General features: G+C 55.3%; 110 protein-coding genes, 1 tRNA gene and 1 other annotated feature (1 of these 112 running past the window's edge). Of the genes, 43 read left to right on the top strand and 68 right to left on the bottom strand.

Translation table 11 applies throughout. The features are described 5' to 3' along the window. Positions 1–602, bottom strand: the 5' portion of a protein-coding gene (locus DC3_RS15990) for an HD domain-containing phosphohydrolase (RefSeq protein ID WP_146886022.1). Its footprint begins 1,201 nt before the window's first position; the window shows 602 of its 1,803 coding nt (coding positions 1–602); the start codon lies at positions 600–602; its stop codon lies beyond the left edge, outside the window. 272 nt (positions 603–874) lie between these two features. On the opposite strand from DC3_RS15990, the gene DC3_RS15985 reads away from it, so the two are divergent. From DC3_RS15985 to DC3_RS15965, 5 genes are read left to right on the top strand one after another with little or no spacing between them, the layout of a single operon-like run. Continuing rightward, positions 875–1,744 carry an ABC transporter ATP-binding protein gene (locus DC3_RS15985; RefSeq protein WP_146886020.1) on the top strand — a complete coding sequence of 290 codons (870 nt, stop codon included), beginning with the start codon at positions 875–877 and terminating at the stop codon, positions 1,742–1,744. A 1-nt stretch (position 1,745) separates the two neighbouring features. Beyond that, complete coding sequence (locus DC3_RS15980) at positions 1,746–2,210, top strand: DUF2306 domain-containing protein (RefSeq protein ID WP_146886018.1); 465 nt, start codon at positions 1,746–1,748, stop codon at positions 2,208–2,210. Next, complete coding sequence (locus tag DC3_RS15975) at positions 2,207–2,959, top strand: ABC transporter permease (RefSeq protein ID WP_146886017.1); 753 nt, start codon at positions 2,207–2,209, stop codon at positions 2,957–2,959. The genes DC3_RS15980 and DC3_RS15975 overlap by 4 nt, the downstream gene beginning before the upstream one ends. 60 nt (positions 2,960–3,019) lie before the next feature. After that, positions 3,020–4,150 carry a sensor histidine kinase gene (locus DC3_RS15970; protein ID WP_146886015.1) on the top strand — a complete coding sequence of 377 codons (1,131 nt, stop codon included), beginning with the start codon at positions 3,020–3,022 and terminating at the stop codon, positions 4,148–4,150. Beyond that, positions 4,147–4,749 (top strand): response regulator transcription factor, encoded by a 603-nt coding sequence (locus tag DC3_RS15965; RefSeq protein ID WP_146886014.1) that lies wholly within the window; start codon positions 4,147–4,149, stop codon positions 4,747–4,749. Before DC3_RS15970 ends, DC3_RS15965 begins: the two co-directional genes overlap by 4 nt. Before the next feature lie 194 nt (positions 4,750–4,943). Here DC3_RS15965 and DC3_RS15960 read toward each other — a convergent pair whose 3' ends face one another. Together DC3_RS15960 and DC3_RS15955 are read right to left on the bottom strand one after the other, a co-directional pair. After that, on the bottom strand, positions 4,944–5,330 hold the full coding sequence (locus tag DC3_RS15960) for a DUF6915 family protein (protein WP_146886012.1): 387 nt from the start codon (positions 5,328–5,330) through the stop codon (positions 4,944–4,946). Then, positions 5,330–5,899 carry a hypothetical protein gene (locus DC3_RS15955; protein WP_146886010.1) on the bottom strand — a complete coding sequence of 190 codons (570 nt, stop codon included), beginning with the start codon at positions 5,897–5,899 and terminating at the stop codon, positions 5,330–5,332. Before DC3_RS15955 ends, DC3_RS15960 begins: the two co-directional genes overlap by 1 nt. Positions 5,900–6,081: 182 nt before the next feature. On the opposite strand from DC3_RS15955, the gene DC3_RS15950 reads away from it, so the two are divergent. After that, positions 6,082–6,672, top strand: coding sequence for a hypothetical protein (locus DC3_RS15950; protein WP_146886008.1), 591 nt, complete (start codon positions 6,082–6,084; stop codon positions 6,670–6,672). A 3-nt stretch (positions 6,673–6,675) separates the two neighbouring features. Here the strand turns inward: DC3_RS15950 and DC3_RS15945 are convergent, their stop codons facing one another. Next, positions 6,676–7,302 (bottom strand): tetratricopeptide repeat protein, encoded by a 627-nt coding sequence (locus DC3_RS15945; protein WP_146886006.1) that lies wholly within the window; start codon positions 7,300–7,302, stop codon positions 6,676–6,678. A gap of 249 nt (positions 7,303–7,551) precedes the next feature. Between DC3_RS15945 and DC3_RS15940 the strand changes: the two genes are divergently transcribed. From DC3_RS15940 to DC3_RS15930, 3 genes are read left to right on the top strand one after another with little or no spacing between them, the layout of a single operon-like run. Further along, complete coding sequence (locus DC3_RS15940; protein ID WP_146886004.1) at positions 7,552–8,109, top strand: UbiX family flavin prenyltransferase; 558 nt, start codon at positions 7,552–7,554, stop codon at positions 8,107–8,109. Then, the gene (gene ispD / locus DC3_RS15935; protein WP_246130700.1) at positions 8,106–8,777 is read left to right on the top strand and encodes a 2-C-methyl-D-erythritol 4-phosphate cytidylyltransferase; all 672 of its coding nucleotides are present in this window, start codon (positions 8,106–8,108) and stop codon (positions 8,775–8,777) included. Before DC3_RS15940 ends, ispD begins: the two co-directional genes overlap by 4 nt. 5 nt (positions 8,778–8,782) lie before the next feature. Further along, entirely contained in the window at positions 8,783–9,610 is an 828-nt protein-coding gene (locus tag DC3_RS15930; RefSeq protein ID WP_146886121.1) for a 4-(cytidine 5'-diphospho)-2-C-methyl-D-erythritol kinase, read from the top strand. A 2-nt stretch (positions 9,611–9,612) separates the two neighbouring features. On the opposite strand, the gene DC3_RS15925 is transcribed toward DC3_RS15930, so the two are convergent. Further along, positions 9,613–10,182: an NADPH-dependent FMN reductase gene (locus DC3_RS15925; protein ID WP_146886000.1), complete on the bottom strand. Its 570-nt coding sequence runs from the start codon at positions 10,180–10,182 to the stop codon at positions 9,613–9,615. A 79-nt stretch (positions 10,183–10,261) separates the two neighbouring features. On the opposite strand from DC3_RS15925, the gene DC3_RS15920 reads away from it, so the two are divergent. Further along, entirely contained in the window at positions 10,262–10,960 is a 699-nt protein-coding gene (locus DC3_RS15920; RefSeq protein ID WP_222594781.1) for a GntR family transcriptional regulator, read from the top strand. 49 nt (positions 10,961–11,009) lie between these two features. Here DC3_RS15920 and DC3_RS15915 read toward each other — a convergent pair whose 3' ends face one another. After that, on the bottom strand, positions 11,010–12,179 hold the full coding sequence (locus DC3_RS15915; protein WP_146885998.1) for an acyl-CoA dehydrogenase family protein: 1,170 nt from the start codon (positions 12,177–12,179) through the stop codon (positions 11,010–11,012). A 257-nt stretch (positions 12,180–12,436) separates the two neighbouring features. Between DC3_RS15915 and DC3_RS15910 the strand changes: the two genes are divergently transcribed. From DC3_RS15910 to DC3_RS15885, 6 genes are all read left to right on the top strand, one after another. Beyond that, complete coding sequence (locus DC3_RS15910) at positions 12,437–13,219, top strand: enoyl-CoA hydratase/isomerase family protein (RefSeq protein ID WP_146885997.1); 783 nt, start codon at positions 12,437–12,439, stop codon at positions 13,217–13,219. Beyond that, on the top strand, positions 13,212–14,078 hold the full coding sequence (locus DC3_RS15905) for a hydroxymethylglutaryl-CoA lyase-like TIM-barrel protein (protein ID WP_146885995.1): 867 nt from the start codon (positions 13,212–13,214) through the stop codon (positions 14,076–14,078). The genes DC3_RS15910 and DC3_RS15905 overlap by 8 nt, the downstream gene beginning before the upstream one ends. Before the next feature lie 110 nt (positions 14,079–14,188). Then, the gene (locus tag DC3_RS15900; RefSeq protein ID WP_146885993.1) at positions 14,189–15,844 is read left to right on the top strand and encodes a polysaccharide biosynthesis tyrosine autokinase; all 1,656 of its coding nucleotides are present in this window, start codon (positions 14,189–14,191) and stop codon (positions 15,842–15,844) included. 61 nt (positions 15,845–15,905) lie between these two features. After that, positions 15,906–16,412: a hypothetical protein gene (locus tag DC3_RS15895; RefSeq protein ID WP_146885992.1), complete on the top strand. Its 507-nt coding sequence runs from the start codon at positions 15,906–15,908 to the stop codon at positions 16,410–16,412. An 89-nt stretch (positions 16,413–16,501) separates the two neighbouring features. Continuing rightward, on the top strand, positions 16,502–17,068 hold the full coding sequence (locus DC3_RS15890) for a tetratricopeptide repeat protein (protein ID WP_146885990.1): 567 nt from the start codon (positions 16,502–16,504) through the stop codon (positions 17,066–17,068). Then, positions 17,065–18,357: an O-antigen ligase family protein gene (locus DC3_RS15885; RefSeq protein ID WP_146885988.1), complete on the top strand. Its 1,293-nt coding sequence runs from the start codon at positions 17,065–17,067 to the stop codon at positions 18,355–18,357. The genes DC3_RS15890 and DC3_RS15885 overlap by 4 nt, the downstream gene beginning before the upstream one ends. Here DC3_RS15885 and DC3_RS15880 read toward each other — a convergent pair. From DC3_RS15880 to DC3_RS15785, 20 genes are all read right to left on the bottom strand, one after another. Beyond that, positions 18,294–20,117, bottom strand: a complete 1,824-nt coding sequence (locus DC3_RS15880; protein WP_146885986.1) for a polysaccharide biosynthesis protein — start codon at positions 20,115–20,117, stop codon at positions 18,294–18,296. The genes DC3_RS15885 and DC3_RS15880 overlap by 64 nt on opposite strands. Positions 20,118–20,144: 27 nt before the next feature. Continuing rightward, positions 20,145–21,320, bottom strand: a complete 1,176-nt coding sequence (locus DC3_RS15875) for a DegT/DnrJ/EryC1/StrS family aminotransferase (protein ID WP_146885985.1) — start codon at positions 21,318–21,320, stop codon at positions 20,145–20,147. After that, positions 21,321–22,337, bottom strand: a complete 1,017-nt coding sequence (locus tag DC3_RS15870) for a 3-oxoacyl-ACP synthase III family protein (protein WP_146885983.1) — start codon at positions 22,335–22,337, stop codon at positions 21,321–21,323. It lies immediately after the preceding gene. Position 22,338: 1 nt separating this feature from the next. Beyond that, positions 22,339–22,986, bottom strand: coding sequence for an acetyltransferase (locus DC3_RS15865; protein WP_146885981.1), 648 nt, complete (start codon positions 22,984–22,986; stop codon positions 22,339–22,341). After that, positions 22,983–23,738, bottom strand: coding sequence for an SDR family NAD(P)-dependent oxidoreductase (locus tag DC3_RS15860; RefSeq protein ID WP_146885979.1), 756 nt, complete (start codon positions 23,736–23,738; stop codon positions 22,983–22,985). Before DC3_RS15860 ends, DC3_RS15865 begins: the two co-directional genes overlap by 4 nt. Positions 23,739–23,874: 136 nt before the next feature. After that, complete coding sequence (locus DC3_RS15855) at positions 23,875–24,105, bottom strand: acyl carrier protein (protein ID WP_146885977.1); 231 nt, start codon at positions 24,103–24,105, stop codon at positions 23,875–23,877. A gap of 62 nt (positions 24,106–24,167) precedes the next feature. After that, positions 24,168–24,785 (bottom strand): sugar transferase, encoded by a 618-nt coding sequence (locus tag DC3_RS15850; RefSeq protein WP_146885976.1) that lies wholly within the window; start codon positions 24,783–24,785, stop codon positions 24,168–24,170. Then, the gene (locus DC3_RS15845; RefSeq protein WP_146885974.1) at positions 24,760–26,013 is read right to left on the bottom strand and encodes a glycosyltransferase family 4 protein; all 1,254 of its coding nucleotides are present in this window, start codon (positions 26,011–26,013) and stop codon (positions 24,760–24,762) included. Before DC3_RS15845 ends, DC3_RS15850 begins: the two co-directional genes overlap by 26 nt. Next, on the bottom strand, positions 26,010–27,221 hold the full coding sequence (locus DC3_RS15840) for a glycosyltransferase (protein WP_146885972.1): 1,212 nt from the start codon (positions 27,219–27,221) through the stop codon (positions 26,010–26,012). Before DC3_RS15840 ends, DC3_RS15845 begins: the two co-directional genes overlap by 4 nt. Before the next feature lie 477 nt (positions 27,222–27,698). Continuing rightward, complete coding sequence (gene wecC / locus DC3_RS15835) at positions 27,699–28,943, bottom strand: UDP-N-acetyl-D-mannosamine dehydrogenase (RefSeq protein WP_186816072.1); 1,245 nt, start codon at positions 28,941–28,943, stop codon at positions 27,699–27,701. Between the two features lie 93 nt (positions 28,944–29,036). Then, positions 29,037–30,263, bottom strand: coding sequence for an O-antigen ligase family protein (locus tag DC3_RS15830; protein WP_146885970.1), 1,227 nt, complete (start codon positions 30,261–30,263; stop codon positions 29,037–29,039). Continuing rightward, on the bottom strand, positions 30,256–31,353 hold the full coding sequence (locus DC3_RS15825) for a glycosyltransferase (protein WP_146885968.1): 1,098 nt from the start codon (positions 31,351–31,353) through the stop codon (positions 30,256–30,258). Before DC3_RS15825 ends, DC3_RS15830 begins: the two co-directional genes overlap by 8 nt. Next, positions 31,350–32,429, bottom strand: coding sequence for a glycosyltransferase family 4 protein (locus DC3_RS15820; protein ID WP_186816071.1), 1,080 nt, complete (start codon positions 32,427–32,429; stop codon positions 31,350–31,352). Before DC3_RS15820 ends, DC3_RS15825 begins: the two co-directional genes overlap by 4 nt. Before the next feature lie 50 nt (positions 32,430–32,479). After that, positions 32,480–33,895: an oligosaccharide flippase family protein gene (locus tag DC3_RS15815; protein WP_146885964.1), complete on the bottom strand. Its 1,416-nt coding sequence runs from the start codon at positions 33,893–33,895 to the stop codon at positions 32,480–32,482. Then, complete coding sequence (locus tag DC3_RS15810; protein WP_146885962.1) at positions 33,871–34,824, bottom strand: NAD-dependent epimerase/dehydratase family protein; 954 nt, start codon at positions 34,822–34,824, stop codon at positions 33,871–33,873. Before DC3_RS15810 ends, DC3_RS15815 begins: the two co-directional genes overlap by 25 nt. After that, positions 34,821–36,188: a UDP-glucose dehydrogenase family protein gene (locus DC3_RS15805; protein WP_222594780.1), complete on the bottom strand. Its 1,368-nt coding sequence runs from the start codon at positions 36,186–36,188 to the stop codon at positions 34,821–34,823. Before DC3_RS15805 ends, DC3_RS15810 begins: the two co-directional genes overlap by 4 nt. 69 nt (positions 36,189–36,257) lie before the next feature. After that, a complete protein-coding gene (gene galE / locus DC3_RS15800) occupies positions 36,258–37,274 on the bottom strand; it encodes a UDP-glucose 4-epimerase GalE (protein ID WP_146885960.1) in 1,017 nt (338 codons plus the stop codon). A 224-nt stretch (positions 37,275–37,498) separates the two neighbouring features. Further along, positions 37,499–38,461 carry a carbohydrate ABC transporter permease gene (locus tag DC3_RS15795; protein WP_146885958.1) on the bottom strand — a complete coding sequence of 321 codons (963 nt, stop codon included), beginning with the start codon at positions 38,459–38,461 and terminating at the stop codon, positions 37,499–37,501. Continuing rightward, a complete protein-coding gene (locus tag DC3_RS15790; protein WP_146885956.1) occupies positions 38,458–39,363 on the bottom strand; it encodes a carbohydrate ABC transporter permease in 906 nt (301 codons plus the stop codon). Before DC3_RS15790 ends, DC3_RS15795 begins: the two co-directional genes overlap by 4 nt. Positions 39,364–39,505: 142 nt before the next feature. Further along, positions 39,506–40,768, bottom strand: coding sequence for an ABC transporter substrate-binding protein (locus tag DC3_RS15785; protein ID WP_146885954.1), 1,263 nt, complete (start codon positions 40,766–40,768; stop codon positions 39,506–39,508). Between the two features lie 199 nt (positions 40,769–40,967). Between DC3_RS15785 and nagZ the strand changes: the two genes are divergently transcribed. Further along, positions 40,968–42,485, top strand: a complete 1,518-nt coding sequence (gene nagZ, locus DC3_RS15780; RefSeq protein ID WP_222594779.1) for a beta-N-acetylhexosaminidase — start codon at positions 40,968–40,970, stop codon at positions 42,483–42,485. A 38-nt stretch (positions 42,486–42,523) separates the two neighbouring features. Here nagZ and DC3_RS15775 read toward each other — a convergent pair whose 3' ends face one another. The 3 genes from DC3_RS15775 to DC3_RS15765 all read right to left on the bottom strand — a co-directional run bounded on the left by DC3_RS15775 (position 42,524) and on the right by DC3_RS15765 (position 47,012). Further along, complete coding sequence (locus tag DC3_RS15775) at positions 42,524–44,221, bottom strand: stalk domain-containing protein (RefSeq protein WP_186816070.1); 1,698 nt, start codon at positions 44,219–44,221, stop codon at positions 42,524–42,526. A gap of 89 nt (positions 44,222–44,310) precedes the next feature. Further along, positions 44,311–46,461 carry a hypothetical protein gene (locus tag DC3_RS15770; RefSeq protein WP_146885950.1) on the bottom strand — a complete coding sequence of 717 codons (2,151 nt, stop codon included), beginning with the start codon at positions 46,459–46,461 and terminating at the stop codon, positions 44,311–44,313. Then, the gene (locus DC3_RS15765) at positions 46,458–47,012 is read right to left on the bottom strand and encodes a glycerol-3-phosphate acyltransferase (protein ID WP_146885948.1); all 555 of its coding nucleotides are present in this window, start codon (positions 47,010–47,012) and stop codon (positions 46,458–46,460) included. The genes DC3_RS15770 and DC3_RS15765 overlap by 4 nt, the downstream gene beginning before the upstream one ends. A gap of 268 nt (positions 47,013–47,280) precedes the next feature. Between DC3_RS15765 and DC3_RS15760 the strand changes: the two genes are divergently transcribed. The 6 genes from DC3_RS15760 to DC3_RS15735 all read left to right on the top strand — a co-directional run bounded on the left by DC3_RS15760 (position 47,281) and on the right by DC3_RS15735 (position 52,442). Further along, complete coding sequence (locus DC3_RS15760; RefSeq protein WP_146885946.1) at positions 47,281–49,830, top strand: FtsX-like permease family protein; 2,550 nt, start codon at positions 47,281–47,283, stop codon at positions 49,828–49,830. Between the two features lie 17 nt (positions 49,831–49,847). After that, entirely contained in the window at positions 49,848–50,045 is a 198-nt protein-coding gene (locus DC3_RS15755; protein WP_146885944.1) for a hypothetical protein, read from the top strand. A gap of 29 nt (positions 50,046–50,074) precedes the next feature. Further along, entirely contained in the window at positions 50,075–50,503 is a 429-nt protein-coding gene (locus DC3_RS15750; RefSeq protein WP_146885943.1) for a hypothetical protein, read from the top strand. 60 nt (positions 50,504–50,563) lie between these two features. Further along, positions 50,564–51,265 carry a HesA/MoeB/ThiF family protein gene (locus DC3_RS15745; protein WP_146885941.1) on the top strand — a complete coding sequence of 234 codons (702 nt, stop codon included), beginning with the start codon at positions 50,564–50,566 and terminating at the stop codon, positions 51,263–51,265. Between the two features lie 217 nt (positions 51,266–51,482). Beyond that, positions 51,483–52,037, top strand: coding sequence for an NUDIX hydrolase (locus DC3_RS15740; protein WP_146885939.1), 555 nt, complete (start codon positions 51,483–51,485; stop codon positions 52,035–52,037). A gap of 123 nt (positions 52,038–52,160) precedes the next feature. Continuing rightward, positions 52,161–52,442 (top strand): HU family DNA-binding protein, encoded by a 282-nt coding sequence (locus tag DC3_RS15735; protein ID WP_084571478.1) that lies wholly within the window; start codon positions 52,161–52,163, stop codon positions 52,440–52,442. An 86-nt stretch (positions 52,443–52,528) separates the two neighbouring features. Here DC3_RS15735 and DC3_RS15730 read toward each other — a convergent pair whose 3' ends face one another. The 5 genes from DC3_RS15730 to DC3_RS15710 form a co-directional block, all read right to left on the bottom strand. After that, a complete protein-coding gene (locus tag DC3_RS15730; protein WP_146885936.1) occupies positions 52,529–53,605 on the bottom strand; it encodes an aminopeptidase in 1,077 nt (358 codons plus the stop codon). Between the two features lie 34 nt (positions 53,606–53,639). Beyond that, positions 53,640–54,311, bottom strand: coding sequence for a hypothetical protein (locus tag DC3_RS15725; RefSeq protein WP_146885934.1), 672 nt, complete (start codon positions 54,309–54,311; stop codon positions 53,640–53,642). A 99-nt stretch (positions 54,312–54,410) separates the two neighbouring features. Further along, the gene (locus DC3_RS15720; protein ID WP_186816069.1) at positions 54,411–56,636 is read right to left on the bottom strand and encodes a glycosyl hydrolase family 18 protein; all 2,226 of its coding nucleotides are present in this window, start codon (positions 56,634–56,636) and stop codon (positions 54,411–54,413) included. A 245-nt stretch (positions 56,637–56,881) separates the two neighbouring features. Further along, complete coding sequence (locus DC3_RS15715; protein ID WP_146885930.1) at positions 56,882–58,138, bottom strand: protoporphyrinogen/coproporphyrinogen oxidase; 1,257 nt, start codon at positions 58,136–58,138, stop codon at positions 56,882–56,884. Between the two features lie 118 nt (positions 58,139–58,256). Further along, on the bottom strand, positions 58,257–59,105 hold the full coding sequence (locus tag DC3_RS15710; protein ID WP_146885928.1) for a sulfurtransferase: 849 nt from the start codon (positions 59,103–59,105) through the stop codon (positions 58,257–58,259). Between the two features lie 288 nt (positions 59,106–59,393). Between DC3_RS15710 and trpE the strand changes: the two genes are divergently transcribed. The 4 genes from trpE (at position 59,394) to trpD (ending at position 62,911) form a co-directional block, all read left to right on the top strand. After that, positions 59,394–60,794 carry an anthranilate synthase component I gene (gene trpE, locus DC3_RS15705; RefSeq protein WP_146885926.1) on the top strand — a complete coding sequence of 467 codons (1,401 nt, stop codon included), beginning with the start codon at positions 59,394–59,396 and terminating at the stop codon, positions 60,792–60,794. A 3-nt stretch (positions 60,795–60,797) separates the two neighbouring features. Next, positions 60,798–61,184 (top strand): tautomerase family protein, encoded by a 387-nt coding sequence (locus tag DC3_RS15700; protein WP_146885924.1) that lies wholly within the window; start codon positions 60,798–60,800, stop codon positions 61,182–61,184. Then, positions 61,184–61,765, top strand: coding sequence for an anthranilate synthase component II (locus DC3_RS15695; protein ID WP_222594778.1), 582 nt, complete (start codon positions 61,184–61,186; stop codon positions 61,763–61,765). Before DC3_RS15700 ends, DC3_RS15695 begins: the two co-directional genes overlap by 1 nt. Positions 61,766–61,912: 147 nt before the next feature. Next, entirely contained in the window at positions 61,913–62,911 is a 999-nt protein-coding gene (trpD, locus tag DC3_RS15690) for an anthranilate phosphoribosyltransferase (protein ID WP_146885923.1), read from the top strand. A gap of 189 nt (positions 62,912–63,100) precedes the next feature. Here the strand turns inward: trpD and trhA are convergent, their stop codons facing one another. Together trhA and DC3_RS15680 are read right to left on the bottom strand one after the other, a co-directional pair. Next, positions 63,101–63,748, bottom strand: coding sequence for a PAQR family membrane homeostasis protein TrhA (gene trhA / locus DC3_RS15685; protein WP_146885921.1), 648 nt, complete (start codon positions 63,746–63,748; stop codon positions 63,101–63,103). 119 nt (positions 63,749–63,867) lie between these two features. Then, positions 63,868–64,935 carry an NADH:flavin oxidoreductase/NADH oxidase gene (locus tag DC3_RS15680; protein WP_146885919.1) on the bottom strand — a complete coding sequence of 356 codons (1,068 nt, stop codon included), beginning with the start codon at positions 64,933–64,935 and terminating at the stop codon, positions 63,868–63,870. A 125-nt stretch (positions 64,936–65,060) separates the two neighbouring features. Between DC3_RS15680 and DC3_RS15675 the strand changes: the two genes are divergently transcribed. Continuing rightward, on the top strand, positions 65,061–65,750 hold the full coding sequence (locus tag DC3_RS15675) for a DUF5995 family protein (protein WP_146885917.1): 690 nt from the start codon (positions 65,061–65,063) through the stop codon (positions 65,748–65,750). A gap of 41 nt (positions 65,751–65,791) precedes the next feature. On the opposite strand, the gene guaB is transcribed toward DC3_RS15675, so the two are convergent. Then, complete coding sequence (guaB, locus tag DC3_RS15670; RefSeq protein ID WP_146885915.1) at positions 65,792–67,255, bottom strand: IMP dehydrogenase; 1,464 nt, start codon at positions 67,253–67,255, stop codon at positions 65,792–65,794. 294 nt (positions 67,256–67,549) lie between these two features. On the opposite strand from guaB, the gene DC3_RS15665 reads away from it, so the two are divergent. Further along, a tRNA-Ala gene (locus tag DC3_RS15665) sits at positions 67,550–67,626 on the top strand. A gap of 22 nt (positions 67,627–67,648) precedes the next feature. Here the strand turns inward: DC3_RS15665 and DC3_RS15660 are convergent. The 11 genes from DC3_RS15660 to DC3_RS15610 all read right to left on the bottom strand — a co-directional run bounded on the left by DC3_RS15660 (position 67,649) and on the right by DC3_RS15610 (position 80,394). Then, positions 67,649–68,398, bottom strand: coding sequence for a sugar nucleotide-binding protein (locus DC3_RS15660; protein WP_146885913.1), 750 nt, complete (start codon positions 68,396–68,398; stop codon positions 67,649–67,651). Positions 68,399–68,621: 223 nt separating this feature from the next. Beyond that, entirely contained in the window at positions 68,622–69,605 is a 984-nt protein-coding gene (locus tag DC3_RS15655) for a tetratricopeptide repeat protein (RefSeq protein ID WP_246130698.1), read from the bottom strand. Between the two features lie 122 nt (positions 69,606–69,727). Further along, positions 69,728–70,867, bottom strand: coding sequence for an NAD(P)/FAD-dependent oxidoreductase (locus DC3_RS15650; protein ID WP_146885911.1), 1,140 nt, complete (start codon positions 70,865–70,867; stop codon positions 69,728–69,730). Between the two features lie 157 nt (positions 70,868–71,024). Continuing rightward, entirely contained in the window at positions 71,025–72,062 is a 1,038-nt protein-coding gene (locus DC3_RS15645; RefSeq protein WP_146885909.1) for a LacI family DNA-binding transcriptional regulator, read from the bottom strand. Positions 72,063–72,357: 295 nt separating this feature from the next. Further along, complete coding sequence (locus tag DC3_RS15640; RefSeq protein WP_146885907.1) at positions 72,358–73,950, bottom strand: protein kinase domain-containing protein; 1,593 nt, start codon at positions 73,948–73,950, stop codon at positions 72,358–72,360. Positions 73,951–74,090: 140 nt separating this feature from the next. After that, entirely contained in the window at positions 74,091–74,660 is a 570-nt protein-coding gene (locus tag DC3_RS15635) for a hypothetical protein (protein WP_146885905.1), read from the bottom strand. Positions 74,661–74,737: 77 nt separating this feature from the next. Next, entirely contained in the window at positions 74,738–77,371 is a 2,634-nt protein-coding gene (locus tag DC3_RS15630) for a valine--tRNA ligase (RefSeq protein ID WP_146885903.1), read from the bottom strand. Further along, positions 77,368–78,144 carry a hypothetical protein gene (locus tag DC3_RS15625; protein ID WP_146885901.1) on the bottom strand — a complete coding sequence of 259 codons (777 nt, stop codon included), beginning with the start codon at positions 78,142–78,144 and terminating at the stop codon, positions 77,368–77,370. The genes DC3_RS15630 and DC3_RS15625 overlap by 4 nt, the downstream gene beginning before the upstream one ends. Before the next feature lie 53 nt (positions 78,145–78,197). After that, positions 78,198–78,443, bottom strand: a binding site (T-box leader). Positions 78,444–78,643: 200 nt separating this feature from the next. Continuing rightward, positions 78,644–79,036: a DUF6636 domain-containing protein gene (locus DC3_RS15620; RefSeq protein WP_146885899.1), complete on the bottom strand. Its 393-nt coding sequence runs from the start codon at positions 79,034–79,036 to the stop codon at positions 78,644–78,646. A 428-nt stretch (positions 79,037–79,464) separates the two neighbouring features. Then, positions 79,465–79,860, bottom strand: coding sequence for an NUDIX domain-containing protein (locus tag DC3_RS15615; protein ID WP_222594777.1), 396 nt, complete (start codon positions 79,858–79,860; stop codon positions 79,465–79,467). Between the two features lie 78 nt (positions 79,861–79,938). Further along, a complete protein-coding gene (locus tag DC3_RS15610) occupies positions 79,939–80,394 on the bottom strand; it encodes an NUDIX domain-containing protein (protein WP_146885895.1) in 456 nt (151 codons plus the stop codon). A 95-nt stretch (positions 80,395–80,489) separates the two neighbouring features. Between DC3_RS15610 and tsaB the strand changes: the two genes are divergently transcribed. After that, positions 80,490–81,038: a tRNA (adenosine(37)-N6)-threonylcarbamoyltransferase complex dimerization subunit type 1 TsaB gene (gene tsaB / locus DC3_RS15605; RefSeq protein WP_146885893.1), complete on the top strand. Its 549-nt coding sequence runs from the start codon at positions 80,490–80,492 to the stop codon at positions 81,036–81,038. 57 nt (positions 81,039–81,095) lie between these two features. Here the strand turns inward: tsaB and DC3_RS15600 are convergent, their stop codons facing one another. The 3 genes from DC3_RS15600 to DC3_RS15590 form a co-directional block, all read right to left on the bottom strand. Beyond that, on the bottom strand, positions 81,096–82,076 hold the full coding sequence (locus DC3_RS15600; protein WP_146885891.1) for a hypothetical protein: 981 nt from the start codon (positions 82,074–82,076) through the stop codon (positions 81,096–81,098). Positions 82,077–82,375: 299 nt separating this feature from the next. After that, positions 82,376–82,678 (bottom strand): hypothetical protein, encoded by a 303-nt coding sequence (locus DC3_RS15595; protein ID WP_146885889.1) that lies wholly within the window; start codon positions 82,676–82,678, stop codon positions 82,376–82,378. Beyond that, positions 82,678–83,697, bottom strand: a complete 1,020-nt coding sequence (locus tag DC3_RS15590; RefSeq protein ID WP_146885887.1) for a D-alanine--D-alanine ligase family protein — start codon at positions 83,695–83,697, stop codon at positions 82,678–82,680. The genes DC3_RS15595 and DC3_RS15590 overlap by 1 nt, the downstream gene beginning before the upstream one ends. A gap of 368 nt (positions 83,698–84,065) precedes the next feature. Between DC3_RS15590 and DC3_RS15585 the strand changes: the two genes are divergently transcribed. The 4 genes from DC3_RS15585 (at position 84,066) to tatA (ending at position 88,260) form a co-directional block, all read left to right on the top strand. Further along, positions 84,066–85,730 carry an ABC transporter substrate-binding protein gene (locus DC3_RS15585; RefSeq protein ID WP_246130696.1) on the top strand — a complete coding sequence of 555 codons (1,665 nt, stop codon included), beginning with the start codon at positions 84,066–84,068 and terminating at the stop codon, positions 85,728–85,730. A 299-nt stretch (positions 85,731–86,029) separates the two neighbouring features. After that, positions 86,030–87,055: an ABC transporter permease gene (locus DC3_RS15580; RefSeq protein ID WP_146885883.1), complete on the top strand. Its 1,026-nt coding sequence runs from the start codon at positions 86,030–86,032 to the stop codon at positions 87,053–87,055. Then, on the top strand, positions 87,052–87,927 hold the full coding sequence (locus DC3_RS15575; RefSeq protein WP_146885881.1) for an ABC transporter permease: 876 nt from the start codon (positions 87,052–87,054) through the stop codon (positions 87,925–87,927). The genes DC3_RS15580 and DC3_RS15575 overlap by 4 nt, the downstream gene beginning before the upstream one ends. Positions 87,928–88,095: 168 nt before the next feature. After that, positions 88,096–88,260: a twin-arginine translocase TatA/TatE family subunit gene (gene tatA, locus DC3_RS15570; RefSeq protein ID WP_146885879.1), complete on the top strand. Its 165-nt coding sequence runs from the start codon at positions 88,096–88,098 to the stop codon at positions 88,258–88,260. 122 nt (positions 88,261–88,382) lie between these two features. Here tatA and DC3_RS15565 read toward each other — a convergent pair whose 3' ends face one another. The 5 genes from DC3_RS15565 to DC3_RS15545 form a co-directional block, all read right to left on the bottom strand. Continuing rightward, positions 88,383–90,533, bottom strand: a complete 2,151-nt coding sequence (locus DC3_RS15565) for a glutamine synthetase III family protein (protein WP_146885877.1) — start codon at positions 90,531–90,533, stop codon at positions 88,383–88,385. A 589-nt stretch (positions 90,534–91,122) separates the two neighbouring features. Then, positions 91,123–92,775 carry a ribonuclease Y gene (gene rny, locus DC3_RS15560; protein ID WP_146885875.1) on the bottom strand — a complete coding sequence of 551 codons (1,653 nt, stop codon included), beginning with the start codon at positions 92,773–92,775 and terminating at the stop codon, positions 91,123–91,125. A gap of 258 nt (positions 92,776–93,033) precedes the next feature. Further along, on the bottom strand, positions 93,034–94,077 hold the full coding sequence (gene recA, locus DC3_RS15555; protein ID WP_146885873.1) for a recombinase RecA: 1,044 nt from the start codon (positions 94,075–94,077) through the stop codon (positions 93,034–93,036). A 63-nt stretch (positions 94,078–94,140) separates the two neighbouring features. Then, positions 94,141–94,662, bottom strand: coding sequence for an RNA 2',3'-cyclic phosphodiesterase (thpR, locus tag DC3_RS15550; RefSeq protein ID WP_146885871.1), 522 nt, complete (start codon positions 94,660–94,662; stop codon positions 94,141–94,143). Then, the gene (locus DC3_RS15545; protein ID WP_146885869.1) at positions 94,659–95,855 is read right to left on the bottom strand and encodes a CinA family nicotinamide mononucleotide deamidase-related protein; all 1,197 of its coding nucleotides are present in this window, start codon (positions 95,853–95,855) and stop codon (positions 94,659–94,661) included. The genes thpR and DC3_RS15545 overlap by 4 nt, the downstream gene beginning before the upstream one ends. A gap of 76 nt (positions 95,856–95,931) precedes the next feature. Here DC3_RS15545 and DC3_RS15540 point away from each other — a divergent pair, with 76 nt between their 5' ends. Together DC3_RS15540 and DC3_RS15535 are read left to right on the top strand one after the other, a co-directional pair. After that, positions 95,932–96,564, top strand: a complete 633-nt coding sequence (locus DC3_RS15540; protein ID WP_146885867.1) for a peptidylprolyl isomerase — start codon at positions 95,932–95,934, stop codon at positions 96,562–96,564. Positions 96,565–96,732: 168 nt separating this feature from the next. Beyond that, entirely contained in the window at positions 96,733–98,013 is a 1,281-nt protein-coding gene (locus DC3_RS15535) for a S41 family peptidase (RefSeq protein ID WP_186816068.1), read from the top strand. Here DC3_RS15535 and DC3_RS15530 read toward each other — a convergent pair. After that, positions 98,003–98,623, bottom strand: a complete 621-nt coding sequence (locus tag DC3_RS15530) for a hypothetical protein (protein ID WP_146885863.1) — start codon at positions 98,621–98,623, stop codon at positions 98,003–98,005. The genes DC3_RS15535 and DC3_RS15530 overlap by 11 nt on opposite strands. 29 nt (positions 98,624–98,652) lie before the next feature. Between DC3_RS15530 and DC3_RS15525 the strand changes: the two genes are divergently transcribed. The 3 genes from DC3_RS15525 to ltaE are packed head-to-tail and all read left to right on the top strand — an operon-like array spanning position 98,653 to position 100,742. Further along, positions 98,653–98,985, top strand: coding sequence for a darcynin family protein (locus tag DC3_RS15525; protein WP_146885861.1), 333 nt, complete (start codon positions 98,653–98,655; stop codon positions 98,983–98,985). Positions 98,986–99,036: 51 nt separating this feature from the next. Continuing rightward, on the top strand, positions 99,037–99,690 hold the full coding sequence (locus DC3_RS15520; RefSeq protein WP_146885859.1) for a DarT1-associated NADAR antitoxin family protein: 654 nt from the start codon (positions 99,037–99,039) through the stop codon (positions 99,688–99,690). Between the two features lie 56 nt (positions 99,691–99,746). Next, the gene (gene ltaE / locus DC3_RS15515; RefSeq protein ID WP_146885857.1) at positions 99,747–100,742 is read left to right on the top strand and encodes a low-specificity L-threonine aldolase; all 996 of its coding nucleotides are present in this window, start codon (positions 99,747–99,749) and stop codon (positions 100,740–100,742) included. 88 nt (positions 100,743–100,830) lie between these two features. Here the strand turns inward: ltaE and DC3_RS15510 are convergent, their stop codons facing one another. The 8 genes from DC3_RS15510 to DC3_RS15475 all read right to left on the bottom strand — a co-directional run bounded on the left by DC3_RS15510 (position 100,831) and on the right by DC3_RS15475 (position 105,358). Then, positions 100,831–101,703 carry a metallophosphoesterase family protein gene (locus DC3_RS15510; RefSeq protein ID WP_146885855.1) on the bottom strand — a complete coding sequence of 291 codons (873 nt, stop codon included), beginning with the start codon at positions 101,701–101,703 and terminating at the stop codon, positions 100,831–100,833. Positions 101,704–101,740: 37 nt separating this feature from the next. Beyond that, complete coding sequence (locus DC3_RS15505; RefSeq protein ID WP_146885853.1) at positions 101,741–102,211, bottom strand: DUF2721 domain-containing protein; 471 nt, start codon at positions 102,209–102,211, stop codon at positions 101,741–101,743. A 1-nt stretch (position 102,212) separates the two neighbouring features. Next, a complete protein-coding gene (locus DC3_RS15500; RefSeq protein WP_146885852.1) occupies positions 102,213–102,683 on the bottom strand; it encodes an HRDC domain-containing protein in 471 nt (156 codons plus the stop codon). Positions 102,684–102,698: 15 nt separating this feature from the next. Beyond that, a complete protein-coding gene (locus DC3_RS15495) occupies positions 102,699–103,184 on the bottom strand; it encodes a GNAT family N-acetyltransferase (protein ID WP_146885850.1) in 486 nt (161 codons plus the stop codon). 120 nt (positions 103,185–103,304) lie between these two features. Next, positions 103,305–103,499, bottom strand: a complete 195-nt coding sequence (locus DC3_RS15490; protein ID WP_146885848.1) for a hypothetical protein — start codon at positions 103,497–103,499, stop codon at positions 103,305–103,307. Positions 103,500–103,531: 32 nt separating this feature from the next. After that, positions 103,532–103,888: a DUF2089 domain-containing protein gene (locus DC3_RS15485; protein WP_146885847.1), complete on the bottom strand. Its 357-nt coding sequence runs from the start codon at positions 103,886–103,888 to the stop codon at positions 103,532–103,534. 113 nt (positions 103,889–104,001) lie between these two features. Beyond that, positions 104,002–104,571 (bottom strand): hypothetical protein, encoded by a 570-nt coding sequence (locus DC3_RS15480; protein WP_146885845.1) that lies wholly within the window; start codon positions 104,569–104,571, stop codon positions 104,002–104,004. Between the two features lie 10 nt (positions 104,572–104,581). Next, entirely contained in the window at positions 104,582–105,358 is a 777-nt protein-coding gene (locus DC3_RS15475; protein ID WP_146885843.1) for a DUF4097 family beta strand repeat-containing protein, read from the bottom strand. Positions 105,359–105,569: 211 nt separating this feature from the next. Here DC3_RS15475 and DC3_RS15470 point away from each other — a divergent pair, with 211 nt between their 5' ends. Then, positions 105,570–106,100, top strand: coding sequence for an HD domain-containing protein (locus DC3_RS15470; RefSeq protein WP_146885841.1), 531 nt, complete (start codon positions 105,570–105,572; stop codon positions 106,098–106,100). Between the two features lie 293 nt (positions 106,101–106,393). On the opposite strand, the gene DC3_RS15465 is transcribed toward DC3_RS15470, so the two are convergent. Together DC3_RS15465 and kynA are read right to left on the bottom strand one after the other, a co-directional pair. Beyond that, positions 106,394–106,675: an Lrp/AsnC family transcriptional regulator gene (locus DC3_RS15465; RefSeq protein ID WP_146885839.1), complete on the bottom strand. Its 282-nt coding sequence runs from the start codon at positions 106,673–106,675 to the stop codon at positions 106,394–106,396. A gap of 56 nt (positions 106,676–106,731) precedes the next feature. Beyond that, complete coding sequence (kynA, locus tag DC3_RS15460) at positions 106,732–107,523, bottom strand: tryptophan 2,3-dioxygenase (protein WP_146885837.1); 792 nt, start codon at positions 107,521–107,523, stop codon at positions 106,732–106,734. Between the two features lie 321 nt (positions 107,524–107,844). On the opposite strand from kynA, the gene DC3_RS15455 reads away from it, so the two are divergent. The 3 genes from DC3_RS15455 to DC3_RS15445 all read left to right on the top strand — a co-directional run bounded on the left by DC3_RS15455 (position 107,845) and on the right by DC3_RS15445 (position 110,236). Continuing rightward, positions 107,845–109,230, top strand: coding sequence for an Ig-like domain-containing protein (locus DC3_RS15455; protein ID WP_186816067.1), 1,386 nt, complete (start codon positions 107,845–107,847; stop codon positions 109,228–109,230). Positions 109,231–109,310: 80 nt separating this feature from the next. Then, positions 109,311–109,727, top strand: a complete 417-nt coding sequence (locus DC3_RS15450) for a hypothetical protein (protein ID WP_146885834.1) — start codon at positions 109,311–109,313, stop codon at positions 109,725–109,727. A gap of 53 nt (positions 109,728–109,780) precedes the next feature. Continuing rightward, positions 109,781–110,236, top strand: a complete 456-nt coding sequence (locus DC3_RS15445) for a DUF2269 family protein (protein WP_146885832.1) — start codon at positions 109,781–109,783, stop codon at positions 110,234–110,236. Between the two features lie 61 nt (positions 110,237–110,297). Here DC3_RS15445 and DC3_RS15440 read toward each other — a convergent pair whose 3' ends face one another. Beyond that, positions 110,298–113,222, bottom strand: coding sequence for a GAF domain-containing protein (locus DC3_RS15440; RefSeq protein WP_146885830.1), 2,925 nt, complete (start codon positions 113,220–113,222; stop codon positions 110,298–110,300). Between the last annotated feature and the right edge of the window lie 42 nt (positions 113,223–113,264).

Here is a 113,264-nt window from a genome sequence, read left to right as displayed (position 1 = left end):
ATCTCTCCGGCACTGTTCAGAATGCGGTACTCGAAAGGAAAATCCTCCCCGAGGTCTTCAAACTGCAGGTTGATGTGGTGTTCGCTGTGAATCACCCGCTGGTCTTCAGGGTGGATCAGGGCTTCTGGTTTCAGGCGCAGAAGTTCATCTGCACTGTACCCCAGCAACCGTTGCACAGAAGGTGACGCATACGTGCACTGCCCATCCCTGGAATACACCCGCAAGAAGCTGTCAGTGTGGTCCAGCAGGTGGTCCATGCTCTGCTGGAGGGGCCTGCAGGTGACTGCCATCGTGGCATCTCCCAGAGGGGTGATGGTGAGCTGGTAACTGCCTGCATTAAGTTCCATTCCCTGGGTCATGCGGGCCAGATCGGATTCCGAAAGGGGGAACAGGCTCTTGAAACTCTGCCCTTGCAGGTCCGTCTCGCTCAGGCCGGTGATGCGTGCCGCACTGGCATTGGCGTAACGAACCGTCCAGTCAGAGGTGCTGTCCTGAGGTTCCAGCACCATCATTCCCTCACTGCTGAGGTCCAGCAGCCGTTGCAGGGTCTGGCTGGAGGGGATGGCCGGAACCGGAGTGGGGTCTTGTTCGGGAAACTTCATCGGGACATCGCCTCCTGGGGGTGCATGCTTCTTTCAGTATGCTTGATCACAGTGCAGCAGGGTGTGATCTGGGAGGGAGCAGAAGGCTGAAGGTAGAAAGCAGAAGGCCATTGCAGCCGTCCATTTGATTACCAGAGCTGAAGCACAGCTTTTCATTGGGCTTTTGCCTGAGCCTTGCATGCCTTTTGCCTTCTGCACAGATGACACTTGTCACCTGCAACCTTTGACACCCGTGACTACTGCTGAACTGTGTTTCTGCATACCCTTGAGGCATGAAAGCCATCGAAGTTGTGAATGTCACAAAGCATTTTGGAAACGTTGAAGCCCTGAAGGGCGTGACTTTTTCTGCAGACCAGGGAGAGGTCCTGGCTTTTCTGGGGCCCAACGGGGCAGGAAAAACCACCACCATCAGCATCATGCTGGGCATGCGGGCACCCACGGGCGGAACCGTGAAAGTGTACGGGATGGACCCCAGGGTTCCCCGCGCCAGAGCCCGCCTGGGGGCCATGCTGCAGGAAAGCGACCTCCCGGCAACCCTGAAAGTCAAAGAGGCGGTGGAACTCTTTCGCAGGCTGTATCCCAGGCCCCTCCCGGCCCGTCAGGTCATGGAAATGGCCGACCTGATGGACATTGCAGAGCGCCTGTGCGGCAACCTGTCTGGAGGTCAACGCAGACGCCTGAGTTTCGCCCTCAGTGTGTGTGGGAACCCGGATGTGCTCTTCCTGGACGAGCCCACAGTGGCGATGGATGTGCAGTCCAGAACAGCTTTCTGGGAAAGTGTGCGCCAGTTCAAGACCCAGGGCAAGACCGTCATCCTGACCACCCACCACCTGGAAGAGGCCGACGCCCTCTCGGACCGTGTGCTGGTGATTGACCAGGGCAAAGTGATTGTGGAGGGCACCCCGAAAGCCATCAAAGAACAGGTGGGGGGCACCCGCATCCGTTTCCACGGACAGGTCCAGGAACAGCAACTCAGGACCCTGCCAGGGGTCACCCGCGTGAACATCAACGGGGTCAACGAGGTGTACACCCGCACCCCGGAAGCCGCCCTGCGGGAAATCCTGCACCACGACATCACGGATCTGGAAGTCAGCAAGGCAAGCCTGGAAGAAGCCTTCCTGAACCTCACCGCGAGAAACTGACATGGACGGACTGGTCCTCTTTCATGTGGTCACCGCCGGCACGGCACTGCTTTCTGGCTTCACCGCAGTGAACCTGCAGAGAAAAGCTCCTCTGCACCGCATTGCAGGAAAAGCTTACCTGCTGTCCTGGCTTGGCTTTGCAGCCTCTGCCTACCTGATTGGTGCCCGCAGACCTGAGATCAGCCCTTTTGAAGTCATCACCACCATCGGGCTCTTTTTCACCCTGATGGCCTACTGGGCCGTATTGAACCGCAGGAAACTGGGGCCACGCTGGATCGGCCTGCACTACAACAACATGCTGTCCAGTCTGGCTTTCGTGTGCATTGCCACCCTCAACCAGATCCTCTTCAGGATGTTTGATGTGCCCCAGTGGTCGTTCTGGGTGCTGGTCGCCCTGCCCTTCTTTGTGCTTCCCATCTACGGCAGGAAACTCAACCGCCGTTATTTTGCGAAAGGAACCTCATGAACCGATTCCTGTATCTGGTCTACTCTGAACTGATCCGTCTGGTCCGCATGCCTGCCTACCTGATTCCCACCCTGGTCTTCCCCATCATGTTCTTCGCCATTTTTGGTTTGCCCAACGCCAAAAACCAGCTGGGTGGAGTGAATGCCGCAACCTACATCCTGGTCTCCTTCAGTGCATATTCCCTGATTTCCACTTCGCTCTTTGCCTTCGGGGTCTCCATTGCTGCCGAACGGGGTCTGGGCTGGCAGAAACTCATGCGGGTCACCCCTCTCAATCCCCTGATGTATTTCGCAAGCAAAGTCGTAAATGCACTCCTGCAAGGGATCTTCATCATCGCGCTGTTGGCCTTGTTTGCCAGTCTTGTCGGCAAGCTGGACTACGATGTGCTGCTGTTTGCCAAAAGCGTGGGCAAGTTGCTGATCGGGGTTTCGGCCTTCGTGGCCCTGGGTCTGTGGATCGGTTACGTGGGGGGTCCCAACAGTGCTGCCGGGATTGCCAACCTGATCTTTTTGCCCATGAGTTTCGCCAGTGGCCTCTTCATGCCCCTCGAATTCATGCCCGAGTTCCTGCGCAACATTGCCCCCTACACTCCCGCCTACCACTTCGCCCAGATTGGCTGGATGAACATTGGTGCCAAAAGCGACACCACCGAACTGGTGCACTGGGCCTGGGTTGCCGGTTACGCCGTGATCTTCTTTGCCATGGCCCTGGTCGCCTACCGCAGAGATGAAGGCAAGAACTTCGGTTGATTGAGCACTTCCCTCCCCCCTGTGCACAGGCATGGGGGGGAGGTTTAGACTGGAGATGCAATGAACGCAAGACGAGACTCCATGTTCCGCTTCATGCCCGTGGCATGGCTTTTCTTTCTGACCTTCCCCATTGGAAACATGATCGGAAACATCCATGGTGTGATGGATGTCCTCAAGGGGGGTCTGCTCATTGCGGGTTTTCTCGCCCTGTACTTCTGGGTGTTCCGCACCATCAAACCCGAACGGCCCCTGGAGGGTTTTCCTTACTGGAACATCGTGGCTGTGCTCTGGTGCTTCCTGGCGTTTTTTGTCGGCATGCCTCTTTTTGAATGGAATGGCCTGACGTTCCTGGTGTATGCAGCAAGTCTGGGGGCTTTCCAGCGCAGCCTGACCATCACCATTGCCACAGCGGTTGCTGCACTGGGAGTGTTCGTCTGGGGCATTGTGGTGCAGCACATCCACTGGGGCGACCTGATCACCACAATGCTCCTGACCGTGTCCGTGGCCATCGGGAACCACTTCGGATATGCAGCGATGGAATCGGGCATGCGCATGAAAACCCTGCAGAAAGAAAAAGAAAATCTGGCCCGCATTGCAGAAAGGGAACGGATTGCCCGTGACCTGCACGACCTGCTGGGGCACACCCTGAGCGTGATCGTGCTGAAAACTGAACTGGCCTCCAAACTGATGGACCGCAACCCCGAGCGGGCAAAGCAGGAAATCAAGGAAGTGGAGAAAATCTCACGGGACGCCCTCACCGAAGTGCGTCTGGCCGTGCAGGGCTACAAGGGCACGGACCTGAAAAGCGAGCTGGGACGGGCCAAAGTTGCCCTGGACGCCGCAGGCATCAAACTGGAATACCTCGTCACCGAAGTGGAACTGAACATTGAGCAGCAGAGCGCCCTGCAACTGATCCTCAGGGAAGCCATCACCAACATCATCCGCCACTCGAAAGCCCAGAACTGCCAGGTGTCCCTGGAAGAACAACGGAGCAACATCATCCTGAAGATCATCGATGACGGGGTGGGCGTGGGAGAACACATCGGCAACGGCATGAAGGGCATGCGGGAACGCACCGAAGCCCTGGGAGGAAAATTCTCCGTGAAAAACCACTCTGGCACCACCATCGAAGTCTGCATCCCCAGAGGCCAGCAGGACCCCCAGAAATCCATCCAGGGGGTGCCCGCATGATTCGCGTCCTGATCGCAGAAGACCAGGTGATGATCCTGGGTGCCCTGAAAGCATTGCTGGAGCTTGAAGGGGACATTGAGGTTCTGGCCGCCACCAAGAATGGGGCCGAAGCCCTCAAAGCTGCGCTGGAGGTCAAACCGGACATTGTCATCACCGACATCGAGATGCCCGAGAAAACCGGCCTGGAGCTTGCCCAGGACCTCAAACAGCAACTCCCAAAAACCCGTGTGATCATCGTGACCACCTTCGCCCGTGCAGGCTACCTGCGCCGGGCCATGGAATCTGGCGTCAAGGGATACCTGCTGAAAGACGCCCCATCCGATGAACTCGCAGATGCCATCCGGCGGGTGCACGCAGGAGGTATCGTCATCAACCCGATGCTGGCCGCAGAAGCCTGGTCCGACCAGGACCCCCTCACCGACCGGGAACGCCAGGTGCTGCGCCTTGCCCATGAAGGCATGACCTCTCACCAGATCGCCGAAAAACTGCACCTCTCCGAGGGCACCGTGCGCAACTACCTCTCGGAGGCCATCTCCAAACTCGGGGCCAGCAACCGGGTGGAAGCTGCGCGAATGGCACGGGAGAAGGGGTGGTTGTAGGTTTTGCCGGGGTTTGTGGTGGGCGTGTGGGAGCACTGAGGCCAGATCCCCCTGTCCCTCGTTTCACTCGGGACTGTCCCCCTTGATAAGGGGGATTGTTAGTTGTCTGGGAGGGCTTCCAGCTGAGTTTCCCACCCCCCCCTTCGTCAAGGGGGGACCACCAAGCGAAGCGCGGTGCGGGGGGATCTTACCCCTCAGGACCCTGACTCTGGCGTTTCCCTCGAAACCTCCTCTCCAAGTTCCCGACTGAGGGGTCTGGCCCCTCTGAGCATCCAGTCCTTGAAGGGCAGGTCTTCCAGCCAGTCTTGCAGGGTGGGGATCTTCCCGAGGTCTTCCACGACATGCTGCTCTCCAATCAGGCGGGTGGGGACCACCTTGCCGTCGGATTTGCGGGTGATGGTGACCCCGAAGACCTGTTCACACAGGAAAATGCCGAAACTGGAGTGCAGGACAGCGCGGTGACGGAGGTCTGCCCAGGAGGCTTTGGTCTGGTCAAACCAGCTGTGAATCTCCAGGTAGTCTTCGGGCACCCCGCCGAATTTGCGGGCTGAACTGCGGGCGTGGTGGTAGGGGTGGGCCATCAGAGACCCCCATCGAAAGGCTCGAACTCCAGCCCGAAAAGCTTGACGGCCTCTGCAATGTCTTCTTCTGGCACACGGTAAGCCCGGTAGAGTTGCTGTGAGGGGTCCACCACACCTGCATTGATCAGGGTCCTGGCCTGCTCCAGAGCCTGAGGGTCTTCGCTGGTGCTTTCCACCACTTCATAGAAGCGGATTCTGTCCAGCACGTCCATCACCTGGTGCAGGCGTTCATCGCTGAGGTGGGCTGGAATTTCGATGTCTGCCCAGGCCGTTTTTGGAGATTTTCTTCCTGCCTGCAGAATTGAAACGTCTCCTGTAGCTTCCGAGAGCTTCTCATAAAGCTCGGGCAGTGAAAGGGAAGTCACCTGGTCTGGCGACCCCAGAGAATAGTCTCCCAGCAACAGGTTGCGAAAACGGGGCAATGCCAGTTCTCTGGCAAACTGCTCGGCTTCCTCACGGGTGTCCAGAATGCGGATGGGTTCGGTGCAGATGTTGTCGTCAAACCAGGGTGCGTAAGTTTCATCGTTGTACAGGTAATCGCGGTCCATCACCAGATAAGCTTTGGGCATCTTGATTCTCCTTTTTCACAGAATACCAGGGTGAATTTGGTTTTTGACATATCAACTCCCAGCAAGTTCCCGGTCTGGAAATGCTGGGGGCATCTCTCTGATCACCTGATGGGACCTGCACATGTCAAACAGCCATCAACAGCGCTATCCTGAAAGCAACACGGTCTTTTCAGGAGGGTTCCATGAAGAACAACAAGGCTTTTCTGGTGGTGGAGCGCGATTTTTTCTACACCGATGAGACCATGGCCCCACTGTTTGCAGCGGACGTGTGCACCAACCCACACCGGATTTTCTTTGATGAGGCCTCAGCCCACAGCTATGCCCTCAAGCATGCCTGGGAGGTGTTCAGCAGAAGGCCTCTGGGAGACTGGGGAATGGGCCTTGACCTGATCACCTCCCTACCTCCCAGACAGTTCTACCTGAACATGAAAGCCCTGCTGGGAGAAAACTTCGCGCTCCCCGCAGACCTTGATGATCCCGATTACGACCACTGGTCCGAAATCTGGCTGGACCACACCACAGATCCACAAATTCAGGAACAGGTGTTTGCCTGCTGTGACCGTGTGGTGATTTTTCAGGTGCTTCCCTCAGAGGTGGACGATGCCACCCTGTTGAGGGAAGCGGCCCGCAAACTCACAGGAGACATCCACCATCTGGTGTTCGATGAAAAGCTGCAGTGGGTGGCACGGGAATACCTGGTTCCAGAGTCCGATCTGTCACAGATCACCAAACTGTTTGGAGTGACCTTTCAGCCCAATCATGAAGTGCTCTGAGCATCAATTGCTGTTTCTGGAAGCCTCTTCAAGCTCCTTGATGTACTCGATGATGTCCTCAACCCCGCGTTTCTCCCCTGCAGCCTCAAAACAGCGGATGGCTTCCAGAAAAGCAGGTTGCGCTTCCGTGTAATTGTCCTGGGCCAGATGCAGCTCACCAATGCCACGGTAGGCACAGGCCTGGGCAATGGGGTCCATGCTGCGCTGGGCGTAAAAAAGACTGGTGTGCAGTTCCACACTGGCTTTTTCGGTGTTGCCGAGCCGCAGGTGACACATACCGAGTTCATAGGTGTTGATGGCCCTGGGAAAGGGATCATCTGGAATCAGGGGTTTCTCCTGCTCAAAGGCTGTAAGTGCTCCTGCGTAATCTCCCTGAACACGCCGCAACATGCCGATCTGGTGCATGGCCTGATGGGCTCTGGGGTCCTGGGATTGCAGGGCTTCCTGATAGAGCCCCTGGTAAAGCCCTTCTGCCTCCTCAAAGAGCCCGAGGTTCACGTACACATAACCCAGACCAAAACGGGCCTGCTCGTCGGTGGGATGGGCATCAAGGTGCTGCTCGTAAAGTGTTCTGGCCTGTTCGAAATCACCAGCGTCAAAAGCGTTCCAGGCCTGTTCGATAAGACTCATGCTTCTGTTGTACTAAATTTTGGTGAGCCTGGATGCCGAGAGCCGAGAGCAAGGTAAATGCTGAAATCACACCGTCAAGTCAAAATACAGTGCCATGGTGGAGATGTCCTGTGCTCCAGGAGATTCTGGAAACCCTGGAGAAAAATGGTGTGCCTGCATTCTATTGCTCTGACGAAAGCCCAGGCTGCTGTTTTGCTCTCAGTCCCTGGCCCCTGGCCCCCGGCTCTTTTTTGTGACAGAATCACCCTGATGAAACTGGTTGTTGGCGTCACCGGAGGAAGCGGAGCCCCTTACGCCCTGGACCTGCTGCGCACCTTGAAAGACCTGGGGGTGCACACCCATCTGGTGGTCTCGGAGGGTGCCAAACGGGTGTGGGAAACCGAGGGCAAAACCCCCATTCAGGAACTGCTGGACCTGGGCAGTGAGGTGCATGATGACCGCAATCTGGCGGCCAGCATTGCTTCTGGCAGTTACCGCACCCTGGGCATGGTGGTGGTGCCCTGCAGCAGTTCCACCCTGGCGAAGGTGGCCCTGGGTCTGGGAGACAACCTGATTGCCCGGGCGGCCCATGTGACCCTCAAGGAAAGAAGGCCTCTGGTGCTGGTGCCCAGAGAGGCCCCCTATCCCCGTCCGATGCTGGAGAACATGCTGAAAGCCCATGATGCCGGGGCAGTGATTCTGCCTGCCAGTCCAGGTTTTTACAGCACCCCTGAGAGCGTGGAGGATGTTCTGGCCTTCCTCACCACCCGCATTCTGGACCAGTTCGGTCTGGAGAGCGGACGCATGAAAAGGTGGACCGGACAGTGAGCAAACTTCCCCGTTTTGCTGCACTGATTCCCGCTGCAGGCAGTGGGACCCGTCTGGGATTTGGCGTGCCCAAGGCCCTGGTGGAACTCAACGGTCGCACCTTGCTGGACCGCGCCATCGACAACCTCTCTCCTCTGGTGGATGAGGTGGTGGTGGCCCTTCCAGCAGGCCACTCCCTGGACCAGGGGGTCAAACAGATTGAGGGTGGAGCAACCCGTCAGGACACGGTTTTTCGGCTGCTGCAGGCCACAGAGGCGGAGTTTGTGCTGATCCATGATGCTGCACGCCCTTTCCTGAGCGCAAAAGTCATTGAACGCATCAAAGGCCGGGTGGTGCAAAGTGGTGCGGTTACGGCTGCACTCCCTGCCACGGATACCCTCGTGCATGCTTCTGGTGGGTTCTGGGGCTACCTCGTGGACCGCAGCAAGACCTGGGCTGTGCAAACCCCACAGGCTTTTCGCAGGAACACCATTCTGGACGCTCACCTGAAGGCACTGCAGGAGGGTTTTGATGCCACAGACGATGCAGGGCTTGCCAGCCGGTACGCCTCCAACGTCGAACTGGTGCTGGGAGATTCCAGGCTCTTCAAAGTGACCACCCCTGCAGATTTCGAGCTTGCCACCGCCTTCGCCCAGATCTGGGACCAGAAAAGGAGCTCTGCACAGTGACCGTCCTGAAACGTTTTGCTCCCGCCAAGGTGAACCTGGGGCTTTCGGTCACCGGAATTCTGGAGAACGGGTACCACACCCTGCACAGCCTGATGGTTCCCCTCTCTGTGGGTGATCACCTGGAATTCAGGCCTGCAGACCAGCTTTCTCTGGTGGTGGAGGGGGCAGACCTGCCCACAGATGAACGCAATCTGGTGTACCGTGCAGCCCGCGCCTATCTGGATGCAGCGGGCGTCAAATCAGGGGTGCACATCACCTTATACAAGAAGCTTCCTCTGGCTTCAGGGGTGGGTGGAGGGTCCAGCGATGCAGCCACCACCCTGATGGCCCTCAAAACGCTGTTTCCTTCTGACCTTGACCTGCATCCTCTGGCAAAGTCGCTGGGGGCAGACGTGCCATTCTTTCTGGTGGGTCAGGCTGCCCTGGCAGAAGGCATCGGTGAGAAACTCTCTCCAATGAAGCTCCCGCAGATCCATCTGGTGCTGGTGAATCCTGGAACAGAGGTCAGTGCCAGGGACGCCTACCTGTGGCTGGATCAGACAGGACAGTTCACCCCGGAATTGCCTTTGCGGGACATCCTTGCTGCCCTGCACAACAGGCAGGAGGTGCCCTACTTCAATGCCCTGGAACCTGCTGTGGTCGCCAGACACCCCGAAATCGGCGAAGTGCTGCAGGCCCTGCAAAACCACCACCTGATCAGCCCGATGATGAGTGGATCAGGCAGCACCTGTTTTGCCCTGGCAAAAAGCCAGCAGGAAGCTGAAGAGGCCGTGCTCAAACTCAGGAAGCAATTTCCTGCTTCCTGGTGCACAGCGGCACACACAGTGTCCTGATCTCAGCCATTCAATTTCAGGGTGATGCGGGCCAGGGTTTCCATCACCCGCCTGAGGGCTTTCTCGTTCTTTCCGGTCAACTGTCCTGCCCCGTTGAAGGCCGTTTCACAGTTGGGAACAGAAAGGGTATCTGGCAACACCACACAGCCAAGCCTGTGCAATAAAAAGACCGTGGCCTGCAGGGATCTGGCTCCGCCATAAGGGCCCGGAGAGGCACTGATCACTGCTGCTGGTTTGTACATGAAGGGGTCCAGACCCCGTTCAGTTCCATGTTTGCGGGACATCCAGTCCAGGGTGTTTTTCAGCACACCCGTCATGCCACCGTTGTACTCCGGCGAGGCAATCAGGAGCCCATGATGCTCCTTCATCAGGGCACGCAACTGAATGGCTGGCTCTGGCAAGCCTGTTTCCTTTTCCAGATCGGCATCATAGAGGGGCAGGGGGTAATCTTTCAGGTGGATGCTGGTGACAGAAAAAGTTTCAGGAGCAAACCTCAGGGCTTCATCCAGCAGTTTTCTGTTCCAGGACGCACTGCTCAGGCTGCCTGCGAAGGCCAGGATTCGGAGGGTCATGCCCGCAGTATAAAGGGCAGATTGGAGTGCAGCTGTCCTGCTCACACGTTCAAAGAGTGTATACACGTATAATCTGTGTATGCATCACTCCCCTGTCCGGGCAGTGAACACCGGGGTGAACATGAAACGCGGTTTTCAGACCAAAAGTCCTTCCAGCACCCCTGAGATGATTGCCAATGCTCTCAGGCAGGCGATCATCCAGGGCAAATACCGGGGCGGTGAACCCCTCCGACAAGACGAGGTGGCCTCCGAATTCGGGGTCAGCAAGATCCCTGTCCGGGAAGCCCTCTACCAGCTCAAAGCAGAGGGTCTGGTCACCTTCATTCCCAACCGGGGTTCGGTGGTCAGTGAGCTTTCCATTGAAGAGGTGGACGAAATCTACCTGATGCGCATGGCCCTCGAACCCACCATTCTGCAACGGGCCATCCCCACCCTGACCCCCACCGACTTCATCCGCGCCCGGGGCCTGCTGGATGTCATGGATGAGACCGATGATCCCGCAGGTCTGGCGGAACTGAACTGGGAATTTCACGCCACCCTGTATGGCGCTGCGAACCTGAACCGCCTGATGGAATCCATCCGCGTGCTGCACACCAACTCTGCCCGTTACATGGCCATCTACCTGGGTGGCGAGGACCGCAACAAAACCTCCCAGCAGGAACACCGCAACCTGCTGCAGGCCTGCACCGAACGGGACCTCCAGAGGTCCTGTGCCCTTCTGGTTGAGCACCTTGAAACCGCCAAGCACCATCTGCTGGGGATTTTGAGACAGGCGTGAATCAAAACGGGGTGAGCCAGCGGCCCACCCCTGCATGATCCAGAATGAATCAGTCTGCGTATTTTGCCAGCAGGTGTCTGCCAATGATCATGCGCTGCACTTCGCTGGTGCCTTCCCCGATCAAAGTCAGGCGGTTGTCGCGCCAGAAGCGTTCCACAGGGTACTCGCGGATGTAACCGTACCCTCCGAGGATCTGGATGGCATTGTCACAGGCACGGTTGGCAGCTTCTGATGCGTAGAGCTTGGCTTTGGCTGCTGCTTCTGTGAAGGGCTGTCCAGTGTCTTTCAGATGGGCCGCTTTGGAGATCAGCAGTCTGGCAGCTTCGAGTTCGGTGCTCATGTCTGCGAGCTTGAACTGGATCGCCTGGTGGTGGGCGATGGGTTTGCCAAACTGGCTGCGGGAAAGGGCATAGCGGGTGGCGTATTCCATCGCTCCGCGTCCAAGCCCGAGGGCCATTGCACCAATCCCAATGCGTCCGCCGTCCAGCACACGCATCACATCTTTGAAGGCCTGTCCCCTCTCTCCAAGCAGGGCTTCTCTGGGCAGGTGGATGTCCTCAAAAACGATCTGAGCAGTGTCGCTGGACCGGAGTCCCAGTTTGTCTTCCTTGCGGCCCACACTGAATCCCGACACCTCATCCCGGTTGAAGACGAAGGCACTGATCCCATCGGTTTTGCTTTTGCCTTCTCTGGGGGGATCAGTGCGGGCAATGACCACATAGGTGCCCCCCACGGAGCCCTGGGTGATGAAGTTCTTGGAGCCATTCAGAATCCAGCTGCCATCGCTCTGTTCCACGGCGCGGGTCTGCAGGCCACCGGAGTCTGAGCCACTTCCTGCTTCGGTCAGGCCCCAGGCACCCAGTTTTTTCGCACTGGCGAGGTCTGGGATGTATTTCTTTTTCTGCGCTTCCGTGCCAGCGATCAGGATGTGGCCCTGGCAAAGGCTGTTGTGGCTGGCCACCGTCAGGCACAGGCTGCCATCCACACTGGCGAGTTCTTCAATGATCAGGGCAAAAGTGTGGGTGCTTAAGCCTGAACCGCCATATGCTTCTGGAGTGCACGCCCCCATCACGCCCATCTCTCCGAGGGCTTTCACGAGGTCATGGGGGAATTCACCGGTCTGGTCCCGTTCTGTGGCACCGGGTTCTGCTTTGGTGAGCAGGAAATCTTTGAGGCTCAGCACAATGGCTTTCTCTTCGTTTGTGATGTCAAACCACATCCGTCGCTCCTTCGTCTGGGGAAATTGAGGCAGACCCGCGTTCATTCACATCGGGTGGATCATGCGTTGGGGTTGCTGTCAATATATTACACTTTTTTCCACTGTCGTTGTAAAATTGTCATACGTTTTAGCACTTGCACCCTTCTGCAATCCGTCATCTGTCCACAGGAGCATGATCTGCGAGTCATCCAGAACACGGTTTCATCTCGATCTGTCATTCTGGAGAGGACACCCAAACTTTTTTTTCTGAGGTTCCGATGTTACACATCCAGCACGATGGACCCATCGCCCGCCTGACCCTGGCCTCTCCCGAGAACCGCAACGCGCTCAGCCCACAAATGGTTCAGGACCTGCAAGACGCTTTCGAATCCCTGCAAAGCCACGAATCCACCCGGGTGATTGTGCTCTGTGCAGAGGGAAAAGTCTTCTGCAGTGGGGCTGACCTCAAAAACCTGCATCACCTGCTCTCATCGAGCAGCGAGGACAATCTGCGGGACTCCCGTAAACTGGCCCACCTGTTCGAGACCATATACATGTGTCCAAAACCTGTGATTGCAGCCGTGGAGGGGAAAGCCATTGCTGGAGGGGCAGGGCTGGCCAGTGCCTGTGATCTGGTGGTCGCTTCCAGTGAAGCCAGTTTTGCTTACACCGAGGTCAAACTCGGCTTTGTTGCTGCCATCGTGATGATTTTCTTGCTGCGTGCAGTGGGTGAAAAACATGCCCGTGAGCTGCTGCTGACCGGAGAGGCCATTTCTGCGGCAGAAGCCTACCGCATGGGCCTGATCAACCGACTCACCGAGCCGGGACAGGCGCTTGCCCGTGCAAACGCCCTTGCTGAACAGATCGCCAGAAACTCCCCAGTGGCCCTGAGCAGCAGCAAATCCCTGCTCGCCACCCTCCCTTCGATGGGATTGCAAGAAGCCCTCAGCCATGCTGCCCAGATGAATGCCTGGGCACGCACCACCACAGACCTCCGCGAGGGCATCACCAGTTTTCTGGAGAAGCGCGCTCCAAGGTGGCAGGAGTCCCGCGATGAATAGTCCCCTCTTTCCAGAAGGCATCAAATATGTGGAATGTCCGCGCGATGCCTGGCAGGGCCTCAAACATTTCATTCCCACCGAGACCAAGGTGCGTTACATCCATGCTCTGCTTGATGCAGGATTCACCCATCTGGATCTGGGCTCCTTTGTCAGCCCAAAAGCCGTTCCCCAGATGCAGGACACTGAAGATGTCCTCCGGGAATTGCCTGATCCAGAGGGCAGGGATTACCTCTGCATCATTGCCAACGAAAAAGGCATGGACCGAGCTGCACAACAACCAAAAGTCACCAGTGTGGGTTTTCCCCTGTCCATCTCGGAGACCTTTCAGTTGCGCAATGCAAGGCAAACCCTTCCAGAAGCCTGGCACCTGGTGGAACGCCTCAAGACCCAGGCGGATGCAGCTCAAAAAGGCCTGGTCGTTTACCTGTCCATGGGGTTTGGCAATCCTTATGGAGATCCCTGGAACATGGCGATTGTTCTAGACAGCATCAGACGCCTCAGAGACCTGAACATTCCAAACATTGCGCTGGCAGATACGGTGGGAACAGCAACACCTGATCTGATTTCAGAAGTTTGCAGCGTGATGCAAAGTCACGGCCTCAGTGACACCCTGGGACTGCACCTGCATGCCCGACCAGAGCACACCCATGCCCTCATTGCTGCAGGATGGCGTCATGGCATCCGCTGGTTTGAGGGTGCCATAGGAGGTTTTGGGGGCTGTCCATTTGCTGCCGATGAACTGGTCGGCAACCTGCCCACCGAACAGGTTCTGAGGTTTTTCAAGCCAGATGTTCATGTGGGTGAAGAGACCTTAAGACTTTCTGAAACTGTTTTTTGTGACCCATCAGCAGACATTTGAACACATTTGTGTAACAATTGGTGAATGTGGAGATGGGGTCAGAACGGTCCCTATTGCATCTGTTCTGTACCAGAGTGGGTAGATGCTTCATCTCGTGAGGTCTTTTCCTGATGCTTGAACAAACCCAGAACGTACGCAATGACGACATAGACATCGTCAAACTATTTGGCACCCTGCGCCGAAATGCCCTGCTCATCGGCATCAGCGTAGCTCTCACTGGCGGATTGACTTATTTTATCAGCAAACAACAGGCCCCTCAGTATGAAGCTGTCAGCAGTGTGATCGCAGTCAAAACAGACAACGGCAACAGCGTCATCAACAACACCCTGGTTTCTGCACCGCCACTTCCCCAGGGTGCAGTGGACAAGGCCATTCACAGCCGCACAGTGGTGAACAACATCATCACGGCGCTGGAACAAAGCAATCTCAGTGCCAGTGAAAAACAGCTCATCATTGATGACCTCAATGAAGAATTGAGCCGCAACTCTTTTTCTCGTCTGGAGGTGCGTGCCAAACTGGACGTCTATCTGGCTGGTGTTTACGAAATCACAGCCAGTGCTGGCAGTCCACAGGCAGCCAGCGTTCTGGCCAATGCAGCCACGCAGGCCCTGCTGGATTGGGACGTGGCCAGAGGAACTGCACGTCTGAAGCGGGCCAAGAGCAGTCTGCAACAACAGCTGTCGGCTTTTGATGCAGACATCAAGCGTGCCCAGCCAGGCAGCATTGAACAGCAGACCTTCATCTCTGCCCGTGCCAATGTGTACCAGAACCTCGCACAGATTGAAGTGTTTGAGAAAGCTGCCACTGGAACCCTCTCCCTGGTCTCTGAAGCGGAAGATCCCTCTGTGCCCGTGTCCCCACGGCCTGTGCGCAACGCTGCCCTCGCCACCCTGCTCGCCCTGTTCCTGGCCACTGGCTTTGCCCTGGTTTCGGATGCCCTGCGCAAGCGCATCGAATCCGATGAAGACCTGACGGTTTACGGGGTCCCGGTGCTGGGCAAACTGCCCAAACTCAACACCAAGACCCTGCAACGTGGCATCATTGAAAGTGCCCGTTCAGGCATGCTCTATGAAGCTGTGGGCTTCCTGCGGGTCAGCCTGATGAGTTACACCGAGGGGAACAAGGGGGCACGCCGTCTGGTGGTTTCCAGTTCCCGCTCTGGAGAAGGGAAAAGCAGTGTCACTGCCGCTCTGGCAGAAGGGCTCGCCAGTTCCGGCCTGAAAGTGCTCATCATTGACCTTGACTTGCACCGCCCCACCCAGCATAAGGTGTGGTCCCAGATCAAACCTCTGGGCTGGCATGCCATGCCTGGTGCAGACAATGACACCACCACTCCAGCCCGTGATGTGCAAACTGCACTGATCAATCCCAAAGCAGCACAGGCCCTGCAAGTCAGCCAGGGAATCGACATGCTGCCTGCAGGCATTCCCCAGCGTTCTGCGGCCCACGTGATCAACAACGCAAAACTCCCAGAACTGCTGGACCGCTGGGAAAAAGCCTATGACGTGGTGTTGCTGGACAGCCCTCCCATTCTTGCTCTGGCCGATGCCCTCACCGTGTCCCGTTTCACACAGGGGATTTTGATGGTGGTGGAAGCCCACCAGACCACTTCCGCCAACGTGGAAGCCACCCTCAAAAACATTCGCACTGCAGGCTGCCATCTGGTGGGCTTTGTGCTCAACAAGGTCACCAGCCGCAAGGATGGGTACTACTACTACTACTACAGTTACCGTCCAGAAGCCGAAAAAGTCCGCAAACAGTCCTAAACCTGTGCCAGTTTATGGTACAATCTTCTCTGGGTAGTTTTATTCCTAAAGGGGGTATTCAATGAAAAAGAAAGCCATCATCATCGCAGCTTTGTTGGGTGTTGCCACTCTCAGCACACCTGCCGTTTTCGCTCAGGACAACACCACTGTCGCTTCTCAACTGAGTGGAATCAGCGGATATGAAGTGATCCGTACCATTACCAAAGTAAAAGGTGTTGCTCAGCCTCTGACCGACGCCCAGCTGGCCAGCCTGGTGCCACCTCGCTCTGCTGCTGCTGAGAGCCTGTTCAACCTGATTGTGACCAAAGCCTGCCTGCAACCCAACACCCTGGAACTGCTTGCCAAGACCGGCACCAGCATGGCCACCAACCTGCTGGTTGCCACTGCAGCTGTTGAAGCCAGAACCTGCAATGTGGTTGATGAGAACGCTCTGACCAACCGCCTGAACCAGGGCAAAACGGACTTCAGCAATGTGGGCAACCTCCAGTCTTTCCTGGTGGCTTCTGCCAACAGCAGCCTCGTTCGTGATCTGCTGTCTGGAGTGACCGCACGCAGCGGCACCAGATAAGGTCCGATCATTGATCAGGGATCGCCGTGATAAACGGCGATCTTTTTCTGTTGTGGCATCTTGCCTTCAGTGCCTCACTCTTTCTCAGCATGGACGGGACCCATATGAATGTTGTCAAACCCCTTGCCCTTCTGCTGGGTGCGGCGGGTGTCTTTTCCCTGTATTTTGCCCTGCAGGATTACCGAGGCACCCAGACCATCCAGCTCAGCAAAAAGCTCTTTGTGGATTTTGAATTTGACCGTGCCATTGCCCTGTCAGATGAAGCCACCCGCATCAGTCCTCTGGATGCTGAGGCTTACCTCAATCAGGCCTACATTCAGGGAACATTGTGGATCTACCGCAAAGAAGACAGCTATAGAAAAGCCATGGATCAAGCGTACGCCAAAGCCCAGCAACTGAACCCCAAAAATGCCTCTTACCATTACCAGCAGGCCAGCATCTATTTTGAGGGGCAGGATTTCACAAAGGCGATCACACACATCGATCAGGCCATCACTCTGGACCCTCTTGCTGCTGCCTACCTGTATGAAAAAGGCACTTACCTGGAAGCCCAGAATCGAAAGGCAGAGGCTCTTGCCCTTTACCGTCGGGCTTACCAGTTGAACGATAGTTCCATCATTTTGCAGGACATTCAGCGTCTGGAGGGACAGCCATGAACGTACTTCACGGCATCCTGTCTGCTCTGGCCCTGCTGTTTTCACTGGTTGCAATTTTTGTGGCCCCTCTCACACTCGGAGGGGTCGAAGGCTGGGGAGCAGCCGTGGTGATCGGGGTGGGAGGGATCACGCTTGTGTTGACTGCCCTTGCTGTTCTGACAGATCCAAACCCTCGAGTCAACTTCTGGTGGGCACTCCCTCTGCTGGCGTTGTTGCTCTGGATCTGGATCACTGTTTTCCAGGGAAGTTACCGCATTGAGGGATTTCGGTGGGCCGCCCTGTGGACCGCCATTCTGGGAACCGCTTTCAGTGTGCATTACCTGGGAAGCAGGTACGTTGGCTTATACCTTGGGAGTTTTCTGCTCTCTGCGGTGGTGGTGCTGGTTTACGCTTATCTGCAAACCACTGGCTTTGAACTCCCGCTGTTTAAAAATGTCTACTCAGAAACCAGTGTTCAACTCATCACCAGCACCTACTACAATCCAAGCCACCTCAGCGGTTACCTTTTGCTGGTGTCGGCCATCACCACAGGACTGGTGGTCTTCCGCAGGCCGGATTTTGTCACTCCGATTGCCCTGATCATTCTGGTGGCATCCCAGTGGATCAATCTGAAAACGGACAGCAGCAGCATTCCCATCGTGATCGGGATGATTCCACTGACCCTTGTGGTCTGGCTGGGGCTTCGCTTTCCTCGCACGGCTCCCTTTCTGCTGGTGACAGGCATTCTGGCCCTGACTGGAATGGGAAGCTTTCTGTTCTCATCTGCAGGTCAGGCCTTCTATGAACAGAACAAGAGAACCATCGGGCTCACCAACACCTGGCAGGGCTTCCTGAAACCACGTCAGCATGTGTGGAGTTACGGCATCCGCGTGTGGCAGGACCACCCCATTGTCGGAGTGGGCATAGGACAGTTTGGTGTGGTCTCCCCCAATTACCGCAGGGACTCCAGCCAGACCAAAACACCCATCGACCAGAAGTACGTCAACTACACCCACAATGACATCTTGCAAATTGGCAGTGAGCTGGGGGTGGTGGGAGTCATTTTGTTCTTGCTGCTGTTGCTGGCTTCAGTCCTTCAAAAAAATCACCACCGCTTCCTGACCGGAATGGCAGTGGTGATGGTGGTGGGCTACCTGCTCACCGGAATTTTTGATTCTCATGTCACAGCAATTCCGAGCACCATGTTGGCCTTTTATGCCTTTCTAGGTCTGGCTGTTCCTGCACGTCAGGACAGCTTGACGGAAGACTCAGGAACAATTTCACGCAACAAACTGCGCACAGAGACATAATTGCTGGACAGTGCTGCACGGTGCAACAGTTCCAATTTTTCACGAAGCCAGGCTTCATCCGGCTTCTCCAGACGGGCCACCAGAATTTCCTGGTGGCTTGTTTTGGTGACCCCTTCACTCGAGGTCAACAGTTCCTCATAGAGTTTCTCACCAGGACGCATGCCCGTGTAGGTCACTTCAATGTTTTTGGCTCCAGAAAGCTGAATCAGATCGTGGGCGAGGTCTGCAATTTTGACGGGCTGCCCCATGTCCAGCACATAAACATTGCCGTTCCCAGCCAGACCTCCAGCCTGCAAAACCAGACGGGACGCTTCTGGAATGGTCATGAAGTAGCGGGTCATCTCTGGATGGGTCACAGTGATGGGTCCACCTTCTTTGATTTGCCGCATGAAGGTGGGCACCACACTTCCTCTGGAGCCCAGAACATTGCCAAACCGCACAGACATGAATGCCTGGCCTGGGCCCACTTTCTGGGCATAGTTGGCAACCAGCATCTCTGCAATGCGTTTGGTGGTGCCCATCACCGAGGTGGGGTTGACAGCCTTGTCGGTGGAGATGTTGACAAAGCGCTCAACAGCATAGTCCAGGCACATTCTCGCAACATTGCGTGTACCAAAGATGTTGTTGAGCACAGCCTGGTCAGGAGAATCTTCCATGAGGGGCACATGCTTGTGGGCCGCAGCATGGAAAACCACCTGAGGGCGGTACTGCTGGAACACAAAACGCAAGCGTTCTTCATCCCGCACATCACCAATCAGGGTGATGAATTCAATCTCCGGCCAGTTGCGCAAAAGTTCCTGTTGAAGCGTGAAGATGCTGTTCTCTCCACGACCAAACAGAATGACTTTTCTGGGATAAAACCGCACAATCTGGCGCACCACTTCGGAACCAATGGAGCCCCCCGCTCCAGTGACCAGAATCACTTTCTGCTTGAGGTAGTCGGAGATTCGGGCGATGTCAAGCTCTGCGGGGGGACGCCTGAGCAAATCCTCCAGGTTGACATCCCGGATTTGTGAAATCTGAATCTGGTCTCCCACCAGCTCATAAAGGGCAGGAACCACTTTGTAGGTGAGGCCGGCAGATTTGGCGGTGTTTACCACTTTACGGATCACTTCCCCGGTGGCAGAAGGGATGGCAAACAGCACCATGTCTGCCTGGAATTTCCGGGCAGTGGACGTCAATTGGTCAAGTCCTCCAGCAACAGGGACCCCATGAATTCGCTTGCCCCTCAGGGACATGTCATCGTCCAGCAAGGCGACTGGCATCAGGCCCTGCTCAGGGTGTCGCAGCATCTCCCGCACGAACATTGAGCCAGCGTCGCCTGCCCCAATCACCATCACCCTTTTGCTGGTTCCTGTACCGATGGAAACCACCCGTCGGGCATTCTCGTAACTGCTGCGCACCAGGAAACGTATGCCAGTCAGGCCTGCAATGGACACCAGCAGGGCAATCAGTGGAACACTGCGTGGAACTGAAGGAAGGTAAAAACTGATGGCGGTACTGATCAGAAACGAAGCTGTCACTGCTTTCAGCAGGACACCGAGATCATTGAGGCTGAACCTTTGCCACACCTGAAAATTCATGCGAAAATACAGGATCAAAATTGATTTGTACACCACACCCATCAAGCTCAGATAAAGCATGGCCTTGAAGTACTGTGATCCAAGGTCAAAGGAGCCGAGCCGCAACCAGAAGGCCACAGGTATGGCAGCTCCCCACACCAGAAGATCAACCAGAAACTTGACATGAACACTGCGCATTTCTACCCCCTACCCACAATCCACATTCTACTGTGAGGCCACCTGCATCACTTCATCCACCACATCCGCAAAATGTTGAATGTCCAGCTCACTCAAGGTGGGGTGCACCAGCAACATCAGAGACGTCTCACCCAGTTCACGGGCCACAGGCAGACGCCCCTCAGGGCCATATCCACTGTCTTTGAAAGCTTTTTCCAGATAAATTTCAGAACAGGAGCCTGAAAGACAGGGCACACCCCTGGCAGAAACCTCCTGCATGATGCGGTCTCTGGACCATCCTTCGTTGAGGCACTCAGGACGCACAAAAACATAATACTTGTAATATGCGTGCTGCACTTCTTCTGGCGGAAGGGTCAATCTGAAGGCGTCCCAGCGGCTGAGGCGTTGATTGAGGGCTGCTGCGTGCTGGCGGCGCTTCTCGATCCATCCTGGCAGTTTCTTCAGTTGCAGACGTCCAATTGCGGCCTGCACTTCCAGCATCCTCCAGTTGGTACCAAACGACTCATGCAGCCAGCGAAATCCTGGAGCGTGCTCCCGATGGTAGACCGCATCATAGGATTTGCCATGGTCCTTGTAAGCCCAGGCTTTCTTCCAGACTTCTGTGTCGTTGAGGGCCAGAAGTCCACCTTCTCCTCCAGTCGTGAGGATCTTGTCCTGACAGAAGGAGAAAGCACCGGCATGCCCCATGCTGCCCACGGGCTTGCCTTTGTAAAACGCCCCATGGGCCTGGGCGCAATCTTCAATGACCACCAGGTCATGCTCTGCCGCCAGGGCCAGGATGGGGTCCATGTCAGCAGGCCATCCGGCCAGATGAACCACGATGATGGCACGGGTTCTGGGGGTGATCAGGGGCCGAATGGTCTCTGCAGTGATGTTCTGAGAGATGGGGTCCACATCGGCCAGCACCGGAATGGCTCCTCGCATCACAGCAGCACTGGCTGATGCAATAAAAGTGCGGGGTGTGGTGATCACCTCATCTCCCTGACCAATTCCGAAAGCATAAAGGGCGAGTTCCAGAGCAAGGGTTCCATTGTGCAGGGCAATGGCGTGCTTGACACCCAGATGCTCCGCATATTCATCTTCAAATTTGCGGGCTTCCTGACCGGTCCAGTAGTTCACTTTCCCAGATTGCAACACCTGAGAAACAGCCTGGACTTCGTCTTCAGTAAAGTGGGGCCAAGATGGCAGGTGACTTAACAACACTCAGGACCTCCAACGCACCATGCAACCACCCCAGGAGAGTCCAACGCCAAATCCGACCAGCATGAGGTTCATGTCGTTTTGCAGTTGTCCAGTTTCCTTGGCATGGTGCAGGGTGATGGGAATGGTGGAAGAAACGGTGTTTCCACATTCCTCAAGATAAACGGCGAATTTTTCTGATGGAATGCCCAGTTTGTTTCTGAGGTGTTCCATCATGTACCGATTGGCCTGATGAAAGACAAACAAATCAATGTCTTCTAAGTTTTTGGCGGTACTGTTTAAAACTTTGGAAATGGTTTCAGGCACCACACGCAGGGTGAAATTGAATATCTCTGGGCCATCCATGAACAGGTCATAGCCGTTGCTTGACAGGTTTCGCTTCTGAGGGCTGAATTTTTCATCTGCAGAAGCCTGTCCCCTGAGTCCACCATTGGGCACAATCAAATTTTTGTAACCCGATCCATCAGAACCGTAGCGAAAATCCGAGAGGAACGGACTTTCTGCTTCTGTGCCACAGATCACGGTGGCTGAAGCAGCGTCTCCAAAAATGGTTCGCACAGATTTGTCCGCAGGATGGATGAACTTGCTGTAGGCTTCAGAAGTCAGCAGCAGGACATTGCTGGCCTGACCTGTCTCAATCAGGCTCTTGGCCAGCCCCAGACCATAGACGTATCCAGAGCAACCGAGGTTGAAATCCAGCGCACCAATGTCTGTCCGCAATCCCAGACGCTCTTGAACAATGCAAGCGGTGGTGGGCAGGAAATAATCCGGGCTCTGGGTGCACAGCAGAACATAATCAATCTTCTGGCGATCATACCGCTCAAACAGACGTTCCGCTGCCTGCACAGCCATGTCAGAAGCAAACTCATCCGGAGCTGCGATGTGTCGACGATCAATTCCGGTCTTGCTGGAGATCTTCTGAACACTCCACTCAGGAAATTCCTGGCTCAGTGCAGCATTGTCCAGCACTTTTTCAGGAAGGTAATATGCGATGTCGTGGATGTATGCGTAGGTTGGCATCTCAGGACCTTCTTGGAATTTTCTTGGCGGGAAACCCAAAAACCGCTGTACGGGCCTCAACGTTGCGAATCACCACACTGCCAGCCCCCACTTTGACGTCTTCAGCAATTTTGATGCCAGGAATCACTCGAACTCCTGTACCAAACTGACAGAAGCTGCCCACATGCACGCCACCTGTCAGGTCACAGTGGGGACTGAGAGTGACGAAATCTCCGATCTGGACGTCGTGTCCCAGCAATGAACCCACATTGAGGATCACAAATTGCCCAACAGTGATGTTGACGGTCAGCACGCTGTTGGGACAGACAATGCTGCCTTCACCCAGCACATTGTGCAGTCCAATGATGGCTGAACGGTGGACAAATGTGACAAACCGTCCTCCACGGGCTTTCAGTGTTTCCACCAGTTTTTGCCGAATAAATGGATTGCCGACGGCACAAAGGAGGACATCGTCTCGCCCCGGCTGGAACTCTTCTACCCCACCGATGACGGAAGGGTACTCTCCATAACCTTCGGTGGCCTTCAGGTTGTTGTCAACAAAAGCAATCTGTTTGATGTCATGCTGCTCAACAAATTCTGGAGTCTGCATCACCCAGGCATAGACTTCACGCCCAAAACCTCCAGCTCCAACAATCACCAATCTACTCATTGCGCAGTATACCCCCCATCTATCGTCAGAGTGGTCCCGGTCATCCAGCGGCTTTCCTGTGCGAGCAAGAAAGCCACAGCATGGGCCACATCTTCAGGTCTTCCAAGTCCCAGTGGATGCAAAGAGGCTATTTTTGCATACTGCTCATCGCCCACCTGCTTGCGCAACTGGTCTGTCATCTCTGTCTGCACAATTCCTGGAGCAACCGCATTGACCCGAATGCCCTCTGCTGCAAGTTCCAGAGCAAAGGAACGGATGGTGCTTTCCAGAGCGCCCTTGGTTCCTGCATATGTGGACACACCAGGTTGCCCCACTGTTCCCACCACAGAAGACAGGGCCACCACACTGGGCTCCCTCTTGGGAATGCGCTTGTTGCGAAAAGCTTTCACCAGGAACATGAAGGCAAAGACATTGGTGGTGTACAGTTTCTGTGTGTCCTCAGTGCTGAGAATCCGGATGGGTTGTGTGGCATGGAGACCTGCTGCGTGCACCAGTTTGTCCACACTTCCCATCTGTGCCACAATCTGTTGCATGAGCTCAGGCAACGCATCAAGCTGGCTCAGGTCCCAGGGGAAAAGCTGATGCCCCTCTCCTTCCATCTGGTGGAGCGTTCGTGCCAATTCCTCCTGGCGCCTCCCCACCAGAGCGACCCGGCAGCCCTGGCGGCTCAGTTCAAGCGCAATGGCCCGGCCCAGTCCTGAAGATGCTCCAGTCACCAGCACCACCTGTTCCCGCAAGCTGGTGTAGCTCATTTTTGTTTCCCTGTATGCTGTGAATTCAGCTTGCACAAGTCAACAATCTGGTGGTTTTCTCGTGCAGAGAGGTTTTGAGGGACTGCTTCAGCAATCCCTCTCCACTGCGTCTGTTCATTAAGAATCACTGCCGCTGTCAACTCCCCACTTTATCGCCCACCAGATTCAGCAAATCCTGCACGGTTTGGCTCTTTGAGAGCTGATTGGGGTCCAGTGTCATCCCAAATTTGTTGTCTACAGCAGCAATAAAACTCACATCGGCCAGGGAGTCCCAGCCCACAGATTGAAGGTCTGTGTCATCTTTAAGAGACCCGGGCTCGGTCTCCAAAATCTCTTCCAGCAGAGCAAAAAACTCGTTTTTGTTCATGTTACCTCCGTTTAACAAGTATAACAGAAAGCTTTCAAGCCCGACGGGCTGATGTCACAGCGTCAGGAACGTGGATCTGACGACTGGCTGCCCATAAATCGTGGCATGGTGGCTTCACCTGCAGCGCTGATGCCTTCACGTTTGAAGACTTTCTGAACGGTCATCAACAGGATCTTGAGGTCCAGCACAAAAGACCAGTGATCCACATACCAGACATCCAATTTGAACTTCTCCTCCCAGGAAATGGCATTGCGACCATTGACCTGTGCCCACCCTGTGACACCAGGCAACATTTCATGCCGTCGCCGCTGCTCTGGGGTATAAAGTGGCAAATAGTCCATCAGGAGTGGCCGGGGGCCCACCAGGCTCATTTCTCCCCTGAGGATGTTCCACAGCTCAGGCAGTTCATCCAGACTGGTCGCACGCAGGAGACGTCCAAATGGAGGAAGCCTCATGTGATCTGGCAACAATTGCCCCTGGGCATCCCGGGTGTTCAGCATGGTTCTGAATTTGTACATCCTGAAGGGTTTCCCCTTCAGGCCTGGCCGGACTTGAGAGAAAAAGATGGGGCTTCCAAGGTTCATTTTCACCAGAACAATCAGCAGCACAAAAACAGGCCACAGGAAAAACATGGCGGTCAAAACCACGATCACATCAAACAGTCTTTTGACTGGTGGCATTCGATGACCTCACCTCCTCAAACAGTTTTTTCAGCTCAAAGACCAGCTTGCGTCTATTGTGGTGCTGTTCCACATGGCTGATTCCACTTTTGCCCAGGTCAGGATCGTGATGAAGCCGTCGCTTCAGATCCACCAGACCATCAGCAAGCGCCTGGGGGTCTTCAGGTGCCACGGCCACTCCATTGCCCAGAGTTTCCACCACATTCCGCACTTCTCCTTGAACGTTGGTCAGCACGGGCAGACCCATGGACATGTAGTCAAAGAATTTGTTGGGGCTGATTCCGAAGCGGAACACAGGAGCATCTTTCAGGGTCAACAGCCCCACCTGAGCGGTCTGCAACAACACAGGTATGTCTTCTTTCTGAATGGCATCCCAGAAGTCCACATTGGTCAATTTCCTGGTTTGGGCTTCTTGCAGCAGGTTTGCTTTTTCCACCCCATTTCCCACCAGAATGAACAACACATCAGGATCTTTTTGTTGCAGCAGTTCTGCCGCCTGCAACACCGTTGACAGATCATTGGCCAGACCGTGTGCTCCGGCATACACCACCACAAACCTTCCTGCAGGGATGCGCTGCCGGATGTGGCCCGCAGATGATCTCTGAAACTTCACAAAATCAACGGAGTTGGGAACGTATGCGATTTTTTCCTCAGGAACCTGATAATTGCGGTTCAGAAATTCAATGTTGCTCTTGGCCAGCACAATGATCCTCTGGCTCTGGTGGTAAAGAAAGTGTGCAATGCGACGAATCAACTTCGCCTGCAGTCCTTCTTTGCCTGTCAGATCGGTCAGGGATTCTGGCCAGAGGTCTCGGACCTCCAGAATGAAGGGGATGCCACGGGCTTTTGCTGCCAACAATGTGGCCAGTGCGGCAAAAATCTGTGGGGTCGAACCAATAAAAATCGTTTCACGGGTGGTTTTGACAAACAACAGGTGGAGAAACAGAAAGAAAGCAAAACTGATCATGTTAAGGGCACGACGGCTGTCGTTTCCCCGATAAGGAGAGGAGTACACCCATGAAAATCGCACCCCTTGATGTGTGGTTTCCTTGACCGAAAGATCCGATGGGCGCTTTCGAACAAAGAATTCACGGGTGTTCAAGTCAAAATCAGAAGCAATAACATTCACAGGAACATCGAGTTCTTGCAGAATGACTGAAAATTCAAAGTGACGCGTCCCTCCTGCTCGTCCTGGCGGCAGGGCATACTGGTTGATCCAGTAAATCATGCTTGTCCTTTCGGTTGGAGTTGAAAGATCTTGATCAATTCTTGCATCACCTGATCAATTTCATACTCCTGAAACACTTTCTTCTGGCCTTGTGCTGCACGGGCATGCCGAACATCCGGGTGATGCACAGCAAAGTGTAAAGCATTTTTCAGGGCTTCGGCATCTCCTGTGTTCACAATCCAGCCCACTGTTTCATCCACCAGTTCATCCATGGCCCCCGCACGGGTCACCACCACAGGCATCTGGTGGGCCATGGCTTCCACCACAGCCACTGATATGCCTTCAATGAGACTGGGCAACACCACCATGTCCACCCAATGCTGCTGGTAGAGGGCCAGCAACTGGTCATGTGAGATGTACCCCAGGAAGCTGTAGCTTCCAACTGCCAGTTGCTCAGCGCATTGGGCCTGCAAAGTGTCTTTCAGTGGCCCATCTCCAGCAAAAGCTACACTGATTTCCAGGCCTGTCTTTTGAAGTTCAGCCAGGGCCTCGATCAGAAAGCGGTGCCCTTTCAGTTCGATGAGGGCTGCTGGGCACAACAGACGCACACCTGGCAATGACCGCATCATGGTCAGGGTCTCCTCTGCGATCACCACTGTGGTCTCTTTGGGTTGCAGGGGAACACCCATGTGGATCACCTGGCTGGTCGCAGCTGATGCCCCTTGCCGAACAGCAAGCCTGCGACCCGCTTCAGAGATGAAGCGTCCACGGATTGCATGTTTTGATTTCAAGGCAATCAAATTGTTTTCTTCAATGTCCCAGCGATGGGCTGTGAAACTCCAGGGAATGCCTGTGAGACGAGAAGCAATCATTGCAGCGGTGGCACTGGTGGAAAGCCAGTGGGCATGCAAATGGTCAATGTCCATGCGTCTGGCCTGATCTGCGATCCACAGGGCTTTGAAGAAAACAAAAAGATTCTTGGGCAGATGCCTGGGAGACTGGAAGAGTTCGGCAAAACACTTCACAACATGAAGGGGGCGGGCCAGAACCATCCGAAGGGCACTTTCCAGAACGGACCGGGAAAAATAGGGCTGGGCCAGGATCAGCCCTGTCATCTTTTTCAGTTGATCGTGTAGGATCACGCCACCTTTGATGTTCATGGGAACAATCCAGAGGTTGTGCTGATGGTGCAGGTGCTCAACTTCTGGAATGATGAACGATTCACTCTTACCAAAAGGGAACTGGGCGGTGACATAAAAAATCTTCATGCCAACCCCGACTTTATGGAGGTATTCTCTTTCCGACTGGACCAACCAGCTCTGGCATCTGGATATCCAATCATCCAACTGTGAATGGGCACAGCAACTTCTAGAATCAGCAGGCTGGATTTCTTGGAAACCGAGCAGTCCTCTATTGATGTTCGCAAAAAGAACTGTAGGTTCTTTTTGCTGAGCAACGCGAATGGACCGATCAGGACAGCCAGGTGACCTACACTTGTTTTTGAGTAGATCAATGGGAAGTCTGGACTTTTCTTAAAAACGACAATGGGGAAATATCGTTTCTTTTCACCTGTCCTGTCAGGAGGCGAACACTGAAATTCAGAAAGAGCCTTGTGATACACCTCACAGGGCTTTTCTGTTGTGATTACAGGGTTCTTGCTCCAGGGATGAGGATCAAACTGCCCTTTTCCAAAACGAATCTGGGATTTGCATTGGAACATTTGATCGTGACTTCGATGACCCACGTTATTTCACCGCAACAATACCCCGGGTATCCACGACCGGGACATCCAGCTGCACTGCTCGAAACTTGTCTTTAAAATCATTGTGATCCACCAGAATGACCACCAGATCCGACCTTTCCAGAGCTTCATCCAGACTGGAAAGTTGAACATTGCTCAGGCCCTCAAGCTCTGCAGGTAGAGCAGTCACATGGGGTTCCACAGCCAGCAGACGATGTGTCCCCAGGTGGGCCAGGCGTTCTGTTACCTGTACAGCAGGACTTTCACGCATGTCATCCACATTGGCTTTGTAAGCCAACCCCAGACATGCAATCGTGGCTCTTTCCACAGTCAATCCCTTCTGGCCAAGAGCATCTTTGACCTTCTGCACCACCCGGTCAGGCATGCTGTCGTTGATTTCACGGGCCTGACGAATGATGCGCGCCTGCTGAGGGGCTTGCGCCACAATAAACCAGGGGTCCACAGCGATGCAGTGCCCCCCTACCCCAGGACCTGGTCTCAGGATGTTGACCCTTGGGTGCAAGTTTGCCATGGCAATCACATCCCATACATTGACATTTAGTTCTTCGCAGACCATCGCCAGTTCATTGGCAAAGGCAATGTTCACATCTCTGAAGGAGTTTTCTGTCAATTTGGTCATTTCTGCTGTGCGTGCAGAAGTTTCAACCACTTTACCGGTGACGAAGAGACGGTAAAAGTCAGCCACTTTCTGAGTGGATTCTGCATCAATACCGCCAACAATGCGGTCATTTTCAATCAGCTCGCGCATGATTTGACCTGGCAATACCCTTTCAGGGCAATAAGCAATGAACAGACCACCTGTTTGCTTGAGATCAGGTCTGGCTTCATCAATCAGGGAAGCAATGTGTTCCGTGGTGCCCACTGGACTGGTGGATTCCAGAATGACCAGATTGCCCTCTCTGAGGAAAGGAGCAATGGCCAGAGTGGCTTTTTCCACATATGTGATGTCCGGCTGATGATCTCCTTTGAAGGGTGTGGGAACTGCAATGACAAAAACATCAGCTTCGACAGGTGACAACACCGCAGTAAGGTGACCACTTTCCACAACACGTTTGACCTGCCAATCCAAGTCAGGTTCCACTATGTGAATCTTGCCCTGATTTATGGTGTTTACCACTTCTTGCTTTACATCTACCCCCGTAACTGAAAAGCCTCTGGAGGCAATCAAAGTTGCAGTCGGGAGACCAATATAACCCATGCCGATTACACATACTCTTTTCACTTTCATCTCCTTATCACCTCACACTTAAAGACAGGAAGCAATCTTCCAGATCAACTTTTGCTTTCTGGGAATACCCTGTACATGCATTCAAGACCAGAACTAATTAACTCTGTAAGTTAAGGCCTCGCTTTGGGTAGTCACTGGCTTAGACAGAACTGCAGTCGACAAAGAAACCATTGTTGCAAAGATAAACCAATTAACTTCCTGGTACTCCATGTTTGCAGAAAGCCAGCTCATAAAGAGCACAACGTAGCAGGTCATAATATCAAAGTTTTTGTTTCTATTTCGACGAATCAGTATCAGAATATGAAGCCAAATTGACACAATCACAATAAATCCAATCACTCCAAGGTCAACCGCCGTTGCCAGAAAACCATTATGAGGAGCAATAGACTCACCATATGAAGCAATAATCGCTTCTCTAAAACTTCCTCCTCCATATCCATAAATCGGATTATCAACAAACAGCTGAATTCCCCCTCTCCAGATATCACCCCTGCCACTAAAATCTCCAGAGGTAATCTCATATCCTAATTCTTCAAACCTTTGAAAATCAAACACGTCGAATCGATAATTATTTAAATAGAACAGCGAAGTCAAACCGCCGACAATCATTACAGATATCAGCAACAATCTATTCAGAAGATTTTTTGATTCTCTAAGAAGTCCTAATAGCACAAAGGCAACCACCACCATTTCCGCAATGAATCCGCCACGAGATCCCGTGGTTACCACACCAATCAACAGAATCAACAAGCCAACATAGGGAATAATTTTATTAATGAAAATATGATCTCTAACAAAACGATTTTTATACATCACCAAAAACGCACTGGTAAAAACCATATAATATGCCACACCATTGGGATTAAATCCCTCAATAAACACCCTTCCACCCATCTGATTTCCGGATACATAGGATTGAAATTGCAAAAACGCAAGCGCGAACCCACCCACAATAAAACCGAGCATGCCATATTGGATAAATCCTTTTAACCTAAAAATGTTTACCAGCATTATATAAAGGAAAGCCACAGCCAGATAAATACCCAAGAAAGTTAAGGTAAATTGAGGCGAAATACTCCAAAAATACGATATACCATACAGAAACAACCAGATCACCAGGACAATCCCAATGTTTCCCAATTTTATACTTTGTCGAAGGTAGACCATTCGAAACAAGATCACGACAATGAGTAACAATCCCAAGACCTTTGTGGCCGTACCTACTTCTGGAATAATAAGTCTGTTCTGTAGAGGAATACTGAACGCGAATAAGAACAGTAATATCTTTGTTAACCAGGAATGGCTTCTGATACTAATCATTTAGCACCTCCAAATATCTTTTGGTGTTTGGGCCAATTCCATATTTGTCATACATATATGCAAATCGTTCTTTCAGAACAGGTGGCTCTTTGGACATGGACTCCAGGATTTGATCTGCAAGCAATTGAGGACTACCAATGGGGACCAGTCCACCAAGGCGGCCATCTTCCAGGATTTCTCTGGGTCCGCTTGGACAGTCTGTGCTCACAACCTTGCTGCCATAAGCCAGTGCCTGAATCAGGACTCCTGGCAAACCTTCCCACTTTGAACTTAAGACAAACACTTCTGCACCCCTAAAATATGGAATAGGGTTCGACACGAATCCTGGCATCTCAATGTCTTGCTTACATCCCAAACTTTCAGCCAACTGAAGGTACTCATCTTTGAGTGCACCTTTGCCTAACAGAACCAACTTGCAGTCCCGATGCTTTCTCACTTCCGAAAAAGCCATAATCAATGTATTAAAATCCTTTTGTGGAGCAAATCTTCCAACACCCAGAATGTAGGGTTTATCTACTTTTATAGGTGCAATTGCCTCCAAATCTTCAATATGATCCAACAAAGGATTGTTGATTGTTTTTATTTTATGTTTCTTAACATGAAAGTTCTGTTCTAAATCCAGCCTCACTCCCTCAGAAACCGCAATCAAGGAATCCGCTCTAGGATAAAGTATGCCAACCAGCTTATCAACAATCTTTGCCTTTGCTCCAGCAGAAGCATTTCCATACACACTTAGCGTATTGGCTTCACGAAGAACAATCTTTGTTCTTTGACCAATGATCTTTAGCATCAGACCCACCACTACAGCCAGAAGATTTGCCAGTGTTCTTGTGGCCAACACATAATCCGGCTTAATTTCTCTGAGTTTGGCAAACAATGGGAAAACAGCGAATCGACTTCTGGTATTCAAATTTATAATTTGCACAGTATTTTTAATCAGATCTTTATAACTATCGTCGCCTGCTTCAAATACGATCACCCATACTTTGTAATTTTTATGGTTGTTTGCAATCTCATTCGCCAGATTGATAAATATTCGTTCTGCCCCTCCACCTGAGAGGTCAGGGATCAGCATGACAACTTTCTTCACCTCTTACCCCCTTGAGCTATCTCTAGCAACTTATGACCCAGAACAACGGGATCGTGAACTTCTTTCAAAGTCTCCAGGCAGTTCTTTGAGAATTGCTGGACTTTCTCTGGATCAGAAAGTAAAGCCTCAAGGCATCTCGTCAGATCCTCTGGATCATTCTTCTTCATCCAATATCCGGTTTTTTCAGGCTCTACATAAAATCGAGTGCCGTTGTCATCAGAGCAAATGACTGGACAACCAAAAGCCATCGCTTCCAATTGAGAGACCGAGGCAGACTCGTTTGCACTTGGAAGCACAAAAAGATCCGCTTCTTCATAAAGTTCATGCATCTTAACAAATGGAATATTTGTTAATACACTAACATGCTTTTGTAAGCCAAGCTGATCAATCATCCTGCAGATGGATTGCATATATTGTTCATGCTCTTTGCTAGAGACTTCTCCGACCAGTTTTACATGGAAAGCGTATTGTTCCTTTAGGCCGGATATTGCCTGCAAAAGCAAGTGGTGATTCTTTCGTTGCTCAAATTTTCCAACACACAGAATCTGTTTGACAGATTGCCTCGGACTATCGTTTTTTACTTCCATAGCAAAAGGGAAATAGTACATCTTATCGTGCTTCTTCCGACCTTTTGTATCACCCAGAACTGGAGTAATCCACACTGCCCGAAACACAGAGATCAGGCCATCAATGATCTTCTGATTCTTCCTGGAATATTGTTTTTCAAACAGGTTACCCTGGGTATAGAAAATGATTTTAGACCTTCTCATTAAACTTAAACAGGAGACAATGATGCCAAACATCGAAAGAGGTGGGCGAATCACGGAAATACCGGGAGCAATTGAAGCGATTTCCTTCCTGAGCTTTCTGATGCTGGGAAATCCGAAATATAAAGTAGAATTAAATTCACTCATTTTTAATAAGCGACAACCAACTTTGATAAGCATCCTGGAGAGCCTGGAAACTCCAAGAACCCTCGGGGTGATTTCCTGATAACTTTCAGTTTTTCCCGCATATATTGAAACAACATCAACAGTTACCCCAACCGCCTTCAATCCTTTGATCCAGGGGATCATATTGGTATGATACCTGGGCACAAAAAACACCAGTCTTTGCTTGGAAAAACTCATACTGCCCTTGGCCCCTTTCTGACCTGAAACAGGAAAAATAAAGATCCCGCAGAAATAACAGCGAAGAACAGCAGTGATTTTCCTATGGTTTCGAATCCAGTTAAATCAACAAGAATGTATAATAAGTGCACAAAAACGATTACCATCAAACTCTTCAACAAAGCACCCGTATAGCTCTTTAAGCTTATTCCAAGAAAACGATTGACTTCAATCTGCAGAGCTGCATGATACAGAACAGCAGACAGCGTAAGAGCAATCGCAATACCCATCAAATTCCACCCTTTGAACGCTATAAGCATTACAATAGAGGTAACCCCGAAAAGCGCTTGATACGCACTTCGTTTGACCCAATCACCATTAGATTTGATAATGGTTTCATTGATTCTGAAAAATATTCTAAAAATAAGCCCATAGAACAGTATGCTTAGCGGCATCACTATTTCTTGCCATTTTGGACCCAGCAATATATCAACAAGCAAATCACCGTTCAGAGCCAGAATACAAGAAATTGCAGAAAAAGCAGGAACTGCAATTCCTACAAGTTTTAGGTACATCGTTTTCTGGTCGATCAAACTCCTATTGGCGAACTTGGGGAAAAGCACATAAGCAATACTGGAACCAAGAGTCTTGGCTGGAGATACATAAAGTTGATTGATTCTGTTGTAATATCCCAGCGTTTTTATCCCAAACAACCACTGGATAATAAAAACTGGCGCTATATCTATGGCGTTCCCCGCAATATTATTTATTGCAAAGCCATAGCTTTTTTTGAATACTGCAGAGATATACTTCAATCTTGCCCAGGAAGTAGATCTGTATTGTTTGCCGAGGAATGTAAAAAGCAAACCTCTAGTGATCTGGTGCACCAGGAGGGGTAAAAAGACTGCCAGATAGTTTTTAGAGTAAAAAGCCAGAGATATTCCAATTATCCCAAAAGAAAAAATCAAACTGCCAATATCAATCAGTGCGATCTTCTTGAATTTCATGTTTTTGATGTTCAAAGACTCATCAACCATAGACCAGCCTTTGACACATAAAGCCATTGCCGTCAGCAAGATGAGAGGTAAATCCTGACTTACCTCAATATATCCCTTTCGATCAATAAACCAGGCACTGATCAGCACAGAGCTGATCAGTGCCATTGCACCATAAACCAAAACAGATGCCAGCCGATAAGTTTCCATCTTGAATCTGGAGACTTTTCTGATCAAGATGAAACTGGTCGACATACCAAAATCCGCAATCAGACCTATGATTCCGAAAGCAGCGATAAACAATGCTGCCACACCATAATCCTCTGGCTTCACCAATCTTGCAACAATGCTGGTGAAGCCAATCTGCAGAATGGTGCTCAGAATCACAGAGCCGAAGCGCCAAAACCCACTCTTCATACTGGAGTCCGGGTCAACCAATCATGGAAACTCCTGAGGCCATCGTCGATGGAGACCTGAGGAGAGAATTGGAGCTTCTGGTTGGCCAGCTGCACATTGGCCCAGGTCTGTGGCACATCCCCTGGTTGGTCAGGCAGGCGGTTGATCTTCACTTCTTGACCTGCGATTTCACCAATCTTCTGGATCAGGTCGGAGAGGGTCACTGTTTCATTGTTGCCCAGGTTGAAGATGGCATAGTCGGTGTCCTGATACGCCATGGCACCACGAATGCCTGCCACAATATCGTCAATGAAGGTGTAATCCCGTCGGGTGCTGCCATCTCCAAACACATCAATGGCTTCACCTTTCAGAACCTTCTTGAAGAACTTGTGAATGGCCAGATCAGGACGCTGTCGGGGGCCATACACTGTAAAGAAGCGCAGGCCAATGAAGCGGATGCCGTAAAGGTGACTGTAAACGTGGCCCAGCAATTCACCACTGACCTTGGTGCTGGCATAAGGACTGATGGGCAAGAGCACATGGTCGTCTTCATTCCAGGGAACATTGGGGTTCACGCCATATACACTGCTGCTGCTGGCAAAAACAAATTGTTTGACACCCAGTTTCTTGGCCAGTTCCAGCAGGTTTTGCGTCCCCCGGACGTTGGTTTCCTGGTAAGCAATGGGGTCCTGAATGCTGGGGCGCACCCCTGCCTTGGCGGCCAGATGCACAATCACATCGTACTGGTCGGTCAGGGCATCCTCCAGGCCTGCAGCATCTCGAATGTCCAGCTCCAGCAGCCTGAAATTTGGATGTTTGAGCTGCTGGCGAACATTGTCCCTCTTGATTTTGGGATCATAGAAAGGTTCAAAGTTGTCAATGGTGGTGACTTTCCAGCCTTCCTGCAACAGGCGGTCCACCAGATGGCTGCCAATGAAGCCCGCCCCACCTGTCACCAGCGCGTGTTTCATCTGCCCACCCCAATGTAATTCACGTTGCCATCAAAATCATAGTGGGACAGGATGTTGCGGGCATCCACAATCACCGGGGTTTTCATGTGTTTCACCAGATCGTTCCACGGCAGGTGCTTGTATTCAGGCCAGTCGGTGGCAATCAGGATGGCATCGGCCTCTTTCATGCTTTCTTCCACATCCTCGCACCACTTGATGTCCATGTCGGCCAGCATGTTGCGGGCATTCTCAATGGCAATGGGGTCATGGCCGCGCACGTGTACCCCACGCTCCAGCAGCACCTGCATCAGTTCCATGCCGGGGGAATCCCGCACATCGTCGGTGCCAGGCTTGAACGCCATGCCCAGCACAGTGATGGTGCGGCCCCGCAGCACTTTGAGGGCAGATTGCAGTTTTTCCAGCACCAGCACACGCTGGCGGGCATTCACTTCACGGCTGGCATGAATGATGGGGAGGGTGTAGCCATATTCTCCAGCGATGGCTTGCAGGGCCTGGGTGTCCTTGGGGAAACAGCTTCCCCCCCAGCCCAGGCCGGCTTGCAGGAATTTGGGGCCGATGCGGGAGTCCAGCCCCATGCCACGGGCCACTTCCAGCACGTCTGCACCCACTTTCTCGCAGAGTCCGGCCACCTCGTTGATGAAACTGATCTTGACAGCCAGGAACGCATTGGCAGCGTATTTGATCATTTCTGCACTGGTGGGGTCGGTGGTGATCAGGGGAGGCAGCGGAAAGCTGGCTGGACGGGGCAGAAATGAAGGCGCATCGAAAGTCTGCTCCAGGAGGGGCTGGTACATCTTGCGCAGGGTGCTGATGGCCTGGTCCTTCTCCGATCCGATCACTATGCGGTCCGGGTACAGGGTGTCATGCAAGGCCATCCCTTCACGCAGGAACTCTGGGTTGGAAGCAAAAGTGACCCGGGTAACCACGCCACGTTCTGCCAGGACTTTTTCGATCACAGAAGCCACACGGCGGTTGCTGCCGATGGGCACAGTGGATTTCACGACCACCACATAATCGCGGTCTGCTTTGAGCACACTGGCAATGTCCCGGGCAGCAGCTTCCACAAAGCGGGTGTCTGCTTCACCGTTTTGCTTGGGAGGTGTACCCACGGCTATGATGATCACATCGGCTTCGGCTGCAGGTTCATAATCAGGGGTCACAGTGATTTTGGATCTGGCCGTGGTCAGCAGTTCCTGAAGGCCTTTTTCATGGATGGGGCTCTGGTATTTGCTGAGCAGTTCAATTTTCCTGGGGTCTTTGTCAATGGCGATGATGTGGTGTCCCAGGTAAGCCAGGGCCACACCTGTCGTCAGTCCCACGTATCCTGTACCAACCACTGCAACGGTCATCTGTGATGCGCTCATGTTTTTTTCTCCTGTATGTTTTGAAGGCAATCGAACGAAGGGCTTCCAGCAGGTGGAAATAAAGGCAATTCAATTCTTGTGTTGCAGCAATTTCTCCTTGCGCAACACGGCCCATTCCAGAGCATGGGCAATGCCTTCTTGGAGGGTCCGCTGTGGGCTCCACTGCAAGTCTGTGCTGGCCCGCTGGCTGATGGTGTATGTTCCTGCTGAATCACCAGGGCGGGGGGGCGCTGCTTCATGGGCAAGAGGCAAACCAGTCACCTCTTCAAAAGCCTGGACCAGCTCATATACGGTCACACCCTGACCTGTTCCGATGTTGTAGACCGCATGGTGGGTGGGGGTACGGGACAAAATGTTGTCAAAAAGTTCCACGGCCTGAACATGGGCCAGGGCCAGATCCCACACATGAATGTAATCCCGGATGCCTGACCCATCACGTGTGGGCCATTGTGTTCCCGTCACGTAAAAGGTCTGGTGGCTCTGATATGCCTCAATGATTTTGCCCAGAGCATGAGAGGGCCGTTCAAGCTGCAACCCGGTTCTCAACTGAGGATCTGCACCAATGGGATTGAAGTAACGCAAAACGATGGATTGCAACTGGTAAGCAACGGCAAAATCCTGAAGGATCATTTCGACCATTTGCTTGGTGCGGGCATAAGGACTGAGCGGCTGGAGAGGGGCATTTTCATCGACTTCCACCGCAGAGGTGCTGTCATAGATTGAGGCCGAAGAGCTGTAAATGATTTTGTGACATCCCAGATCCAACAAATGACGGAACAAATGGAGAGATTTCTCGACATTTTCCACGTAGTACTCGTAAGGTTGTCTGACAGAGTCAGGAACAACAATCAGAGCAGCGCAATGGATCACCGAATCAATGTCTGGATGCGCATCAAAAATGCTTCGCAGAAGCTGTTGATCGGCAATGTCTCCCTGATAGAAGATCCGATCAACAGTAAACTCCTTCCGTCCGGTGACCAGGTTGTCCAGGATGACTGGCGTGTGTCCCGCATCCAGCAAGGCGGAGCATATCGTGCTTCCGATAAACCCAGCCCCTCCTGTAACCAGCACTTTAAGCTTGGTCATCTACTCTCCTTTGTTTTTCATCCAGTCACGGCCTGAGCTTCGACCACCACTGAAACACCTTCATATATGTACCATATCTTCCGGTTTTCTCTGCCAATTCGCGCACATCTGGTTCATAAAAAAGCTTCATCAAACCTTATTTTTTGCGTCCCACTGTATAGACATGCCACAACAGGAGGGGACCGCAACCCTGGCTGGCGGTCCCCTCCTGTTGTGACTGAACTTTACTTCACTGCACCATCAAGGCCCCTGAGGAAGAGCTTCTGGGCCGAGAGGAAAACAATCAGGATCGGAACCATCATGATCACGGCACCTGCAGCAATGTTGAAAGGGTCAAAGTTGTACTGGCCTTTGAGCTTCAAAACTGCAATGGACATGGGCTCCAGGTTCTGGGCACCAAGCAGGGCAATCTTGGGCCACACGTAGGCATTCCAGGTGTTGACCAGGGTGAAAATGCCCAGAGCGGTCATGGCTGGCATGGAGAGGGGAATCATGATGCGCCAGAGGATCTGGGTTTCGGTCGCTCCATCGATGCGGGCTGCTTCAAGCAGGGCCTGGGGAATGGAGAGGTAGGATTGCCTGAGCAGGAAGATGCCAAATCCGGTGGCAATGGTGGGCAGCACCACGGACCAGTACGTTCCCAGGCCCTGGCACACGTAAGGGGCAACTGAAGAAGGCGCAAAGCAGTTGTTGCCACCGATCACGGGGAGGTTGGCCAGGTTCTTGAGGGTCATGGTGTTGACGATGAAGGCGGTTTCGGTGGGCAGCACCAGGGTGGCAATGATCGCCCCGAAAAGGATGTTGCGTCCAGGGAAATCCATGCGGGCCAGAGGATAAGCAGCCAGAGCAGAAACAATCAGGGTTCCAACGACAGTGAACAGGCTGATCACCACAGAGTTCCAGAACGGCTGGGCAATCTTGAGCTGGGTGAAAACCTCAATGAAGTTGGCAATGGTGATCTGCCTGGGCATCAGACTTCCAGGGAAGTCATAAATGCTGACGCCACCTGTGGCACTCTTGTCTGTGAAAGAGATGGCGAGGGTCCAGAGGAAGGGAAAGACAGCAAAAACCAGAACCAGGACAAGGAAAGCGTAAATCAGGATGGTGTTCAGGAGTTTCTTGCTTTTTGCCCTTGCAACGGCACGTTTGTGCTCGTCTTGCACGATTCGATCCTGGGTCACGCTCATGCCCTTTCCTCCCCTTCTCTGTTCAGGCGGAACTGCACAATGGACAGTCCGATGCCAATCACGGCGATGATCAGGCCAGCAGCGGAAGCCATGCCGTAGTCAAAGTTGAAGCCGTCAAAGGCTTTCTGGTACACGTACATCAAGGCGGTGTAGGTGCTGTTGAGGGGCCCGCCACCGGGCGTCAGGGCCACCACTTCATCCAGCACACGGATGGCTGCGAAGGTGGAAAGCAGGCTGCACAGCAGCAGGGTGGGGCGCATCATGGGGACAATCACAAGCCAGAAGGTCTGGAATGGAGTTGCACCATCCAGGTAGGCGGCCTCCTCAACCTCTTCGGGAACGGCCTGCAGACCGCCCATGTAAAGCACCATGTAGTAGCCGAAGCCGCGCCAGAAGGTGACGAGCATCAGGGCCCAGATGGCGGTGTGTTCATTGTTGAGCCAGCCAAAAGCGGAATTTGAGTTTATGATGTGCAGGCCCTGCAAAACCCAGTTGAGGGTTCCCTCTTTCTGAAAAATCCAGTCCCACATCACGGCTGCCGTGGCAATGGAGGTGATGACCGGAACATAATAGGCTGCACGGAAAAAAGCCATGAAGGGCAGTTTGCGGTTCACAGCCACGGCAATCGCCAGGGCTGCAATCTGCAGGGCAGGCACAATGGCAATGTACTTGATGGAGTTCCACAGGCCCTTGAGGAAAAGTTCGTCCTGAAAAAGCGCGATGAAGTTCTGCACCCCGATGAACCTTGGGGCCTCGCCAGCAGCAAATTGCGCAGCCTTGTACTCGGTGAACCCGAGGTAACTTCCGTAAATCACCGGGTAGAAGGTGAAGACAGCCAGCAGAATCAGGGCCGGTGCGAGAAACGCGTAGGCAATCAGGGCTGTGCGGGTTTTGTTTTGCATGGGACTTCTCCTGGTTGCTGGGGGTGTACTTTTATGTTACACCTGCTGTTTCGGTCAAAGAGGACCAAAAGCGTTGCCGCTTTTGATCCTCTGTTTCACGCAGCTCTAGGTGGGTCCGGGTGAACTTCACCCGGCCGAAAGCTTATTTGTTGACGTTGGCGTTCCAGAAGGTTGCGGCGTCGTCGAGGGCCTGCTTGGGGGTCTTCTTGCCGAGGAAGGCGGCTTCGAGGTTGTCGACGAGGTTCTTGTAGAGCACGCTGGAGTTCTTGGGAGGGTTGAAGCCGGGGTCGATGTAGCGTCCGCTGGCTCCGACCATTCCGCTGGCCTGGATGATGGGATCGTTGGACTCCTGCTTGAAGAAGGGGTCTTTTTCAGCACCTTTGGAGGTGGGAACGATGGCCACGATCTTGGCGAATTTCATCTGGTTGACGTTGTTGCTGAGGAACTCGGCGAACATGGCGGCTTCTTTCTTGTGCTTGGAAGCTGCGGGAATCACGAGGTCCATGCCACCACCGGTGGAACGACCGGACTTGCCGAGGGGGGCTTCTGCCACCCTGGTCTTGCCGTACAGGTCCTTGTTGGCGTCTTTGATGCGGGTGAGGGACTGGGGTCCACCGACGATGGTGGCCAGTTTGCCCTGGTTGTACAGCTCCATGCTGAGCTGGAAGGCTTCTTTGCGCAGCATGTCTTCGGGGAAGTAGCCGGCTTTGTACATGTCGACGTACTTCTTCAGCAGGGCGACGTGCTTGCTGCTGGTGAACTGGGCCTTGCCGGTCTTCTCGTCGTAGATGGGGAGGCCATCGGCGTAGAAGAAGCCGTGCCACAGGGGTGCACCGCTGGCGTCGATGAAGTTGGGAATCCAGCCGTACTGACCGGTGCGGTCCTTGACGCGCTTGGCGAAGGCCAGCAGCTGGTCGTTGGTCTTGGGCAGGGTCTTCTCGCTGTATCCGGCTTTCTTGACCAGATCAGAGTTGTAGACCATCACGCCTTCGTTCAGCCAGCCGTACCAGGGGTAGCCATAAGGCTTGCCGTTCACGGTGAAGTTGTTGAGGGGGTTGTCCCAGAACTGGCCTTTCAGTTCGCTCATGGGGGTGAGGGTGCTGATGTCGGTCAGGAAGCCGTTCTGGGCAGCGGAGAAGGTGTCAGGGATGTTGAGGTTGACCACATCGGGGGCTTTGCCCAGGTTGATGGAGGCAATCAGGTCCTGCACCATGGTGTCTTGCTTGTCGAACCATTTGACGGTGATGTTGGGGTTCTTGGCCTCAAAGTCCTTGATGGTGTCTTTGAGGTAGTTGTCGAATTTGGGGCTCAGGTACCAGCTCCAGAATTCAATTTCAACCTTCTGCTGAGCAAAACCGAGTCCCATACCGAGTGCGGCGCTGACCATTAACGCTTTTTTGAGCATGTCTTTCCTCCCCTTGACTCTTGCGGTCTGCAAGATCTCACGACACAACGACCACCCAGGATGTGGGTTGCAATGCAGATGGTTTGTGTGGCCGAAGCCGTGCTTGATGTATACCAATTTAATACCAATTGCGGCAGATTTCAAGCCCCTGTCCTAAACTGGTATTATTGAGGTATTACTAGATGGAGGAGATCACCCCATGAGCCGATTCCAACAGCGCGCCGGTCAACACATGATCGTGGACATCCCAGGCCCCACCCTGGACCCAGACACCCGAGCTTTCCTGCAGAAATACCGTTTCAAAGGGATATGCCTGTTCAGACGCAACGTAGAGTCCCCTGAACAGCTCAGGACCCTGATGGCAGACCTGCGAGAAGTGCTGGGCGAAGAAGCCCTGATTGCCATTGACCAGGAAGGAGGAGCGGTGATTCGCATTCTGGACACCCCTCAGGCCCCTTCTGCCATGGCCCTTGGTGCAACCGCCAACCCCGAACTCAGCAGACAGGTCGGGGCTGCAGTGGGAAGAGGCCTTCGTTCTTACGGCATCAACTGGAACTACGCCCCTTCCCTGGATGTCAACGTCAATCCTTTCAACCCCATGATCGGAGACCGCAGTTTCGGCAGTGATCCTGAATCTGTGGCCCTGCACGGGGTCAACTGGGCACTCGGACTGGAAGAGGCCGGAGTGATGGCGAGCGTCAAACACTTCCCCGGACACGGGGACACCCACATCGACACCCACCTGGCCCTGCCCACCGTGAACAAACCCATCGAAGAACTGCTGAAAACCGAATTGCATCCCTTCAAGAAAGCTGCAGAGGCAGGGGTGGGTTCCATGATGACCGCCCACATCATCTTCCCTGCTCTGGACAGTGAAAATCCTGCAACGCTTTCCAGAAACATCCTCACTGGCCTGCTCAGGGACAGCTGGGGTTATGCGGGCCTCATTGTCACTGATGCCATGGACATGCACGCCATCAGCAGGCAATACGAAGGCGGGCAGGCTGCCATCAAGGCCCTGAATGCCGGAGCAGACCTGATCCTGTGCGTAAACGACCTGAAGCTGCAGGAAAAACAGGTGGAGGCCATCGCCAGAGCCATTGAAGAGGGCGTCCTCTCAGAAGACCTGCTCTCCCGCAGTGAAGAAAAACTGGCCCATTTCAGTGCGCGCTTTCCCTGCACCCCTCTTCCCTACCCTGAAGAAGCGCGTCAGGCCGATGAAGAATTGATGCTGACCGCCTCCAGACAGGCCCTCACCGAATACCACATAGAAGAACTTCCAGCACCAGACACACGAATCCTCCTGCTGGCCCCAGACAAACTCTCTGTGGGTGGAGCCTACGAGGACACCCTCTCTCCTGAACATTTGCAAGAACGCCTGCAGGAGGTGTACTCCGAAGTCAAACTGCTGACCTACACCCAGCAGGACCCCCTCAAAGCCCTCCCTGAACTCTTTGCTGCCTTGCAGGATGCCCACCATGTGGTCCTGGGAGGTCTGGCCCGTGAGCTTTTCAATGAACAGGAACTGCAGCTCATCTCTGAGATCCAGTCCCAGGGGGTCCCCATCTTGCATCTGGCCCTGTGGAACCCCTATCAGGTGATGCAACTGGACCTCCCTGCCCTGATCACTTACGGATTCCGGCACAATGCCCTGCAGGCCCTCACCGAAACGCTTCAAGGCAAGAGCCCTGCTGGAAAACTGCCTGTTCAGTTCTGAAGCTCCACAGAAACAGGCCCCAAAAAGGGGCCTGCTGATCACTTTTTGTTCTTCGGAGCTGCAACCGGAGGCGCAGGAGAAAGCGGTTCGGTGATGCGGGTCGGATAGAACACCAGATTCACGGGCAGGTTCGATCCACTTGCAGGAATGAACTCCAGACGCTTCACAGAACCCCGGCTGAAGAGGATCGGGTAATTGGAGCGGGTCAGCACCCCTGACTCTGGCAGCGCAATGGGCAATTCATCCACGTGAAGGGCCCCTTTGTAAACCCCTCCGCGCGGAGCCAGGGCACCCACCGCATGATCGGGCAAACCCACCAGATTGATGCGGTACAAGAGGCCGTAATTGCCTTTGAGCACCACAGTGTTCAGGGTGGTGGCATCAATGCCGATCAGGTTCTGGTCCACTTTCTCATCCCCGAGCACCATACGGGCAGGGAGGGTGGTGATGTTCGCCTGCAATTCACGGACTGCACTGAGGAAAGTGCCCCTCTGGTGTTTGCCGTCTCCACGAAGCACGGTGAGGGTCTGGGGGTCATCCCCCTCCTGCAGCATGAAGATGCTCACCTGGGTTCGGGTGGTGAATTCGGCATCCAGCATGACATTCACCCCACCCCCTGGGGGCAGGACAGGTGAAGAATACAGAGTGGTCCATGTTCCGGTGGGCAAGCGCAGCAGGTTGGTCTGGCCTCCAGAATAGAAATCCAGCAGCGTTCCCTGCCCCAGTGTGGTTTCCACCCGGGTGGGGGCAGTCTCGCCCAGCCGTTCCACCCTGGCCTGTCCTTCATTGATGGAGATGTTCTTGACCTGAATGAAAAGCCTTGCAGGGCGGGCAGAAGCATTCATGTGATACGCCAGAATTCGCAGCTTGCCACTCACATCATCCCGGTACAGGATGCCACTGGTGTCTACGCTTTCCGGGGAATCGCTGAACATCAGGGTGCGTTCCTCACCGGGAATGGCCTGCAAGAGCACCAGCGGATAGGTCAGGATGGCATCATCTTTGAAGGTGGTTCCCAGCGCCTGGTTCTTCAGGGCAAAAGAAAGCGGGCTCTCCTGCACCTCATCGGTGATCTGGATGGTGCGGGTGTAGGTGGCAGAGGACCTGCCTTTTTCATTGATGACCTGCAGGGTGATGGTTTGCGGGCCTGTCACAAAAAACGCGTCCTGCTTATTGGTCCAGCGCCGGCTCACCAGGGGCAGGCCTTCTGGATCAAAGGAATAATCCAGGTAATTGACCTTCTCTCCGATGGCATAACTGGATTTGGTGGTCAGGAAGCGGGCCTGGGGCAACGCGGCATCAATGTTGCGCGGCAGGTTGGTGGTGAGGGTGAGGGTGCGGCCTTCTTCAGAGAAGATCAGGCTGGCCCCAAGGGCATCTGCCAGCAGTCTGGCATTGATGTACAGCACCTTATCCACCATCGTAAGGGACTGTGGATCGATAGGGTTCCCCCTCAGGGTTCCTGTGTTGTCCCTGGGGCGGTACAGCAGGTCCCCGATCTTGACGGTGGTTTCATCTGGACCGATCAGGGAAAGGCCGAGTTTGCTGGCCACCGTGCGCACAGGCAGCATGGTCCGCCCACCAATGATGCGGGCAGAGAGGTCCAGTTCTGTGGGGTTTCCATTGAGAAAAGCCTGTTTCTCGCCCACCGTGAGCACAAGCTGCTGGGCTCCCAGTTGAAAAGCAGCACTGGCAGCAGAGAAAAAGAGAATGAGCAGGGTCAGTAAAAAACGCACCCAAGTAGTGTAGCAAGTGCGTTTCTGGCTGGATGTGAAGAAAGCTGAGGTTTTCTTGAGTCTCAGCCCTGTTTTTTGTGGATTGGGACTTATGACACTTCGGTCTTTCTGCGATCCCTTCGCCTGCGGATTCTCCTGTAGAACGCAAATTCCTCAAAGACCAGCGCGATCACATTCACCGCATAAACCCCTGCCAGAAGAGCGAACATCAGGTTCAGGTTGATGTCCCGGTAGAGGTACGGAAAAGTGTAACCCCAATGGTTAAAGCCCAGAATCAGGCAGAACACCACAAAAGGAATCAGCAGCAGGAGGCCCCACACTTCATCGATCAGGCCTGAGCCTGGAAGCAGGACGGTGATCACCCGGAACATCCAGGGGCGGATCTCCTGACGGGCGGAACGGGGGCGGGGCACCATGAACAGGAGCACCGTCAGCAGGGTGGAACCCAGAAGCCAGGTGACCCACAGGGCCTGCACGTACACGTTCCATCCAGTGGGAAGGGCCATCAGGTAAGTCCAGGGGTTGCGCAGGAAATGGTTCATTTCAGCTCCCAGGTCCGGGCTGACCGCCCTGAGGCGTTCGATTTCGGTGGGAAAGGCGAGTCGGGGACCGCTGTGGTAAATCGACTGGAAGGTGGTCTCAAAACTGCTCGGGCTCAGTTGCAGGTTGTATGCTGCGGCCACCAGATTGGGATCAACGGTGAGGGCTTCCCGGTAGAGGTTGCTGGCAGCTTTCTCGTCTCCACGCACCTCCATCATCACCCCCTGGTTGTTGAGGGCACCAGCCACATCTGGAGCCTGCTGGTACAGTTCCAGCGCACGGTTCTGGTCTCCGTCGAGTTGCACGGCAACCCCCCTCAGGAAAGAAGATTCCTGACTGGTTGCAGTAGAAACACTGTCCAGCTGGCTGTAAAACCACACCCCACCGTAGGTGCCCATGTTGAGGGCCGCATTCTGGGTGGCCTGCTGTGCCCGATCGGCCCAGCCCCACACCCCCAGAGCCATGATGCACAGCAGGAAGAGCGTCAGGACCACCAGCTTTTCCGAAAAGGTGGCATAACTGAAGATCACATGCCGGACACGCATCAGTGGGTTCCTGAACCCGCTCAGGAGCCCTCCGTAAGGCTGCAGTTCCTGGTATTGCAGCCCCAGGTAGCGCAGGTGCAGGGTAAGCCACACCATCAGGTAACAGGCAATCAGGGTGAATACAGTAAAGCGGGCCACATCTCGGATGGTCAGGAGGGCATTTTCACCCAGCGAAAAAACGGAGTTCTCCCCGAGTTCCCGCTCCACATTGCGCCATCCAATGGCTTCCCCGGTGCGACCCTGGTCTTCAAGCCATCCAGCGTACTGCTCGTAGGTGCTGGCATAGCCCTCAAAGCGGGGGGAAATTTCACGCAGGAATTTGAACCACACCCCGGCCCTTTCCACCCGACCTTCCCTGAGCAGGTACCGGGAGTACCACAGGGCATTTCCATAAGCCTGCCATGCCTCTGCAGACACCGGAATGGCAGGATCATGGCCCAGTTCCGCCCAGTTCATCTTGGCCTGGGTCAGGGCCTGATCGGCATACTCGGGTGCTCCCATGCTGTCCAGCAAAACCGCCATCCGCACAGACACAAAAAAGGGCACCTCGGCACGCATGGCCTCTCCGAGGTTCTGGCGGGCACTGGCATTGTCCCGGTTCAGGAGTTGCTGCTGCGACAGGAAAATCCACAGAAAGGGGTTGAGTGGGTCCTGTTTCACCCTGGCCTCAAGCTGCTGGGTGACCGAAAGGGACAGTTCCTTCATGGGGTTTTTTCCCAGGCCCACACGGGCACGCTTCTCAAGCTCTCCGAGCACTTCCCTTCTGGGAGGATACACCACACGTTCCTGAATCTTATCGTTCTGGATGGTGAAATTCTCCCTGATGCCCTGACCATGGTCCACCATGACCAGCAGGCCAGACTCGGTGCGTTCCAGCTGGCTGATCTCTGCAGGGAAATACCAGCGTTTTTCCACCACCCCTGTCTGGACACTCAGGCGGTCCAGCACGCTGCCGAGGGGCAAATAAATGCTGTCCCCGGCCTGAATCGGTTCATGGAGGTCACCCAGTTCGATGGGGTAATTCACACTCCACTGGGTGATCCCATTCACCACCCCCTGCAAGGTTCGCCCAGAAAGCTGGGCCTGCGGGCGTGAGGTCTGGGCGTGGACCAGAGAAAGAAAGACAAACAGGAGGACAGCGAGGAGTCGTTTCATGATTTCAGGCTGAAAGGAATTCTGATGGCCATCGCAACCACAATGGACACCAGTGCGAGAAAACCTGCATGTTGCAGGTAAGCGTAGACCAGCAGGATCGGCAACACCATCACAGAAATGGCGGGCAACACGTTGAATTTGATGTGCTTCTGCAGCACAAACCTGTACAGGGGAATGGCAATGGCGGTGAGCAGCAAAGCCACCAGCAAAGTCTGGGGAGCATGCACCAGCAAAGCTCCCAGCAGGGGAGCGATTCCCCCTCCTCCATCAAAGCGAAAGAAGACCGGAAAGTTGTGACCGAGCACCACCAGACCCGCAGCAAGCCAGGCCACCTCGGGGGTGTAGGTCTGGGCGATCCAGACAGCAAGTGCTCCCTTGGCAATGTCCAGGGCAGACACCAGAATGGCTGCAAAAAGACCATACTGGCGGTAGATTCCGCTCCCTCCGGGTGCATCTTTTTTGCGAATGTCCTCTCCCTGCATCAGGGAATAGAGGATTCCGAAACTCAGAGATCCCAGCAGGTAGGCAAGCAGACAGGTGACCACAGGCACAACAGCATTGTACAGAAGCAAAAGGCCGAGAGCCGAGAGCCGAGAGCCGAGGGCCGATGCCAAAAGCAGAAAACAGCATTCAGAAGGCACAAAGCAATCCACTTCCTCTGGTGCGAGAACCTGCTCCCCAGCAGATCTTTTGCTGACCGCTGATGGCTGAGGGCTGACGGCTTTCTGCAAGGACACCGCCCCCCAGCGACTTTGCGCTCACCCTTAAGATGCCATGGCAGTCTACAAAAAGCACCTCTCAAAACCGATATAGTGACTTGTGCTCCTCTCCTACACCCTGAAAAACCTGTTCCGTCACTTCTGGCGCACACTGGCCACCATTCTGGGTGTGGCGGTGGGGATCGCTGCTGTGCTGGGCACAGTGACCGTCGGAGACAACATCAATGCCAACTTGCAGTCGGTGTTCACAGCAGCCAGTGGCAAGGCTGAATTGATTGTGGCTCCCGGCGCTTCCGGTCGGGCGGTCATTGAGGCAAAACCTGTACTGGATCGCCTGGAACAGGAACCTCTGGTCCAGCGCACCCTGCTCACCCTGGAGTATTATGCCGTCCTGAAAAACGAAGCAAAAGATTATCAGCGTCCGATTGTGCCAGGCGTGCAGGGTGGATTTCTGATCAGTGGACAGCAAACAGACAGGCCTGAAGACCTCCCTGTGAAACTGTCCAGCGGCACGCTGCCTGTGAAAGGCTCTTTCGGGATTGCGGTGAGCCAGTCTTTTGCAGCCCAGGAGAGGCTGAACATTGGAGACCAGTTGAGTTTTGTGGCCCCCACAGGCTCTTTTGAGCTCACCATCACAGGCCTGCTCAAAACCGATGGGGGCATTTCCAGCCTGAATGCAGGGCAGGTGGGGGTCACCAGTCTGGAAGACCTGCAGGAGCGCACCTACCTGCAGGGCAGGGTGAGTTATGTGGGCCTGATTCTGGGTCCCAGATCCAACGCGGAAGACGTGCGCCTGAAACTGGAGGACCTCCTGCCAGAAACCTTCAGTGTGCTTTATCCTGCAGGACGTGGGCAGGTCTCCAATGGTCTGGTGCAGACGGTGCAAAGCGGTCTGGAGGTGCTTGCAGCCACCCTGATGGCTCTGGCAGGATTTCTGGCCTACAACACCTTCGCAGCCTCCGTGGTCGAACGTCACCGGGAATTTGCCTTGCTGCGCACCCTGGGTTTCACCCGTGGGCAGGTTTTGAAGATCAGTTATCTGGAAGCAGCCGTGATCAGCGTGCTCGGTGTTCTGGTGGGGGTGCTGCTGGGGGTTGCCATTGCAGCAGCAATCACAGCTTTTAATGCCTACCTGCTGGAGTTTCCCTTCACCACACTGGAGTTGCCCTGGACCAAGGTGCTGATTGCCAGTGGGGTGGGCACGGTGACCACCTTTGCTGCAGCATCAGGTCCAGCCCGGGCTGCGTCCAGCGTTGCCCCCCTGATTGCAGCCAGAGGTTCAGTGGATGCCGGGAAAGGCTTTCCCTTCCTGATCGGGGCTCTGGTGCTTGCCGTCGGACTTCTGCTCTCTGTGCTGCACTACCCCAGAGCGTGGGCTTTGACAGGGGCCAGTGTCTCCATGGCCCTGACCTTCGTGGGCATTGCCCTGGTTTCCCCGGCCCTCCTGGGGCCTGCCCGCAGGCTCTTTGAGCCTCTGCTGACAGGCCTTTTCGGGGTTCCTGCCCGCCTGGGTCTGGGAGCCGTTCTCAGGTCCAGGGCAAGAAACGGGGTTGCCATTGGAGCCGTTGCTCTGGGAATCGGGCTCACTGTAGGGGTCGGAGGAATGGTTTCCGGCATCAACCAGAGCATCGAGGACTGGGTGGAAACCACCATCATCGGGGACATGTTCGTGGCTGCAGCCACACCGTTTCCTGCAGATTTCAGAGACCAGCTGAAGACAAAATACCCTGAGCTGGATGAGATCAGTGCTGTGGGTGTCCGAATTGCACGCTATGAACCCCCAGGCGAGCGCCCCCGCAATGCCAGCATCGTCCTGACCGACCCTGAGCGTTATGATCCAGCCATTGGAGCAGGAAAACTGCAGTTCATCGAGGGCTCTCTGGAAACCACCATTCAGGAGTTTTACCGGGGTCGCGCAGTCTACGCCTCGGGAACCATAGCAGACCGTTACAACGTGAAAGCTGGAGACACCGTCAAGCTGCGAACCACAGAGGGCTGGACCGACTTTCGGGTGCTGGGCGTGGTGGTGGATTACACCAGTGCAGGAGAAACCTTCATTGCGTCCACCCGCGACCTCAAACTCTTTGGCGGAGGGTCACCAGAGCTCTACATCCTCTCCCTGAAAAACGGAAATCCCAGAGCGTTTGGAGAACAGTTGAAAAAGGACTTTGAGGACCTCTACCTGGACATCCAGTACAACGAGGAATACAAGAAAGCCATTCTGGACACCACCAGTCGCTTTTTTGGCAGCACCAACAGCCTGCTGGTGCTGGCGGTCATCATTGCTGCCCTGGGGGTTGCCAACACCCTCGGGATGAACCTCTCTGAGCGCATGCATGAAATGGCCGTGCTGCGGGCACTGGGCCTCAGGCGCGGAGAATTGATGCGCAGTGTCTTCACCGAGGGCATCGTGGTGGTGGTGATGGGCACCCTGCTTGGGGTTCTGGGTGGACTGGCCCTCAGTCAGGTGATCACCGCCTCTGCCAACACCCTCACCGGATACCGGGTGAATCCTGTGTACCCGGTACAGCTCTTTGGGGTTGCCATCATCGCCAGTCCAGTGGTGGGCATTCTGGCTGCCTTCCTGCCTGCGCGCAGAGCCGCAAGGGTCAGTCCCGCAGAGGCCCTGCGCACCAGCAGCGAAGTTTGAAGGGCATACAATAAAGCATGCAAAACAGAGCACAGACCCACCGAATTTTGCAACTGGCTTTCGTTTTCAGCCTCATTGCAGGCTCTGTGGCCCTGTGGTTTGGCCTGCAGGAGCAGCCTGAACTGCGCAAGTGGGTTCTGCTGGGGTTCCTGGTCACCGAGGGTCTGGCTGTCTTCATCGTGTTGCAGGTGTACGCCCGCAAGATGCAAGAATAAACCCAAATCAACATTCTCCAAGGAGCAAAATGAATCCGATTCCTGTTCCACACATTCAGCAACCCAGATGCTTCATGGTTTATGCCCTCGCACCTGCAGGCGTCTCTGCCCGTGAAGCAAATGAAAAAGTCAACCTGTACGTCGAAGACCCGAAACGCGGCATGGCCCTGTACCACGACCACTTCATTGGGACTCGGGGTGGAATGGTGATCTTCTTTGTGGAAAACGAAGAACAAAGACAGGCCCTCACCGATCCTGGACCTCTGGAAGGCTGGTCCCTGACAGTTCACCCCCTGATCTATTCCCGCAGCCCAGGGGGTTTTGATGCCCAGATTGCCTTTACGCTCAAAGCCTACCGGGACCTCAACTGGGAAGAGGTGCAGCTTGAAAAGAGACCACAGTATGGCAACGCTTCGGAAGAAGCCAGCACAGGTGTGGAGTCCTGCAGCATCAACTGAACTGGACAATTGTGCATCCCTGCTGCTCCCGAGGCAGGGTTTCATTTATCATGGATCAGCATGCTGACCCGTCCCGAAATCCAGCGTTACAGCCGCCAGTTGCTGCTTGATGGCTTCACCCAGGAGCATCAGGAGCGTCTGAAAAGTGCTTCTGTGATTTTTGTGGGCGCAGGTGGGCTTGGCACCCCTGCCCTGACCTATCTGGCCGGAGCAGGAATCGGCAAGGTGGGGATCTGTGACTTTGATGTGGTCAGCATCAGCAATCTGCAGAGGCAGGTGCTGTACAGGTCTGCAGATGTGGATGCCCCCAAAGCCAGGATTGCCGCCAGTCAGATCCAGCAGCTTAATCCCAGGGTGCAGACGGAAATCCTGCAGAAACTCACCCCAGAGAATGCTGAAGAGGTCATCTCCAGCTTCGATCTGGTGCTCGACTGTGCCGACAACTTCCCTACCCGTTACCTGATCAACGACACTTGCGTGAACCTGGGGAAAACCTGGGTGTGGGCCGCTGCCCAGAGTTATGAAGCCATGCTCAGCGTCTTCAATGCAGAACGCTCCCTCAGGCGCATCTTCCCCGAACCTCCACCCGCACAGGACAACTGCGACACCATTGGCGTGATTGGCCCCATGCTGGGTGTGGCAGGCAGCATGATGGCCCTGGAAGCCATCAAGGTCATCACAGGGCTTGGGACGCCCATGATTGGGAAATTGTGGACGTTTGATGCACTGGAGGGGACGGCGAGGGTGATCAAGCTGCCTTGAGGCCGAGAGCCGAGCCGAGCCGAGCCGAGCCGAGCCGAGCCGAGAGTAAGGTATGGCTCTGGTTTGATGGTGTCAAGTCAGGAAGACAGATTGCTGTTCTGCAAATGCTCCTTACAAAGAATGCAATGGCGATTTTCAAAAGCCCAGAGCAAAAGCCATTGCCTTCCTGACCTGCCCTCGGCTCTCGGCCCTTGGCCCTCGGCTAAAATACCCAGAGATGGAATACGTTTACGCTGTCCCCACTGCCCTTTTGCCCAAACCCAGCCCACAATTGCAACCTGTAACGCCTGAGTTGTACGAGATTCTCTCCACCCGTGGCACCTTTCTGCCCAGACCTGAGGCCGAGCAGGATGAGACCCACCGTCAGGTGATTCCTTATGTCATCACCGAGCATGCGGGGGAGTACCTGGTCATGCACCGCACGAAAGCAGGCGGAGACCAGAGGCTTCACCTGAAGTACACGCTGGGGGTGGGCGGCCACATCAACCCCATTGATGAAGCCGATGATCCCATTCAGGCAGGTCTGGAGAGGGAGATTGAAGAGGAAATTGAGGCTCAAATCACCTCCATGAAACTTCTCGGCCTGATTCTGATGGATGACACCCCGGTCTCCAGGGTGCATGTGGGCCTCCTGTACCTGGCACAATCCAAAAACGCGCCCCTGGTGCGGGAAACCGAGAAGCTGCAAGGAGAAATGCGTCCCAGACATCAGATTCGCGATTTATACGACGCACTCGAGAGCTGGAGCCAACTGGCTTTTGATGCCTTGTGAGGAAAAACGTCGATTTTACACCTTCATTCGGGCCCGAAATTGATGTACCCAACGGCAAAAATGTGCTATATTCCAATGGAGCCAACCACAAAGCTCAAAAAATTCAGTTTCTTAGGAGTCGACATGGCAGAAAAAATTGCTAAGACCCAGCTCGTTGATTTGGTGGCTTCCAAGACCAACCTCAACAAGAAACAAGCAGGGGAAGCAATCAGCGCCCTGCTGGACAGTGTTGTTGAAGCCCTCAGAACCGGCAAAAGCGTCGGCCTCCCCGGACTGGGCACCTTCAGCGTGACCCAGACCGCCGAGCGTCAGGGCGTGCGTCCCGGCACCAACGAGCGCATCACCATTCCCGCTGGGAAAAAAGTGCGCTTCAAAGTCGCCAGCACCCTGAAAACCGACCTTTAAGCGCGATTCAAAATGCAGAGAACCCTGGAATGCATCCAGGGTTCTCATTCTTTGGAAATGGTGTTTGAGATTGCTGAGGAAAAACCTTAGACAAACACCCCATCCCGCTGAAAAACCTCTCCATCCAGCAGAATCTCTCCGCCAGTGCGCAGGTCACAGATCATGTCCCAGTGGATGGTGCTCTTGTTGAGGCCTCCAGTTTCGGGGTAGCTGCTGCCCACGGCAAGGTGAACAGTTCCGCCAATTTTTTCGTCGAAGAGGATGTTTTTGCTGGGAACCTGAATCCCGTAGTTGGTTCCGATGCCGATCTCTCCGAGGTAACGTGCACCCTGATCGGTGTTCAGGGCAGCCTGCAGCACGTCATTTCCAACTTCAGCGTGAGCATCAACAACCTGTCCATCTTTGAAGGTCAGATGAATGCCCTGCACCTCCCTGCCCTGATAGAGGGTCGGAAGGTCATAGAAGATATGGCCACTGGCACTGGTCTCGATGGGTCCAGTGAAGACCTCGCCTGAGGGCATGTTGCGTTTGCCGTCGCTGTTGGCCCAGGTGCGGCCTTTTACGTTCAGAATCAGGTCGGTGTTTTCGCTGAGAATGCGGATCTCACTGGCCTGAGCAAGTCGTTCAATCAGCCGGGCCTGTCTCTCACGGACCTCTCCCCACTTTGCAACGGGATCATCGTGATCCAGGAACATGGCCTGCATCACGAAACGCTGATAATCCTCGAAGCCCATGCCTGCGGCTTCGGCAGCGTATTCGGTGGGGTACTGGGTGAGGCACCATTTGCGCTGCCTGCGCACCTCGGCCATGGGATGCAGGGTCTGGCTCCAGCGCTGCATGCGCTCAGGACGTGCACCTTGTTTTGGAGCCATGGGGGTTTCCACCCGGATGGACCCTGCAATGCCATGAATCTCTTCCATGACACCCGGAGCCAGGGAGGCCAGCACCTCATCACTGGCAAGGTTCACAAATTCAGCGGTCTGGTAGGGAAATTCCAGTTTGAGGATGGGGCGTGCCCCTCTGAGGAGGATTTCTTTGTGGAGGGCTTCCAGAACCGGGAGTCCAACCGTGCTCCCCTGAATGAGGATGCTTTCTCCAGGCTGGGCGTTGATGCAATAACTGGCAAGCAGGCGGGCCTGCTTCTGGGCGAGTTCCTGTAACATGACACCCAAATCTAACACCCTGAGGAGCGCCCCCTCAAGGGTTTTTGGGTGAGAACTGCCCCAGGAAAGTCTGAATGGGTTTCAACAGGTCGGCAGTGATGGTGTTGAGGAGGTCACTGTCCGGCTGAACCTTCCAGGTGTTCCCTTCTTTTTTCAGGTTGAGTTTGCCAGTGTAGTCAAAACGCTCCAGCTTTGTGTCCTTGCTGGCATCTGTCACAATCTCCTGCAGCACCTGCTCAGGGGAGGTCCTGCCCGCAATCACATCCCCGATGTTCTGGGCAACTGCAGAGGTCCACTTGGAGGCAAGTCCCTTGGCCAGATGCACGTTGGAGAGCTTGAGATTCACCACAGCCGTGTTTCCCTGCATCTGGGTGTTGCCCACCGTGAACTGCAACTTGCCGTACAGGGCTTCTGCAAGAACATTGTTGTCCAGCAGGGCACTGTAAATGGCGTTCTGGGAGGTGTTCCACTGGCTCATCTGGTCCACGGCCGTGGCAAGCTGACCGTCTTGCAAAGCTTTCAGAAAAGTGCCTGCCACTTTTGCGGGTCCTGAGAGCTTCTGGACATCTGAGCTTGGAGGCACTGGATTCACATTTCCACCCTGATTTGCAGTCTGGCTGCCATTCTGCCCATTCTGGGTTTCTTCTGCCCTTTTGCAGCCCACGAGGGCCAAAACAATGAAAAATCCCATCCACAATCTGTTCATGCCTTCAGGGTAATGGAGTCACTCGTGAGATTCCATGAAGTTGATTGCGATAAAAAAGTGTCCCTCACCATCAAAGGTGAAGGACACCGGGGCAATCCATCAATGGATCTTGCTGGCCAGGGCATTGAGTAAGGTGTTCTGGCTGTCGTCCTGTCCGGACATCCAGAACATGGCTCCGCCATAACCGTTTTGTTTGGTGTAGGTGGCTTTGGCTCCAATGGACTGGGCGTTGTCGTAAGACCAGAAGATGCGGTTCACTGGATCATAGGCGTAAGGAGCCTGGGCGTAGGTGTCGTAGTATTTGGTGAATGCGGGGTTGTTGATCACCAGATTCACCAGGGTCCTGTAACTGGCACTCCCCACTTCTTCACCACCCGAAGCACCTCCACTGGCCGGGTTGAACAGGCCATCGCTGTTGGGTCCCGCAGAAACGTTGGCCCAGCCACGTCCATAAAAGGCAAATCCGGGAATCAGGTGGTTTCTGGGAATCCCTGCATTGTTCCAGGCGGTCAATCCAGATTTGATGGTGAAGTTCTGGGCAGCATTGGGATCTCTGGGGTTCTGGTCCAGGGGGGTGTTGTGGCCCGTGATGCTGCTCCAGGTGCCACTGTAGTCGTAGGTCATCACGTTGATCCAGTTCAGGACCTGATTCAGCCCTGGGATCAGCCCTTCGTCTTTGTAGGTCTGCACAATGCGTGGGTGGGAGTTCACGGCCACAGTGAGCAGGAGTCCAGGCTTGTAGGCATCCAGCTGTCTGCGGAATTCCTGCAGCAGTTTCAGCCAGTTGGCCCGCTCAGTCTGGGCCTGCGTGAGGGTGGCCGGGCAGTACGTGGGTTCACCCCCGCACTCTCCAGGGAATTCCCAGTCGATGTCGATGCCATCAAAGACCCCCTCGTAGGTGTTGTATCCCGGCATGATGCCTTTGACAAACTGGTCAATGCAGGACTTCACGAAGGTCTGGCGTGAAGCGTCCGTGGCAGCCACTTTCGCAAATTCCTGATTGGGATTGAGGCCCGTGCCATACCAGCTCCATCCGCCAATGGAGATCACAGCCTTGATGCTGGGATTGCGGGCTTTCAGCAGTTTGATGTCATTGAAGCCGCCGCCCACCGTGGGACCTGTTCCACCATAGTCTGCATTGATGTCGGTGGAGGCGCACTTGCCACCCACGATCTTGGCAAAGCTGTAGTTGATGACATCCACCTTGTCTGCAGGCAGGGAGTTGACGGTGTACCCACTGTTGCGGGTCCAGTTGGCAAAGTAAGCCACAATGGTTTTCCCGGTGGGACGGGGAAAGCTGGTGGTCGGGATGTTGACGGTGGCAGTCACTGCAGTGCTGGTCTTGTTGTTGCCAGCAGCATCAAACGCTTTCGCGGTGTAGCTGTAGCTGCTGTTCTGGGCACTGCTGCTGAAGGAGTCCGCATGGGTGTAAGGTGCAGTGGTGTCCGTGGCAATCAGGGTGGTGCCCCGGTAGAATTCTACCTTGCTCACCCCTACGTTATCGCTGGCAGTTGCACTCAGGTTGATGTTTCCGGGAGCGGTGAGATTGGTGGGACTGGCGGTCACACTGACTGTGGGGGCAATGGTGTCTCCTGTGCCAGGAATGTTCACTGTTAAGTTGGTGGCTGTAGAGGTTTTGTTGTTCCCCGCAGCGTCAAACGCCTTGGCCGTAAAAGCATACGTCCCATTCTGGCTGCTCGAAGTGAAGCTCTGGCTGTACTCATAAGGTGCTGTGGTGTCCGTGGAAACCAGCGTTCCATTGCGGAAGAACTCCACTTTCGTCACCCCCACGTTGTCACTGGCCGTCGCTGTCACTTTGGCCGTCCCAGCTGCAGTCAAAGTCGCAGGGGCCACCGTCGCAGAAACTGTGGGAGCAGTGGTGTCCCCTGGTGTTCCAGAGCAACTTGCTCCACTGATGGTGCAGGCGGTCACCCCACTGAACACGCCTGTTCCCCCGTATGAAACGGTGACACTGCCCCCTGCTGGAATGTTTCCGCCCCCCCAGGTGTTGGGGGTGATGGTGTAAGAACCGTCTGCGTTCTTGACGGCATTCCCACCGGCACCCCAGGGGGTTCCCGAGAGGCCTGCGTTGCCGTTGAATTTGAAGTTCAGGCTCCAGGTGCTGACTGCGGTGTCCCCGGTGTTCTTCAGCGTGATGACTCCGTTAAAGCCACCGTCCCAGGCACTGCTGGTCGTGAAGGTCGCGGACAGAATGGCTGCCTGCTGAGTCACCTGAGCAGGGTCAACAAGGACATCTCTGGAACAGGAAACCAGGGTGACTGCACCAAGGGTGAGCAAGCCCGTGAGCAGAGCAATTCTCTTCACAGTCAAACACCTCCTGACATGCTTTCAGGCATGCTGGAAAGAAACCATTTTTGGGATGAACTTGTTAGAAATATACCCGACCACTTTCAGACCAATTTTTACCTGTCTAGATTTTGTTTACCGGTAAACACAACATGGGTTCAACCAGATGTTTTTTCTGCAACACAACCAAAATTCAAAATTTGAATGAAAAAAGGCATCCTGCTCTGGGATGCCTCAAAGCAATACCAATTTGAAAACTGGTTCTATCCTCCCAGAGGTCGGGACAGGGTCTGCACGTCTCCCAGTATGGCCGCCGCCGCCTGCTCCCCACTTTCCATGGCCCCCTGAATGCTGCTGATTCGGGTGGCCTCTGAAGCAATCCAGACCCTTTCCAGAGGGGCTTTGATCGGGGTCAGGTGGTCCATGAAACCCACATTTTGAACAAATTGACCATACGGAATGTGGATGATCTTCAGGAGTTGCAGTTCTCCTGCCTGGGCACCATACCAGTGTTCAAGTTCCTGAAGCACACTGGCCATCAGCAGGTTGTCATTGTCAAAATTTGCACGGAGCACAGACACGCTCAGGAGGTGTTTTCCAGAAGGCGCAAAAGGCCCCACATTGCTGAGCCACATGGCATTGTTGATCAGGCCCTCATCGGAAGCCAGAATGAGTTTCCGGCTCTGGTCCAGCAGGGCGTCACTGGCAAAATACACGTAAGAACTGCCCACATGCCCTTGAGGGGTCTTCACACCCAGCAGGCGACGCAACTCTGGCGGATCGGTGGCCACCACCACCTGATCGGCCTCGAGTGATCCCTCCATGGTGTACACCCGGACGTTGTGGCCCGAAGATTCCAGGGCTGTCACGTTCGTCCCGAACTGGATGTTCAGTCCTTTCGCCAGTTGCTGGGGAATGGCCTGCATGCCTTCTCTGGGAATGGCAACCTCACCGGTCAGCATCATGCGGTAGTAATACCTGAAAAGCCTGCTGGACGTGCTCAGGTCCCTTTTGAGGAAGATGCCGCCAAAAAAGGGTTTGAAGAAGGACTCAATGGCCCCCTCACTGAATCCCTGCTCCTGCAAAAAGACCAGGGTGGAGGTCTCAGGTTCTCTGAAAAACCGACTGGGTTCCCCCTGTCCGATCTCCAGGCTCAACTTTCCCACAAGGGCCTTGTCTTTCAAACTCAGGTGCGGACTCTGCAAGCTTTTCAGGGCATCGCCAGGCAGGCGCAGGGGATCGCCCACCGTGCTGACCTGCGTTTCAGAACGGATCACCGCTCCAGGCTCCAGAATGCGTAAATCCAGTGCTTCCAGATTCAGGTTGCGTTTCACTGCTGGATATCCGGTGAACAGCACCTGAAACCCGTGATCAATGGTGAAGCCCTGATGATGGGACGTGCAGACCCGTCCACCCACATGGTCTGATTTCTCCAGAACCGTGACTTGCTTTCCCGCCCGTTTCAATATGCGTGCAGCGGTCAATCCTGCCAGACCTGCACCAATGACAATGACATGCATAAGGCCTCCAGAGTCAATTCAAGCATCTTTTTTGTGTGACCAAGGGTAAGCGGCATTACCAGCAGAAAACAGAAGACAAAAACGCTCTGGCTGAAGCCTTCTGGCTCTCAAATCTGGCTCAGACCGGCTCTGCTGCCTGTTCTCCTGTTTCCACTTCGTGCTCCGGGTAACTCACCCAGTCTGAGTACGACCCTGCATAGAGCCTGTGGGGGATGCCCAGTTCATGGAAAACCAGAGCATTGTGGGCCGCAGACACCCCAGAGCCACAATACAGGATTTTTTCCTGCTGTCCGGCGAGGTCCTGGTACTGGGTTTTCAGCGATTCCAGGTCCTTGAACTTGCCGTTTTCCAGGTTCTGGCCAAAGGGACGGTTGATGGCTCCGGGGATGTGACCGGGAATGCGGTCAATGGGTTCCACATCTCCCCTGTAACGCTCAGGGGCTCTGGCATCAATCAGCAACACATCGTTTCTGCCTTTGACGGTGCGCACCTCTTCCACACTGGCCAGCAATTCGGGTTTCTCACGCACGGTGAGCTGGCCTCCGGGAAAGTTTCTGGCAGCAGTCTCCAGAGAAAACCCTGCCTCCAGCCACGCCTGAATCCCACCATCAAGCAGGCAGACGTCCTCATGCCCGATGTATTTCAGGAGCCACCAGACCCGTGCAGCAAACATGCCACCTGCATCATCATAGGCCACCACGCGGGTGTGATCGCTGACTCCAGCACGCTCAAAAACCTCTTTGATCTGTGCTGCAGAGGGATAAGGATGACGTCCTCCATGCTCAGCTTTGGGTCCAGAAAGGTCGGTTTCGAGGTCCAGACGGGTCGCGTTGGGCAGGTGGCCCTCCGCGTACTTTTGCGCTCCGTAACCATGATCCATCAGGCTGGAACGCACATCGATGATGCGCAAATTCGGCTCGAACACCCTGGCGAAGATTTCTTTCGCAGACACCCAGTTCTTTGGCATAGGGCCATTCTACTGTTCAGGGGTCATGGGCAACACTGCAAAAGCCCCTGAACCCGGTCCACCTGTCCGCATCTTTGCTTACCCCTATACAACCCTTGCGAAAAACCAGAGGTGTCGAGTACCCTTGATCCTAAGATGCTAAGCCGTAACGCAAAAGCCAACTGGTGGTGGACTCCCTGAACTCGGGAGGACGTCAGGCTTTTGCTCTTGCCCCCGAGGAATCAGACCTCGGGGGTTTCGTTTGAATGACCACAGACCGGCCACAGCAAAGGGCCACGGAGGAAGCAGATGCAAGTGTATTACCGGGAAATCCACGCCGATCTTGAAACACCCGTCAGTGCTTATCTGAAAGTTGCCTCCGGCAGCACCCACAGTTTCCTTTTAGAGAGTGTCGAAGGTGGAGAGCGCAGTGCCCGTTATTCCTTTCTGGGGGTGGGAGCGCAAGGGAAATTCATTGCCAGAGGTCACAACGTGACGCTGGAGGGGGCCTTCGGGAATGAGACACTGTTTGTACAGGACCCCCTCACCCTGCTTTACGAGAAGACCATTCACCCTGAAGTCCAGGTCCCGAATGGTCTTCCTGCTTTTGTGGGGGGGGCAGTGGGTTACGCCTCTTACGACGTGATCCGCCTGTACGAGAAACTCCCGGAAACCAACCCCGACGAACTGAACCTGCCCGATGTCGAATTCATGATTCCTGACGCTGTGGTGGTTTTCGATCACGTCAAACACCGCCTGTTTGTGGTGACGGTGCGAGACAACGAAAAAGAAGCAGAGGGGGTGCTGGATGATCTGGTGAAGAAGCTCCGCGCACCCCTCACTTCTGTTCCCGGCAGTGAACCTGCTGCAGAGCGTGCCGAGTGGGAAAGCAACTTCACCAAAGAGGGTTACATGGAGGCCGTCAGCAAGTGCGTGGAATACATCCATGCCGGAGATGCCTTCCAGGTGGTGCCCTCCCAGCGCTTCTCTGCAAAACTGACCACCCATCCCTTTGCGATCTACCGTGCCCTGCGCTCCGTGAACCCCAGCCCTTATCTCGGGTACATCCAGTTCCCCAACGTGACCCTGGTGGCTTCCAGCCCTGAAAGCCTCTGCAAGAGCGATGGGAAGACCATCGCCACCATGCCCATTGCTGGCACCCGCAAACGTGGCCTGACTCCTGAAGAAGATGTGGCCCTGGAACAAGAACTCCTGGCCGATGAGAAAGAACGGGCCGAGCACCTGATGCTGGTGGATCTGGGACGCAACGACCTCGGACGGGTGGCAAAATACGGCTCTGTGAAAGTGAAAGACGCCTTCCGGGTCGAGCGGTACAGCCACGTGATGCATATTGTTTCCACCGTTGAGGCTCAACTCGCAGAGGGCAAAACCCCCCTGCATGCCCTGGCCTCCACCCTCCCGATGGGCACCCTCTCTGGCGCACCCAAAATCCGCGCCATGGAAATCATCGAAGAGGTGGAGCCTGTGCGCCGTGGCCCTTACGGTGGCTCTTTCGGGTACATCGCCATGAACGGCAGCATGGACATGGCCCTGACCCTCAGGACCGCCGTGATTGCCAACAACAAGGTCTACATCCAGGCCGGAGGTGGCGTGGTGGCAGACTCCGACCCCGAGTTCGAGTTCAATGAAACCATGAGCAAATCTGCCGCCCTGAAACGGGCCGTGGAAATGGCAGAAAAGGGGCTGTAAGCCATGGCAAACATCAAGATTTACGGACACAAAGCTTTTCTGGATTCCAGCAAAGAAGTCCTGTCTGAAGCCATCCACAAAGCTGTGGTGGTGGCCCTGCAGTACCCTCTGGACAAGAAGTTTCACCGCTTCCTGCCTTTAGAAGAGGGATACTTCATTCACCCCGAGGACCGCAGCGAGAAGTACCTCGACATCGAGATCCACATGTTTGAAGGTCGCACCGAGAGCACCAAACGTGCCCTGATCGAGCAGCTTTTCACCCAGCTGGAACAGGTTGGCGTGACCCGTCAGAATGTGGAAGTGATCCTCATCGAAACCCCGAAAGTGAACTGGGGCATTCGTGGCAAAAACGGTGCCGATCTGGCCCTGAACTACAAGGTAGAGGTGTAATGATGAAGGTTCTGGTCATCGACAATTACGACAGTTTCACCTACAACATCGTGCAGTACCTCGGGGAGTTTGGCATTGAGGCCGAAGTGTGGAGGAACGACCAGTTCGAGATCGAAGACATCGACAAACTGCAGCCCGACCGCATCATCATCTCCCCCGGTCCCTGCACCCCCAGCGAAGCAGGCCTGAGCATCCCCGTGATCGAGAAATACGCCCCCCAGATCCCCATTCTGGGCGTGTGCCTGGGTCACCAGAGCATGGGACAGGCTTTTGGTGGCAACGTGATGCGGGCAAAACACATCATGCACGGCAAAATGTCCCGCATCCAGCACAATGAAAAAGGTGTGTTCGCTGGCATCCCCGAAGACATTCAGGTGACCCGCTACCACTCTCTGGTGGTTGAAGACCTGCCCGAAGTGCTAGAAGCCACTGCCTGGACCACCGAAGTGGACGGCAGCAAAACCCTGATGGCCCTGCGCCACAAACAGTACCCCATGCATGGGGTGCAGTTCCACCCGGAGTCCATTGCCAGTGAGCATGGGCATCAGATGCTGAAGAATTTTCTGGATGATCCGTATTGACCCTACCTCGCTGCGCTTTCCTCCCCTAACGAGGGGAGGTTGGTGTCAACTGAAATCTGGGTGCCAACAGATGTTCCTCTCCCCCACCGTCTAGCCCTGAGCCCTTTTCTCCTGGCCCCAGGCCCCTAAAATCAATTGAGGTCTTCGATGCTTCATAAACTGTTGTCCGGTCAGGTGCTGTCTTTCGATGAAGCCGCTGAGTTCATGCGGCAGGTGATGAGTGATCAGGTGAGCCCGGTTCGGCTTTCTGCTGCCCTGGCTGCCCTGCGTGTGCGGGGAGAGGCCCCTCAGGAGATTGCAGGCTTTGCCTCCACCATGCGTGAATTTGCCATTCCAGTGAAGGTGAAAGCCCCCCTGGTGATGGACATCGTGGGAACGGGAGGGGACAGCGAGAATCCCTTCAACATTTCCACCACCACCATTTTTGTGGTGTCCACTGCAGGGGTGACCGTGGCAAAACACGGCAACCGTGCAGCCAGCAGCAAATCCGGCAGTGCAGACCTTTTAGAAGCCTGCGGTGTGAACCTGAACGCTACACCAGAAACCATCGAGAAAGCCATCAACACTGTGGGGGTGGGCTTCCTCTTTGCTCGCAGTTACCATCCTGCCATGCGTTTTGCTGCTCCGGTGCGTGCTGAACTTGGCGTCAGGACGGTTTTCAATCTGCTCGGTCCGCTGACCAACCCTGCCACCCCCACCCATCAGGTGGTCGGGGTGTCCAGCCCTCATCTGGTGCCTGTCTTTGCACAGGTGCTGCAGAAACTTGGCCTGAAACGCGGCATCGTGGTTTACGGGGATGGGCTGGACGAGTTCACCACCTGCGGTCCCAATCAGGTCGCTGAACTCAAAGATGGTGAAATCAGTGAATACACCATCGAACCCGAAAGTGTAGGCATCCGCTGTGTGGCCAAACAGGACATCCAGGGTGGAGATGCCCAGCACAACGCTGAGATCACAAAAGCGGTCCTGGGCGGCAAAGGCACCCAGGCCCAGCGGGACATTGTCGCCCTGAACGCAGGCATCGCCCTGTACATCTCAGGTCAACAGGAAAGCATCGAGAAAGGCATCCAGCGTGCTTATGAAGTGCTGGACTCGGGTGAGGCTTTGCTGAAGCTGCAGGCCTATGCTGCGCTGACGCAACAATAGATTCTGACGTGTCATTGGTGGTTTGAGGGTGCGGAGGGTCAGATCCCTCCGCTTCTCGCTGTCGCTCGACGGTCCTCCCTTAACAAAGGGAGGTTGGTGATTTTTTTCAGCTGGAGTACATCCCAGACGCACTCCAATCCCCCTTCGTCAAGGGGGACAGCTCAGAGCGTCAGTGATGAGCAGGGGGATCTAAGCCACCCGTGAAGTCAGATAAAACATTGTGACGGCGTGGCTTGCCGTCCCACCCAGCACAAACAGGTGCCAGATTTCATGGAAGCCAAACACGCCCGGAATGGGGTTCAGTTTCTTGGTGGCATAGATGATGGCTCCAATGGAGTAAAAGACCCCTCCGATGCACATCCAGACCAGTGGCGGCCAGGAGAACTGGTTCAAAAGCTGGGGCATCAGGATCACGCTCATCCAGCCCATGGCAAGATACAAAATGGTGGAAATCCAGCGGGGCAGTTTCATGGTGACCAGTTTCAGGATGACTCCAGCCAGGGCCACCCCCCACACCACGACCATGGTCCACAGTCGCCAGGGACCATCCAGGGCCAGCATGGCAATGGGGGTGTAACTGCCTGCAATCAGCAGAAAGATGGCACTGTGATCCAGTTTGCGGAGCCACAACAGAACCCGTTCTTTGACATGAAAAGTGTGGTAGGAGGCACTGGCAAGGTACAGCAGGAACATGCTGACCCCGAAGATCAGAAATGGCCACCAGTGAACCCCTCCCTTGTAGGCGAAGATGCACAACAGCACGGTCAGGACGATGGCTTTGCCAGCCCCGATCCAGTGGGTGATGGCATTGATGGGTTCACGCAGGTGCTTCAACATACCTCAAGTATACGCTTGTACCCGGTTCAGAAAGTGTGCAGCACATGTGCACTGGTGCACCATTTTTCTCGCGGTGTACACCATTTCTGTCACATGTGCTGCCTTCACACTTCAGTCCCTCACAGCCAGGCCCGTCCATACTGTTTTGGAACATCGGTTTTGACCCCGAGCACTTTCGCTGCTGCCTGGGGCCAGTGCGGGTCCCTGAGGAAGGCACGGGCCAGCAAGGCCACGTCGGCCTGTCCGGTGGCGACAATCTGTTCTGCCTGATGGGGCTCGGTGATCAGGCCCACCGCACCTGTGGCGATGCCTGCTTTCTGCTTGATCCTCTCGGCAAAACGAACCTGATATCCAGGGCCGACAGGAATCTGCGCTCTGGGCACATTGCCTCCAGTGGACACATCAATCAGATCGACTCCAGCTTCTTTGAGGGCTTTTGACAGTTCTACACTTTCCTCAATGCTCCATCCACCCTCGGTCCAGTCGGTGGCACTGATGCGCACCCACAGGGAGAGCGAGGCAGGAATGGCAGCCTTGATGGAACGGGTGATTTCCAGCAGCAACCTGCTGCGGTTCTCCAGGCTTCCACCGTACTCATCTGTCCGGTGGTTGCTGAGGGGGGACAGGAACTCATGCAGGAGGTAGCCGTGGGCAGCGTGAATCTCCAGCACCTCAAAACCTGCTTTGACTGCTCTGAGGGCTGCAGCCACCCAGTGCTCCTTGAGGGTCTGAATTTCTTCAAAGGTCAGGGCATGGGGCACCAGCCATCCCTCTGTAAAGGGAATTGCGCTGGGTCCAACCACTTCCCAGCCTCCTTCTGCAGGGGTAAGGACTTCCCGGCTCTGGTCCCAGGGCACCCGCGTGCTGGCTTTCCTGCCTGCGTGGGCCAGTTGAATGCCCGCCACAGATCCCTGACCTTTGATGAAGTGCACGATCTTGCCCAGGGCCTCTGCCTGACCGTCTTCCCAGATGCCCATGTCCTGTGGGCTGATGCGGCCTTCTGGTGTCACAGCAGTGGCTTCAAGGATGACCAGACCTGCGCCACCTCTGGCAAAAGAACCCAGGTGCACCAGATGCCAGTCGGTGGGGTACCCGTTCTCTGAGCTGTACTGGCACATGGGGCTGACCACAATGCGGTTTCTCAAAGTCACGCCCTGAAAAGTGATGGGGGTAAAAAGCTGACTCATGGTGTAAGTCATAACCCGGGACGCCCCGGGGAAAAAGAAGATGGGTCACCTTGCCACAAGTCGTCTGTGTTTTCAATGCGCTGCCAGGAAAGAATTCTGTTGCATTCTGAGGTCTACACTGGATCATGCAGCTGAACGTTCCACCGCGTTCTGTAGATGAAAAGGGCAACTCGGCAGCCTTCTCGCAATCCCGCGAAATCATCCGCAGGCTGGAAACCCTGGGAGAGGTGTTGCAGGATTCGTCTGGCAGGGTGCTCAACCACCGGTACTGGTTTGTGTCTGCCTACATCCATTCCAGCAAACATGTGCTGCGCAAGGTGGAGTGGGGAGATTACCAGCATCCAGAGGTGATCCTCACCGTACAGAGGTATTTTTTTCAGCTGTACCAGCACAACCTGAAGCATCCAGAAGCGCACTGGCAATGGGCGTTTCACAGGTGCCAGCAGTTCAGAACCTCCAGACCTTCCTTTATTCAGGTGATGTACCTGTTTTATCCGCAGTTGGTCGCCCATGTGCGTTTTGACCTGCCCCGGGCCATCTTGTGGGCGTGCCAGGACCACAAGATGGATGTGTTGCAACTGGAGGAGGATTTCAGGGAGACCCTGCATGGCTTTGACCATGCGGTGGCGCACTTCATGAGAGATGTCCGCACCCGGGTGGGCCTGTGTCCTCCCTGCCCTGCACAGCTGATTCAGGCCATGACCTGGCTCCTGCAAAGGGAGCGTCTGCTGGGATGGCAGGCTGCAGTGGCCCTCGAAAGAACCCCAGAATCAGCAGGAATTCCCCTGCATTTTCTCCCTCTCGATCTGCAATGAAAAAAGCCAGGGGACTTCCCTGGCTTTGTTGGTGTATGGTTTTACCTGCTGTAGTTGGGAGACTCTTTGGTGATGGTCACATCGTGGGGGTGAGACTCGATCAGGCCTGCCATGGTGATGCGCACAAACTGGGCCTCCTTGCGCAGGGTTTCGATGTCTTTGGAGCCACAGTAACCCATGGCCGCACGCAGACCGCCAACAACCTGATAGATGACCTCTCCGGCAGAGCCTTTGTAGGCCACAATGCCTTCGATGCCTTCGGGAACGAATTTCTTGGTTCCGGTCTGAAAGTAGCGGTCGCTGGAGCCCTTGTTCATGGCCCCTTCGCTGCCCATGCCTCGGTAGGTCTTGAAGCGGCGGCCTTCACGGAGGATCAATTCGCCGGGAGCTTCGTCGGTGCCTGCGAGCATGCTGCCCATCATCACCACACTGGCTCCGGCCACAATGGCCTTGGGCACGTCCCCGGTCTGCTTGATCCCACCGTCTGCAATGATCGGCACACCATGGGGCTCTGCAGCCTGAGCGGCCTCAAAGACGGCACTGACCTGGGGAACCCCCACACCAGTCACCACGCGGGTGGTGCAGATGCTTCCAGGGCCAATCCCGACTTTCACGCCGTCTGCCCCAGCCTTGATCAGGTCCAGGGTGCCTTCTGCAGTGGCGACGTTGCCGGCAATCACATCCACCTGGAAGCGGCTCTTGATCATCTTCAGAACATCAATGATCCCCCTGGAGTGCCCGTGGGCACTGTCCAGCACCAGCACATCTGCTCCGGCGGCCACCAGGGCAGCGGCACGCTCCTCGACATCCGGGCTGACCCCGATGGCTGCAGCCACCAGCAGACGGCCATATTTGTCCTTGGCTGCGTTGGGGTACTTGATCTTCTTCATGATGTCCTTGATGGTGATCAGGCCCGTCAGTTTGAAGTTCTCATCCACCACCAGCAGTTTCTCAATGCGGTGCTGCTTGAAGATCTGCTCGGCCTGCTCCAGGGTGGTGCCCACCGGAACGGTCACGAGGTTCTCCTTGGTCATCACATCGGAGACAGAGAGGCTGTAGTCGGTCACAAAACGCATGTCGCGGTTGGTGATGATCCCGATCAGTTTGCCATCGTCTTCCACAATGGGCACACCAGAGATGCGGTATTCGCCCATCAGTTTCTCTGCATCGCCCACGGTTGCCGTGATGGGCAGAGTGATGGGGTCGGTGATCATGCCGGCCTCGGAGCGCTTGACCTTGCGGACCATCTCGGCCTGCGCCTGAATGGGCATGTTCTTGTGGATCACGCCAATGCCACCTTCACGGGCCATGGCCACAGCCATCTGGGCCTCGGTCACGGTGTCCATTGCAGCACTGATCAGAGGAATGTTGAGGGTGATGTTTTTGGTGAGCTTGCTCTTGACACTCACCTGATTGGGAAGTACTTCGGAGTACCTGGGAACGAGCAGGACGTCGTCGTAGGTGATGCCTTCTTTGCCAAACTTGTATTGGAACGCGTCACTCATATTGCAGGCAAGTATAACCCTTTTGGCTCAGGTACGCAGAGGGATGCCGCCCAATACGCCTAGCCCAATTTTGGACATCATTTGTGGTGCATTCATCCTATACGATCTGCAGGTGAAAACAAAGGCTCTGTCTATGCCGAGGGCCGAAAGCCGAGAGCAAAGAGCCCAAAGTGCTTGAGCTTAAGCAGAATGTCAACCCTGTGCTGATGCAAAAGCTTTTCTGACTTGCCCTCGGCAAAAAAGGAAAAACATCCCTTGCCCCTCTCCCAGAGCAGTGCTACATTCAGACCACAGGGGCCTGTAGCTCAGCCCGGGAGAGCGCACGGTTCGCATCCGTGAGGTCGGGGGTTCGAACCCCCTCGGGTCCACCAGTCATCCGGTGGCAACAGTGTGTCAGCCCATTCCGATCCGGTCTGAAAGGGGCCGGATCAAATTTTCGTGTCCGGCCAGCCTCTGGTCGTGTTTGTAGCCTTCCACAGGCACCACTTCCCAGTTGCGGTCAAATTTCTTTTGCAGGGCCGTCACCACCTGAGCGAAGGTCCAGCCATCTCTGGCGTTGGCGTCCAGATGGTAAATGCCTCCCTGTCGGGCCTGCAGCAGGTTCCACAGGCTTTCTGCAGTGTCCTCCATGAAAGAGCATGCAGGTTTCCAGAGGGTGCTGGCCTCGATTTTGCCGTCTCTTTCCTGCCACTGGTCGAGGTGGGCCAGCATGTTGTTTCCCTCTCCTGAGGGGTCAATCTGCCAGCCAATTCGGGCAATGATGGCGTTTCTGTTTGCTGCAAGAATGGCATCCTCACAGCGCACCTTGTACGTGCCGTAGCCATCTTTCTCGGTTCTGGGATCGGCCGGGTGATGGGGTCCGTCTGGATCATCATCAAAAACCATGACTGTGCTGGTGAAAACGAAGGGAATCTGCTGCTGGGCGGCAAAAGTTGCAAGCCGTCCGGCCCAGTGTTCACTGCCCATGGCAAGATGCACAATGGCTTCAGGTTGAAGCGCTTCCAAATATCCAGCAGAAGCTTCAATGTTCTCAGGGTCCACATTCTGGCGGTCCCAGGCGAGAATCTCTGCTCCCTGCTGTTCAAGAACCCTGGCCACAACTGGGGCGAGGGTGCCATTTAAACCTGTGATCAGTACACGCATGTTGTCTCCAAGAAAAGGATTTGCTGAAGTCTAGCACGGAAGCGGTCAGAGATCAGCAGTCAGCTTTCAGCAAAGAACAAGTTGAGCACAGCACCTTTGTTGCCAGAGACTTTTCTTTCTCAATGGCTCTGGTCTTCGCCCAGAACCCACAACAGTCCCTGAAACCTTCCTGTCACAGATGTTGCTGAAGCCCATTTTCACTGATGGCTGACCGCTGACCGCTTCACCCTCTGGCCTGCCAGACGTTCAGAATGTCCCTGGCCTCCCTGAATGCTGGACGGTACTGCAGGGCTTTCTGCAGGTCTGCCCTGGCCTGGGTGGGCTGTTTCAACTGGTACCGGGAACGTCCGCGCCAGTAGTAGGCTTCTTCATGGTCCGGGGCGTTCCTGAGCACATCGCTGGTCAGTTTGACCACATCTGAATACCGTCCTGCCCTGAAGTAGGCCTCGAAAGCATCAAACTGATACCAGAACATGCGCCAGGGCAGACCCAGCTGTCTGGCCTGATCAAAGGCTTTGACGGCAGCTTTTGGGCTGTTCAGACGGGTCAGGGTGCTGCCCAGGTTGAACCATGCGTAAGCATTTCTGGGATTTTCACGGGTTTCGGCCTGGGCAACCTGCAAGGCTTTTTTCAGCACCCAGCCTCCATGCATGCGAGGTCCCAGAAGGGCTTCCACTTCACTGGCTTTGTTTTCGGGGTACATCACCAGATAGGTGCGGTTGAAGACCTGCCAGTCCCGGTCAAAACGGGTGTAATTCTGGGTGACTTTTGTGCCCAGATAAGAGTCGTAAGCCTTGAAAACCCCCACAGCATCGTCATAACCGAGCACCAGACGGTAATGTCCCATTCCCCCTTCTTCAGGGAGCTCCATCCAGGTTTCAATCATCACTGGAAAACCTGCAGACAGCAGGGTTTTAAGGGTCCCTGTGTTTCCGGCCACACCCATGTGAACTTTGAAACCCTGCTTCTGAGCGAAGGCCTTCAGTTCATCGGGTGAGACGTTCTTGTCTGCTTTGTTGGGTTTGATCACCGGAGCGATCTGGTACTGGTTGAGGTCGCTGCCGTAATAACTGAGGGCCATCCCCACCGTGACCGGACCACAGTTGTTGAGCCGCTGGTACTCGTGGCGTACACCTGGTAAAAAAACCTGCTCTGGTGCTGCGAGTGCCGTGCCCATCATCAGAAATCCCACCCAGACCCATTTCATGGTCTCAGTCTAAGAGGGCGCTTGAAAAGAAAAAGTAGAAAGGGATGCACCTGAGGGACAACTTTGTGCTCCCAAATGCAAAAACCGCTGCACAGGGCAGCGGTTCCGGTTTCAGAGGGATCTTAAGAGATGCTCTCGCGCCAGCGCCACTCACTGGCTTTCTTCATCATGTGGGCGAGACCACCGGACAGTTTGAGCTTCTGGTTCCAGGGGAGTTTCATCCAGCCCACGGCCATCAGACCACCGAGGGAGACGAACTCACCGAGGGTGCTGGGCTCGTATTCGACGAGTTCACGGCCTCTGGCCAGACGCATCAGGTTGCGGCCTGTGGTGCGGCCCTGTTGACCGGCGTGCTGGGCGGTGGTGGGCACGGGCTTGCCTTCCTGGTTTTTGCCCAGGGCCATGTCGCCGACCACGAAGACTTCGGGGTACTCGGGGATGCGCAGGGTGGCGTCCACCACGATGCGGTTGGCGGGACCACGCTGGAGTTTTTCACCCTTCACGATGTCCTGGGCCTGAATTCCACCGGTCCAGATGGTCTTGCCGGAAGGAATCACCTGGGGCTCCTGGCCTTCGGCCTGGATGGTCACGGTGTCTTCGGTGGCCTTCATCACGCGGTGACCGGTGAGGACCTTGATGTCGTAATCCAGCAGGGTCTTCATGGCCTTGTTGCGCAGGTCGTCTTCGAGCACAGGCAGGATCTTGGGACCGGCTTCCACCAGGTAGATGGTGAGTTTTTCGGTGCCAAGCTGCTTGGAGAGGTAATCGGTGCGCTGGGCCACTTCGGTGGCAAGCTCGACCCCGGTCAGACCTGCACCACCGATGACGATGTTGCGGCTTCCGGTGTAGGTGGGAAGGTGGGCCTTGTTGATCCAGGCGTAGATCTCTTCGGCATCTTCCAGGCGCTTCAGTTCGCTGGCGTATTCAGCGAGGCCGGGAATGCGGTAGAAGTTGGTCACGCTTCCAAGACCAATCACCAGGGTGTCGTAGCTGAGGGTCTGGCCTTTGTCGGTTTGCACTTCTTTCTTGTCGAGGTCCACAGAGAGAACCTTGGCAAGCTCCAGTTCCACGCCAGTACCGCGCAAGAGGGGCGCGATGGGCAGGGTCACCTGGGTATTGTGGGCCGCTGCTTCGTGCAGTCGGGTTTCAAAGGTGTGGAAGGGGTTCTGCTCGATGAGCGTTGCGTCTAAGCCCTCGGTGGGCTTGAGTTTGGTGGCAGTTGCGAGGCCCGCATAACCTGCACCTAGGATCAATGTCTTCATTCTCGCTCCTGTGAAACTGTTCACAAGGGGAACCACGGCATATGGCCCCTCGGGGATGTACAGCCAGGGACGTGTGTCCCCGCTTCAGTGTCGAGTTTACACCATCCCGAGGGGCCTTGAAAACACTTTTGATACAGTCTTGTTTAGCTGTATCTCACTATCTTTCTGCGATTGCCACGTACTTGGCGGGTAACACTTCGCCCAGCGTGGAGTCACGTTCCACGAGGTGCGGGGTGAAACGGGCCTTTCTGGGGGGACCTTCGTACCCCGAGAGCCTTTCAAGGAGCATCTCGGCAGCCCGGCGTCCCATCACTTCGATGGGCTGGTGCACGGTGGTCAGTTTCATGTCCTGGGACCAGGGCTGATCATCGAAGCCAATCACCTTGATGTCACGCCCGACCACCAGACCTCTGCGCCCGGCCTCCTCCATCAGAGACCCTGCCAGCACATCTGCCGCAGCAAAAACCGTGCAGGGGAAAACCGCTTCATCCAGCAGTTGCTGGGCCGCCTGAACCCCACCCTGGTGGTGCAGTCCGCAGGGGTAGTCCCGCACAAAACGCACATTGCTGGAAGCAATGCCATCATCAAAGCCACGCTTGCGGTCCACAAAGACCTGAGACACAAAAACGCCCTCAGGGTCGTCTTCGAGGGTCATGGAGTAGGCCGGGAGCCCCAGACGGCCAGCGTATTCACCGACCAGATATCCACCGTAATAGTTGTCCAGGAAAACCGAATCATAATGGTCGGATTCGTTGTCCACCAGCACCACTGGATGTTCGGTGGGCAGGGCACCATCCGGGAAGAGTTTCCCGAGGTCGTAGGTGCACATGATGATTCCATCGGCCTGGTAGGCGATGCGGTTGCTGTTGAGGTAACGCTCGATGCGTGCCCGACCCAGCAGAGGAAAGATCGCCATGTCAAAACGGTTTTCATCCAGGCACTCTTCAATGGCATTGACCAGACGCACATAAAATTCCACGCTGACCATCGGCAGCATCACACTGACCGTGTATGAGCGTCCTCCGGCAATACGTCTTGCATGGGGATTGGGGGCATATCCTAAATCTTCAATGGCCGCCAGAACTTTATCCCGGGTGCTTTTGCGGACGGATGGGTGGTTGTTCAGCACACGACTGACCGTACCCACGCCAACGCGGGCGCGCCGTGCGACATCCTGAATGGTGTGTTTGCTCATCAAGCACCAGCCTCTTCTGACACTGTAACAACTTTGAAACATCTTATGGAACGTTCCAACAGTGTGCTGATTCACATGATATCGTTTCCAAGACACAAATCCATGACTTTGTTGGCACAACTTTTGACATTCGAAACAGCATCCACCGTTTTCTGCGGCCTGCATGGAATCTTTTCCAAACCAGATTTGTCAGGCTTTACAGAAAAATTTTACAGAAATGATCTAAAATCGGCATTTCAATCAGACTTCTGTGCCAGGACCCTGAAAGCGTCAATCACAAAACCAGGTTCTGACTCTACAATTCCTTCTCTGCGTCTGCAAAACCTGCCACAAAAGCCCGCAGGAAAAACTCCCGTGAGCGGATCAGGTCGGTGACCCCGGCCTCTCCAGAGCGGTACATCTTGCCCATCTGGTACAGGGCCTCAAGGTGTCCATGGTCTGCCGCACGCTCAAACCAGTACAGGGCTCTGGAAGGATGACGGCTCACCGACACCCCACTGAGGTACGCCATGCCCATCTGAAATTCGGCCTCTGCATGCTCCTTCAGGGCTGCCTGCTTGATGAGCCTGAACCCCTGGTCTTCATCTTTCGGGACGCCACGCCCCATCCAGTGCAGTTTTCCCAGCCATGTGAGGGCCTCAAGGTGTCCCTGATCTGCAGCCTTGCTGAACCACGCCACGGACTGTTTGATGCTCCTGAACGTGCCGCAACCGTAATAACACAGCCAGCCCATCTGGAATTGCGCCTGGGGATGCCCCCCATGTGCAGCCTCCCCCATCCAGTGGAATTCCTCGTAGAAATCCTGAGCGACCCCTTTGCCATAATGGTGCAGCAAACCCAGACGGTAAGCCGACCCCAGATGGCCTTTGCGGGCACCCATCTCATAGCGTCTTGCGGCCTCCTTGAACTCCTGCTGCTCCTCTGCTTTGAGGGCCAGCCTGAAACCCTCATCCTCCTTGCTCTGCACTTCAGAAGAAGGTCGGGAGGCAGGTTTCAGTTTGCTCTGCACCCCGAAAATGCTGAGCAGTTCAGGGGCGGTGGCCGGACGCTTTGGAATGGACAGGTCCATGCACCTGCGCACCACCTGCCTGAGTTCTTCCGGGGTGTCCTGCGGCAACTGGCGCACCAATTCCTCACTGTCCTGATCCTCACCCCCCATCCGCACCACCGATGAAGGGGGAACCCTCCCGGTCAGCAAGTAAAAGACCACCCCTCCCAGCGCATAAAAATCTGTGTGGCTTCCCAGGGTCAGGCCCTTGCTGTACTGCTCTGGTGCAGAATACCCGTGGGTCACGATTCTGGAGCTCTGGGAACCGTGCAGCACTGCAGAACCAAAATCAATCAGCACCGGACGGCCATCCGAGAGCAGGATGTTCTCGGGTTTCAAATCCAGGTGCAAAAACCCCTGGCTGTGCACATAATCCAGAGCGTGCAGCAAATCCAGCAGAATGCTTTTGATCAGGCCCGGGGTCAGGATGCCCGAATGGTACACCGAAGTGAGGTCCTTCCCTTCCACAAACTCCAGAAACAGGTACGCTGTGCCATTCAGACGCTCGGCGGTGTAACACATGTTGATCGACTCATGCTTGAATCGGGCCAGCACACGGGCTTCCTGAAGAACCTCATCCAGGTCATAGCCCTGAGGAAGCTCAACAGATCCATCCCTTTTTCGGGTGGAACCCGAAGGAAAAAACTCCTTGAGCACCCCCTTGCGCCCGGTGTTCAGGTCGGTCGCCAGATGGGTGATCCCAAACCCCCCACTGCCCAGAATGCGGTGCAGGTCATACTTTTCAATTCGAGGCAGAGGGCTTTCAAGCTGCGCTCCACAGCTGATGCAATTCACCGCATGGGGATCATTGGGGGTACCGCATACAGGGCAGATGTTCATGACAGTCTTTATTACAGTAACGGATTGGGATGAGGGGGAAAAGGTGACAGCAGAAGGCCGAGAGCCCAGAGCCGAGGGCCGAGCGCAGAAGGAACAGAGCCATCAATGTAGGGGCGTAGCGTGCTACGCCCTGAGCCACATCACCAGTCTTCATCTTCACTGGCAGGCTCAGCCTCAGGGACTTTCAGATCAGGGTAGGCTTCCTGCAAAGCTTCCAGATACCGCTCTTTCAGGGCTGCTGTGACTTTTTTGCGTTCCTCACGGGTCATTTTGCCCAGCACCTGCATGCGACTGAGCTGCTGACTCAGAATCATCTCGTGGGTTTCCCAGAGTTGCTTGAGCCTGCGGGTCATGGACGCACTGAGGGCTTCTTGCTCGGTCTGGCTGATCGGAACAATCACCGGATCAAAATCCTCCAGAAATTCCCTGATCTGCCTTTCACGTTTTCTGGCCCGGGTCTGGCGCGCTTTTTCAGCACGTTCACTGGCCTCAATGGCTTTGTCCAGCAGTTCGGCGTAGGCTCCCGTGGACTCGGCATCCTGCACACGGGATTCCCGGTACAGTTTCACCCGACCATATTTTTTATTCAGTCGGTTCTCACGGGTGTCATCGTGTTGAGGGAGCAGTTTCTGAATCATGGAGGCGGTCCAGCCCCGTTGTTTCAGGTCAAAAGTGGCAAGCAGGGTTTCATCATCGTGATCATCAGGCATAAAAGATCTCCAGCACAAAAGTCTCAGACCAGTGTGCTGGAGTTTTCGGGGGAAATCTGTTTGGGAAGGTACAGGCTTTACTCGAACTGCCGAATCACGTCCGTCAGACGGTCCCTCTGTGCAGAGAACTCTGCCACACGGCGGCGCTCTTCCTCAATCACTTCCTGAGGGGCGTTGGCCACAAAACCAGCATTGTTCAGTTTGCCCTGGGCCTGCTTGATCTGCTTTTCGGTTTCCTGCAGGCGTTTCTTCTGGCGAACAATCCACTCACCGATTTCCACGGTGCCTTCCAGCGGAGCATTCACGGTCACGCCGGGCGCAATCTGGCTGAGGACTTTCCCTGAGATCTCCTCCACCAGTTCGACGCGGGCGATGGCTTCCACCACGTAGGCATTGTCCTTGATGGTGCCCAGACCTTCTCCGGTGATGCTGACTTTCAGTTTGTCCTGGGGAGCCAGACCCAGTTCGTTTTTCAGGCTGCGGGCACTGGACACGGCACTGCGCAGGTAGTCGAAGGCCTGGGTGGCCTCTGCATCGAAACGGGCTGGATCATGCTTGGGCCAGGAGTGCACGGCAATCTGGCGTTTGTGGTCCAGGGCCTCGTAAATCTCGGAAGTGATGAAAGGCATGAAGGGGTGAAGCAGCTTCAGGATGCCTTCCAGCACGAATTTGATGGTTTCCTGGGTCTGGCGGTTGCCGTTTCTCAGAGAGGGTTTGGAGGCCTCGATGTACCAGTCACAGAATTCATCCCAGGTGAAGCTGTAGGCCGCCCGGATGGCTGCAGCAATGTCCATCTCATCAAGGGCCTGGGTCACTTCCCTGACCGTCTCGTTGTAACGGGAGAGAATCCAGCGGTCCGCCAGGGTGAGGCCCGTGTCGGTGTTCTGGATCTCAGGATTGTCCAGGTTCATCATCACGAAACGTGAAGCGTTCCAGAGTTTGTTGGCGAACACCTTGCCCTGCTCGAAACGGCGGTCATCGTGTTTGATGTCCTGTCCACCCGTGGCAAGGTAGGAGAAGGCAAAGCGGCAGGCATCCACCCCGTACTTGCTGAAGAGTTCCAGGGGATCAATGCCGTTCCCTTTGGACTTGGACATCTTCTGGCCCTTGGAGTCCAGGTACAGACCGTGCAGCAGCACCTTGCTGAAAGGGGCTTTTCCAGTGAACTTGTACCCGGCCATCTGCATGCGGGCCACCCAGAAGAACAGGATGTCGTAACCCGTCACCAGGACCTGGGTGGGGTAGAACTTCTGGAAGTCCTCATCGGCAGTGTCGGGCCAGCCCAGGGTGGAGAAGGGCCAGAGGTTGCTGCTGAACCAGGTGTCGAACACGTCTGGATCGCGCCTGAGATTCAGATGGGCATACTGGGGGTCCTGATCACAGTCCAGATCTGGATTTTCCAGAGAAGGCACGTAGGTGTTGCCCTGCTCGTCGTACCAGACGGGAATCTGGTGGCCCCACCACAGCTGTCTGGAGATGCACCAGTCGCGGATGTTTTCCAGCCAGTCTTTGTTGACCTTGGTGTAACGCTCCGGGTAAAGGGTGATCTCGCCTTGATCAATCCCTTGCAGCACAGATTGGGCCATGCTTTCCATTCGCACAAACCACTGTTTGCTGATCATGGGCTCCACAGCCACACCCGTGCGCTCGGCAATGCCCAGGGCGGTTTCGTGGTCTTTCTCCTCGATCAGGTCACCATTCTCGGTGAGGTCTCTGACCACGGCCTTGCGGGCAGCGAAACGCTCCATGCCCCGGTAAGCCTCAGGCACGAGGTCACTGGTGAGGTTGCCATTCCAGTCGATGACACTGGGACGGGCGAGGCCATGGCGCTCCCCGATCTCGAAGTCGGTGGGGTCATGGGCCGGGGTGATTTTCAGGGCACCCACCCCGAACTCCCGCTCCACAGCCTCATCTGCAATGATGGGGATGTAACGGTCCGTGAGGGGAATGCGGGCCTTCTTGCCGATCAGGTGCTGAAAGCGCTCGTCTTCAGGGTGAACGGCAACGGCCTGATCCGCAAAGATGGTCTCAGGTCGCACGGTGGCGATGCGGATTTCTCCAGCCTCGCCGTTGCTTTCTTTCAGGGTGCTGTCTTCCAGTTTGTAGGACAGCGTGTACATCTTCCCTTTCTTGACCTCGCGTTTCACTTCCAGATCAGAGAGGGTGGTCTGCCCCACCGGGTCCCAGTTGACAATGCGCTCACCCCGGTAAGCCAGCCCTTCGTGGAAGAGCTGAATGAACTGCTGGCGCACGGCTCTGGACAGCCCTTCATCCATGGTGAAACGCTCGCGGGTCCAGTCACAGGACACCCCGAGGGTTTTCAGCTGGTTGACGATCTGGCCACCAGATTGACGCTTCCATTCCCAGACTTTCTCCAGGAATTTCTCGCGGCCCAGATCAAACCGGTTGATCCCTTCCGCGGCCAGTTGCTTGGTGACCACCCACTGGGTGGAAATCCCCGCGTGGTCTGTTCCGGGCAGGAACAGGGCTTCAAACCCCGCCATGCGCTTGTAGCGGATCAGGGTGTCAATCAGGGTGTTGTCCAGTGCGTGACCCAGGTGCAGGTTCCCGGTGACGTTTGGCGGAGGAATGACGATGGTGAAGGGGGGTTTGCCACTGGTGGCATCGGCCCGGAAGGGCTCGTCGCCCCATTTGCTGACCCATCTCGGCTCAATGGCCCTGGGATCGTAAGACTTGGACAGTTCTTTCATGCTATTTCCTCCGCCTCTGAGCGCAACTTGCTCAGGCTGTAGTGGTAATCTCCTGCAGTCCAGGTGGCTTCTTCAAAGGGAATCCCTGTGACTTTGACTTTGGGATCTGCCAGAACCCGTGTTTGCTCGATCCAGATGTCCGTTCCTTCAAGTCGCAAAACGCCCGTGACCACCTCTTTCCAATCCTGTGGTTCAGGCTGCTCCACCACCTTCAGGACCCGGTACAGTTCCACCTGTTTTCCTTCCAGGCTGCGGATGGGATTGCTGGCGTCAGCAAAGGTGGTGGTGAATTCCTCTGCAAAAGTGATCTGGTAGACACCCACATGGAGCCCATACTCTGCATTGATGGGCGCGAGGGCCTCCCAGGCAGGTTCTTCCATCTCTTTTTCCTGGAGGTGATTTCTCAGATGCTCAATCAACTTCCGGCGCTCCCCTTTCGAAAGCCACAAAGGTGCTTCCAGTGGAAGGGACAGAAAAGGCGTCTCATTCATGGACCAGGATTTGATCAGGCGGAACGCGGCCTCCAGAGCAGCATCTCTCGAAGGATAATTGTCCATCATTCGATTGACTTTGAAGTGGTGATACCAGCCAGCAGACACTTCACGCCCTCTGGCTCCGTCAAGGTCAAGATCCTGCAGCACTTCCGTGTCTTCATCAAGCCCCAGAGCTTGCAACAGGCCCTTTGATTTTGGACGGGGTTGATGGGTTGAAGACACCCACGAGAGCACCATCTCAAAATGCGTTTTCTCTTGCCAGGCAGCAGGCAACTCCATGTTGACCTCCAAAATATGAAATGCGTTCAAACCACAAAAAACGCCTCATCCGATAAGCGGACGAGACGTGTTGATCGCACATTCCCGCGGTACCACCGCAATTCCCCGTGAACACAGGGCACTTGAACAGCTGTTTCGGGCTGACCCGTGCAGGTCTACTGGTGCTGCTGGGCGCAGGCACGTTCTGCTGCAGGCTCCGGGGCGACCTTCCCCGAGTGGCCTCCCAACCCCTTCTCAGCTTCCGGGGTCTCTCTGTTGAGCGCCACCTCTCGGGTACTCCTCCCCATCAAGGCGTTTTAGAGTATAGCAAAAAGCCCTGTGCTGTACATCAGGTGGGTGGCTTAGAGCCGTCAGCTTTCAGCATTCAGCACAACAACTCAACTTCGCTTTCACTTCAGCCCAGAAAGCCGAGGTCAAACCCGCTGACACAGTGCAAACCCTGCGGCGTCCTGCTGCGAAAGCATCAAGACATCTTTTGCTGAACGCTGATGGCTGACGGCTAAAAAATCACCTGCCTGCTTTTTGAGAGCAGCCAGCCATGTTTGTCCTTGTTGGTACAGTTCAGGCCTGAGGTCAGTGAGATGCAGGTGTATCCTCCCTTTTTCCAGGTCTTGCCGTATTGCAGCACAGAATAACTGGGGTCCATGGCACTGTCAGCATGGCAGATGCGGTATGCCCTGCCCCTTACGGTCATGGCAAATGCGTTTCCCCAGTCCAGCTCACAGTCCCTGGGTCTAGGGGGTTTTGGTGTTGTGGTGGAAAGCAGGTCACATCGCAGCTCATTGTTGTAGTACAGGCAGTAGATGTTTCCAGAGGGGGTCTTGAACCCTTCGAGGGTCTGGGCAGAAGCCCACCCTGTCAACGCAAAAAGCAGCAGAATCCATTTTTTCATGGGCACCTCCCGAATCTCTTTCAGAGCATACCTCTGGGCATGCCACTGTTCTGTGCCTCAAGTGGAGCAGGGCAAGCACAGAGATCACTTCCGGTCAGGGAGAAAAGCAGCCTCTGGTCTCAGGAAAAACCCGTACCAGTGATCCAGGAAAAATGTGGAGCATATCATTCTACATCATCTTTGTAATGATTTCCCCAAGACCGCTACAGCATCATTTAAGCTGCCAGCGTTATTCTTCAAACATGGATGCAATTTATCTCATTGTGGGTGCTGCTGTTGCCGGACCTCTGCTGGTGGTGCTTGTCACCTCGGTCATGAACATGCTCAAAGAACGGGCCATGTTCAAGCAGGATCTGGATTGATTTCTTTCAGGGGCCAGTGGATCTTCTGCCCGTAGCGCAAAAGATCCACTGGCCTGAATTCTGGGTTCACAGTCTGTCCGATACTGCCCGCAACACACCTGCAATCAAGGGGTCCAGACGGCCCAGTTCTTCTGGAACGGCAACCATCTGGCATGCACTGACTTCATCGTTTTCCAGAAAAACATCCAGGTGCTCTTTCTCTGCAAAAAACAATGCACCATAAACTTCTCCAGTCTGGTGCAATACCCTGGTGCCCTGCAGGTCCCAGTGCATGATGCCCAGGAAAAGCAGGTCGGCGGTCTGGTTGGTCTCTTCCAGGAGTTCCCGGGCCGCAGCTTCGCGAGCCGTTTCTCCAGCCTCAATCAAACCACCAGGGAACTGGAGTTTTTTCTTGTATCGGTCAAACACCAGCATGATTTTGCCTTTGTGCTTCAAAACCACCAGCGCATGGGTCAAAGGCACATATGAGAAGAGCTGGTCTTCTGGAATCCACTAAAAGTCTTTCAATTGCTGCCCAAGTTCATTCTTTGCAAGCATGGTCTACAGTGTATAGAAGTCAAGCAATTTCTGGTCGATCTCGTCCACATCGCCAATGTCTTCCAGTCGATCCCAGAAGTGGATTTTTGATGCCTCTTCGTTGGGTGTAAAGGGTTTCAACTGCTGGATGTCTGCCAGAAAAAGCGCTCCATGTTCGATGCGACCATCGGGCTGCAGTTGAAATTTCATGATGCCAGCAAAATGCAATTCAGCCTGCTGGGAGGTTTCCTCCAGCAGTTCACGCCCTGCAGCCTGTCTGGGAGTCTCTCCAGGATCAATATAACCCCCTGGAACCTCCCATTTCTGCTTCCAGATGTTGAACATCAACAGGAAACCCTCTGCAGATTTTCCCACCACCAGGGCGTGGGTCAAAGGCTGAAAAACTGAAACTTCACTTTCGGGAACACGATAAAACTCTACAAATACATCGCCACGTCGGTTGATGCAGATGAAATCCATACCAGAGGTTATCCCATGTTCCTTGCAGGATGAAACGTCAAAAGACCTACCCTTCAGAAGGCCTGATGCCTGCAGAACTGCAGTAAAGTGATACCGTGCTGACTTTAGCCCTTGATACTGCGACCCCGGATCTGAGCCTCGCCCTTGTCACTCCGCAGGGCACTTTTTCCTACTGTGAGCGCCTGGAGCGTCTGCATGCACAGCGCATTGCTCTGGAAACAGAGCAGCTGTTTTCTCATGCAGGTTTGCCTTTCAGGGCATCCCGTCTGGTGGTGGGGGTGGGTCCCGGTTCGTATACCGGAGTGCGGGTCGCTGCCAGTTATGCGCTGGGGCTCGCCAGAGCCTGGAACGCCGAAGTCCTGGGGGTCAGTACCCTGATGGCCATGGCCGCCGCCCATGAGGGTCGGGTGGGGGTCACCCTGGATGCCCGCAGAGGGAACGTCTATGCAGGTCTGTATGAAGTGAAAGAGGGCCAGGTGGTCTCCACCCTGATTCCAGATGGCAAACATCCTCTTGTGGATTTCCAGGCCCAGGTGGAGGCCGCTGGAGGGACACTGCTTCCGAATGCCCGTGTTACCGGGAAAATGCTGGCCCTTCTGGCAGACCAGCATGGCGTGCGAGACTGGAAATTGCATTACCTCTAGAGGTTGCCCAAAGCAAAAGGAGGCCTGACACCTCCTGGTGAGCAAAGGCCACAACGCTCAAATCCAGAGGTTGGGTCTCTGAACCTGGGTTGAGCGGGCAGGGCGGTGCTGGGCAGAGACAAATTCGAACTGCTGGTGAGGGTGCTTTTTCAGCAGCAGCAAGATGTATTCAAGTTGTTGCTGGGTGGGCACATCCAGTGCAAAGTGCCCCTGGTGGCCCTCCTGAGCCAGCAAGATGGTCTCGGTCAGGGATGGGCACAGGGTGTGGGTGTGGATGGGACCGCCCTGTAGCCGAATGGTGGGATTGAAGGTGCTGAAGTCGGTGAGGATGACATCACTTCGCTCCCGGAGAACCCTTGGCTCCAGCACTTTGCTCCTTGCGGCATTCAGCACGATGGCGTTGTACCGGAGGTGTTCGCTGCGGATCTGCACACCAGGCAGGTCTCCAAGCAGCACCAGCAGGTCCGCTTCCCTCAGCCGGGCAGGTTCAGGGTGGGGGGTCACATGGAGCCCATGGATGCCGTGGATGTTTTCCAGAACCGGCGACAGCATGGCAAGCCGCACTTCATCTGAACCGATGAGGGTGACTGTGGGGTTCTTCGGCAGGTGTTTGAGCAGGCGTTCGATTTCCAGCACCACAGTGGCTGTCCGGTAAGCCCCACCTCCAGTGATGCTGATGTCCCGGTTCCTTCTGAGTGCATGTCCCACTTCTGGACGTTCGGAAGTCAGGGCTCCGAGGCCGATGACAGTGGCCCCCAGGTCCCGGGCACAATGAATGGCTTCCTGAACCCGTTCGCGGATCAACTGCACAGGCAGGGTTCTGAGCTGGTGGGGGGTGAGGGGGAGGGAAATCACATGGCCTTGCAGGTCATGCTGGGCACTGGTGAGTTGTCCAATCACTGCAGGTCCAGCAGAAGTTTTGCGGAGGGCGTATTCATAGACGGCTTCTGGAAAGCGTTTCAGTGAAGGAAAGTGTGCAAATCGGCCAAGGTCCTGGGCGACATCTCTGGGGTATGCGAGAAATGCAAAACTGTTCATGGAGAGAATCCTCCTGCGACATGCGGCTCCGGTCAGGTGAGACAGGAGACATCGGGCAGGTTTGTGGTGGGGGTTCAAAAAGGTGCCCTGTTGTGGCTTGCTTTACAGCGTAATACGTTTGACGGGCAGATGATGTGATGAGAGTGGTGCTTGAAGCAAGACCTTTCGTATTATAATTCTTTCTTCTCATCCAGCCATTGGGGTCTTCCTGAGGGTGTCAGGTGATTTCTTGCCGACCACAAAAAAACCACCTGCGACATGCAGATGGTTTTCAAAAGATCAGACAGTTTGCCGCAGCGTTACATGGCTCCCTTGCCACAGAGGCCATTGAGGGCAGCAATGCTGACCATGGCCTTCCACAGAACTGGAAACAATGAGGCAGCAATCATGCCGATGTTGAAAGGACCCCAGCCATTTTCAATCATGCGGCGGTTGGTGGCCAGCCCAATGCTGAGGGGCCCGAGCACCAGAGGAACCAGCAGGTAACTGACGGTCCGGAACCGACATGGCTCAGGATTGACCACCTGAAACAACCACAACAAACCCAGTCCAACGCCTGCACACAGGGCAAACCCGAGCACAAAACGGGCCACGGGAGGCATCAGCGCTCCTCAAGGGCAAGTTCGACCAGGCGGGTGACCAGTTCGCTGTACCCAACGCCACTGGCCTCCCAGAGCTTGGGGTACATGCTGGTGCGGGTGAATCCGGGCATGGTGTTCAGTTCGTTGAGGTACAGTTCTCCACTTTCAGGCAGGTAGAAGAAATCAACGCGGGCCAGACCTGCACAATCCAGTGCCTTGAAGGCTTTGAGGGCGCATTCCTGGATCTGGCGCTGCACCTCTTCGGGAATGCGGGCAGGGATGTGCATCTGGGCGAGGCCATCGGTGTACTTGGTCTGGTAGTCGTAGAAGTCGCTGTCAAAAGAGAGCTCTCCCACCACACTGGCCTGGGGGTCATCGTTGCCCAGGATGCCCACCTCCACCTCGCGGGGCTTTTCGCGGGTCATGGCCTCCAGAATCACCCGGCGGTCATAATGGAACGCCAGATCCAGCGCCTGCTGCAGCTCGTCTGCGTGCTTGGCCTTGCTGATGCCCACACTGGAGCCCATGTTGGCAGGTTTGACAAAAACCGGGAAACCCAGGCTTTCCGCTTTCTGGATCACCTGCTCAGGGTCTTTCTTCCATTCACTGCGGGACAGGGCCACCCAGGGCACCTGGGGGATGCCTGCTGCGGCCAGGGCCTGCTTGGTCATGATCTTGTCCATGCACACGGCACTCCCAAGCACCCCACTGCCCACGTAGGGGATGCCTGCGAGGGTCAGGAAACCCTGAACCGTGCCATCTTCTCCCATGGGACCGTGCAGCACAGGGAACACCACATTGTATTCTCCAGCCACACTGGCTGCAGAGAGCAGCATCTCTCCTCCACTTTCGGCCTGACCTGCGGTGAGGGCCTGCTGGCTTTCTGGAAGAGACAGCCACTTGCCATGCTTGGTGATCACCACGGGGGTGACTTCAAAACGGTCTTCTGGGAGGTTGGATAAAATGCTCTTGGCGCTGTTCAAACTCACTTCATGCTCGCCAGACTGGCCTCCGGCGAGCAGCAATATCCGGATCTTCATGCCCCACAGTATAGGGGGTTCTGCTGTGCAGTCCATGGCAAGTTGTCCTGCCTGTCCAGAGCAGAAAGCCTGAGGATTTCCCTGAGGTCCCAGTTTTCATTTGTAACGAATTTCGCAAGGCAAGTGGTTCATATAGATCACCCGGGTCTGGGCTGCATTTGGAGGCCAGATGTGAAATTACCGTTGTTCAGACACAAAACCCCAAATCCTTGATCCGGGTCTATTTTTCAACCTGTGAAACCATCCTCCATTGCGCTAGACAAATATAGGTGTTAAACTTTGTCCAAATTTGCCTAGCTCTCAAAGGAAAGGTTGGTACGTACATGCTCAAACGTGCATTCTTGCTCAGTGCCGTTATGCTTGCTTCAGTGGCAGGCGCCCAAGTCAAAAACCCTGGAACCCTCATCGATGTGGCTTTCGGGGACTGGAGAACTTTCGACCCTGCCGACTGCTACGAACAGTCCTGCGGTGAAGTGATCCAGAACGTTCTGGAAACCCTCTACTTCCCCGAAGGGAACAACGCCAGCAAATTCGTGCCCCTCCTTGCCGAGGGCATGCCCGAAGTGAGCAACGGCGGCAAGACCTACACGGTCAAGATCCGCAAGAACGCCAAGTTCTCCAACGGCAAAGACCTGACCGCTGAAGATGTGGCCTACAGCATCCAGCGCACCCTGCTGGCCTCTGTGGACTCCGGTCCTGCCCAGCTGCTGATTGAGCCCCTGCTTGGCACCACCGACTTCATCCGCAAGGGTGGCAAAGTGGGCTACGATCAGGTGGCTGCTGCTGTTCAGGCCAAAGGCACCGACACCGTGGTGTTCAACCTGGCCCGTCCTTTCGCAGCCTTTATTGCTGTGCTCGCCACCCCCTACGCTTCCATCTACAGCAAAGCGGACGCTGTGGCTGCTGGCGACTGGAGCGGCACCGAAAAAGACTGGGAAAAATTCAACAACCCCGCCGCAGGCACCACCGCCTTCGCACGCAAACTGCCCCTCGGCACCGGTCCCTTCGTGCTGGAACGCTACGACGTCAACCAGAACGTGGTCCTCAAGCGCAACGACAACTACTGGCGCGCCCCTGCCAAACTGCAGCGCGTGATCATCCAGAACGTTGAAGATGAAAACACCCGCATCCGCATGCTGGAAGCCGGTGACGCTGACATCGCCAGCATCAACCGTCCTGCCATCCCCCGTGTGGAGAAACTCCCCGGCGTGAAAGTCACCGAATCCAACCAGCTGACCCTGGTCGCCCTGTTCATGAACCAGAAGATCAATGCTGCAGGCACCAACTACCTCGGCAGCGGCAAACTGGACGGCAAGGGCATTCCTGCCAACTTCTTCAGTGACGTCAACGTGCGCAAAGGCATGGCTGCTTCTTTCGATTACAATGCCCTGATCAAAGACGTGCTGCTCGGCGCTGCCACCCAGCAGAGCACCGTGGTGGTCAAAGGCCTGCTGGGCTACAGCAACACCCTGCCCAAGTACAAGTTCGACAAGAACCAGGCCACCCGCTACTTCAAAGCCGCCTGGAAAGGTGAGCTCTGGAAGAACGGCTTCGTGCTGCCCGTGTTCTACAACTCTGGCAACAACATCCGCAAGAGCGCTCTGGAAATCATCAAGAAGAACGTCGAGAGCCTCAACCCCAAATTCAAGGTGGATGTGCGCGAGATTCCCTTCAGCCAGCTGATCGCCCAGGGGGGCAACAGCCAGATGACCATGTGGGCACTGGGCTGGGGTGCAGACTACGCTGACCCCCACAACTTCGCCTTCCCCTTCCTGCACTCTGACGGCAACTACCCCACCCAGACGGGCTACAAGAATGCCAAGATTGATGCCCTGATCGGTGAAGCCGTTGCCACTGCAGACACCAAGAAGCGCAACGAACTGTACCGCCAGATCCAGACCCTGGGTTTCAACGACACCCCGTTCATTCCCCTTTACCAGCCCACCTTCCCCTTCGTGAACCGTGACTGGGTCAAAGGCCGCGTGAACAACCCCGTTTACGCTGACGACTACTACTACCCCATGTCCAAATAAGTTTGACTTCCATGCAGTAGCGGCCTCCAGGGTCGCTGCTGCATTTCTTTGTGTCTGAAGCTCCTGGTTTTCGAGACCACAGACCATCAAGGACACAGCAACACCTGAGCGTTCTGGGTGCTTTGACAGGAATCCCAGCTTTGGATCGGCTGCAGTCGGTTTTGAGCCATCCTGTAGCATGGCAGAGGCGCAATATGGTAGAACAAAGCACGATCTGTGAGGCCTGTCTAGCCTTGCTCTTGCATCCTGTTCTTTGCAGGCAGACCCACAGCAAAGCGTTCAAGCACCAGAGGTGACCCGTGTTCACATTCATTCTTCGGCGCGTCCTACAGCTGCCGCTGATCCTGTTCGGAATCTCCTTGCTGATCTTCGGACTCACCCAGCTGCTGAGCCCGGACATCCGCGCTGCTTCCTTTGCCGTCAGCGAGAAGCAAGCTTCACAGGAATTCATCCAGTCGATCATCCAGCAGTACCGACTGGACGATGACCTCTTCACCCAATACGGCATCTGGCTGAAAAGCATCCTGCTGGAAGGAAACCTGGGTTTCTCCCGCAGCGACAGGCGTCCAGTGCTGGAATCCCTGGCGAGTTACGTTCCAGCCACCATGGAACTTGCTTTCATCGCCATCCTGTTCATTGCCATCTTTGGAATTGGGATGGGCATCCTGACCGCCGTCAAACGCAACAGCTGGATTGACCACACCGTGCGGGTGCTGTCCATCATTGCCTACGGCTTTCCCAGCTTCGTGGTCGGGATCTTCATCCTGACCCTGTTCTACGGCATCCTGGACTGGCTCAAACCCGGAAGGTATGACACCATCCTCAGCCTCACTGCGGGCCTCACCAAGACCGATGGCTTCATGCTCTTCCCCCTGATGTTCCAGGGCAAATGGGAAGTGGTGTGGGACCTGATCAAACACCTGATCATGCCTGTTCTGACCCTCACCTTTGTGATTTCCCCGCAGCTCATTCAGGTGGTGCGTGGCAATGTGATCGACACCCTGCGTCAGGATTACGTGCGCACTGCGCGTGCCAAGGGTTTGCAGGACCGTGTGGTGGTCATCAAGCACGCCCTGAGAAACGCCCTGATCCCGGTGATCACCGTGCTGGGCAGCATCATGATCGGTCTTCTGAGCGGCTCCATCATCACCGAAACGGTGTTTGACTTCCAGGGTGTAGGGCTTTGGGCTTCCAAGGCCGCCCAGCAGCTTGATGTGCCCTCTGTGGTGGGCTTTGCCCTGTTCGCTGCCACTGCAGTGACTGTGATCAACCTGCTCGTGGACCTGCTTTACGGCATCATTGACCCAAGGATTCGCTACGAATGAACATCTGGAAGAAACTCCGCAAAAACCCTCTGGGCATCATCGGTCTGATCCTGATCGTGGCGTTCGCCATTGTGGCGATTCTGGCCCCGGTGATTGCCCCCATCCCTGACGACATGCGCAACCTGGCACGCACATTCACCATCCCCAACTCGATGCTGCGTGAAGGTTTCTCCTCACAACCCACCCCCCCTTCGGATGCCCACATGTTCGGGCTCGCTGCAGGGGGATACGACATCTTCTGGGGCCTGATCTGGGGCACCCGTGCTGCCTTCATGGTGGGCATTGTGGTGACCCTGCTCACCGCCCTGGTGGGCATGACGGTGGGCACCCTGGCTGGATACTTTGGCGGATGGATCGACAACATCTTCATGCGCTTCACCGACATCATCTTCGCCTTCCCCAACATCGTGCTCCTGATGATTCTGGTGATCGTGCTGCGAGGCGGCCTCCCTGTGATCATGCTGGCCCTTATCCTGGTCGGCTGGGCACAGTACGCCCGTGTGGTCCGTGGGGACGTCCTGAAAGTCAAACGGCTGGAATTTGTGGATGCTGCCCGCTCGCTGGGCAACACCGACAGCCGGGTGATCATCAAGCACGCCCTCCCCAACAGCCTGAACTCCCTGCTGGCCCTGGTCAGCCTGGACATTGGGGCCACAGTGGTGTCCTTTGCTGCCCTGTCCTTCATCGGTGTGGGCGTTCCAGAAGGCTTCCCGGACTGGGGCTACCTGATCAACATCTCCAGACCCTACTTCGGGCAAATCGAGTACTGGTACACCTACATCTATCCGGCCAGCTTCATCCTGCTGTTCGTGCTGGGCTGGACCCTGCTGGGTGAAGCCATCCGTGAGGCCATTGACCCACGCAGCCGTTGAATCCGCAGGGTGAGCCAGCAGCCCACCCCTACAATTTCCCTCTCCTCACCAGGGAGAGGTTTTTTGTTTACCCGGCGAGCTTACAATCTTCAGGTTGTGCCTCTGTCAGGGCCAGCTCACCTCACTCCCCTCTTGCTTTTCCATGATGAAAATGTGTCACTATAAAGCATGTCTTTCGGACCCCTAGAAATCATCCTGGTCATTGTCGTCCTGCTGCTGCTCTTCGGAGGGAAAAAGATTCCCGAGCTGATGCGGGGCCTCGGGCAGGGCATGAAGGAATTCAAGAAAACCCAGACCGATGATCCTTCTGAAGAGAAGAAAAAAGAAGTCTGACCCTCTGAACTCACCGCGAGCTGCACTCGGTCCTCTCCCTGTCGGGAGAGGTTTTTGTTGTGCAGTTGCGAAAGCCAAAAAAATCCTCTCCCTGACAGGGAGAGGATGGCGAGGTGAGGGTCTTACTTCACGAACAGCATTTCGCGGTAGCTGGGGAGGGGCCAGTGCTTGGTGCTCACCAGTTTCTCCAGCTTGTCGGCAGCCTTGCGCACACCCAGCATGGCAGGCAACACGTGGTCACGCATGTGGTGGGACTTCTCATGCACGGCTTCGCCACCTTCAGCTGCGTTCTGCTCGCGCAGGACGTTCAGGGCTTCGTAAAGCTCGTCGGTCACCTGGCTGAGTTCAGCAGCGAGACCCTGGGCAGCCTTGCTGTTCTGGACTGCAGAGACCTCACCGAGGTAGCAGAGGGCAGCGGGCAGGATCTGGGTCTGGGCAATCCATTCGGTGGTTTCGCCTTCGATGTTGACGGTCTTGAAGTAGATGTCATACATGATTTCCTGGCGGGCTTCCACTTCACGGTCAGACAGGACGTTGAACTTGCTGAAGAGTTCGATGTTCTTCTTGTCGGTCAGGTGGGGAATGGCGTCAATGGCGGTGGGGAGGTTGAGGAGGCCACGTTTGGCGGCTTCTTCGTGCCACTCCTGGCTGTAACCGTTGCCGTTGAAGATGATGCGCTTGTGGGCGCCGTACACGTCTTTCACCACGGCCAGCAGGGCTTCGTCGACGGACAGACCTTCTGCGATCTTGCCTTCGAGCACATCGGCAAGGTCACTGACGGACTCGGCGACGATGGTGTTCAGCACGGTGATGGGCATGGAGATGCTCTGGCTGGAACCGGCGGCACGGAACTCGAACTTGTTGCCCGTGAAGGCGAAAGGAGAGGTGCGGTTGCGGTCACCAGCGTGGCGGGGCAGGCTGGGGAGCACGGGGGTGCCGAGGCCCAGGAACCCAGCGCTCTTGCCTGATCCACCTTCGCCGCTGAGAATGCGGTCGAGGATGTCGGAGAGTTCATCGCCAAGGAAGATGGAGATGATGGCGGGTGGGGCTTCGTTGGCACCCAGACGGTGGTCGTTGCTGGCGCTGGAGACACTGATGCGCAGCAGGTCCTGGTGCAGGTCCACGGCACGGATCACGGCAGCGCAGAAGAACAGGAACTGCAGGTTCTCGTGGGGGGTGTCACCGGGCTCGAGCAGGTTCAGGCCGGTGTCGGTGCCCATGGACCAGTTGCAGTGCTTGCCGCTTCCGTTCACGCCTGCGAAGGGCTTCTCGTGCAACAGGCAGACCAGTCCGTACTTGCGGGCGGTGTTCTTCAACACCTGCTGGGTCAGCTGCTGGTGGTCGGCAGCGATGTTGCTGTGCTCGAAGATGGGGGCAATTTCAAACTGGCCGGGGGCCACTTCGTTGTGACGGGTCTTGACCGGGATGCCCAGGGCGTACAGCTGGGTTTCCACATCGGTCATGTAGGACAGCACACGGTTGGGGATGCTGCCAAAGTAGTGGTCTTCCAGTTCCTGACCACGGGGAGGCTTGGCCCCGAAGAGGGTGCGGCCACTCATCACCAGGTCGGCGCGACGGTAGAAGAACTCCTCGTCGATCAGGAAGTACTCCTGCTCTGCACCCAGGGTGCTGCTGACTTTGGTGACGTCCTTGAGGCCCAGGGTGGGCAGCACTTTCAGCACAGCCTTGTTGAGGGCTTCAATGGAGCGCAGCAGGGGGGTTTTCAGGTCGAGGGCTTCGCCAGTCCAGGACACGAAAGCGGTGGGGATGCACAGGGTGGCACCGTTGGCGTGACGGAGGATGAACGCAGGAGAGGTGGGGTCCCAGGCAGTGTAGCCACGGGCCTCGAAGGTGGCACGCAGACCGCCGGAGGGGAAACTGGAAGCGTCAGGCTCGGCCTGGATCAGCTCTTTGCCGGTGAACTGGGCAATGGCAGTGCCATCGCTGGTGGGGGTCACGAAGCTGTCGTGCTTCTCAGCAGTGCTGCCGGTGAGGGGGTGGAACCAGTGGGTGTAGTGGCTGGCACCTTTTTCCAGGGCCCAGGTTTTCATGGCGAGGGCAACGGTGTCTGCAATGGCGGGATCGAGGGCCACACCACGCTCGATGGTGGCCTGCAGGCTTTTCCAGACGGGCTTGCTGAGGCGCTGGCGCAGTTCTTCAGTGGTGAGAACATCACTGGCAAACTCGCTGACCACAGCGTTGGGGTTGGCCTGAGTGAGTTCTTCGATACGCCAGTTGCGTGCAGCCGAGACAACATCAAAGTCGTGGTTCATACTTCCTCCGTCAAGGTGGTCTTCAAGAAGGCCCATGGTCAGATGGTCAAGAAGGTGCATCCCCTGTGGTTATGCAGCTCTTATTACAGTTGGAAGCATACCATGTCCCCCCCATGATCTGGCAAGGCTTGATTAGATACGTTCGTCAAGAAGTAACAGGATGTGCAGCAATTGCTGCGCACTTTGACAGAAATCAGGGGTAAAAGTCCCCGAGAAGTCCCTGTCTCTGCAATTCATGATCCACTTTTTGTACACCTTGTATTCCCAATTTTGGGATTTTCATGCTCGGTGTTCTCAAAAAATGTGCACATCCGTCAAAAAAATCGCATAATTTTGCTGCCTTTATGCAGCAGAGGTGTCTCGCGTACACTTTTAGGTGAACATGGGGAAAGATCCCCCTTCTGGTCGCAGGGTGAGGCATGCCTCGCCCCTACAAGCTGGCTCACCGTCAGACCAAGGAAAATCGGGTGGGCGTTTGAGTGCAATGAGGAGCAGGGGGATCTGGCCTCTGCCCTCCCAGACACCAACTCCCCACCAAAAGAAAAGCCTTCCCACCAGGGGAAGGCTCTCTGTCCGGTTGATTTGGGTTTTACTTCGCGTACTCCACGGCCCTGGACTCACGGACCACGGTGACCTGCACCTGTCCGGGGTACTCCATGTCCTGCTCGATGCGACCTGCGATCTCTCGGGCCAGCAGGGTGGCCTTGGAATCGGTGATTTTCTCCGGCTGGACAATCACACGGACTTCACGGCCTGCCTGGATGGCGTAAGCATTGCTGACACCAGGGAAAGACAGGGCAATGCTTTCGAGCTGTTCCAGACGCTTGATGTACACTTCGAGGCTTTCGCGGCGGGCACCAGGGCGGGCAGCAGAAATGGCATCTGCGGCTGCGACCAGCACACCATATAAGGTCTCGGCGTTCTCGGGGTCGTGGTGGTGGGCGATGGCGTCGATGACCTCGAAGGGCTCACCAAAGCGCTTGGCAAGGCTGATCCCGATGTCCACGTGGGTGCCTTCGATTTCGCGGTCAATGGATTTGCCCACATCGTGCAGCAAACCTGCGCGGCGAGCCAGGGCAGGATCGAGGCCGAGTTCTGCAGCCAGAATTCCGGTGACGTGGGCCACCTGGATGCTGTGTTTCAGCACGTTCTGGCCGTAACTGGTCCGGAAGTACATGCGGCCCAGCAGTTGCATCAGGCCGGGTTTGATGCCGACCACACCTGCTTCCAGAGCACCCTCTTCACCCTGGTTGTGGATGAAGGTTTTCATGTCTTCCTGGGCCTTGTGCACCACTTCCTCGATGCGGGTGGGATGGATGCGTCCGTCGGCAACAAGTTGCTCCAGGGCGCTCTTGGCCACTTCGCGGCGGATGGGGTTGAAGCTGCTGAGGATCACGGCTTCCGGGGTGTCGTCGATGATCAGGTCCACACCGGTGAGGGCTTCAAAGGCCCGGATGTTGCGGCCTTCCCGCCCGATGATGCGGCCTTTCATGGCTTCACTGGGAATGGGGACCACCGAAACGGCCATGGCAGCACTGGTCTCGGAGGCACTGCGTTGAATGGCCTGCGCGATGATGTGCTGCGCCTTGCGGGTGGCCTCAATGTTGGCCTTCTCGGTGGACTGGCGAATGCGAACCGCCTTGTCCTCCTCAAGCTCCTCGTCGAGTTTGTGCAGGATGATGTCTCTGGCCTGCTCTGGAGAAAGCTGGGCGATCTCGAAGAGCTTCAGGTTCACATCGTGCAGCTTGGTGTCTGCCTCCTGATGCTTGACCTGCAAATCCCGGTATTCGGCTTCGAGTTTCTCTTCCAGGTGGTCAAGTTTCATGCCACGGGCATCGAGTTGTTCTGCGCGACGGTTCAGACGCTCGATTTCGCGTTTGAGTTCGTCCCGTTCACGCCTCTGTTCATCCCGTTCCAGCTTGAGGGTGTCACGCTCCCTCTGGATGTCCCTTTCCAGTTCCTGGCGGCGCTCGGCCACCCGTTCCTTGGCAAGGGTCTCCGCGTCTCTCAGGGTCCGTTCAGCTTCACTTTTCAGTCGTTCAGCTTCCGCACGGATGCGTTCAGCTTCGGTTTGTGCACGTTCACGCAGGACAGCAGCTTCTTGCTCTGCCTGTTCTTTCAGTGCAGCGTCCAGACCAGATCGCTTGCTGAAGCCAATCTGGTAGGCCCGGTTGTAGGCCAGAAAACCGAAAATTATCGCACCGAGCAGGAAGCCTAGAAGGATCGACGTAATGCTATCCATAGCTTCTCCTTTCGGTGTAAGACCCTTGTTGTCAAAGTTCTGTCTTGAAACAAAACTTGTTTAATACTTTAACATTAAAAATCACCTCAGATTATGAGGTGATTCCGCATCGTCTGGGACGTTATTTGCCCGACCCCGCAAACGTCAGATGGGGGACATTCAAGCCAAAGAAGAAAGGCGCAGCAAGCTTCTTGTACAAAGCAGGGGACCACTTACTGGTCCCCTTGTCCGCTGCGCCCTTGAAACCTTGTTGCAGAATTACTCGTCTGCTTCGAGTGCGATTTCGGGGTTCTGCTGGATGGGGTTTCTGCCTGCACGGATCTCGTTCATCACGCGGGTGCGGATTTCTTCTTCCATCTCGGGGTGCTCGGCAATGTAGCCAATGGCTTTCTCTTTGCCCTGCCCGATGCGGGTTTCCCCATAGGAGTAGAAGGAACCGGCCTTCTTGATGATTTCGAGGTCGGTGGCGAGGGAGACCAGATCTCCGAGTTGATCGAAGCCCTTGCCGAACTGCAGGGTGAGTTCCACTTCCTTGAAGGGAGGGGCCACCTTGTTCTTCACGACCTTGATCTTGACGTTGTTGGCCACGGCCACATCGCCCTGTTTGACAGGTTGACCGGTCTTGCGCACGTCCAGACGCACGGTGGAGTAGAACTTGAGGGCACGTCCGCCGGTGGTGGTTTCGGGGTTGCCGTACATCACACCGATCTTTTCACGGACCTGGTTGATGAAGATGGCAGCAGTGCCGGTCTTGTTGAGGATGGCGGTCAGTTTGCGCAGGGCCTGGCTCATCAGACGGGCCTGCAGACCGGGGAGGGCGTCACCCATTTCCCCTTCAATTTCGGCTCTGGGGGTCAGGGCTGCAACGGAGTCCACGACCACGATGTCGATGGCGCCGGAGCGCACCAGCAGTTCCATGATTTCCAGGGCCTGCTCGCCGGAGTCAGGCTGGGAGACCAAGAGGTCGTCCACGTTCACGCCAAGTTGACGGGCGTACTGGGGGTCAAGGGCGTGCTCGGCGTCGATGAAAGCGGCCACGCCACCGAGTTTCTGGGCCTGGGCAACAATGCTGAGGGCCAGGGTGGTTTTACCACCGGACTCGGGACCGTACACCTCGGTCACACGGCCACGGGGAATCCCGCCAACGCCGAGTGCAACGTCCAGACTGAGGGAACCGGTGGGGATCACCTGAACGTCCATGCTGGTGTTGTTGCCGAGTTTCATGATCGAACCTTTACCAAACTGCTTTTCAATCTGGTGGACGGTCTGTTCGAGGGCTTTCAGTCTTTCTTTGTTTTCCATAAGTCTCCTTGACGCCTGTGCTGGGCATTCCAGCCTGCTGATCTGGGGGCTTTGATGTCTTCTTTACTGGCCGAAGTCTCTGAATTTGAAGGTCTTGAGGATCTTGTAGGTGGGTCCAGACAGTTTCAGGTTGCTTTGCACCAGAACAAAACTGCTGGCCTTCCAGGAGAGATCAAAGACCTGTGGGGGAACCCTGGGGGCAGGACCTTTCTTGCGGGCGAGGGTGATGTGGGCCTTGAAAGCCTTGTCCTCAAAAGGGTAGTCGATCTGTGAGGTGAGCGCCTCAGAGATCTCCTGGAGCTCCGGGGCCTCGGTTTTCACGAACCAGACCCTGGGGCTTCCCTCATTGGGGAAATACCCGGTGCCGCGCAGACGGATGTCGAAACTGTCCCGGGCTTTGCTGATGCGGTCTCCCAGCTCTAAAAGGGGTTTGCTCTTCCCTTCCGGGTACTGGGGCATGAAGGCGAGGGTGATGTGCATCTGGTCGGGCTTCACAGGCCGCCAGTTGCCTCTCAGGTGTTTCTGGATGGGGGCCAGTTGCTCCTGGATCTCCTGGGGAACCATGATGGCGTAGAACAGTCTCACTGGGCTTCGCCTTTCAGGGTTCTGTAGAGCAGCATCAGGGCAGCGTTGCTGGTCCTTTCAATGAGCTGATCGGGTGTTCCCACCCAGTTCAGCGTGGCGGTTTTGTGTTCGGTGTCGGTCACCAGGGCCACATGGCATTCATGGGTTTCCAGGTTTCCAACGGTGGCGAGGCCGTAGGTGGCCCCGAGGCGGTCCTGAATCCCTCTGGCAAGTTCGATGGCAGCATTCACGCTGTCTTCTCCCTCTTCAGAAAGGGTTCTGGGGGTGAGGCCCAGATCCACCTGGATGCCGTGGTCTCCGCTGCTGAGGACGCCCTTCACCCTGGGGTGCCTGCCCAGCTTTTGAGCCAGGGCACCTGCGGTGAATGCTTCAAAGACGGCCAGCGTCTCTTTGCGTTCCTGCAGCTTTTTGAGGGCCACACTTTCCAGGGTGTCGCTGTCCTGACCATAGATGAACTTCGCAAGCTTCTCACGCACGATGGCTTCGGTGGCGGCTGCGCCCTGTCTGGCTTCTTCGAGAGAGTCGGCCATGTGGGCGACGCGCACGTCCACACCATGTTTTCTGGCGTAAGTGGCAACGCTTGGAGAGTTCTGCAGGGTGAGGTCACCGAGCAGATCTGCAATGTTGCTCTCGCCAATGCCAGAAGTGTGCAGGGTCACATGGTACAGGGCACGCTCTGGGAGATCGAGGCGTGGAAGCACCTGCTCTTTCCACATCCGCTTCATTTCCTGAGGAGGGCCAGGCATCGCAACGATGATCTTGCCGTCCTTTTGGACCATCCAGCCAGGGGCAGTTCCGATGGGGTTGTCCAGCGAAATCGCACTGGGGATGAGCCAGGCCTGTTTGGTGTTGCTCTGGGGCATGGTTCTGCCCTTTGAGGTGTACATGCTTTCAAGGTGATTCAGGAGGTCCTGATTCACTTCGGGGGTTTCACCAAGCACCAGAGCAATGCCTTCGCGGGTGAGGTCGTCATCGGTGGGACCCAGGCCACCTCCGAGGATCACGAGGTCACTCCGCTCGAGGGCTTTTCTGATGGTGTCGGCAACACGCTGGAGGTTGTCTCCCACCGTATTTTTATGGTGGAGGACCACCCCTCTGGCCTTCAGTTCATTGGCGAGAAAAACGGCATTGGTATCGGTGATTTCACCGAGGAGAAGTTCCGTACCGACGCTGATGATTTCTGCTATAAACATAACGACTCCTTATACTATACAGGAAAGTGGGCGAGTTGTCACGTCTTTCAAATGCGGCTGTTTTACACTGTTCACCATGAAGAAATTCATTCTGGCTGCGATCCTGCTCCTCCCTCTGGCCCACGCCCAGCAGACCCCTGCCGAGCCCCAGACCTCCGCTTTTAAAACCCTTGAGCCCCTCTCGAAGGACCGGGTGCTGAAATTCAGTGAACCCCAGTGGGTGATCAACCCCAATAAACCGTACCGGGCTGTCATTGGCACCACCAGGGGCAACATCACAGTAGAACTCTACCCAAAAATTGCCCCCAAGGCCGTGAACTCATTTGTGTTTCTGGCCCTCAACCATTATTACGACGGGATTGTTTTTCACCGTGTGCTGGACAATTTCATGGCCCAGACCGGTGATCCAACAGGCACCGGAACAGGTGGCCCCGGCTACAGATACGGTCTGGAAGTCGAAGAAGGAGTGATTTTCAACTCTGCAGGTCTGCTCGGGGTGGCAAACAGTGGCGGCAGATCCACCAACGGAAGCCAGTTCTTCATCACCTTTGCACCTGCTTCCTGGCTGAATTATGGCTACACCATTTTCGGCAAGGTTCTTGAGGGCATGGATGTGGTGAACAGCATCCAGAAAATCGATCCCCAGAAGCCCAACCCTGGCATCAAGCCTGATGCCATCAACACCGTGACGATTCTGGAAGGAAACTGAAGTTTTTGACAGAAAGTTATTAAAAGAACATTTACAGGAAATAAAATTGATGCATTGATTCTTTTTCTTGCAAAAACAGTAATCAGGACTGGCTTTCTGATGTCAATCTGATGCTTCTTGTCAATGTATGGCACAATCCTCCAAACAGGACGGTGCCATACTTGCCGTATGAAACATATGTTCTGGCTGCTCATTGTTGTCTTATGGTCGGCTACCTCGCAGGCCCAGAGGTATCCGGGAAGCAATGCGGCCAGACTGTTCAACACCTTTCAGGCCATGATGGTGAGTTATTACGGCGAACAGAAGGACCTGCTTCCTGACCTGCTCAGCCGTTACCGCGATCAGGTGGAAAATGCCTGCGAGGAAGAGCAGAAGTGCCAGTCCAGAGACGCCGAGGCCCAGATTCGAAACCTGCTGAAAGAACTCGGCGATGCCCACACCGATCTCAGTTCCATTCGCAACTTCGTGGTCTATGAACCCCAGGAGCAGGCCCAGTACGCCCTGGAAAATGAACTCGGGGTGTACCTCAAAAGAGAAGCAGGTCACTGGTACGTGCAGTTCGTGATGTATGGCAGCTCTGCAGACCGCAGTGGTCTACAGCCCGGAGATCAACTCCTCAGTGCAGGTGGAAAGAGCCTCGCTGAGGTGCAATCCGAATCTGACCTGAACTTCAAAGGAAGAACCGCCCTGCTGGTCCAGAGGCAGGGCAAAGAGCTGCAGATCCATCTGAACAACAACGACTACCAGGACGATTACTGGCAGAGGGCCATGTACAAGGTTGAGGGGGATGTCGCCATCATCCAGATTCCCACCTTCTATGCCGAAAACCGTGGAGGCAGAACCAGTCTGGTGCAGCTTCCCATCAGTGAAAGCCTGCACAGGGCCCTCAGGGAACTGCAAACAAAAGGCATTCAGAAACTCGTTCTGGACCTGCGGTACAACTCAGGGGGTCTTGTTGATGAGTGCGCAGCTTCCTCCTCTGCCTTTGTGAAGCAGATCAAGGTCTATCAGGACGCCAAATTCACGGCAGGGTACATGCGGGTGGAAAACGGGAAAGTCTTCACCCTGGACCGCTCCAAAGTGGTCTCTGGACTGGTGATCCCCATGGTCCGGGCCTCTGTGAACACGCCCAGTTTCTGGGAAGCCACCAGCAACAACGTGGCCGTGCTGGTCAACCATGAAACGGCATCCTGTGGGGAATGGTTTGCCTATCAGTTGCAACGCAACGGCAAGGCAACCGTGATTGGCGTTCCCACCTATGGCCTCCTGAACACCAGCACCCAGACGTATGGCCTCACCAACCGCTACGCCCTGCAGGTCACCATGATCCGCTCACTGGACGAGAACTTCCAGCTGTACCCCAGAAACATCACCCCCGATCAGGTGGTGGAAAACACCCTCACCGAAGACCTGCAGATGAAAGCTGCTCTGGCCCTCTTCAATCCCTGAGCATCGGGGCAAGAGCCACCTGCAACAGATGCCGCTGACCAGACCTGCCTGCATACTTTTCCCGGAGTGCAAGCAGGTCTTTTTGCAGCTCCCTTGCGTCTTCATAGGAGAGGTGAAATTCACTGACCCATGAAGGCAGCAGGACTGCAGGTGCATCTCTGCCTGCGGGATGGATCGAAGCATGTTGATCCGCGGCAAAATCAGCATGGAGCTGTTGTTCAGATCGGTAGAACAGCACCCCTGGAAGCGAACCTCTGGCCTCCAGACCAGCCCTGAGAATTTTTTCCTGCCAGATCTGGCTCCACTGCAACAGGATGCTGTGCAGGGCCTCCGGCTCCAGGCCTTCAAAGGAGAGGTAGACGCTCTCCATGGCAGCACAGTACTTTTTTGTTTTCTGCAGGCTGTTCACTTGCAGCATGTCCATCTGAACCCAACGCTGGACGTGATACCCCAGTGTGGTTCTGGGCACGCCAGCTTCACGGGCAGCGTCCTGCAGAGAACGCGGTTTCCCCAGAAACAACAGAAGCCAGCCGAGCCGTTGTGGATTCAGGCACTCAGCAAGCTGCGCCGCAGCCTTCAGGATCAGGTGCTGACGAAAATGGTCTTGCATTCGTCACATGTTAACTCCAGCATGAGGTCATGTACACCATCCTGTTTCTGTTCACTGTGACCCCCGCCTGGCTCAGATTGACCCGCCAGGAACGCACCGCCTTTCGGGAAAGGGTTCTGGAGCCCATCTTTGCAATACATGCCAGCGTGGAAGTGCAGGCCTTTGATGCAGAGGCCTTCTCGGCAAGTTGCTCTGACTTCCTGATCCTCAGGACCCCTGACCTGCAGGCCTATTACCACCTGATGGAGGCCCTGAGAGACACCGAGATGTTCACCGTTCCGTATCTGGAGGTCAAAGACATCATCATCGGGCTGCAGGATGGGTATCAGCGGTATGAGGAGAAATATGGTGCCATGCCGTAGGGATAGGCCACTGGCCCGCCACACACCAGCCCTTTGGGATATGCTATTTGCATGGCAAAGCGTCCTGTTTTTGCACCTGACAAAAAACCACCTTTTGTGCGTGAACTGGAAGTGGAATTCAAATGGCATCCAGGGCTTTCCCGCTCACAGGCCCAGAAGTCCATTGCAGAGCTGCACCACAGCGCAAATCAGCACGGCCTTGAAAACCTGCTGGAGATCTCCTCGAAATCCAGCACCCCTCTGGGCAACAACCTGAGTGCCTTTCACCTGATGCTGAAAGATCAGGCAGGCCAGCAGATGTCTGTGGAATGCGCCTATCAGGGCAGCAAGGTTTTTGAGCAGGGTGGCCCTTATACAGATCTCTATCAAACAAGCAGCAGAGAAGCCAGACAGGATGAACGCCTGAGAACCTCTGGCCGGATCATCGCTTTTGAGTTTCAGGGAACACGCTGGCCCGCCACACCCACAACGGCCTTTTATGACTGGCTGTATCTGGATGCATTAAAGCAGCATCCAGAGCTGCAGCAGCAATTGCTGGATTTTGATGGATTTACAGACATTGCCTTCAATCCAGAGAAATCTGCTGCCTGTCAGGCCAGATGTGCAGCCATGTTTGTGGCCCTGGTACGCCTGGGCCAGTTTGATGAAACCCTTCGAAGTCAGGAAGCTTTCCTGAAACGGATGCAAAACCAACCTGAAGTCTGACCAGCACTACGCAAAATAGCCACTTGCAGTCTGGGCCAGACAGGTTAAGATGGCCCATGCTTGTAGATCTGCGCTCTGATACCGTCACCCGCCCCACCCCAGAGATGATTGAAGCCATGGCCACTGCTCCTGTTGGAGACGATGTTTATGGTGAAGACCCCACCGTGAACCTGCTCCAGGAAGAAGCTGCACAGGCCCTTGGCTTTGAGGCAGCCCTGTACATGCCTTCGGGCACCATGACCAATCAGGTGGCCATTGCCGTCCACACAAAACGTGGGCAGGAGGTCATCACCCAGCAAGGAGCACACATTTACGAGTACGAACTCGGAATGATGGCGACCTTCTCTGGGGTGGTGCCCCGTTTCGTGCCTGCTCCCCTCGGTGTTCCTGATCCAGAGGACATTCGCAAGGCCATCGGGCGCAGCATCCACAAAAGCCCCACAGGCCTGATCTCCATTGAGAACACCCACAACATCGCCGGAGGAACCATCGTGCCTCTGGATGTTTTGAAAGGCGTCCGTGAAGTGAGCCTGTCTGAAGGGCTCCCCATGCACATGGACGGCGCACGCCTGATGAACGCCGCTGTGGCTCTGGGTGTGGATGTCAAAGAGATCACGCAGCACTTTGACTCGGTCAGTCTGTGCCTGAGCAAAGGCCTTGGAGCGCCTGTCGGAAGCGTTCTGGTCGGCTCTGAAGCCCTGATCAAAGAGGCCCACCGTTACCGCAAGATGATGGGGGGAGGCATGCGGCAGGCAGGGGTTCTGGCTGCAGCAGCCAGACTTGCCCTGAAAGACGGTCCTGCCCGACTGGCAGAGGATCACCGAAAAACCCGCACCCTCGCAGAAGCCCTCAGCAATGCAGGCTATGGGGTGGACCATGCTGCAGTGCAGACCAACATCATTTACGTGCAGGTTCCAGATGCCTTCCAGAAAGCCGAAGACCTGAAAAGCAAAGGGATTCTGGTGAACGCGGTCTATGCCGACAGCCTGCGTTTCGTGCTGCACCACCAGATCACCCAGGAGATGCTGGAGCACACCATCGCCAGCCTGTAAGAATGGTCAGAGGTCAGCAAAACAAAAAGCTCAGGGATGCCTGAGCTTTTTTGTGTGGGGTTGCAACAGGGGGACATGCTGACTCGCCCTATTTTGCGTGGCAATCCGTGGACCCTGAATCCAGCACAGTGCCCAGACGTCTGGGATTGGCATTCAGGAATTCCCAGGTGTAACTGCTGTCCTTCAAATTCAATTTGAGAACCCCAAACTGGGTGTTCACATGCTTCTCGCTGCCCGACTTGATGAAAAGCGTCCGGTAAAGGACTGCCCCTCCTGTGCCCACGATGATCTGACGGATGCCTTTTGCATCTGGAGCCCCTGAGCTGTTCAGCTGTGCAAAACGCTCGTAGTGGTGGTCGTGGCCGACCAGCACCAGATCGGCATGATGCTCCTGCAGGAGGTTCCAGGCGGGTTGCATGATGCTGTTGTTGCCGTGGTACCCCGAAGACACCAGAGGATGGTGCCAGTAGGCCAGGATGCATTGACCTCTAAAAGCATTCAGATCGGACCTGAGCCAGTTCAACTGCTCCTGCATGGCCTCCCCTTTCAGGTTGGAGTTGAGGGAGAAGACCCGCCACTGGCCCAGATCGAAACGGTAATACCCCTTCCCTGCCCGGTCCCCGAAGTATTCAAAATAACCTGCTGCACCAGGGGTTTCGTACTCATGGTTGCCTGGAGCAGGATGGATGCTGCTTTTGAAACTGCCCCACGCGGGATCAAAACAGGATGCAAAATCTGTCCTGCTGCCCACGGTGTAAGCCAGATCCCCGAGGGCCAGCACCCGCGCATCTGGTGTTTTCTGCAACTCCTGGCGAATCAGATTGCCCGTCCAGTAGGGGGCCTGCAAATTGCACATGCCAATGTCTCCAGCAGCGAGCACCGTGCTCTGGGCATGTCCCTGTTGAAACAGTCCTGCTGTTGTGAGCACCAGAAAACTTGAGATCAGGCGTCTGAACATCATGCCTCATGCTGCCATGAAAAGATGAAAGATCTGCCAGCTATCTGATCGACCGTTCCAGATGGTCAATTTCCTTGAAGGTGGAGGCCACAGCAATGTTGGCCTCCCGGACCAGCAGGGCACTGGCGTACAGCAAAGAACTCGTGCCCAGCAGACCACAGGCAATGCCAAGAAGATTTCCGAATTCCCAGTGGAAGAGCTGCACAAACCCGACCATGATGCTGGTGAGGACCAGCAGACCAATGGCAAAATAAAGGGCGCTGAGGGCCGTTCGCATCAGGATCAACCGTCTGGAGAGGGTGGGGACTTGCTCGACCAGGAGCTCAAGGCGAGTGTCAGAAACACCCTCCTGCCGCATTTTCTCCACTTCCTTGCTGACCGCCCGGACCCTATCGATGATGCGCACCATGCGGTTGGAGGTGGACATCACCAGGGTACCGCAGGCGGAAATCAGCACTGCCGGGGTGATCATGGCACCCAGAACCTCGGCAGCAGTGGTGATTTGCAGCAAATTATTCCTCCAGAATGCGCTGGATCTCCTCTGCGTACTTTTCGGCCTTGATGCCCCCAAAGCCTTTGATGGCAGACAGGCTGGCGTAGGAGAGGTCTTTCAATTGTGCCATCTCGAAAAGGTGGCGGTTGTGGGCAATCACATACTGCGGCATGTTCAGCTGTCTGGCCCGCTCGGCCCGCCAGGTGCGCAGTTTCTCGAAGCGTTCCCGTTCTTCGGGAGACAGTTCAGAAAGGTTGAGTTCCCGGGGTTCAGGTTTCTCGGGCTTCTCTGCTTTTTCGGTTCTTGAAGGTCTGGTTGCAGGTTCCGCTGTCATGCCTGACTGGGTTTCCAGAGCGCGCCCAGCATGAAACAGGGCACGCACCACCTGGGGGTGCTGGTAGGGACTGGTGTCTTCAAACACTTCACCAGAGTGGGGGTCCACGCCATCGGCGAGCAATTGTAAGATGCGCAGGGCTTCTTTGCTGTCCATGTCAGGCACAGTACCTCAAACGGTTTCCTCATGGTATACCTGGAATCCCCGTGCGAGATAGTTCTTAAGGGCATTCGGGTGATCCCAGTCGCAGGTGTTCAGGAAAACCCTGTGTGCCCCCAGGCTCCAGGCCGCTTCAATCACCCGGGTCAGGGCAGGCCCACCCAGGCCACGGCCAATGTAACGGTCTGCCAGACCAAAGAATTTGATTTCACATTCCTGCGGATGTTCCCACAGCTCTGCATAGCCGATGGGCGTGTGGTCCAGATACACAATGGCAAGGTGCACTCCGGGTTGTTCGCACATCTCCTGCCATTTCTCATCGGACCAGGGCAGGCGGTCGGTCCAGCGGTATGCACTGCCAATCCATTGATAAAAGAAGCGGTTCAGACGGTAATCCTGGTGTTTGCAGACCCGCACCTCCAGAACATGTTCCGGGTGGTGTTTCGGTTTCAATTGATCAGGGCTTTTCATTTCCAGATAAGTGATGGTCTTTTGCATATCCGAATCATAAGGGATGGGTCCTGGCTTTCAAGAGCAAAGGAAAAATCCCTTCTGTTTCCAGAAGGGATCATGCAGGATGTGTGGTACAGCTTTCCAGAGGTGGTCCCCTGGCCTCGGTCATCGACTTGCGGCCTCCAGGGTGACGGTTTCAGCGTCCATCTGGCGGGCAAGCCGGACCAGAGATCGAGCAAAGTTGCGCAACCATCGGGGTCTCTGTGAGGTCAGGGCGCGTGCAATTTCGGCCTGCTGGTGAAGTTCCTGAAGTTTCTGCTGGGCGGACTGGAGGGCAAGGTACTGGTGCTGGTGATCCATGGTGGGCTTCTCTTTCTGGAAGCCCCCGTGCATCACTTCTTCAATCTGCGCAGGGCTTCCTCAGGGGTGATCTCTCCGCGTTCCAGCAGGTCGAGTGCCAGTTCACTGGGATCGGGCTCTACAGGTTCGTATCCAAGGTCTCTGAGCATGGCTTCAAATCTGGCCCGCACGGTGGGATACGAGATGCCGAGAATGCGTTCCACTTCTTTGAGGTTGCCCCTGACCTTGATGTACAGCCGCAGGAATTCCAGGCTGTCAGGGTTGAGGGTGGCAAACTCGTTGAGTTCGAAGTGGCCCTTCACCGTGACATCGGACTGCACAAAGGTCAGTTCGGTGACGATGGGCTTTTCCTGAACTCCAGGGAAGGGAATGGGGAGCGGTTTGAGCATACTTATTAGCTTACTTTCCTGACCCTCTGACCGTGCAGTTCTGGTGCACTCTGGTCTGGTGGGAGGTGGGGCCCGGGGGTCCAGAACCCCACTGTCTGGGAGGGCTTGAAAACCTATTCGATGGTCAGGCGCAGCTGGGCTCCGCTTTCGTCTTCGAATTCCATCAGGCGGCCCACCGGAGGGTTGTTCTTCAGGAGGTCGGGCAGGATTTCAGGGTCGATGCCTTTTTCTCCGATCATGCCCAGCACTTCTCTGGGAATCAGCTTGAGGGCGTGGTCTGCCAGAGCGAGGGGAACGTTGGTGCGGACGGTGGACCCACTGGCGCTCTCGAATTCGACTTTGAGGGTGGTGGCGGTTCTGGGCTGTCCGGCTCCAAATCCTTTGCGGATGCCACTCAGGGCAGATTCGATGGCACTTTCGATGGTGGTGTCAATGCGGGGGGCCCTGGGAGGAAAGGGAGGCTCGGGAACCTGACCGGGGAAGCCTGCCCCTGCACGGCCCATCAGAATGGTTTCCACTTCTGCAGTCCCAAGGGCTTCGTTGCGCAGCAGTCCCACGTAACGCTCCCACTCTTCGGGGCTGAGTTTCAGGCGAGGGCTCAGGGCAGTGATCAGTTTGAAGGAATCATCGGCGCTCAGGCGGCCCTGCTTGACCATGTCCAGGATTTTCTTGATCTGATCCATAACTTTCTCCTTAGCGAATCCGCAGGTCGATGTCGCCTGCATTGACGTTGATGGTGACACTGGCATCTCCGGAACCCAGAACCGCTTCATAACGGCCACCAGTGACGGTTCCTCCGTGCTTGGTGGTGGGAATGCCTCTGGCGTCAAAGTCTCCGGCGGTCAGGTTGACGTTCACCTTGGCACTGCTGCTGGGGGTCAGGTTCAGGTCGAGGTCCCCGGCAAGCAGTTCGACACCGTGCTGGCCTTCTTTCAGGTCGGCATTGATGTCCACATCTCCGGCCTTGGCACTGATGTCAAATCCGGTGATGCCGGTCAGATCGATGTCTCCGGCCTGGATGTCCATCTTCACAAAGGCAGGCACGTCCCTGACTTCAATGTCACCAGCGAGGAGGTGCACTTCCAGGCGCTCCACAAAGGTGGGCACTTCGAGGTTGACATGCACGGGTTTGAACTTGCCGAACAGGCCCACCATCTTGTCGAGGAAGCCGCTTCCCTGTGCTTCAAAGTTGCGCTGGTCTTCCAGAATCCAGGTGTTGCCTTCGGTGCGGATCTGGATGCCGTCGGTGTTGTAGCCAACAAGTTGGGGGGTGCTGACGTTGGGGTTCCCTCTGACCTTGAGGTCTCCAGCCCTGAGGCTGATGCGAAGGACGCGTTCATTGCCTGTGCTGGGCAGCGAAATCTGCTTCAGCTGGGGTTCCTGGTGGCCTGCGAGCAGTTCCTGGGCTTCTTCGGGGGTGATTTTTCCCTGTTCGAGCAGTTCTTTGACCTTGTTTTCAAAATCGGACATAACTCCCTTTCATTTCCAGGCAGTGTTGGAATGTGGCGGATTGTGGTGCTTTGAGAGTCAACGTGAGGGGTGGCTCTGCGGGGTCATCCGCCCGCCTGCCTTCATGACCAGATGGTAAACTATTCTTTCTATTCTGTCAATAGTTTTTTATAGATTATAAAGCTCAGTTTTCCATTTTGATTTTTCATGTCTGGGACAGTAAGCTACTCCCATGACCCGAGACGAAGCCTACGAATTGATGTGCCAGCACACCCCCAGCGACTCCCTCCGCCGTCACATGCTCAACGTCGAGGCAGCCATGCGCCACTACGCCAGACTGTGGGAGGAAGACGAAGAACAATACGCCATTGCTGGCCTCCTGCACGACTTCGACTATGAACTTCACCCCGAAGAGCACCCCTTCTGGGGCGTCAAATACCTGCAGGAAAACACCGACGTCTCTGATGAGATCATCCAGGCCATCCTCGGCCATGCCAGCTACAGCGGTGTCAAAAGAGAAACAAAACTTGCCAAAACATTATTTGCCGTTGACGAATTGACCGGACTGGTCCAGGCCGCAGCCCTGATTCGACCCGACAAGGACATCAAAATGCTGGAGCTCTCCAGTGTCAAGAAACGCTTCAAAAACAAAGCCTTCGCCGCCGGCGTCAACCGCGACGAAGTGCAGGAAGGTGCCCAGGACCTCGGGGTCGACATGGACACCCACATGGCAAACGTATTGAAAGCCATGCAGGAGATGTAAGATCCCAGTTTAAGGTTGCTGGGGCCAGATCCCCCCGCGCATCGCTACGCTCTGCAGTCCCCCCTTAAGGAAAGGGGGTTGGTGAAAAACTCAAATGGAAGCTATGCCAGACGCCCTATAATCCCCCTTTGTCAAGGGGAACAGCACCGAAACGCAGTGAGGTGCAGGGGGGATCTTGCCACCCAACGCTGACAGGGGACAGCGCTGTAGGGGCGAGGCGGGCTGAGGGACCAACACGCTGTCCCTCGTTCAGCACAAGACAGCATGCCTCGCCCTGCGATCAGCAGGAGGATCTAATCTTCCGTTCCAATTGAAAAGCTCTGCTCCAGAAGGTCCTTGCTGTAGGTTTTGAAGGCCAGCATGGTCTGGGTTTTGAGGATGCCGTCAATTTTGCGCATGTTCTGGGTGACCACTTCATCGAGGGCTGCGTAGTCGGGCATGCGGATCACAGCGACGATGTCCCACTCTCCGGTGACGCTGTAGACATCGGTGACGTGTGGGACCTCAGCGACTTCCTGGGCCGTTTCGACAATGCGTTTGCGTTCGGCCTGAATCAGAACCAGAGCGGTAATCATAACCCCAGAATACCCTGTTACACCGATCTTATCGACAGTGACAGGGCATCAGGTTTTTACAGCAGTGTCCGGACCTGCCAGAGTTCAGGGAAGAACTGGTAGTCCAGGGCTTTTTTCAGGTACCCGATGCCAGAAGTGCCTCCGGTGCCTGGTTTCTCGCCAATGATGCGCATGACGGTGCGGAGGTGCTTGAACCGCCACTGCTGGAAAGCATCTTCCAGATCGATCAGTTTTTCTGCGAGGTTGTAAAGGTCCCAGTGCTTTTCAGGATGGGTGTAAACCTGTTTCCAGGCTTCCAGCACACTCTCATGGGCCTCGTAAGGCTGGGTGAAGTCTTCACGCAGGGCGTCTTTCACCTGAAAACCCCTGCGGTCCAGCAGCATCAGCACCGTGTCGTAAACGCCAGGGGTCTCAAAAGCCTCTTTGAGTCTGGCATGCACCTCGGGGGTTCTTTCATGCATGTGCAGCATGTAGGGGTTTTTGTTGCCCAGTTTGAATTCCAGTTCACGGTACTGGGCACTCTGAAATCCACTGGAGGACCCCAGCTGGTCCCGAAAGCCCACATACTCACTTGGGGTCATGGTGCCCAGGGTGCTCCACGCCTCGATCAGTTGTTTCTGGATCACCTTGATGCGGGCCAGCATCTTGAGGCTCTCTGGGAGGTGGTCTGCCATGATGGCCTGCTGTGCGGCATGAAGCTCGTGCAGGGCCAGTTTCATCCACAGTTCACTGACCTGATGGATCAGGATGAAGAGCATTTCGTCGTGGTGGTCGCTCTGGGGGTGCTGGGCACTGAGCAGCTGTTCAAGGCTGAGGTAGTCGCCATAGGTCATGGTCTGTCTAGTCATCTAGGTGATTATAAGACCAGAGAGCGAGATGCACCCTATTTGCCCCTCAGGCTCAACCCAGTTCAAAAGCAGATGGGATCTGACAGGCTTTTTACACCAGGCTGTTTCATGTGGATCAAGCCTGCAGAATCAACTTGAGAAAGACACGGTACAGACCTTTGCTCTTCAGGAAGCTCATCAATTTATTCATGTTCCATATTTGTTACTCATAGATTAATTTGTCCCACCCATCTCTTGTAATATAAATGTAATTAATATTAAAAGAAATTTATGCTTGCTGTATCACCACTGAAAAGAAAATGGAAAGGTACCATTCATAAAATGAAGTTACCTATGAGAGAAAATGCGATGCGTTCCCTGCACATCCCTACCCTGGCCGCAATGCTGCTTCTCGGGCTCAGTGCCTGCAGTTCGAGTACCGTCACCACCACACCGCAAGGGGTCTCTGCTGTCAGAATCAGCCCCAATGCTGTTCAAATGCTTGCTGGAGAAAGCAAAGTCCTCGATGCACAGGTCACTGCTTCTGGTTCCGTGGACCAGAGCGTCACCTGGAGCAGCACCAACCCCAGTGTGGTGGTGGTGGATGCCTCAGGCAAAGTCACAGCCCTGAAAGCAGGAAGCGCCACCATCACGGCCACCAGCAAGCAGAATTCTGCCAAAGCTGGAAACTCCAGCATCACCGTCCAGGAGCCTGGGGTGGTCAACTCTGTCAGTGTGACCCCTTCAAATCTGGACCTTCAGGTGGGCGGCACCCAGAGCCTGAGTGCAAAAGTCACAGGTACAGGCAGCTTTGACAGCACCCTCAACTGGACCAGCAGCGATGCCAGTGTGGCTGCGGTTGACAGCACTGGAATGGTGACAGGCCTCAAGGAAGGCACTGCAACCATCATGGCCACCAGCAAAGCCAACAGCACCCTCAAAGCAACAGCGTCGGTCAAAGTCAGCAAGGCCAGCAGTGATCCCTTCAACATCACCATCGTCTTCCCGGCCAACACCCTGCTGACCCCCTCACAGAAGCAGGCCTTCACTGAGGCTGCGAGCCGCTGGTCCCAGGTGATCGCTCAGGGACTGCCGGATTTCAACGGCACTGCCAATGGCAAACCCCTGAGTGTGGATGATGTCCAGATCAATGCAGATGCAGTCGCCATTGATGGTGTGGGCAACATTCTGGGAATGGCTGGCCCTGAATTTGTTCGCAACGAAAACAGCCTGCCCATCACAGGAATCATGAAATTTGACAGTGCAGATGTCGCCAACATGGAAGCCAGAGGCACCCTGAAAAGCGTGATCCTGCACGAAATGGGCCATGTGCTCGGCATTGGGACCCTGTGGGACAGTTTCATCACCCACAACGGTAATGTCGATTGCCAGAATGCCAGCATCATCGAGTTCACCGGAGCCAAAGCCCTTTTGCAATTCCACAACCTGGGCAAAGCAGGCAACATTCCTGTGGAAACCACAGGTGGAAAAGGCACCAAATGTGGACACTGGAGTGAATCCCACTTTGACAGTGAACTGATGACTGGCTTTTCAGAAAGTGGCCCCATGCCCCTCAGCAGGATGACCGTGGGGGCCCTGGAAGATCTGGGCTATCAGGTCAATTACAACGCTGCAGATCCCTACACTGTTCCAGTCAAACCTTCTGGCATTGAAAAGCAAAGCCTTGAGCACGGCGAATTGCTGCTGAAACCCAGAGGTCGCCTCTAAACCCTTCCCTTCTTCCCTTGACCCCTGCATGCCCAGGGGTCTTTTTTGTTGCAGCTGCCCGAGGGGCTATCATGAAGCACATGTTGTCTGACAAAGCACGTTATGCCCTCATCTGCCTGTGGATTGAACAAATTTTTCTGCTTCTGGGATTGTTGTTTCTGATTGCCATGGGAGTGCTGGTCACGCAGTTGCATGCCTTCAGCCAGGAACCCATCCCTGCAGGTTTCTGGATTTACATCTGGATTGTGGGAGGTTTTGTGGGTCTGCTTTCCATCGCTTTCATGGTGTGGCACAGCTTTGTGATCCGTGGCCTGAAGGAAAGACGGTCAGGGGCATGGTTGCAGGGATGCATTGTGTTCGGCATCAGCATCCTGTCTGGTAGCCTGATCACGGGCATTCTCGGGTTGATCTTCCTGCTTGATCCAGAAGTCAAAGCCTATTACGAAGGCTCTCCTCTTCCTCAGAGGCCTCAGGATGATCTCTGGCCAGAGGCTTGATCCTGGCACGGTTCCCCTTACAATGAAAAGACCAGAGTGTGAGGAGGAACACAATGAAGATCCTGGTCTTGATCCACGTGCTGTCCGCCATCATCGGGGTGGGACCCACCTACTTCGGACTGATGCTGCTGAGGCAAAATTCGACCCCCAGAGACCTGCAGACCGGTCTGAAAGTGGGAAAAATGCTGGAGTGGTTTCCCAAAATCGGTGGAACCCTGGCCGTCTTGAGTGGTTTTGCCCTGATCCTGCTGAACAATTACGGGCCTTTCACCCAGATCTGGCTGCTGGGCTCGTTGATCCTGTACATCCTGATTCAGGCCATTGTGATCGGTTTTGTTTCACCCAGAGCCGAAAAACTGGCAGCCTGGGTGTTCAACCCTAAAAATGAGAGTGCCACCAACCTGCCTGCAGAACAGCAGGGCCTGCTCAGGAGCGTCAGCACCGGGCACTGGCTTGCAGCTGCGCTGGGAACGGTGCTGTTCACCTTCATGATCCTGAAACCCCATTGATCTGAAGAAGGACCTGAACTCAAAAAGGCCACGATGCTCTCCTGGCCTTCAATTCTTTATCTCAGGTGGGGAAAGAGAAGACCAGTTCGGTCCCCTCTCCAGGAGCACTGACGATTTCCAGTGAGCCTCCAGAGAGCTCCACCCGTTCCCGCAGGCCGAGCAAGCCCAGGTGACCCTGGTGGGCCAGATCGAGCAGGTTCTGGACTTCAAAACCCTTGCCGTCATCAATCACATGGACCAGGATGTCTTCATTCTGATAGTTGACCCGGATGGCAGCACCGTTGGCACGGGCATGCTTGTCAATGTTGGTGAGGGCTTCCTGGACCACGCGGAAGAGGGTGAGTTCCACCTCGGAGTTCAGGCGGCGTTCCTGCCCCTGCACTTCCAGACGGGTGGAGGTTTGCGCATTGCAGGCCAGCCATTCCAGGGCAGGCAAAAGCCCAAGATCATCGAGAATGCTGGGCCTGAGGTTGCGGGCAAAACGACGCACACTGTTGATGGCGGTTTCCAGATCGCTGCGGATGTCCTCGGCACGGGCTTTCAGGGCGGTGCCGTCCAGTTCCTTGCTCAGGCGGTCAATGCGGCGTGTGATGGCCACCAGCACCTGCGCCGTGTCATCGTGCAGTTCGCGGGCAATGCGCCTGCGTTCCTCTTCCTGCGCCTGCGTAAAGAGGGAGAGGTAGGTGCGCAGTTCCATCTGGCGTTCCTGACTGAGGGCAAGGGCCTGACCCCGCTTGGTGATCTCCTCGGCCAGACGGTGCTGCTCACTCAGGTCACGGGCCACCGCCAGATAACCAATGGTCTGGCCTGCACGGGTGAGGGGGTTGAGGTTCATCTCCAGGTAGGCGGTTTCGCCATTCTTGCAGTAGGCATGCACCTGATAGACCGTGCTGAACCCGGTGTTCCACACCTCATTCAGGGACACCCCATCGTGGATCAGCAGGCTGCGGTAATCGCGTCCAATCAGTTCCCGCTCTGAGAACCCCAGCACCTTGAAGGTGGAGGGGTTGGCATAGGTGATGTTGCCCTCCCGGTCGGTGGCAATGATCAGGTCCTGTGCCGCCTCGGCCAGCAGCCTGTACTGGGCTTCCTGGCGTTTCAGGGCGTTGAAGAGCCGCTGGTTGGAGAGCACCAGAGACATCTGGTCTGCCACAGCGGTCAGGAAATGAATCTCATCTTCCGGGAAGTCGCTGTAGGCGCGGGTCATGTCCGCATACACGTACCCGATCAGGCGCTCCTGGGCATACAGGGGGGCACAGATGGCATTTTTCGCTCCGGGCAACCCCTGACCCACAGGCAGACGCATGGCGGTGGACCGCTCAAAGAGGTCTGCAAATTCAGCGACAGGCAGCAGGGCCTCTCCAGGATCGAGTTCGCTGGTGTAACTGGACTCCACCTGATAGTCGCTGGTCAGGAGCACAATGGCACTGCGGTCTGCCCCGATCACACTGGAGAGGTCCGTGCAGACCTGGTTCCAGTCCCACTCGGTCACATTGAGGAAGGCCCGGGCAATCTGCAGCAGGATGCCTGCCTGACGCTCACGGCGCACCTCCTCCTCGTAAAGGCGGGCGTTCTCGATGGCCAGTGCAGCCTGTCCGGCAAACACCTCCAGCACGTAAAGGTCCTCCTCGTCGTACTGGATGGCATGCTCGAAGTACAGGCACAGCCCCCCGAAGACCACACCCCGTGCCGCCAGAGGGGCACCAATCAGGCCCCTGAACGGGTACTTTCCGGCCTCCATCAGCTGGGCACTGTAGCTGTTGCGCCAGGCAATGGGGTTCTGATGGTAATTCTCGATGGCGTCCGGCATGATCTGCGGCTTGTTTTCCGAGACGGCGCGCCCCACCACCCCCTCCCCGTACCTTGCACGGATGCGCAGCATGAACTCGGTTTCCAGCCCCAGTGCACTGCGAATGGACAGGGTTTTCTTGTCCGGAGACAGCTGAAAAATGGAGCAGGCCTTGGCCTTGAAGATCCCCTGGGCATGCTGCAGGATGATCTGCAGCACCTCACCCAGATTCAACGTGCTGGAGAGGGCCAGGGCCACTTTACGCAGCGACTCCGACACCCTGCGCTTGCGGGATTCCTCGGCATACAGGCGGGCATTGTCAATGGCAATGGAGGCCTGTTCAGCAAAGGTCTTTGCCAGCATCACATCGTCCGGGAGCAGCCTCTGGCGTTCACGGGTGGTGTCCATGTACAGCACACCCAGATGCTTCCCACGGGCCTGCAAGGGCAGAATGATGCAAGACTGCATGCCAAAACGGTGCAGACGCTGCCTCAGTTCGTCATGACCAGACTCCGCAGGAAGCACAATCGGCTCTGAACGGACCACCAGTGACTTGAAGGTGTCTGGAGACAGGCTGATGGTCTCCTCGTCTCCAAAAAATCCCTCAAAACCATAAGAGAAGATGCGCCCTGTTTCTGCACTGCTTTCCCCAAGGGCCTGATACAGCCCCAGGAAAGCCCTCTCCATGCCCAGGCCTCTGGGGGCCACCTCCACAATGACCCTGAGCACCTCACTGAGGTCCAGGCTTCCCCCCAGACGACGGGTCAACTCTGCAATGGCCTGCGTCTCACGGGTCTGGGAAGCACTCTCCTCTCGGGACAGGATGCCCTCAAGGAGCACCCCCATCACCGGACGGAGCTCAATCAGGTCCGGCGTGCGAATCGCATTGGCCCCGATCAGCTCCAGCGCGTAGCACTGCTTCTGGGTGCGAATCGGCAGCAGCAGAGAATGCTCCTCCTCCTGCACCCGGTCCATCTCAATGGACTGCTGCACGTACTCCAGCGCAGCACTCAGGGCAAAACCCATCCCCTGGGAGCACAGCAGACGCAACGTGCCCCCCTCATGCAACTGGTAGACCTGCCCACCGTGGGCCCGGGTGAGGTCCAGCCCAAACGCCAGCAGAATCCGCAGGGCGTCCTGCGAGTTGGAAGCCTGGCTGATGCGTTGCAGTTCACTGAGGATGCGGGTCTCGATCATGGGAGGAGGTCAACAAAGAGTGGGAGAGGGTTTGAGCTCAGA

Origin of the sequence: Deinococcus cellulosilyticus NBRC 106333 = KACC 11606 (genome assembly GCF_007990775.1) — a bacterium.
Taxonomy (GTDB): domain Bacteria; phylum Deinococcota; class Deinococci; order Deinococcales; family Deinococcaceae; genus Deinococcus_C; species Deinococcus_C cellulosilyticus.
This window is presented reverse-complemented; position numbering and strand designations above follow the sequence as displayed.

What these genes read in the sequence shown, in the direction of transcription:
- DC3_RS15915 (WP_146885998.1), bottom strand. Translation starts at nt 12,179, where the DNA reads ATGTGGTTTGACATCACAAACGAAGAGAAAGCCATTGTGCTGAGCCTC.
- DC3_RS15485 (WP_146885847.1), bottom strand. Translation starts at nt 103,888, where the DNA reads ATGCTCAAACCGCTCCCCATTCCCTTCCCTGGAGTTCAGGAAAAGCCC.
- DC3_RS15500 (WP_146885852.1), bottom strand. Translation starts at nt 102,683, where the DNA reads ATGGACAGCAAAGAAGCCCTGCGCATCTTACAATTGCTCGCCGATGGC.
- DC3_RS15520 (WP_146885859.1), top strand. Translation starts at nt 99,037, where the DNA reads ATGGCAAAGCGTCCTGTTTTTGCACCTGACAAAAAACCACCTTTTGTG.
- DC3_RS15495 (WP_146885850.1), bottom strand. Translation starts at nt 103,184, where the DNA reads ATGCAAAAGACCATCACTTATCTGGAAATGAAAAGCCCTGATCAATTG.
- DC3_RS15885 (WP_146885988.1), top strand. Translation starts at nt 17,065, where the DNA reads ATGAACGTACTTCACGGCATCCTGTCTGCTCTGGCCCTGCTGTTTTCA.
- DC3_RS15650 (WP_146885911.1), bottom strand. Translation starts at nt 70,867, where the DNA reads ATGAAGACATTGATCCTAGGTGCAGGTTATGCGGGCCTCGCAACTGCC.
- DC3_RS15805 (WP_222594780.1), bottom strand. Translation starts at nt 36,188, where the DNA reads ATGAGCGCATCACAGATGACCGTTGCAGTGGTTGGTACAGGATACGTG.
- DC3_RS15490 (WP_146885848.1), bottom strand. Translation starts at nt 103,499, where the DNA reads ATGGATCACCAGCACCAGTACCTTGCCCTCCAGTCCGCCCAGCAGAAA.
- DC3_RS15740 (WP_146885939.1), top strand. Translation starts at nt 51,483, where the DNA reads ATGGAATACGTTTACGCTGTCCCCACTGCCCTTTTGCCCAAACCCAGC.
- DC3_RS15860 (WP_146885979.1), bottom strand. Translation starts at nt 23,738, where the DNA reads ATGAGCTACACCAGCTTGCGGGAACAGGTGGTGCTGGTGACTGGAGCA.
- DC3_RS15745 (WP_146885941.1), top strand. Translation starts at nt 50,564, where the DNA reads ATGCTGACCCGTCCCGAAATCCAGCGTTACAGCCGCCAGTTGCTGCTT.
- DC3_RS15970 (WP_146886015.1), top strand. Translation starts at nt 3,020, where the DNA reads ATGAACGCAAGACGAGACTCCATGTTCCGCTTCATGCCCGTGGCATGG.
- DC3_RS15680 (WP_146885919.1), bottom strand. Translation starts at nt 64,935, where the DNA reads ATGAGTCAGCTTTTTACCCCCATCACTTTTCAGGGCGTGACTTTGAGA.
- DC3_RS15625 (WP_146885901.1), bottom strand. Translation starts at nt 78,144, where the DNA reads ATGGAGTTGCCTGCTGCCTGGCAAGAGAAAACGCATTTTGAGATGGTG.
- DC3_RS15470 (WP_146885841.1), top strand. Translation starts at nt 105,570, where the DNA reads ATGACCCGAGACGAAGCCTACGAATTGATGTGCCAGCACACCCCCAGC.
- DC3_RS15695 (WP_222594778.1), top strand. Translation starts at nt 61,184, where the DNA reads ATGATGAAGGTTCTGGTCATCGACAATTACGACAGTTTCACCTACAAC.
- DC3_RS15535 (WP_186816068.1), top strand. Translation starts at nt 96,733, where the DNA reads ATGAAACATATGTTCTGGCTGCTCATTGTTGTCTTATGGTCGGCTACC.
- DC3_RS15945 (WP_146886006.1), bottom strand. Translation starts at nt 7,302, where the DNA reads ATGAGTCTTATCGAACAGGCCTGGAACGCTTTTGACGCTGGTGATTTC.
- DC3_RS15640 (WP_146885907.1), bottom strand. Translation starts at nt 73,950, where the DNA reads ATGAACATCTGCCCTGTATGCGGTACCCCCAATGATCCCCATGCGGTG.
- DC3_RS15440 (WP_146885830.1), bottom strand. Translation starts at nt 113,222, where the DNA reads ATGATCGAGACCCGCATCCTCAGTGAACTGCAACGCATCAGCCAGGCT.
- DC3_RS15475 (WP_146885843.1), bottom strand. Translation starts at nt 105,358, where the DNA reads ATGTCCGATTTTGAAAACAAGGTCAAAGAACTGCTCGAACAGGGAAAA.
- DC3_RS15735 (WP_084571478.1), top strand. Translation starts at nt 52,161, where the DNA reads ATGGCAGAAAAAATTGCTAAGACCCAGCTCGTTGATTTGGTGGCTTCC.
- DC3_RS15730 (WP_146885936.1), bottom strand. Translation starts at nt 53,605, where the DNA reads ATGTTACAGGAACTCGCCCAGAAGCAGGCCCGCCTGCTTGCCAGTTAT.
- DC3_RS15900 (WP_146885993.1), top strand. Translation starts at nt 14,189, where the DNA reads ATGCTTGAACAAACCCAGAACGTACGCAATGACGACATAGACATCGTC.
- DC3_RS15620 (WP_146885899.1), bottom strand. Translation starts at nt 79,036, where the DNA reads ATGAAAAAATGGATTCTGCTGCTTTTTGCGTTGACAGGGTGGGCTTCT.
- DC3_RS15895 (WP_146885992.1), top strand. Translation starts at nt 15,906, where the DNA reads ATGAAAAAGAAAGCCATCATCATCGCAGCTTTGTTGGGTGTTGCCACT.
- DC3_RS15510 (WP_146885855.1), bottom strand. Translation starts at nt 101,703, where the DNA reads ATGATGTTCAGACGCCTGATCTCAAGTTTTCTGGTGCTCACAACAGCA.
- DC3_RS15655 (WP_246130698.1), bottom strand. Translation starts at nt 69,605, where the DNA reads ATGAAATGGGTCTGGGTGGGATTTCTGATGATGGGCACGGCACTCGCA.
- DC3_RS15890 (WP_146885990.1), top strand. Translation starts at nt 16,502, where the DNA reads ATGGACGGGACCCATATGAATGTTGTCAAACCCCTTGCCCTTCTGCTG.
- DC3_RS15925 (WP_146886000.1), bottom strand. Translation starts at nt 10,182, where the DNA reads ATGACCCTCCGAATCCTGGCCTTCGCAGGCAGCCTGAGCAGTGCGTCC.
- DC3_RS15725 (WP_146885934.1), bottom strand. Translation starts at nt 54,311, where the DNA reads ATGAACAGATTGTGGATGGGATTTTTCATTGTTTTGGCCCTCGTGGGC.
- DC3_RS15870 (WP_146885983.1), bottom strand. Translation starts at nt 22,337, where the DNA reads ATGCCAACCTACGCATACATCCACGACATCGCATATTACCTTCCTGAA.
- DC3_RS15920 (WP_222594781.1), top strand. Translation starts at nt 10,262, where the DNA reads ATGCATCACTCCCCTGTCCGGGCAGTGAACACCGGGGTGAACATGAAA.
- rny (WP_146885875.1), bottom strand. Translation starts at nt 92,775, where the DNA reads ATGGATAGCATTACGTCGATCCTTCTAGGCTTCCTGCTCGGTGCGATA.
- DC3_RS15675 (WP_146885917.1), top strand. Translation starts at nt 65,061, where the DNA reads ATGCAGCTGAACGTTCCACCGCGTTCTGTAGATGAAAAGGGCAACTCG.
- DC3_RS15545 (WP_146885869.1), bottom strand. Translation starts at nt 95,855, where the DNA reads ATGTTTATAGCAGAAATCATCAGCGTCGGTACGGAACTTCTCCTCGGT.
- DC3_RS15855 (WP_146885977.1), bottom strand. Translation starts at nt 24,105, where the DNA reads ATGAACAAAAACGAGTTTTTTGCTCTGCTGGAAGAGATTTTGGAGACC.
- DC3_RS15910 (WP_146885997.1), top strand. Translation starts at nt 12,437, where the DNA reads ATGTTACACATCCAGCACGATGGACCCATCGCCCGCCTGACCCTGGCC.
- DC3_RS15790 (WP_146885956.1), bottom strand. Translation starts at nt 39,363, where the DNA reads ATGCAAAACAAAACCCGCACAGCCCTGATTGCCTACGCGTTTCTCGCA.
- DC3_RS15795 (WP_146885958.1), bottom strand. Translation starts at nt 38,461, where the DNA reads ATGAGCGTGACCCAGGATCGAATCGTGCAAGACGAGCACAAACGTGCC.
- DC3_RS15755 (WP_146885944.1), top strand. Translation starts at nt 49,848, where the DNA reads ATGCAAAACAGAGCACAGACCCACCGAATTTTGCAACTGGCTTTCGTT.
- DC3_RS15845 (WP_146885974.1), bottom strand. Translation starts at nt 26,013, where the DNA reads ATGATTTACTGGATCAACCAGTATGCCCTGCCGCCAGGACGAGCAGGA.
- DC3_RS15975 (WP_146886017.1), top strand. Translation starts at nt 2,207, where the DNA reads ATGAACCGATTCCTGTATCTGGTCTACTCTGAACTGATCCGTCTGGTC.
- DC3_RS15985 (WP_146886020.1), top strand. Translation starts at nt 875, where the DNA reads ATGAAAGCCATCGAAGTTGTGAATGTCACAAAGCATTTTGGAAACGTT.
- DC3_RS15850 (WP_146885976.1), bottom strand. Translation starts at nt 24,785, where the DNA reads ATGCCACCAGTCAAAAGACTGTTTGATGTGATCGTGGTTTTGACCGCC.
- kynA (WP_146885837.1), bottom strand. Translation starts at nt 107,523, where the DNA reads ATGACTAGACAGACCATGACCTATGGCGACTACCTCAGCCTTGAACAG.
- DC3_RS15770 (WP_146885950.1), bottom strand. Translation starts at nt 46,461, where the DNA reads ATGAAACGACTCCTCGCTGTCCTCCTGTTTGTCTTTCTTTCTCTGGTC.
- trhA (WP_146885921.1), bottom strand. Translation starts at nt 63,748, where the DNA reads ATGTTGAAGCACCTGCGTGAACCCATCAATGCCATCACCCACTGGATC.
- DC3_RS15600 (WP_146885891.1), bottom strand. Translation starts at nt 82,076, where the DNA reads ATGAACAGTTTTGCATTTCTCGCATACCCCAGAGATGTCGCCCAGGAC.
- DC3_RS15450 (WP_146885834.1), top strand. Translation starts at nt 109,311, where the DNA reads ATGTTGTCTGACAAAGCACGTTATGCCCTCATCTGCCTGTGGATTGAA.
- DC3_RS15610 (WP_146885895.1), bottom strand. Translation starts at nt 80,394, where the DNA reads ATGGATTTCATCTGCATCAACCGACGTGGCGATGTATTTGTAGAGTTT.
- DC3_RS15595 (WP_146885889.1), bottom strand. Translation starts at nt 82,678, where the DNA reads ATGCCTCCCGTGGCCCGTTTTGTGCTCGGGTTTGCCCTGTGTGCAGGC.
- DC3_RS15965 (WP_146886014.1), top strand. Translation starts at nt 4,147, where the DNA reads ATGATTCGCGTCCTGATCGCAGAAGACCAGGTGATGATCCTGGGTGCC.
- DC3_RS15785 (WP_146885954.1), bottom strand. Translation starts at nt 40,768, where the DNA reads ATGCTCAAAAAAGCGTTAATGGTCAGCGCCGCACTCGGTATGGGACTC.
- DC3_RS15940 (WP_146886004.1), top strand. Translation starts at nt 7,552, where the DNA reads ATGAAACTGGTTGTTGGCGTCACCGGAGGAAGCGGAGCCCCTTACGCC.
- DC3_RS15480 (WP_146885845.1), bottom strand. Translation starts at nt 104,571, where the DNA reads ATGGATCAGATCAAGAAAATCCTGGACATGGTCAAGCAGGGCCGCCTG.
- DC3_RS15955 (WP_146886010.1), bottom strand. Translation starts at nt 5,899, where the DNA reads ATGCCCAAAGCTTATCTGGTGATGGACCGCGATTACCTGTACAACGAT.
- DC3_RS15810 (WP_146885962.1), bottom strand. Translation starts at nt 34,824, where the DNA reads ATGAAACACGCGCTGGTGACAGGTGGGGCGGGCTTCATTGGCAGCCAT.
- DC3_RS15455 (WP_186816067.1), top strand. Translation starts at nt 107,845, where the DNA reads ATGAAGTTACCTATGAGAGAAAATGCGATGCGTTCCCTGCACATCCCT.
- DC3_RS15530 (WP_146885863.1), bottom strand. Translation starts at nt 98,623, where the DNA reads ATGCAAGACCATTTTCGTCAGCACCTGATCCTGAAGGCTGCGGCGCAG.
- DC3_RS15540 (WP_146885867.1), top strand. Translation starts at nt 95,932, where the DNA reads ATGAAGAAATTCATTCTGGCTGCGATCCTGCTCCTCCCTCTGGCCCAC.
- DC3_RS15465 (WP_146885839.1), bottom strand. Translation starts at nt 106,675, where the DNA reads ATGATTACCGCTCTGGTTCTGATTCAGGCCGAACGCAAACGCATTGTC.
- trpD (WP_146885923.1), top strand. Translation starts at nt 61,913, where the DNA reads ATGCTTCATAAACTGTTGTCCGGTCAGGTGCTGTCTTTCGATGAAGCC.
- DC3_RS15660 (WP_146885913.1), bottom strand. Translation starts at nt 68,398, where the DNA reads ATGCGTGTACTGATCACAGGTTTAAATGGCACCCTCGCCCCAGTTGTG.
- DC3_RS15880 (WP_146885986.1), bottom strand. Translation starts at nt 20,117, where the DNA reads ATGCGCAGTGTTCATGTCAAGTTTCTGGTTGATCTTCTGGTGTGGGGA.
- DC3_RS15980 (WP_146886018.1), top strand. Translation starts at nt 1,746, where the DNA reads ATGGACGGACTGGTCCTCTTTCATGTGGTCACCGCCGGCACGGCACTG.
- DC3_RS15960 (WP_146886012.1), bottom strand. Translation starts at nt 5,330, where the DNA reads ATGGCCCACCCCTACCACCACGCCCGCAGTTCAGCCCGCAAATTCGGC.
- DC3_RS15750 (WP_146885943.1), top strand. Translation starts at nt 50,075, where the DNA reads ATGAATCCGATTCCTGTTCCACACATTCAGCAACCCAGATGCTTCATG.
- DC3_RS15950 (WP_146886008.1), top strand. Translation starts at nt 6,082, where the DNA reads ATGAAGAACAACAAGGCTTTTCTGGTGGTGGAGCGCGATTTTTTCTAC.
- DC3_RS15715 (WP_146885930.1), bottom strand. Translation starts at nt 58,138, where the DNA reads ATGCATGTCATTGTCATTGGTGCAGGTCTGGCAGGATTGACCGCTGCA.
- DC3_RS15830 (WP_146885970.1), bottom strand. Translation starts at nt 30,263, where the DNA reads ATGATTAGTATCAGAAGCCATTCCTGGTTAACAAAGATATTACTGTTC.
- galE (WP_146885960.1), bottom strand. Translation starts at nt 37,274, where the DNA reads ATGACCAAGCTTAAAGTGCTGGTTACAGGAGGGGCTGGGTTTATCGGA.
- DC3_RS15445 (WP_146885832.1), top strand. Translation starts at nt 109,781, where the DNA reads ATGAAGATCCTGGTCTTGATCCACGTGCTGTCCGCCATCATCGGGGTG.
- DC3_RS15820 (WP_186816071.1), bottom strand. Translation starts at nt 32,429, where the DNA reads ATGATCCCCTGGATCAAAGGATTGAAGGCGGTTGGGGTAACTGTTGAT.
- ltaE (WP_146885857.1), top strand. Translation starts at nt 99,747, where the DNA reads ATGCTTGTAGATCTGCGCTCTGATACCGTCACCCGCCCCACCCCAGAG.
- wecC (WP_186816072.1), bottom strand. Translation starts at nt 28,943, where the DNA reads ATGAAAGTGAAAAGAGTATGTGTAATCGGCATGGGTTATATTGGTCTC.
- nagZ (WP_222594779.1), top strand. Translation starts at nt 40,968, where the DNA reads ATGAGCCGATTCCAACAGCGCGCCGGTCAACACATGATCGTGGACATC.
- DC3_RS15525 (WP_146885861.1), top strand. Translation starts at nt 98,653, where the DNA reads ATGTACACCATCCTGTTTCTGTTCACTGTGACCCCCGCCTGGCTCAGA.
- recA (WP_146885873.1), bottom strand. Translation starts at nt 94,077, where the DNA reads ATGGAAAACAAAGAAAGACTGAAAGCCCTCGAACAGACCGTCCACCAG.
- trpE (WP_146885926.1), top strand. Translation starts at nt 59,394, where the DNA reads ATGCAAGTGTATTACCGGGAAATCCACGCCGATCTTGAAACACCCGTC.
- DC3_RS15700 (WP_146885924.1), top strand. Translation starts at nt 60,798, where the DNA reads ATGGCAAACATCAAGATTTACGGACACAAAGCTTTTCTGGATTCCAGC.
- guaB (WP_146885915.1), bottom strand. Translation starts at nt 67,255, where the DNA reads ATGAGTGACGCGTTCCAATACAAGTTTGGCAAAGAAGGCATCACCTAC.
- DC3_RS15590 (WP_146885887.1), bottom strand. Translation starts at nt 83,697, where the DNA reads ATGAAGATCCGGATATTGCTGCTCGCCGGAGGCCAGTCTGGCGAGCAT.
- DC3_RS15905 (WP_146885995.1), top strand. Translation starts at nt 13,212, where the DNA reads ATGAATAGTCCCCTCTTTCCAGAAGGCATCAAATATGTGGAATGTCCG.
- DC3_RS15630 (WP_146885903.1), bottom strand. Translation starts at nt 77,371, where the DNA reads ATGAAAGAACTGTCCAAGTCTTACGATCCCAGGGCCATTGAGCCGAGA.
- tatA (WP_146885879.1), top strand. Translation starts at nt 88,096, where the DNA reads ATGTCTTTCGGACCCCTAGAAATCATCCTGGTCATTGTCGTCCTGCTG.
- DC3_RS15565 (WP_146885877.1), bottom strand. Translation starts at nt 90,533, where the DNA reads ATGAACCACGACTTTGATGTTGTCTCGGCTGCACGCAACTGGCGTATC.
- DC3_RS15635 (WP_146885905.1), bottom strand. Translation starts at nt 74,660, where the DNA reads ATGCCTGATGATCACGATGATGAAACCCTGCTTGCCACTTTTGACCTG.
- DC3_RS15865 (WP_146885981.1), bottom strand. Translation starts at nt 22,986, where the DNA reads ATGAGTAGATTGGTGATTGTTGGAGCTGGAGGTTTTGGGCGTGAAGTC.
- DC3_RS15645 (WP_146885909.1), bottom strand. Translation starts at nt 72,062, where the DNA reads ATGAGCAAACACACCATTCAGGATGTCGCACGGCGCGCCCGCGTTGGC.
- DC3_RS15575 (WP_146885881.1), top strand. Translation starts at nt 87,052, where the DNA reads ATGAACATCTGGAAGAAACTCCGCAAAAACCCTCTGGGCATCATCGGT.
- DC3_RS15840 (WP_146885972.1), bottom strand. Translation starts at nt 27,221, where the DNA reads ATGAAGATTTTTTATGTCACCGCCCAGTTCCCTTTTGGTAAGAGTGAA.
- DC3_RS15710 (WP_146885928.1), bottom strand. Translation starts at nt 59,105, where the DNA reads ATGCCAAAGAACTGGGTGTCTGCGAAAGAAATCTTCGCCAGGGTGTTC.